We start from the raw sequence: 115343 nt of genomic DNA on the forward strand, positions 1-115343 counted from the left end.
GCCTTGTACTTCTTGAGACGGAACTTCGTCTTGAGTTCGCGGCGTTCCTGACGGTGGATGTACTTGTCGTCCATGAGCACGTTCAAGATGGCGCTTTTGGCCTTGGCGGCTGTCGGGTTATCCTTGAGCGTTTCGACAAAGCGTACAAAGTCCTTTTCACGGGCGTCGTAGGTGGCGTCTTCGGCCGGCACGCCCTTTTCCATGAGGTGGCAGCTGTATTCGTCAATCCATGCCTGGTTCTTGTGGTAGGTCATCTTCTGGATGAGGTCCACCATATCGGCCGGAACACCCATCTTGATCATGTCGTCCGGAGTTTTTTGGGTAGCAGATGTAATGGAATCCTGCAAAATAGCGAGAACTTGGACATCTTCGGATTCGCCTTTGTTTTTAAGATAATCGGCGACGTTCTGGAGAAAATCGATGTATGGACCACCGGCCTTGTCCTGTTGACCTTTGTGGACATCGGTCGCGATTTTGTAGGCGTCTTGATAAGAGAGCATTATTAACCTTTCTTTTAAAAATTCGAGCATCCACGATGCCCATGCCTTGAATATACATAAAGCATAGTTAAAAAAGCGTCTGTTGGTTTCTTTTTTGCTCCAAAAGACCTCATTTTCTTTACAAATCGACTATTTTGGTTGATTTTTCTTTGAAATTGGTCGTTTTGTCTTGATAACTAATCCAAACGGATTATGTGAAGTTCCCTTTGAATTTTTAGTAAAATAAGCTATCTTTGCGCACAAAACAAAAAAAACATAAAAAAATAGGATAATGAGTATGAACTCTCGATATCTTAAATTGGGGTTGGCCGCTTTTGCTGTTTCTCTCTGCATTACAGCTTGCGGTGATGACGTGTTAGTTTCCGAGGACCAGTTTGTTACCGTCAATTCGTTGAATGACGAAAAGTGTAACGAAGAACGCGAAGGCTCCATGGCTTTTGTGAAGTCCAAGGCCACGATGTACCTGTGCTCTGAAGGCGAATGGATTGCCATGAAGGACCAGGATGCCATCAAGTACCGTTGCGAATCCAAGGAACTCAAGGATAAGTCCGGTATTGCGATTGTTTGCGATGGCACTGACACTATCGGTGTGGTCTACAACGGTAAGGATGGTGCCAACGGTAAGGACGGTACCAACGGTAAAGATGGTTCTAATGGTAAGGATGGTACCAACGGTAAAGACGGTACTAACGGAAAGAACGGTACCAACGGTAATGATGGTACGAATGGTACAAATGGTACGAACGGCACCAACGGTACGAACGGTGTAAGTGTCGATACCGCCGCTATCAAGAAGTCTATCAACGATGCCTTGAGCGCTGCATCTGCCAACAACCAGAAGCAGATTGACGAAGCTCTCAAGAACTTGAGCAGCGCCTCTGCCAAGAACCAGAAGGACGTTGACAACGCTATCGGTAACTTGAGCAGCGCTTCTGCCAAGAACCAGAAGGACGTTGACAATGCTCTTGGCAACTTGAGCAGCGCCTCTGCCAAGAACCAGAAGGATGTCGATGACGCCCTTAAGAACTTGAGCTCTGCTACGGACAAGTATGGCAAAGATCTCGATGACAAGTTCAGCGATGCCTACAGCAGCTGGACCGCTGAACTCGAAAACAAAAAGTGCGAAATCGTCAATACGGAACGCAACGACGAAACGGCTATCATCACTGTGACCATCAAGTGCGGTAAAGCTGAAACCAAGATGGAAATCCCGTTCACGGTCCCGAACGAAAATCTCGAAAAGAAGTTCACAAAGCACGTGGTGGTTCGCCTCCCGGTGATGAGTGAAAAGAAGACCGATTCTGACGACATCTACGAAGAACTCTGGTCTCACCTGAAGAGCGGCAAGTATTCCGAACTCTCCATCATCGACCTCGACAAGAAGTACGATGCAACGGGTAAGGTGTTTGTCTCTGACCTCGTGGCTTCTGCCTCCCAGCCGTTCGTGACGGTTGAAGAAGTCAACCAGAGAGAAGTGAAGTACAACGTTGTGCGTCTCGAAGGCGACATCGATGTGACGAACTTGACAAACCCGATTGTGGAACTCCGCGTGAAGATGAACCTCGGCGGTCTCAATTTCTCGACTGTTGATTTTGCCTATAACACGATTGTGGACTTGACCGACAAGGATCCGAATGTTCTCGATGCAACGGATACGGTTGTCATTGACTTCTTGACCGACTACAAGACAGCCCGCATGAAGTACTTGCTGAAGAATGGCAGAGATTTTGAAAATGCTCTCTTGCAGGCTAACGATGAACTTGCTAAGGCCCTTTACTTGAAGAAGGATGGCGAAGACTACCCGCAGTTTGAACATTATCTGCCGAACAAAGTGGACTTGAACGAATACTTCAATAGCGTATTCTGGATTATGGCTTTGGTCGACCAGGCCGATGTCGCTAAGAATGTGAACAAGGCCTACAACGACTTCCGTACGATTTTCGCAGAAGAAGGTAACTTCAAGAAGGGGGCGAAGACGCTGTTCGATGGCCGTGAACAGAGCATGTATTTTGTGGACTACCTCGCCTTGCTCATCAACGCAAACTTTGATAAGTATCATTACTGTGAAGGTATGTGCTTTGACTATATCTATGAAGACTATAATTCCGACAGGGACGATAAGTACTACAAGATTTTGCAGAAGGGCTTTAAAGAGGTTTACAGACTTGATGTAGAGGCTGCAACGGATTTTGAAGATGGTTACAAGATCCAGAAGACTTCTGTTGATGATGGCTATTTTACCTACTTCAAGTACGATACCAAGCAGGAAGTATGGTTCCCGGTTGTAAGTAGTGGTAATTACTTTATAGAAACCGTAGCAGCTACTGCTGAAAATGGTCAATGTACATCTGCAAAAAAAGGTGAGATTATAACCTTGACTTCTGAAAAGCTTGATTTCAGCTTAAAGTGCAATTGCGATGATGGTTATTGCGCATGGAACTTGGTGGATGCTTGCGAAGGTCGTGAAGAAGGATACACAGGCTTTACTAGGGAACATGGGTCTGAACCGTGGGCTACCTATGAATTTGAGTGCGTGCAGAATCCTCGTTGTGAAGGCTCTGACGAAGTCTGTTCTTTGCAAGAAAAGAGACTTCCGTCTTCTGCTTCATCATCTTCTGTCTACAAGAACGATGAAGAAATCCTTGCCGATGCACTTGGTGCTTGCAATGAAGAAATCATGAAGAATGATGAGAAAAACTTCGTGAAGCTCAATTTGAAGGAGCTTATGCTTTCTACGATGACCGGCTATGGTTATTACAAGTGCGATCATGTCTTTAACGGTGACGGAGTAGATTTTTATAAGTGGGTTTCTGCTAGCGATATGGATGTTGAATTCAATCAAGCTTGTGTTGAAGCTCGTAAAAATGAAGTTAAAAAAGTTGGTGACAATCATTATATCTGCCGAGAATACGTACCAGGTAGTTCAACTTCTTCTCATTCCTGGAGTGAAGAATATGATGGTGAATTTCTTGGTGATCAACATTGCTCTTTGGACAATCAGGGTGACATCGCTACGTATGAAAAAGAAGGAAGTGATGGTGTCGGTTATAAAACTTGCAATCATGATCGAAACAATGTTCCCAAATGGATGGATACTCAAGTGGATGAGTATTGCAAGGACAACGTGAAAATCAATGGTACGGTGACGAACAACATCTCTGCGACAAAGAAGATTGTTGCTAACGAAGATCTTAGTGGCAAAACATTTGGAGAAAAGTGCGAATTCGATGGAACGCTCTATGTCCGTAATTCTGAGGGTACTTCCCTGAATTGGATGAACGTAGAAGGGTATATCAGCTGGGTGTACAGCGACCGTTCTGGTATCGTTTCTGGTGATCGCTACTATATATTCATGGATGGCTATACGGATCATAAGATCTATTTCTGCACTTACGAAGGGAACGATTTCACTTGTAAAGAAACTTCTGTTGAAACAATCCGTGGCTTGACTCCTGCTGAACCGGGTTCATGCACTGATGATAATGCAGAAACGTGCATTACCGCGATGGAACAGTTGAACCTCCTCGCCAATATGACTGATTACAAGCAAGAAACTGCAGAACATGTTTCCTTAATCGAATTTGTCACGGAAGTTCTGCTCCCGGGTGCAACCGAGAAAACTAAGGTTGTCGCTTCTGTTGTCAGAGACGATTGGCATGAATTTGGTTTAGATGATTATTGCTCTTACAATGCAAACTTTGATTATTTAGTTTATGATAATGGTTCTTCGTCTTCTACAACAAGGGACAGAATGTGCAATGAAAACGGTGCTCCTAAGTACATTAGAACTGCTGCCGGCAGCACTTATGACAGCTATTATGACGATGTATCTCTTTCTTACAAACCCTATTCTGACAAGTGGTATACCGTTAAGGAATACTGTGCTACGAAGAATAAACATTGCTACATAAAAGGTCAAGAACCTGCAAGTGCATCTTCTAGCTTTGACTGTGCTTTTGGCGAACCTTACGTGAATAATAAACTCTTCTATTGCGACCAGACTGATGGTGAATGGAAAATGGATGCATCCATAACTACGGCTGAACAGTATTGCGACAAGAAGTTGAAATTCAATAGAGGCTGGGATGAATGTAGCTACGAAGCAATTGCTGCTGTAGAACATCCTAATGATTGTGCAGAGGATGATGCCGGCTGTCAGCAATGGGAATATAATGTGTATGATGAAACATGCTTTGCTCCGTCTGGTTTAACATGGCCTGAAGGTGTTGAACCCGATGGACAACCGTTGGTTGGGTACTGTGGCTTGTATACTGGAGGATGGAGTTGGGGTAATGGAGTCTAATCGCTGAGATAATCTAACAGTATGAAAAAACTTGCTTTGATTCTCGCACTTGCGCAGGCGGCGGTCTTTGCTCAGACCGGTCTCTTGGGGGGTAAAACCGGCCTCCACCAGCAAGATGCGAATACGATTGGATTTTTCCACTTCCGTGTGGGTACGGGTGGTACCATAGCAACCGATAACTGGGGCTATACTCGTGGCGCCTTGTTTACGGACCGCTTTGGACGTACCCAGCATCTCGATGTGTGGGATGCCCGCATGGAAAAGGGCCGTATTGACGGTGCTTTGGCCGGTAATTTCAACTTCACGTTCGGTCTGCGTGATGACTTGGACATTTCTGTAAGTCTCCCGATTTACTATGACCACGCGAAGGATTACTCCGGTGAAGCTATCCGCGCTCACATGGGCGAGGGTGGCCTCGGCGACTTGCAGTTCTATGCCAAGTACCGCACACCGCATTTGTTTGGCCCGGATTACATGACGACCGCAGCTGTTGTCGACCTTACGCTCCCGACCGGTTGGAAGGGCGTGGGTATGCGTCCGCGTCACGCCTGGTTCCTCGATAACGAAGGTGGCCCGACGTATGCCTACACGGCAAACAGCGTAATGCTCGGCCTTACGGGTGTTGTCGCCGTAGACTATACCAAGAAGGGAGTTCCGCTGACGTGGAATTCTTCTCTTGGACTCATGATCGGCTTTGGCGATGCCTCGAATACGCTTGTCTATAGCACAGGCGTGAACTGGCTCGTGAATGATTACTTCCAGCCGTTCCTTGAATTCAGTGGCGAAATGCGCTTTGGTAACGATGCGTATCCGTTCAGCCCGATTACCGACCCGATGGTACTCACGCCGGGTATCAATGTGAAGATTCCGTTCTTCAACATTGACTTTGCTGCTGGTATCGATATCGGTATTGGGAACCTTGTTGATGGCTATGAGCGAAAAGATGCCATGGACAACTGCAAGGATTTCCAGATCAAGTACAAGGGTGAAAATGGCTACCGCGCCAGTTATTGCTATGTGTCCCAGCCGCTTATTGCCGGTATCGCAAAGCTTACGTGGACGTTTGGCTTTGACGGTGACGACGACAACGATGGCGTAAAGAACCGCAAGGACAAGTGCCCGGATACGTTCCCGCCGATTGTCGTGGACGAAGACGGCTGCGGTATCGATACGGATGAAGACAAGGTCTTTGACGGTCTTGACAAGTGCCCGGATACGCCGAAGGGCGTGCCTGTGGATAGCGTCGGCTGCCCGTTCGATACGGACGAAGATGGCGTCTATGATTATAAGGATATGTGCCCGGATACGCCGAAGGGTGTGCCTGTGGACAGCGTCGGTTGCCCGTTCGATACGGACGAAGACGGCGTGCTGGATTACAAGGATCAGTGCCCGAATACGCCGAAGGGAGTCAAGGTTGATTCTGTTGGCTGCCCGCTCGACACCGACAAGGATGGAGTCTTTGATGGACCGGATAAGTGCCCGAATACGCCGGAAGGTGTTGCCGTGGATGCTGATGGTTGCCCGCTTGATACCGATAAGGATGGCGTGCCGGATTACCGCGACAAGTGCCCGAATACGCTCCCGGGAATCAAGGTGAATAAGCGTGGTTGCCCGTTGCGTCGTAAGGAAGACTTGGATTACCTCAAGAAGGGTATCCAGTTCGAATTCGACTCGGCAAAGCTCTTGAAGTCCAGTTACCCGACTTTGGATGACATTATCGCTCTCTTGGAAAAGATTCCGGAAGTGAAACTTGAAGTCCAGGGCCATACGGATATCGTGGGTACTGAAGATTACAACCAGAAGCTTTCTGAAGATCGTGCTCACTCTGTGACGGATTACTTCCAGTCGAAGGGTATTCCTGGCGAACGTCTCCGTGCAATCGGCTTTGGTACTCGCGTGCCTATTGCTGATAACGTAACGGACGAAGGCCGTGCCAAGAACCGCCGCGTGGAACTCATCCCGTTCGGTTACTACACCGAAGGCGATAGCACCGTGGCTGCACCGTCTGATTCGCTTTTGAACGACAGCACAGCCGTGCCGCCTCCGACAAAGTCCGAGGTGAAGCCGGAATCTAAGCCCGAAGTGAAGGTGAAACTCAAAGTGGATCCGACAAAGAAGGTGAGGTCGGCATCGAAGGCTGGTTCTAGGCGCAAAAAGGAAATTGAGGCAAAAGCCGCTAAGGCCGTTGAAGAACTGAAAGCCGAAGTGAAAACGAAGGCTGAAGAAATCAAGGCCAAGGCCGCTCCGCCTGCGGAAGCGCCGAAGCCTGCAGCAGAAGCTGCGCCGGCGAAGACAAGTGCGCCGGCCCCGGCAGCACCTGCTGCTAATCCGTAATATTCACAAAAAAGACCTTGCTCGTTTCGAGCAAAGTCTTTTTTTTTATAACTTTACAAAAATACCTTCTTTACAAATAAAAATGAACCAGGAAAACAGTGGTATGAAAAAACAATGCCTTAAGTTAGGTATGGCCGCTTTTGCGGTTTCACTTGGCATTACCGCCTGCGGTGATGACGTGTTAGTTTCCGAAGACCAGTTTGTTACAGTCAATTCGTTGAAAGACGAAAAGTGTAACGAAGAACGTGAAGGCTCCATGGCGTTTGTCAAGTCGACGGCCACGATGTATGCCTGTACGGACGGTGAATGGGTTGCCATGAGCGACAAGGATGCTATCAAGTATCGTTGCGAATCCAAGGAACTTAAGGACAAGTCCGGATATGCCATTATATGCGACGGCGATACAATTGGCGTTGTGAATAATGGTAAGGATGGCGCCAACGGTAAAAATGGTTCTGATGGTAAAAACGGTTCCGATGGTAAAGAAGGTAATAACGGAAAGAATGGAACCGATGGTAAAAATGGTACCAACGGCAATAACGGTACAGATGGTACTAACGGCACCAACGGTCAAAATGGTGTAAGTGCCGACACGGCAGCAATCAACAAGGCTATCAAGGATGCCTTGAGTTCTGCATCTGCCAAGAATCAGAAGGAACTTGATGAGGCTCTCAAGAACTTGAGCTCTGCTTCTGCAAAGAACCAAAAAGACGTTGATGATGCTCTCGGCAACTTGAGTTCTGCATCTGCAAAAAGTCAGAAAGATGCTAACGATGCTATCGGCAGCTTGAGCTCTGCTTCTGCCAAGAACCAGAATGATGTTGATGAAGCTCTCAAGAATTTGAGCAGCGCAACGGACAAGTTTGGCGAAGATGTCAATAAGAGTTTCAATGATGCTTACAGCAGCTGGAACTCTGAAATCGATGGCAAAAAATGCGAAATCACCAAGACGGATCGCGATAATGAAAAGGCTATTATCACCGTGACCATCAAGTGCGGCGAAGCCGAAACCGAAATGGAATTCCCGTTCACGGTCGTGAACGAAAACCTCGCCAAAGTCTATAAGAAGCATGTGGTGGTGCGCTTCCCGGTGCAGGCCACGAAGGAAACGGATTCCGAAGACATCTACGAAGAAATTTGGAAGGACCTCAAGGGTGGCGACCATGCGGAATTGACCGTCACGGACCTCGACGAAAAGTTCGATGCGACTGGAAAGTTGTTTGTTACGGACCTCTTTGCAACGGCAAATCATTCTTTGGTGACTATCGAAGAAGCTAATGAAAGGACTGTGAAATACAAGGTTGCGCGCCTTGAAGGTGACCTTGATGTGAGGAACCTGACGACCCCTGTTGCTCAGTTCCGTATAAAGTTGAACTTGACCAACAACGCGTTCAGTTCTTTTGGCGGATTCGGTTCTAATGCTACGGATGTTATCTACAGTGCCTATGTGGATTTGTCCGAAGATGCTGACACGGTTGTTGTGGACTTCTTGACGGACTACAAGGCTGCTCGTGTAAAGAACTTGGTGGATGCTGGTAACGATTTTGCCGAAGCTAGCAAGTTGGCAAACAAGGAACTTGCTGCCGCACTTTATTTGCAAAATAAGGATAGCGATGAATATCCGTCTTTCGAACACTTTGTACCGGATCAGCTTGGCTTGCTCGAACACTTTAATAGCATCGCTTGGGTGATGGCTCTCATCGACCAGAAGAGCAAGACTCCGGGATTTAACGCTGTCTATAACGCATTCCGCAATGTCTTTGCCGAAAATGGTGACTTCAACAAGGCAATCACGACGACATACGCTGGCGAAGATCGCAGCATGTTCTTTGTAGACTACCTCGCTTTGCTTATCGACGCGAACTTCTTCAAGTGGAACCAAATGCAGCATGGCGACTATACTGCTGAAACGAATGTCTGGAGTGGTACGGATGCCGTCTATTACAAGATTTTGCAGAATGGATTTGTGGAAGCCTATAAGCTTAAAGTCGAAGACGCAAAGGTTTTCAATAATCCGTCTGGCTATAGCAGCAAGGTGTATAAGTCTGATGTCAAAGGGGGATATTTCCATTACTTTGAATATATCGAAAACGATCAAGTTTGGTATCCTGTAACACTTTGGGCTGTAGGTGTTGCAACGGTGGAAAAAGTTTGCGATGCTGACGCTGTTAATTCGACCTTCTTCTATAGCTTTGAAGGTCTTGATGATAATGCCGTTTGTGTATGCGACAATGGAGAATGCTACTGGCAAGATCCTGAAAATATATGCTTGGGCCGTAATAAAGGAGATAAGGGATCGGCGTTCTTTGACGGGGAAATTCAAGAGTATGAGTGCGTAGAAGCTGAATGTGATCTATCAGCTTCTTCTACTTGCGATGATCTTGAACTTGTTCCTGTTTGGGAATCTTCGAGCTCTGTTGCAAATTCTTCTAGCTCTTTTGCGGAACAGAACGGTAAGACTCCGGAAGAACTTGCAAATGATCCGTCTTCTCCGCTTTACCTCGGTGCATGCAATGCTGAAAATGTTGGAAAAGAAAAACCGTTTGACATTAAGAATGCGGAAAACGCTACGACAACCGGCAGCATGACTTATGTATGCGATGGTGTAAAATGGAGAAAATTGAACGGTTGGGATGAAGAATTTGGTATTTGTACTAAATCTGTGATGGAACAGGGGGCTGTCAAGGATGTTCCTGGTTCTCGGTATATGAAGTGCGAATACCTTGATAATGAAAATAAATACGAATGGATTGATGCTGATTCGTATGATTATTATGCAAGGAAAGCTTGCCATTACGGCAATGTTGATAAGAATTTATTCTCTGAAGATAATGATTACATCTGCGTTACTGCAAAAGATGAAAATGGAAAAAATCGTCTTGATAACAAAGGCAATCACGTCCATGAATGGCGTGATGCTACTGCTGACGATTATTGCGTGGGTGACCGCGTCGTTCCTACAACACAGAAAGTTGCTGACGAAAACCTTGGCGAATTAACCTTTAACGAAAAGTGTGAATTCAAAGAATCGGTTTACGTAAGAAAAAATACCGAAGAAGGGACTTCCGAGTGGATTGATAATTGGACGTTTGTTGGAAATAATAGAACCGAAAGTGGTTTCGTTATCTTTATGGAAGGTTATACGGATGATAATGAAGTTTACTATTGTGGTGATTGGTGTGACGGGTCCTCTGTCGATGCAGTAAAGGCAAGGCTTGCTGTAACCAGCTCTTCCAGCCAACAACAGGAGTTGCTCAATATCATATGCAACATGGGCGAATACAATAGGGTTAGTGCGGGTGCCTATGCAGTCGAAACCATCGCCTTTGAAGTCGAAGTGCAACTCTCTGAAGCCGAAATTAAGAAGACTTATGTCGCAAGCGCAAAGAGAAATGATTGGCATGTAGCTACACTTAACGATATCCTTGGCGCATGCACCGAGACTGTGATGGCTGATGATTCGAAGAACAGGCAGAAGTTCGAGGATGTTGAGTACAAGTGCGACTGCGAAAAGGATGGGGATGCTTATAAATCCTGCGCTTGGGTTAGAGGTTCCGCGAAAGAACGACTTTTAGGACAGGCCTGCACTGCGAACATTCTTGGAACCGTCTCTGATCCATATGTTTGCTTGGATGCCGATGATGGTCATGATTGGCAAACTGTAACCGCTGAGGAATGGTGCCCTACACATGGTCAAAATTTAACTGGTGGAACGAGCTGCCACGGCATTTGCGATGACGTTCCGGGGGACAACACGACATACCTCTTGATTGGTTCGGCTTCTTCTTGGGCGCAAGTTCCTAATACATACCGATGGAATGACGATAATATAACTACAGCCGATAAGAAAGCGGTAGAAGCGCAGTTGATTAGTGGCAATAGCTGCACCGATAAGGATATTGTTAGCTTGCTGTATGACTATACCATCAAGGGTACGACAGACCGTGTTCATGATTTTATCTGCAAGAATGGCAAACTGAGAGTTGCCAAGGATGAACAGGAAGCTTGCGGTAAGGCGTATGAAACGACGGAAGTGTGCAAGTACATGAAAAATTGGTATAAGTATGATAACGGAACATGGCGAAAACCGACTTGTGACGATGTCTCGTTTGATGCTACGGACCACTTCTGTGATGGTCGTGAAGATGGTAGCGTGACCGTTTACAGAAAGGTGACTATCGGCGATGGTGAAAATGCACAGACTTGGATGGCTCAAAACCTGAACTACGAAACGGAAAACAGCAAGTGCGGTGGCGGAAGCGAAACGTCAGGTGGCAATTGTGACGTCTACGGTCGCTTGTACACTTGGACAGACTTACAGAATATTTGTCCCTCAGGCTGGCATTTGCCGGATACAACGGAGTGGAGAATCCTTGCTTCCAACGTGGATAATCATTATTTTAAGGGATTTGGTGAACGCTATCCTCAAGACTTGGTGGGCCAGTATCTCAAGGCAGATAAAGGCTGGAATGGCACTGATACTTACTTGTTCTCGGCGTTGCCTGCTGGTTATTACGATGACAGCGATGATAAGTACTACCCTAATGCATACTTCTGGACTTCTACAAAAAATAGTAATGACGATTCATTCCTTATAAGATTGACCAGTGCCAATGATTACGTGAAACTGACCACTGGCTTCAATGTTGACTGGTTTTCCGTCCGTTGCATCAAGGACTAGCAACCTAAAAAACTATCCATCATAAATTTTGAAAGACCTGGCTTACCGCCAGGTCTTTTTGCAATCCAAATCGTATCGACTAATACCATATCACCCGTCGTATAACCCAAATGGGCTATGCCCTAATCTCTTTACTAAATGGCATTAATGAGCTAAATTTCGCCTCGTTTAAAAAAAATACAAAAATTAAAACATTAAATGTAATGGAGTCATAATGAAGTCTAGGTACTTAAAATTTACCCTGATGGCTGCTTCTGTTTCTTTATTCTATGCAGGTTGCGGCGACGATAGTGTTGTTGGTGAAGACCAGAATCTTTCGATGGTTAGTGCTCTCGATCCGGATGATTGTAACGATAAATCCGAAGGCTCGATGGCTTTTGTGAAGTCTACAGCGACGATGTACGTGTGCTCTGATGGCGAATGGATTGCCATGAACGACCAAGAGGCCGTCAATTACCGCTGCGAATCCAAGGCGCTTAAAGATAAGTCCGGCTTCGAAATCTTTTGCGATGGTGAATCTATCGGTATCGTGAAAAATGGCGAAAAAGGTGAAAAGGGGGACCAGGGCGAAAAAGGTGATAAGGGTAAAGACGGCACGAACGGTAAGGATGGCTCCAACGGTAAAGATGGTACCGATGGCAAGAATGGCACAAACGGAACTAATGGTACAAATGGAACCAGCGGAACGAACGGAGCTAGCGGAACGAATGGTAAGTCCGCCTACGAAATCGCGAAGGATAACGGTTTCACGGGTACCGAAAAGGAATGGCTTGAATCCCTGAAGGGAGCTGACGGCAAAAACGGCACTAACGGTACCAATGGTAAGGATGCCGATATGGACGCCATCAATAAGAATATTGATAGCAAGTTCAGCAGTGCCTCCGCCAAGAGCCAGAGCGAAATTGACAACGCCCTCAAGAACCTGAGCAGTGCCTCCGCCAAGAACGAAAAGGATATCGAAGATGCCCTTAAAAACTTGAGCTCTGTCACGGACAAGTATGGCAAAGATATCGATGACAAGTTTAGCGACGCTTACAGCAGCTTGAGCGCTGAACTTGAAAACAAAAAATGCGAAATCGTCGATACGGAACGCAACAATGAAAAGGGTATCATCACCGTGACCATCAAGTGCGGCGAAGCCGAAACAAAGATGGAAATCCCGTTCACTGTCGTGAGTGAAAACCTCACCGAAGTTTACAATGTCTCTATGTTGTTCCGTTATCCGATGAGATCCAGGTCGAGTGGACCGAGTTACGCGAACGCCTTGTCGAAGGCAGCGATTGGTGGCTCGTCCTCCATGCCTTCGATGTCTGTTCCCGTCAACATGGCTCAAGTGACCGTGTTTGAACTGGATAAGGATTTCAAATTGACGGGTAAGAGCTTTGTCTATGACATGGCTTCGGCCAGCAAGAGTTTATTCCAGATTGTAACGGATGATAGAGCTAATTATTTTAGAGGAGGATATAACTTATATAGTAACCAGGCTTTGCTTGAAGGCGATATTTCCATCACGAATCTTGAAAGTCCGTATGTGCAGATTCGAGTCAGTGTGGACTTGGGCTATTATGGTGACTATAGAACGGTTGTATTCAATTCCCTTGCTGATTTGAGTGCTGGCGATACGGTTGTGTTTAACCACCTTTCGGATTACAAGGCGGCCCGTGTCCAAAATTTGCTTACTGAAGGCAAATCGTGGGATGAGGCGCGAAAACTGGCTAACGACGAACTGGCTGATTTCTACGGCCTCGATGAAAATACAAAGTCTTTTGAAAACAATACGATGCGGACTGTTTCGATGAAGGAGCTACTTGCTGAAAATTACTGGTTATCGGCCCTGGATTATCCGTCTTATTACGGCTCCCCTGATTTCTTGTATGAAACAGTTAAGAAGATGTTTGCAAGAACTGGTGGGTTCTATGAACCAATGACAGTGGGTGAATATGATGGTTATAGTATAAAGCGCTTTTTTGTTGACCTTCTTGTTATGTCATTTATGGAATCTCTTGAATCTGGCAATAATCCTTCCGATTATTTTGGACCTTTCGAATATGAATTTATACAGAAAGCGCTGGCTCGGACATATAAGTTGCCTGATGACGCTAGCCAAAGAGGGAATATTCCTTTCATTTCGTCTGTAAGTGATGGATACACTGTATTCTTTGAGTCGGTTAGTGGACTTTGGATTCCTGTGCCGAGTTATAAGTTTTTTTCCAGCATAAATGATTTGAAAGAAAACATTAATAGCATGCTGACGCCTTGCGAGAAAAATATAAAAGGTGAAATTATTCAAATTCCTTTTACAGAAATCCAAGATACCTTGACTTATGTTTGTCAAAAGGGTAAAGATGGCTCGTATGCTTGGGTGGAAAAGATTGCCCAGTGTGAATCTGCTGGCCAGTATCTTAAAAAAGATTACAGTTATTATCGCTGCGATGAAAGTAAAAAAGATCAATTTACAGAGGTTCCTGTAGACATGGTTGAATATGCCGTGCAAGAACAGTGCTCCGAAAACAACACTTTTGAAAAGACTGGCCTTGTAAAGACTGCTAGAATTCAGTATGGTGAAATGATTTATGCCGGTGACGGAAAAGAAGGCTATCGCGCCGCTCCGCAGAAACTTGCCGCTCTCAATCCTGGTTATGGCTATTCGGGTCCGCAATATGTTGTCTGTGAAAAGGCTTCAAATTCTTCTGCTTATGGCTGGAAAGTGATTGATGTGAACGAGGCTCCTAAATACCTTTTGGGCGAATGTGGTGAAAAGAACAATGGAAAAACAGGTGTAGTCAAGTCTCCGAATGGTATGTCTAGTGTAAATTATATATGTGATAACGGTACATGGCGTATGCGTGGAGACTATGAAAATGATCTTGGCATTTGCACCGCCGATAAGATGAAAGAACATAAGGTTTATCAGGCTGATTATGCCAAGGACGAGTACGGTGATGCTTATGCAAGTCAAATGGTAAATGTCAAATGCGATTATGTGTTGTACAATGATAATGGTGAATATCGTTATCACTGGATGCAGGCCGATGACCTTGATTTGAAAATTGGCGTTTGTGATGCTTTACTCGATGGCGTAAAGAAAACCTATCAAAATATTGTCTATGTCTGTAAGGGTAAATACAACCATAGTTGGCAGATTGCTACTAAGGACGAGGCTTTGGGTGCTTGCGATGAATCTGTGATGAAATCTCAAAAAGGTCTTGCCCAGTTTAATATACCTGAACCGGTTGGAACTAACTATTATACAATTTATTACAAGTGCGACTTGGACCTGACGGAAAATCAGTATCGTTGGGTTTATGCTTCTGATAATGAAATTACATTTGAAAAGCCCTGCGTCAATAGTACCCTGGCAGACATGTTGACTGTTGATGGCGAAAATTACATATGCCGTACGGATGTGGAAACGGGTACGGCTCATGATTGGACCCGTGCTCTCGGAAATGAATTCATTGACGGAAAGGAATGCTATGGCTCGCAATATGAAAAGATCATCACGCATGAAGGTGAATATTATATTTGCGGCAAGAAGGATTCTGATGGAAATAGAATTCACAGATGGACTGTAGCTTCATTGGACGATTATTGTGTAGACGATGTTTCGATTGATGGAACTGTTATTAGTAATAAAGTTCAGGCAGTACATAAGGTTGAAAGCGAATATGTTCCTCCCCAGTACCAATTTGATGAAAAATGCACATATAAGAAAACTCTTTATGTGAAAAACAACAATAAGAAAACGGGATGGCTCGATGTTGCTGGGTATATTAAGAATGTTTATGCAGGCGACCAGAATATTGCAGATGGCTATTATGTGTTCATGGCTTGGTATAAGGACAATCAAGTCTATCATTGTGTTAGCGGTGAATGCAAGGGGTCTTCTGTCGAAGAAGTCAGAGGCTTGAGCACAGAAGGGCTAAATCCTGAAATTTCTCTACAAGATCTGCGAAATGTTCTTGGCTACATGTCTGATTATTCTGCAACTACTGTTGCTGACGGATTCTCGGAAAGAGTCGTGTTCAAAACGGTAATTCAGATTAATTCTAGTGAAACTACTTTGGTTCTTGGTAAAGAACAAACTGATTGGCGTCTGGTGACAATATATGATTATCCGTGCGATATATCTGTAATGAAAAAAGCAGAGGTTAAAACCTTTGGCGGTGAACAATACAAGTGTGATGCTCGTCAATTTACGGCGGATGATGGAAAAACGTATTATGTATGGATAAGTGCCGATAAACTTGATTTAAAACTCGGTATTTGCAATGCGCAGCGTGCCGCTGAAAACCTTTTAAAGTATGATGAAGAAAATGAAGAGACGTATACCTATATCTGTAAGTCGAGGACGTCTGAAGGAGGTAGTGTTCACAGTGAATGGAAATTGGCTAGCCTAGAAGAGGCTGGGTATGAGTGTTCTGCGGAAAATCTAGGTGAAACTCAGCGGATAAACGCTTATACTTACAAATGCCAAGATCTGGGGGAAGAAGAAAATCCCGACTACAAATGGGTTAAAGTGGAATAACGAAAAAGACCTAGCGATAAGCTAGGTCTTTTTGCATCTTGTCTTTAAATTACCCCGCGAAGTTCTTGCCGAGGATGGCAGAGACGTTCTTGAGGATGCCTTCGGCGACGTCCGGCTTGTTCATGGAATAAACGTGGACGTTCGTGATGCCGTTGGCATAGAGGTCGATAATCTGGTCGGTGGCGTAGATGATGCCCGCCTGTTTCATGGCGTCCGGATCGCTACCGAACTTGTCCACGAGGGACTTGAAGCGCTGCGGCATGAAGGAGCCCGAAAGCTTGATGGCGCGTTCGACCTGGTTCGCGTTTGTGATGGGCATGATGCCGGGGAGCACCGGGCAGTTCACGCCAGCGTCGCGGAGCTTGTAAAGGAAACTGAAGAAAAGGTTGTTGTCAAAGACCATCTGCGTCGTGAGAAAGTCTGCGCCTGCTTCGACCTTTTCCTTGAGGTGCTTGATATCTTCGGCTTGGTTTGGACTTTCCGGGTGCTTTTCGGGGTAGCATGCGGCGCCAATGCAAAAATCAGCGTCAGCGGCCTTGAGTTCGCGGATGAGTTCCACAGCGTGGTGGTAGTCGCAATCGCTGCGACCGTTTGCAATGAGTTCCGGAGTGAGGTCGCCACGGAGGGCCATCACGTTCTTGATGCCGGCGGCCTTCATGTCTTCGATGCGCTGGTGGATAGTTTCCTTGGTGCTCGAAATGCAGGTGAGGTGGGCGAGCATCGGAATGTTGAAATTGTACTTGAGATTCTTCGCAATTTCGAGCGTGTACTGGCTCACGCCGCCGCCTGCGCCGTATGTGACGCTCATGAATGCGGGGTTAAGTTTAGCAATGGCTTCGGTAGCTGCTTTAACGTTTTCAAAACTCGTTTCTTTCTTCGGCGGGAACACCTCGAAGGAGAGGCTCATCTTGTCTTGCTTCAGGATGTCGATAATCTTCATTGTATCTCCGTGCAACGGTCGGCATTGTGCTGTTGATTTGCGGGGCAATGCCATGCGTTGCGCTACAGGTTTATGCAAATATTTAAATTCATGCATAAATGTAGATAAAACTCCCGATAATGGCAATGGGGATTACGTAATTTTTTAGAGAGATTGTGGGAAGGACTGTGCGAGAATTGACGAAAAATCAAAATATTTGCTATATTATGACCCACCTTGAAAAAAGGTCTCGCCGTCGTAGCTCAGTTGGATAGAGCAGTTGCCTTCTAAGCAACGGGTCGTGGGTTCGACTCCCGCCGACGGTATGAAAAGAGGTCCCCTTGTGGGACCTCTTTTCATACCTACGGGAGGTCGAACCCATTTATGGGTTCGATTATTGCGCGGGGCGAGTGTCGCGGGCAAGCTTGCTTGCCCATGACCGAGCCCCAGCAAGAACTACTCGGGCAAAGGCCGAGTAGCCTCCCGCCGACGCAACAGTGCTTTGTGCCTCCCGCCGACAGCCCATAAAAAAGGCGACCCCGGCACGGTGGCCGGGGTGACTTAAAAAAGTTCGGTTGTTTTTACTGCTTCTTCAAAATGGTATTGAGCGTAGCGCGCAAATGGTTCATGTTCGCTTCGTTCAAAGTTTCGTAGCGGTAGAACGTTCCGTCCTTCTGCACCAGGTAGACGACCGGAATGTAGCCGGTGCCATAAGCTGGTCCGAATTCGCTGTCCGTGTCTTGGAATACAGGAATGACGGCGTGGTACTGGTCAATGAAGAGGCGTATGTCGTTCTTCTTGATGCCGCCGTTCAGACCGATGGCAATACCCGTAAGTCCCTTGGCTTCATATTCCTTGATGAGATTCTGAATTTCGGGGAAGTGCTTTTGGCAGTGCGGGCACTTGGGGCTGAAATAGTAGATGAGCAGCGGGCGGTTTGCAAAATGGCTGAACATGATGCCCGGATCGCTGATGCCCGAAAGGTGCTTGGAAAAGTCCATTTTCATGGGTTGCTCAGTCTTGGAATCCATCATCAATTTAATATCGGCAACTTGCGGTTCCGGTGCAAACTGTGCAAAACTCATTGCTGCAGCAAAAGCGATCAATGTGAAAATACGACTTAACATTCTCATACTCCTAAAGACTTTGGGTTAATCCCTGGGAATCCTATTTAAACAGTTGTAAAATACCAAAAATTAAGGGCCTTAATTGTGATTTTCGTCAAAAAAAGGCAAAAATAATGTAAAAAATAACGTTTCTCGGGCGGTGACGCTATTCTCTCAAGATTCTCTTGAAATTCTCCGGCGAAAATAGCGGATTTTCCATGAATTCTTCCTCTAAAATGCCCATGATTTCTTCGGAGTATTCAGTTTGCTTGCTCAGTAATTTTATGGCATCGATTTTGGTTAAAAAGGAGTCTAATTTTTGCACTATAATCCAGAAGTAAATGGCGAATTCGACTTTGGTAAGGCTATTGCCGTCGAACAGGCTTTTTTCGTAGTAACGGAACAGCAAATAGGCGATGATTTTTTCACCATCGCTATCGGTGAAGAGTCCGACGCTCATACCGGTTGAGCTTTGTAACAACTCTTTGTACGCGCTGTCCCAAGCGGGCCCGTAGCTTTCGCCTTTGCTCAAAACTTCGATCCACGACCCGAGGATGTTGTTCGAAATTTTTGTGTTGCTTGCGCTATCGGTTGACTCTGTTGGATTACTGTTAAAACTTTGTTCAAAATCTTCAAAGCCGCTTGTTTCAACGGCAAAGTCAAGTAGTTCGATTAGCCGATCATTAAGAGGTTTGCCGTGATTCGCGAGAATTTTGAATAAATGATTTCGTTCTTCAAATATGGCATCGCGGGCTTCGAGTGCATCGTCAGGAATGTCGTCTGGCTCGTCATCGATTTCGCGTTCGACAAATGCAATGGGCGAGGTTGTGGTGCTTTTGCTTTCGAGCAGTAGGCGTACGCCTTCTTCGCAACAGAGGCCAATCCCTTTTTCCATGATGTCGCCGTAGACTTCGACAAAGCGGGGGTGCTCTCGGCAAATGTCGCAGAGACTGTCTTCGCCGAGATGACAAATCATGTCGCAAAGTCCGTCTTGCCTTAAAAACGGGCAGCGGTCGCCAGGACTCAATTTGAAGTGTCCGTCCTCGATGTTTTCGCGGAGCTTTTCTCCGAATGGACCTTTGATTTTGGCGTAGCGCTTGGCGCTTTCGTCGTCGATGTCGATTTCCCAGCCTACGCAACAAGTGTCGGTGCATTTGCCTGCGATGCAGTGGAACGAATCGTAAAAATCAGGAACACGAAGAAGCATGGAATAAAATTAGGAATTCGATGACTGCCAACCAATATCCACTTCTAACAAATTTCTTACGTAAATATTATCTTGAATTTTTAAAAATTTGCTCAAATGAGCAAATTTCTGTGTAAAATTTTGCACATCTAGGGCCAAAAGTATGCTTTTTTTAAGCTCGACCCCTGAATCATGTTGCCACCGTGGGTGAAAGTGGGTATATTTACCACGTGTGATAAGTGTTGTGGTAAAATGTGTCAAATATGAATTTCACTTCTTTCATAGGACAAGCCCAAACGGCGATCGATGGAAAGGGAAGGACCTCCTTCCCTAGGGAATTCCGTCGTCAGCTTTCGGCGTCCGAAGGGAATGAGTTCGTGGTCACTCGTGGCCCGGACCGCACCCTCCGGTTGTTCGTCCTATCCGAGTTTGAGAAATTCATGGCGGACTTGGATGCTAGGTCCGACCGCCGTCAAGCCGATTTAGTTCGGAGAGGCCTCAGCCCCACAGTTGTGGAGATGGATGGCCAGAATCGCATTTTACTCCCCAAGATTTTATTGGAGTATGCCGGCCTTAAAGACGAAGTTCTTTATGTCCAGGCCCGCGGTAAGACTCTCGAATTATGGAATCCTGAACGTTACAACGAAAAGTATGGATTGCAGACAAATGAAGCAATCGAAGCTTTCGATGCCGCGTTCTATGGTGAAGGCTTGACGGAGGGGGATAATGGCAGATAACAATCTCCGCAAGTCAGTACATGTAAATGAAATTTCGGAAGCCGCGGTCGCAGGGGTTCAAGGGAGAGAATTCTATCACGATCCGGTAATGCTCAAGGAATGCCTTGAAGGCTTGAACATCAAGCCGAACGGCACCTATTCGGACTGCACGCTTGGCGGTGGCGGCCATTCTTACGCTATTGCCCAAAAGCTTAATTCCGAGGGCACGCTCCATGCGTTTGACCGCGATGATGAAGCGGTCCAGTTTGCAACGAAGCGTCTTGCTAATGTTGCACCGAAGTTTATTGTCCATCCGGTTCCGTTTAGCGAACTCGGAAATGAAATTGCGCCAAATACACTCGATGGCGTCCTTTACGATCTCGGCATCAGCAGCCATCAGGTAGATGACTCTAGCCGTGGTTTTACGTTTGTTGGCGACAATCCGCTTGATTTGCGTATGGATCGTCGTGAAAATGTATCTGCACAGGAATGGCTCCGCACGGTAAGCGAAGATGATTTTGCGGCTGCACTCCGCAAGAATGCCGATATGGATCGTGCATTTAAACTCGCGACCCGCATCAAGGAAAAAGTGGGAGAAATTGCCACCGAAGGCCGCGATGTGCTCCCGAGCGATATCAAGGCCGTTGTTGAAGCCGTATTCCCGGACAAGCGCCGTGACGCGAATAGCCTTTTGGCTCGCGTGTTCCAGGCTATCCGCATGGAAGTGAATGGCGAACTCAAGCAGATTGAAGATAGCATCCGCGCTGCGGTAGACTGCCTCAAGGTGGGCGGTCGTTTGGTCGTCATGAGCTACCATTCCGTGGAAGACCGCTGCGTCAAGGAAACTGCTGCTGAATTTGAAAAAGCATGCATTTGCCCGGAAAATTTGCCGGTGTGCATGTGCGGTGGAAACCACCAACGTTTAAAGAAAGTGAACCGTAAGCCGATTTTGCCCTCGGCCGATGAAATCAACAGGAACAGTCGGGCACGTTCTGCAAAGCTTAGGATTTATGAAAGAGTATGACTAAGGATGAGCAGAATTTGTCAGTAAATTCCGGAAGGGGCGGTGTCATGAGAATTGTGTTCTTGTTCGTTCTCATGATTACGGCAGCGTGCATGTTCCCGGTGTACATGCAGAACCGCATCAACCGTCTTTATGGCACTTTCTATGGATTAAGGGAAAAGGCAAGTTTGCTCAATCGTGAAATTCTTTTGAAGGATTACGAAATCAACAAGCTTACTTCCATGAGCCACTTGGCAAAGTTTGCGGAACAGACGGGCCTCGGTCTTTACGAGGTACCGGTAAAAGTCATGATAACGGGGGAGTCGAATGAATAAATACGGCGCAGATCCCCTGTTCATATTGAAGAGCCTTGTGCTTTGCACGATTGTCGTTTTGGTTTTCCAGACGTTTGATATCCAGGTGATGAACCGCAATCTTTATCAGGTGAATACAAAGTCTATGGTGACGCATACGAAGAACTTGTATGCGGAACGCGGTTCGATTATGGACCGTAATGGCATTGTGTTTGCCGAAAGCATGCGCGATACGAGCGACAATTTGGGTTATAGTCGTTTGTTCTTGCAGGGCTCGCTTGCATCGCAGATTGTAGGCAAGGTGGGCTATAATGGTATCGGCAGCATGGGCATGGAAAAAATTTACGACGATAGCCTCCGTGGTGATGAAGGGCTTCGCGTGAGCGTGCAGGATGTGCATCGCCGTGAAGTTTATTACCGCTCGAAGAACGTGGTCGAAGCAAAGTCTGGCCTGAATCTTGTTTTGACGATTGACCGTAACATGCAGGAAATCGTCGAAAAGGCTTTGAAGGACGGTGTTGCTGAATTTATGGCAACGAGCGCGAGCGCTGTTGTCGTGGATCCGTACACGGGTGAAATCCTTGCGATGGCGAGTTACCCGACATTTGACCCGAACTCCAAGAATCAGGGTGTCGGCCGCATGTCGAAAAATGAAATCATTTCGATGTCGTATGAACCGGGCTCTACGTTCAAGGTGATTACGGCTGCTGCGGCGCTTGAAAATAATGCCGTTAGCCCGAACAAGATTTTTGTGAACGAAGGACGTTGCTGGCAGTGGAACCCGAGATCCGAAAAGATTTGCGATACGCACGTTTATGGCGACATGGACATGAGCGAAGCGATGGTGCAGTCTTCGAACATTGTATTTGCAAAGATTGCCTCTGAAGTGGGTGCTGAACGTTTGTTTAAAATGGCCCGCGCATTTGGTATTGGCACAAGAGCTTTTGATAATTACGAAGGCGAAGAAAACGGCAGACTGTTGACGCCGACGGAACTCACACGTGACGACAGAACGTTAAAGACGATGGGCTTTGGCCACGCTGTTTCTGTAACGCCGATCCAGATGGTGATGGCTTATGCCGCTATTGCCAATGGCGGTAAGCTCATGCGCCCGCAGATTGTAAAGGAATGGCGCAATTCTAACGGTGATGTTGTCGAAAGGAACAAGCCGGTAGAACTCCGCAGAGTTGTTTCTGAAAAGACGGCCGCAACGATTCGCAAGATGCTCAATCGCGTGGTGAACAGTGGTACGGCAAAGCGTGTTGCATCGCAGAAACTTACGGATGTTTTGTTTGGCGGCAAGACGGGTACGGCTGAAAAGTACAATCACTTGACCCGCTCTTATGACCGTAATTCCCAGGTGGCTTCGTTTATTGGTCTTGCTCCATCCGAAGATACGCGCTATGTGTGCTTGGTGCTTGTGGACGACCCGCAAGGAAAACATGTGGGTGGCCTTACTGCAGGCCCGATTTTCCGCCGCATCATGGAAGGGATTTATTACCATCCGGCGCTTTCCCCGCTTGCACATAACTTAAAGCAGGTAAAGCTGGGTTCTCCGTGCGATAAGGATTTTGCGGGAATGACCGTTTCTTCGGCTAAGGAATACGCAAAGAAGCATCGTTGCCCTGTCCGCTTTGAAGGCAAGGGACTCCGCGTGATTTCGGAACGTGTCGATGCGGGCTTGGTCAATGGAAAAACGCTTTTGCTCGGTGACGCGGTGGCAAGCCGTATGCCGAACTTGCAAGGACTTTCTTTAAAGGATGCTCTCGAAGTAATGGGGAACATCCGCATGAATGTTGAATATACAGGAAAGGGACGTGTAGTCGCTCAGGAACCCAAGGCAGAAGAAACTTTGCAGAAGGGGGCGATTTGCAAGTTGACCTTAAAGGAGAAAAGCTGATGATTTCGGAAGGACTTATGGAAAAGTTGTCCGTGACGGGGCTTTGCGATGATTCCCGCCGTGTGAAACCGGGGAATTTGTTCTTCTCCGTTCCGACGGAAGGGTACGAAGCATTTGCCCGTAGTGCAATTGCGGCTGGCGCCGTGGCTGTTGTGGGCGAGACGATTGCTCCGGAAGGGCTTACGTCTAAATGGATTCAGGTACCTGACGTCAAGGCAGCACGTCTTGAAGCCGCAAGGATATTTTACAAGGATCCGTTTAGCAAGTTGACTTGCCATGCGGTTACCGGCACGAACGGCAAGACGACCAGCGCGTTCCTTATGAACGCGATGCTCGAAGCCGCGGGCCACAAGGTGGCCCTCCTTGGCACCATCTTGAACAAGATTGGTGACAAGTCCGTGCCTGCGACGCTTACGACTCCGGGTCTTTTGGACCTTTATGCTTTTGCAGCCCGCGCCGTAGACGCCGGCTGTACTGACCTTGTGATGGAAACTTCTTCACATTCGCTCCACCAGGGACGCGTTGCGGGTATCCATTACAGAAGCGGACTCTTTAGCAACTTGACGCAAGATCATCTTGATTACCACAAGACGATGGACGCTTACTTCGAAGCAAAGAAATTGCTCTTTACGAAGTACCTTGCCGAAAATGGTGTCGCCGTAATCAATATTGATGATGAACATGGCGAAAAACTTTTCAATTCTCTCGATTGCCGCAAGGTGGCTGTTTCGAGACTGGGTAAGGCCAAGGCCGATGTAAAGCCGTTTGGCGAAGTGAAGAGCACGGAAGATGGTCTTGAATTTACGCTTCCGATGCTTGCAACGGAAAAGTTTGAAACTCCGCTTTGTGGCGACTTTAACGTAGATAACGTGTTGCTGGTGCTTTCTTGGGCTCATGCGCTTGCACTCCCTGAAGATGCTATGCGTAAGGCCATTGCAAATGTCCGCGTTCCGGGACGTTTTGAAAAGGTCTGGAGCAAGGATGGCAAGCACGTGATTGTGGATTATGCCCACACGCCGGATGCTCTTGAACGTGTTTTGAATACGGCCCGTAGCCTTTGCCGCGGCAAGCTTTCGACCGTGTTTGGTTGCGGTGGTGACCGCGATAAGACTAAGCGCCCGATTATGGGTGGCATTGCCGAACGCATTGCAGACAAGGCTTGGCTCACGTCGGACAATCCGCGTACGGAAAAGCCTGCCGACATCATCGCTGACGTTCGCGCTGGCATGACGACGGACAAGTTTGAAGTTGTAGAAAACCGCGAAGAAGCGATTAATCGCGCTTGTGCGGAACTCAAGAGTGGCGACTGGCTTGTGATTGCAGGCAAGGGCCATGAAGATTACCAAATCATTGGTAAGACCAAACATCATTTTGACGATCGTGAAATTGCGATGAAGGCTATGGAACAATGCTAAAGCTTGATTTGACAATTGGCGAAATGCTCGAGATTCTGGAAACCGAAGCTGTCGGCGTTCCGGCTCGCACCTTGAAACGCAAGGTGAATCTCTGCATGGATTCTCGTGAAAAAGCCAAGGGCGTTGTCTTTTGGCCGATTAAAGGGGCCCGTTTTGATGCCCACCAGTTTGTATCTCAAATGGAAAAGGATGGAGCTCTGATGAGCGTTGTAAACCAAACTGCTATCGATCCGAATTTCAAGATGTACGCTCCGGTCGATGATACGACAAAGGCTCTCTTGAAGCTTGCTAAGGGCTATCAAAGACTTTTCAAGTTGAAGAAGGTCGCTATTACCGGCAGTAACGGCAAGACGACTACAAAGGAAATGACGAAGGCCGTACTTTCCATGAAGTACAATACCCATGCCACGCAGGGTAACTTCAACAACCATATCGGTGTTCCGATGACTTTGTTCCAGCTGAAGCACAGTCACGAAGCCGCTGTTGTCGAAATGGGTACGAGTGGCCCGGATGAAATCCGTCCGCTTTCTTTGGCTACGGAACCGGATGTTGCCGTGATTACGAACATTGGCGCAAGCCACTTGGAACGCCTTGGCGATTTGGATGGCGTGTTCAATGAAAAGATTAACATTGTGGCTGGCCTCAAGAAGGGCGGCACGCTGATTGTGAACGCCGATGATGAACGTCTTTGCAAGGTGAAGGCTACCAAGAATTACAAGGTCGTGACGTTCGGTGTGCGCCGAGGTGTCATCAAGCCGGAAAAGCTCAAGTGGAACGAAAACCTCTGTGCTGATTTCTATGTCGGCCGTACGCACTTTACGCTGAATGTTCCGGGTGACCACAACCTTTATGACGCTCTTGCTGCTATTGCCGTGGGCGAAGCTTTCCGCATCCCGAAGGGCGATATTGCCAAGGCTCTTGCAGGTTTTACATCCACGAGCATGCGCATGGAAGTGAAGTTGGCAAACGGCTTCAAGATTATTTCGGACTGCTACAATGCAAATCCGTCTTCGACGAAGATGGCTCTCCAGACGCTTGGCAACATGAAAGTTGCAGGCTTGCGTATTGCTGTACTCGGCGACATGCTTGAACTCGGCAAGGAAAGCGGCAATTTGCACAAGCAGATTGGTGCCATGGTTCCCGAAATGAATTTTGACTTGCTCCTTGCTGTCGGAAACGATGCGAAAAAGTATGTCGAAGGCGCAAAGTCTCGCGGCATGAAGAATGTGTTCCATTTTGATACTGTCGATGAAGCTGTGACTCACTTGAGCCAAACGGTTGCCGAAGGTGACGTTGTCTTGGTGAAGGGTAGCCGTGGCATGCACATGGAACGAGTTGTAGATGCTCTGTTGCACATGGTGCCGGTGCTCAGATTTTAAGGTAGGGATTTGTAGTTAAGATGTCTTCAACGGCTCAGACACAAGGAATGAACAAGCTTTTGCTGTTTGTCACATTAATATTAATGTGCTTTGGCATCGCTATTATCTATTCTGCGTCTGCCCCTGTTGCATCTTCTAAGAACTTGTCCCCAGAACACTATCTCATGGCCCATCTTTCGAAGGTTATTGCTTCGGTGATTATTTTGGCGGTGTTCTGCAAGATTGATTATGCGTTGTGGAAGGTCCTTGCTCGCTTTATCTTTGGCGTGGGTGCTGTCCTTACTTTGGCAGCAACCATTTCAGGTGTTGCGACGAAGGGCGCTTCTCGTTGGATTTTTGGTATCCAGCCTTCTGAAATTTTGAAGTTTGCGTTTATCATTTGGATTTGTTCGAAACTTTCGGATGCGGGCGACGAAATCAAGTCGCTCAAGTGTACGATTATCCAACCAGCGGTTCCTCTTGGTATTTCTGCGGTTCTGCTTTTGAGCCAGCCGAACTACTCGATGTTTATCATGTTCTGCACGTTGTTGCTTGTGCTGCTCATGATTGCAGGCGCGAACTATAAGTATGTGGGCTTGGGCGTTTTGGTGAGTGTGCCGATGGGAATTATCGCGATGCTTTGCAAGTCGCATACCCGCCAGCGTATTCTTGCGTTCTTTACTAACGATGGCACTATGAAGAATTCGCAGTACCAGGTGGATCATGCTCTTGAAGCACTTGGAAATGGCGGATTCCTCGGAACTGGCATTGGAATGGGCGAACAGAAGCTGGGTTACTTGCCCGAAGCGCATAAAGACGTTGTGTATGCTGTGATTGGTGAAGAATTTGGATTTGTGGGTACGTTCTTGGTCTTGCTTGCTTTTGCGATTTTGTTCTCGCAGGGCTATAACATTGCAAGGGCATCGACGACTCGATTTGGTAGGTATTTGGCTGTGGCGCTTACGACTTCGGTGTTCATGAATTTCGTGATTCACGTTTGCGTTTGCGTTAGGCTTATTCCGGCCACAGGTCAACCGCTTCCGTTTATTAGCTATGGCGGAACGAACTTGATGGTTACGGCAGCATTTATTGGAATTTTGTTGAATATTTCGCGCCCGACGAGTGGAAAGAGCATTCGTGAACCTTATATAAGCAACAATGTTTCGTTCGACACGGGTTCGTTCATGAATTTTAGGACAAGAAGGAGTTCTATATGAAAAAGTTCCTCTTTGTTTGCGGTGGCACTGGTGGCCACATATTCCCGGCAGTGGCTATTGCCGAGAGTTTAAAGAAGATGGGTGTTACGGATATTACGTTTGCTGGCCGCAAGGATTCTATGGAAGAACGCCTTGTTGCTAAGGATTGGCCGTACGAATATATTTCGGCGGTTCCTCTGCATCGTGGACCGTTCCTTAAAAATTTGGCATTGCCGTTCAAGCTTTCGAAATCGCTCATTCGTGCAAAGAGCGTCGTGAAGAAGGTGAACCCCGATGTTGTTGTGGCAACGGGTGGCTATGTGTCGCTCCCGATTGTACTTGCTGCAGGTTCTATGGGCAAGCCGGTTTATTTGCAGGAACAGAATGCTGTTGCCGGTATTGCAAACAAGGTGGGCGCACGTTATGCAAAGACGGTCTTTGTTACCTCTGAAGAAGCAATGAAGGGATTCCCAATCGAAAAGACTCGTATTCTTGGGAACCCGATTCGTGATTTGCCTGCTGCAGATTCCTTGGCTCGCCCGGTGGAATTCCGTGAAGGTCGTAAGGCCGTGTTCATTGTCGGTGGCTCCCAGGGTGCTGTGGGCATCAACAACAAGATTGAAGAAAGCATTGGCCGCATTGCCGCCCACGAAGATATTAGCGTAGTGTGGCAGGTGGGCGCAAAGAACGTGGACGATATCAACAACCGTCTTGGCATTTTGCCGAACGTTGCAGTCCGCGGATTCTTGGATAACATTTATGCGTACATGAAGCATGCTGATTTGATTATCAGCCGTGCCGGAGCTTCGGGACTTGCTGAAATTCTTGCATTTGGTAAGCCGTCTATTTTGCTCCCGTACCCGCATGCAACTGCAAACCATCAGGAACACAATGCCCGCGTTGTAGAACACGCCGGGGCCGCTCTTGTGGAACTTGATGATGAACCGAACGATCTTTGGAATAAGGTAGAAGCGCTCCTGTACGATACAGAACGTCTGGAGAAAATGAGCGAAGCCGCTAAAACGCTTGGCATGCCCGATGCTGCTGACCAAATTGCGAAAATTATTCTGGATATGGAGAGAACGTAATGCAGATTAATGATTGTAAACGTGTTCGTCGCCTTCATTTTGTGGGCATTGGTGGCGCCGGTATGTCCGGGATTGCCGAAGTGCTCCATGAAAATGGCTTTGTGGTGACGGGTTCCGATATGGGCGAAGGTGCTGTCATTGACTATCTGAAAGGTCTTGGCATTCGCATTGACCCGAAGCACGAAGCGAAAAATGTCGTAGATGCAGACTTGGTCGTTTATTCTTCTGCTATTCCGTTTGACAATCCGGAACTTGTCGAAGCTCGCAACCGCCGTATTCCGGTGATTCGCCGTGCCGAAATGCTCGGTGAACTGATGCGTCTCAAGTACACGCTTTCCATTGCCGGTACGCACGGCAAGACGACAACGACTTCTATCGTTGGCGCTATTTGGGAAGAAGCTGGCCTTGACCCGACAATCATCGTGGGTGGCATTGTGAAGGGGAAGTGCAGTGGTGCCAAGGTGGGCCATGGCGATTACCTCATTGCCGAAAGTGACGAATTTGACCGCAGCTTCCTTTCGATGATGCCGTCTTCGGCTATCATCACGAACATCGATGCCGACCATCTCGATACTTACGAGAATATCGATGCCATCAAGGATGCATTCACTCAGTTTGCAAACAAGATTCCGTTCTACGGTCAGGTGATTGTATGCCTTGACGACCCGAACGTGCAGCAGATTCTGTCGCACCTCAAGAAGCCGGTGATTACTTACGGCTTTACGCGCCAAGCAAAGTACCGCGTTGAAAATCTCACGTTTGTGAAGGGATATCCGCAGTTTGAAATCCTCTGTGATGGCAAGAGCCTCGGTGAATTCAAGCTCCAGATTCCGGGCCGTCATAACGTTTTGAACGCAACGGCTGCTGTGGCACTTGCTGTTGAAGAAGGTATTTCGATTGAAGTTGCACGCAAGGCTGTAGCTGCTTTCGAAGGCGTGAAGCGTCGCTTTGAATTCATCGGTGAAAAGAACGGCGTCATGGTCTTTGATGACTATGCTCACCATCCGACCGAAGCAACGGCAACACTTCTCGGTTTCCGCGAAGCGTTCCCGGACAAGCGAATCATTGTTGCTTTCCAGCCGCACTTGTTTACGCGTACTCGCGACCAGCACGAAGCTTTTGGTAGCGCATTCTCCAACTGCGATGTACTCTTGGTGACCGATATTTATCCGTCTCGTGAAAAGCCGATTGAAGGCGTGACGGGCGCTATGGTGGCAAACAGCGCTGCTGACCGCGGCCATCGCGATGCCCGCTTTATTGGCGATGTGAACAACTTGATTCCGGTTTGCAAGGAATTGCTCAAGCCGAACGATGTGATTGTTCTGATGGGCGCCGGTAACATTTGGAAACTCGGCCAGACGATTTTGGAGAAGAGTATTTGAGTTTAGAAGATACGAACATGTTCGGTCGACGGATCGGCTACAACGAACGTAAGCGCAGACGCAAGCGCTCCCGTATTAGACGGAAGCGTATTGGCAGTGCTGTTCGTTGGTACAAGCGCAAGGGTTGGATTTTGACCCTGCTCTTTGTCATCGCCTGCGTTGCACTGTGGCAGAGTCGTTTCTATTTGAACCAAATTAACCCGCTAGAATTCAGGCATTTGCAGTACATCGAAATTGAAGGCAATCGCATGCTTTCTTGGGAAGATGTGGTGCAGAGCGCCCAGGTGGAAACAGGCATGCTCATGTCGGAACTGGATGCAGACTCTGTCAAGAAATCGCTCTTGCAGATTCCTCTCATCCATTCAGCCGAAGTCGAAAGCAAGTTCCCGTCGTCTTTGTTCATCAAGATTCAGGAAGCGTCCCCGATTTTGTCGGTTCTCGAAAACGGAAAGGGAACAGTCTATTCCGAAAGAGGACTTTCGCTTCCGATGTCCATGATGACGGCTCTCCACATGCCGATTCTTGAAAATGAATCGGTGGGGAAGGTAAAGCAAGTGGCTTTGTTCCTGTCGGCCATGCGCAAGATGGATAAGCAACTTTACGAACGCGTTTCGCAGGTGGGCTGGTCAGAAAAAGACCGTGCATTTGAAGTGTTTTTCAAGGATGTTGGATTCCGCGTGATGTTCCCGGAATCGAACTGGGATAAGGATCTGTTTACTCTGTACGATGCTATCGGAAAGGGCTTTAGGAGAGATCTCCTTTGCGCTAGCGAGGTCGATATGAGATTTCATGGATTTGCGTATATAAAAAACATCGATAAGAGGTGTATCAATGGATGACAATAAGCAAATGGTCAAAAAAGAGGACTATATTTTCGGGCTCGATATCGGTGCCTCGAAAGTAAATTTGTTTGTCGGCATCTCGGAAGGTGAATCCGTCCGAGTCGTGGAATGTGGTGACTTCCCGCTGGAATCGTCCGATGAATACGATTCTGTCGTCGAGACATTGCAGAAGGCCGTCCATATGCTTGAATCATCGGCTGGTGTCGATGTGCGCGATGTCTATGTGGGCATTGCGGGTAAGCATGTGTCGTCATACAGCTATAAGGGTCTGGTGTCGTTACCGACAAACGAAGTCCGCGATGAAGATATCGTGAACGTCCAGAGACTTGCAAGTACGCTTCCCGACAAGGCTGGCGAAATCATCCATGTTTTCCCGGGTGAGTATACGCTGGATGACAGAACGGGTATCCGCAATCCCAAGGGCTATTCTGGCCGTCGCCTCGGTGTTGAAGTTCAGGTGGTTACCTCACGCCCGAACGCTCTCCAGGATATTGCAAAGTGCGTGACTCGTGCAGGGCTTCAGGTAGCAGGCTTTGTGCTTGAACCGCTTGCGGCTGCATCTGCTGTGCTTTCGAATGATGAACGCGAACTTGGTGTAGCATTGATTGACATTGGTGCAGGTTCTGCCGACGTGGCCGTTTTTGTGAAGGATTCCGTGCGTTATACGGCATCGCTTGACATGGCCGGTAACATTATTACAAGTGATATTAGCAAGTGCCTTCAGGTTCCGGTTTCTCTCACTAAGGCCGAAGAACTCAAGAAAAAGTATGGCACATGCTCGCTCAACAATTTGATTGAAGATGAAACCTTCCCGGTCCCAGGTGTGGGTGACCGTGGAGAAGTTCTTTGTTCTCGTAAACTTTTGGCACAAATTATTACTGCGCGTGTTGCAGAAATCTTCAAGCTTTTGGCGAAGGATTTGGAAAAGCATCACCTAGATACCGTTATTGATGGCGGTATTGTACTTACGGGTGGTTGCTGCAACCTTCCTGGGATTGAAGAAATTGCAGCTAAAGTATTCAAAAAGCCTGTCCATATCGGTAAGCCGAGAGGCATGAGCGGCATTCAGGAAGCGTTCCAGAATCCGTCTTATGCAACGGGCATTGGCCTTTTGTACTACGCGAACAAGAAACATCGCGAAAGAAAACAGCGTGACACGGATACCCAATTGCTCGTTTCTGTAAAGAAGGGTATGCAGCGCATTCGCGACATCATCAAGACTTACTTTTAACCGTTAAACCACTCAAATCAGGGAGATAAACTATGAGTGACTATGAAAACATCAACTTCGAGGCAATGTCTCGTATCACGGGTGACGATACTCCATCCAGAAACGCCAAGGTAAAGGTGTTTGGCGTCGGCGGTGCCGGCGGTAACACTGTTAACCGCATGAAGCAGATGAATATTGAAGGTGTAGAATACTACGCTATCAATACCGATGCTATGGCTCTTGACCAGAGTCTCGCTGACCACAAGATCCTTATCGGTGAAAAGAGCACGAGAAATCTCGGTGCTGGCATGGATCCGGAAATGGGTCGCAAGGCTGTCGAAGAAAACATCGATGACTTGAAGAAGGCCATGATGGGTGCTGACCTCGTGTTCGTTACGGCGGGCATGGGCGGTGGTACCGGTACGGGTGCTGCTCCGATCGTTGCAACTGTTGCTCGTGAACTTGGCATCCTTACGGTTGCCGTTGTCACAAAGCCGTTCCGCTTCGAAGGTAATGTACGTAATTCCTTGGCTCAGAATGGCGTTCGCGCTCTCCGCGAAGCTGCTGACACCATCATCGTTATCGAAAACAAGAAGCTCTTGAACCTCATCCAGAACACGAACAAGAACGCTACTGTTGATGAAGCCTTCAAGATGGCTGACGAAATCCTCGGCAATGCAGTGCAGAGCATCTGCAGCATCATGTTCCGTCATGGTCTTGTGCACGTTGACTTTGCTGATATCCGCAAGGTTATGCTCAAGGGCGGTTCCGCTCTCATGGGTACGGGTACGGCTGAAGGCGAAGGCCGCGGTGTTGCCGCTGCCGATGCAGCTCTTTCTTCTCCGCTTCTCGAAGATATCGATATTCAGGGTGCTTCTGGCGTGCTCATCAACGTCTCTCATGGCGAAAACTACTCCTTGCTCGAACACAACGAAGCAATGGAACACATTTACGACGCTGTGGGCGAAGAAGGCAATCCGAACATCATCGTCGGTGATATCACTCTTCCGGAACTTGGCGACAAGGTTTGCATCACCATTATCGCAACGGGTTGCGGTGGCACGAACAATGCTGCTGCTGTAGGCTACGCTGGTATTGGTACTGCTGGTTACCAGCCGGCTTATCAGACCCCGGCTGCTCCGGTGCAGGCTACTCCGCGTCCGACGACTAACTTCGTCGCTCTCGCTGGCCGTGCTACTGCTGCTATGCCGGCATCTGCAATGCCGACCGCTGCAATGCCTGCTGCTGCTCCGACTATCGTTGCTCCGGCTGTTGCTCAGCGCACCGTTTCTGCCGCTCCGTCTTACGCTTCTGCTCCGCAGAACACCTATGCAAGCGCTCGTCCGGCAACTCCGATGAACCAGGCTGCGGCCATGTTCGCTCCGGCATCTTCTTTTGCCTCCCCGAGCTTTGACGCAAAGGCCGGCTATGCAGAAGAAGCTGTTGCAACCGCAACTGCAACGCTCCGCGAAACGGAAGAAATGCCGGGTGCTGCCGATGCAGATCCGCTTTCTAACGGCAACTACGCAAACTCCTTCAAGCAGGAATCTCGTCCGGCTCAGACCGAACAGGTGAGCGCTGTGGACTATGGTACTCCGGCTTTCATGCGTAACCAGAAAGGTTCCGAAGACGCACTCAAGGAAAGCAATGTCGATTACGACTTGCCGGCCTTCATGCGTATGAATGACTTGTTCTAATCGTGTATAACGATTAGCCTACATTGTAATACCCAAAAATTCGACCTGGTGCGTTCGAATGTTTTCGAGTGCGCCTCCGAGAAAGAACACACACACACACGGGTGCGTGAGTGCGCACCTACCACAACACAAGGGATCACCCGGGTCTCCCTGCCTGGGTGGTCCTTATCGTGTCCGCTCCGCTTTGATTTAATAGAAAAGCTCCGTCGGCGCTCCGCTCTCGCCAACACGGCACGCTTACGCCGTGCCGCTTATGGCTCACAGGTGTCCGCTCCGCTTTGATTTAATAGAAAAGCTCCGTCTTCGCCTCACTACCACCTAAAGGTGGCCATGCCCACATAAGTGCTAAAGCACTAAGTGGTCAAAGGTCGCCTTCATGACCAACTTGCGCTTGGTCATTCCGGCTCACGGATGTTCGCTACGCTTTAAATCAATAGAAAAGCTCCGTCTTCGCCTCACTACCACCTAAAGGTGGCCATGCCCACATAAGTGCTAAAGCACTAAGTGGTCAAAGGTCGCCTTCATGACCAACTTGCGCTTGGTCATTCCGGCTCACGGATGTCCGCTACGCTTTGAATCAATAGAAAAACTCCGTCGGCGCTCCGCTCTCGCCAACACGGCACGCTTACGCCGTGCCGCTTATGGCTCACGGTGTACCCGCTTCATACCTGATTTGTCATGCCCGCCTTGAGCGGGCATCTCCTTTTAAAAAACTTTTTAATACATTTATATTATGCTATCTCGTACATTATTATTTGCTTGCTTGGCGGCTGTGGCGGTGTTTGCTTCGGCTGAAAATGTCTCGGAGAAGTCCGAACCGAAATCCGGTTATTTCCAGTTGGGGACTGATTTCAATATCGGTTTTAACGGTGGCCCGACTGACCCGATGTTTGCCGTAGATACTGTCGATAAGTATGGCAAAAATTGGCGTGGTCTCCGCATTCCGCTCGAAACGGCCCGCAGTTACGAGGAACGCGTTGAGCCGTTCTTTATGCTGAGCTTCCGCGCAGGCTACAAGAATTTCCATTTCTTGCTCGAAGCTCCTTTGCGCAAGGATTTGGAGGCTTGGTATAATAGCGAACTTAAGACGAATTTCACCTACAAGCCTAGTGAACTTGATATCAATGTCCCGATTAACGCTTATGCCAAGTGGGATAACTCTGTGGGTTTCGTTCAGTTCGGTCGTTTTGATCCTGAAGACTTGAAAATTTCCAAGAATGATGTATTCCTTGGTGGCTTGCCATACCATGATGGTATTCACTGGAATTTGAAAATTGGAATTTTCCGTTATGACTTTTTATTGAGTTCGTTGAATGCTTGGCTTTTTTATGATGTGATAAATCACGAGACGGGTTGCCCGCCGGAAGGTAGCGAAGCGTATGCCCAAAAATGTACGCAGCCAGGTCATCAGGTGAGCAATCAGCGCAATCGCACTTATACGGAAAATGTGAAGAACTTGGTTTTCCATAGACTCGGTGTAGATACGCGCAAGTTCTGGCTTTACCTTGTGGAACAAAGTATGATTGGTGGCAAATCCTTGGAATTCCGCTCGTTCAACCCGTTCATGTATTGGCATGATAATTATGCGACGGGATATACTTCTGCAGCGACTTCCGTTGAATTAGGGTACAAGACTTCGAATGGTGCAAAATTCTATACGCAAATTAATATGGAAGATATTGCAAGCCCGGTTGGCGAAGACAAAAAGATGGGAACAAACCGCTCCATTATTAATTACATGGTGGGCTACTATCACGAACTTGAAACCCGCAACTACGGCAAATTCTCGTGGCGCTTGGATGTTGTGAAAACAGATCCAGCGGCGGGCAATAGCAGACTCCCGCTTTTGAAGTATACGGGACGTCGCAATTACCGCAGTAACTACCGCGAACAGGGCGACAGCGATTACGCCGACGCTTATTTTGTCGATTATCCTGTTGGGTATCGCCGCGGTGGTGATGCACTAGATTTGTGGTTTGATATGAACTGGAAATGGAGCGTTCATTCGGCATCGCTTACTCTTGCTTGGCTCCGCCAAGGCGATAAGGAAATTTATACGGATTATGACAAAGCGCTGAAATCAGAAAATTCGCTTTCAGGCATTGTCGAAAAACAGTTCCTCGTTGATGTTTTGTATGAAAGAAAAGTGTCGGATTGGTTCAAATTCTATGCAGGAGGTGGATTCCGTGTGTTCCGCAATCTTGCACACGACAAAAATGAAGATGGTTCCGATGCTTGGATTCGCTCTGGCGTGAAATTCAACTTCAATCCTGTGGATATGAAGTTCTAATAAGTTCTTTTTTCCAAAATTTAGTTGGAAATTCGTTTACTAAATTTGTATTTATATCCTTAATAAAGGATGAGGATCATGAGTAAACGATGTGCTTTTCTGTCTGTTGCAAGTATGTTTATACTTGTAGTTTTGGCTGCGTGTGGCTCTACACGAAATTCGTCTAGCGATGCAGAAAATCCTTTGCGTGATGGTGTTGAATACGGAACCATGACAGATAACCGTGACGGCCAAATTTATAAGACCGTGAAAATCGGCGAACAGACTTGGATGGCCGAAAACCTGAATTATAAATTCGAAAAATATTACAAGTTTATTGTATATGGAAATGGCTTTGAGGCAATGGGTGAGGAAGGATACGAAGAGGAGCGAATTTCTAGTTTTTGTTATGAAGGCTTCGTTAGCAACTGTGTCAAATTCGGATATCTTTATCCACAAAAACAGGCGGTAAATGCATGTCCTGTAGGTTGGCATCTTCCCGATACAACCGAATGGAATGCGTTGTTTTCTTTTGTCGGTGGAAAAAGTTTTGCAGGAAAAAAACTTAAATCTTCATTTGGCTGGCTGAATGGGGGTAATGGCGTAGATGATTATGGATTTTCGGTGCTTCCGGCTGGTGCAAAGGGCGGACCGAATTCTTTCGGGGATTTTTTCTCCAAAAAGGATGATGTCTATTATATTGCAGAAGAAAAGAATGCTGTATTCTGGAGCTCGGTAGATTCGAATAGTGTGTCTTTCTACTACTATAAGGATTCTATTAGTATTAATAAAAATCTTCCAGAATCTGCTTTTTCAGTTCGATGCGTGCAAAACGATAGCCTTGAATTGTCGAATTACTCAAGTTCAGAATCGGCGACAAGCTCATCGTCATCTCAAAAGGTTGAATTAGATTCTTTGGTTGATACCCGTGATGGTCAAATTTACAAGACTGTAAAATTCCGTGGTCAAGTTTGGATGGCTCAAAATCTCAATTACAAAAAAGATGAGAGTTATTGTCGGGCGAATGACGATTCGAATTGCGATAAATACGGAAGACTTTATACATGGTCGGCCGCTCAGAATGCTTGCCCTGTAGGCTGGCATTTGCCAACAAAAAGTGAATTGCAAAATTTACTGGGTAAGTGGAGACAACGTATAAGGGATGGTTGGGCTTATGTGATAAAATTGAATTTGGCAGGCAATGCGCTCAAGTCTTCTGATGGCTGGTTTAATGGACAAAATGGCTTTGATGAAATTGGCTTTGCCGCTTTGCCGGGCGGTATTCGATTTAGTGATGGCTCGTATAGCGCCGATGGTGAAAGTGCTTTCTTTTGGAGTTCCTCAGAAGAGAATGACGGTGCGTATGGATTGTCCCTGTATTATTACGATAAAGTTGATTTGGATGTTGATGACAAAAAAATTGGCATGTCTGTCCGCTGTTTAAAAGGAGAACCGGCTGTTGATTTATCCTCTAGTTCTATGGCTAAATCAAGTTCTTCTTTGAAAGTTGAGAAAGGATCTGTAACTGATTCCCGCGATGGCAGGCTGTACAAGACTGTAACTATTGGAAAGCAAACTTGGATGGCGGAAAACTTGAACTACGCAACGGTGGGTAGTTTCTGTTACCAGAATGAATATCGTAATTGCGCTAAGTATGGTCGTCTTTATACGTGGGCTTCTGCGGTAGATAGCGTAAACATTCTCCGTGCAACAGGCAAAGAATGTGGTTACGATAGACGTTGTTCGCTAACAAAACTAGTACAAGGCGCTTGCCCTGCTGGGTGGCATTTGCCGACGAAGGCTGAATGGGATACGTTGAAGAGAGTTGTTGCCCCCAATAGAGTGTATTTGTTGAAGTCTAGGGAAGGCTGGATAAATGGTAATGGTAGGGATGTTTATGGATTTTCGGCGCTTCCGGCTGGGGATAAGGATATTGACGGTACTTATCTTATGGGGTATATCGCTGCTTTTTGGAGTTCTTCAGAAGAAGATGTGACTAGAGCTTGGTATGAGAGAATGCAAAACGATTTTTCTTCGCCGTATGAGTTTGAAGAAAAAAATCGTGGATTTTCAGTGCGTTGCGTCAAGGATGAAATTACATCGGAAAGTGAAAGAAAAACGGATACTGAAATTTTGTCATCATCTTCGGTGCATGTTGAATATGGTTCTATGACGGATGAGCGTGACGGTCAGACCTATAAGACTGTGAGAATTGGTTCGCAGACGTGGATGGCGGAAAACTTGAATTACGAGATGGAAAATAGCAGTTGCGAAAGGGATACTCTTCCTTCTTGTGCTGAGTATGGACGCTATTACAAATGGGCTGCGGCAAAGAATGCTTGCCCTGCGGGCTGGCATTTACCTGATTCTGTAGAATGGAATACTTTATTTGCAACTGTGGGTGGTGATTCCGTGGCGGGCCGAACGCTTCATGCCGTGCCTAGCAATAAATGTGGTCGGATTGTAGGTTGGTCAAAATGTTCATCGGGCTTGGAATGGAATTTTGGCATTTCCCATCGGTTTGAAGAAAAAACACCGCGCATTAAGCTTGCGGATCGTTTTGGGTTCACGGTGCTTCAATCAGGTCTCAAGGAGTACGAAACTCCACAAAAATCCAAAGAAAAATCAATGCCTCGTCGCCATAGCAAAAGAAAATATGGAGATTTCGGTTATGCGAATTTCTGGAGTTCTACGGATCACTCGTTTGTAATTCTTGATAGTGAAAATCCTGTAAAATGGGGGGAAGACAAGGATTCTTATGAAATCCCGATTCGATGTGTTTTAGATAGTGAACCGCCTGTGGCAAAATCAAAAAAGGCGAAACCAGTTCGTAAAAAGAAGGCGACGATACTCGGCTCTGCAACGGTATCTCCATTGAATGTTGTTAAAGATTCTTTGGTGGATGGTCGTGATGGCAAAATCTACAAGACTGTGAAAATAGGTAAACAGACCTGGATGGCTGAAAATCTGAATTACAAAACAACGGATAGCTATTGCCTTGGAGATAGTCTGGAAAATTGTGCTAAGTATGGTCGCCTTTATAAAGGGAATGCCGCAAATGAAGCATGTCCAGGCGGGTGGCATTTGTCCACTCGTGCGGAATGGGAAAATCTGTTCAAATCAGTGGGTGGACCACTTATAGCCGGATATAAGCTTAAAGATGCCCAAAGCTGGTATAACGACCGTAAAAGTAAAGATGAATATGGATTTTCGGTACTTCCTGGGGCAAAAAGAAATGAAATGGGAGAATATTTCAAGGGTGGACTTGATGCATATTTCTGGACTCCAGAAAAACACTTGTATTGGTCTGATCGCTACCCGAAATATGATGTTGTGCATTTTGATTATGTGACTTCTGTAGCTTCTGTTATTGGAGCGTCCGTTATAGAATTTTCTTTTTCTTTGTCTAGTGATGAACGCGAAGCGCACTCCGTTCGCTGTGTCATGAATGATGTGGATGCTGTAGAGTCTTCTTCCTCGAAAATGTCTTCTAGTTCGTTTGCGAAATCAAGTAGCTCTTCTTCATCTTTTTCTGTTGTTTCTCCTTCAAGTGTAATCAAGGGGACTATGATCGATTCTCGCGACAATCAAGTTTATCAAACGGTGACTGTAGGCACGCAGACTTGGATGGCTCAAAACTTGAACTATCAAACTGCCAATAGCTATTGCTATAAGGGTGAACTAGATAAATGTGCTGAATACGGTCGCTTTTATACTTGGGCAGTTGCTATGGATAGCGTAGGTGAATTTAGCCCCAATGGTAAAGGTTGTGGCTACATGGTGGATGATGAAAAATGTAAACCGAAGGGTCATGTACGAGGAATTTGTCCTGAAGGTTGGCATTTGCCGTCTTTTGGAGAATGTAATGATTTTATAGGTGGTGTCGGTGGTAAGTTTGTGGCTGGTAAAATGCTTCGTTCAACGGTTGGTTGGAAAGACAATGGAAATGGCTCGGATGATTATTCGTTCTCAGCACTCCCTACTGGGCTTAGGGATGGCAAAGGTAACTTTAAATACACCGGCGAAACGGCTGGCTTTTGGACTTCTACGGAATCGCGTGAACGTAAATCCTATCTTCTGCTTATGTATAGCGGTATCGAAAGTGTCGAACTTGATGGTTACAGGGACAGTTTTGAAAAAAATTATGGAGCAAATATTCGTTGCATCAAGGATTAAGTTATGAGTAAACGTGTTGCGTTAATTGCTTTTGTTTTTTGCTCTGTTTTTGCAACGCTTGTCGCCTGCAGTTCTTCTAAAAATGCAACGGTGGTTTCTGATGATGCTGCTGCAAAATCAGAAACGTCATCTCGCGAGATTCTTGTGGACTCTCGCGATGGTCAAGTCTATAGGACCATGAAAATAGGTGAGCAAACATGGATGGCCGAAAATTTGAACTATAAAACGGATGGCAGTGAATGCCTAAATAATCTCGACGTTAATTGCGCTCGATTTGGACGTTTATACGAATGGGGCAATGCTATGGATAGTTCTGCGGTATTTGCAAAAAATGGTGAAGGCTGTGGACTATGGGTATCGTGTTCTCCGACTTATCCGGTGCGTGGAATTTGCCCTGCGGGCTGGCATCTACCTTCTCACGATGAATGGAAAAAGTTGATTTCTTTATTAGATAAAAAAGATACGGTGGGGTTTGTGCCCAGGTTGATGAATGAGCGTAGAATATATAAAGATGTTGGCTTTTGGAGTTCTACCATATATGATGAAGATCGGGCGTATAGGTTGTTTTCCTATAATAACGATATGTCTTTAGACAAACATTCTAAGTATATGGATAATTACATTCGTTGCATAATGGATGAAGATGGACAAGGAATTCCGACGTCGTCATTATTGCGCACAGAACATTCTATGGTTGATTCCCGCGATGGTCATGTGTATAGAACAGTAAATATAGGCGACCAAACATGGATGGCCGAAAATTTAAGCTATGACATGGCGGGCTCTGAATGTTGGGCTGATGATAGTACGTGCGATGTACGAGGTCGTTATTACGGATGGGATAATGCGAAAAATGCATGTCCTGTAGGTTGGCATTTGCCGTCAATTGCGGAATGGTATACCTTGTTCTCTGCTGTTGGGGGGCAACGTGTAGCGGGTAAGACGCTCAAGGCTAAAACAGGTTGGGATCGTTGCGACGATTGTGAAGATGAATATGGATTTTCTGCAATGTCTACAGGTATTGCTTATTCAACGGTTCAAGTCTCTGATGGAAATGCAGATTTTTGGAGCTTTGCAGAAAGTGATTCAAACCATGCATATTTCATGTCCTTGGCTTTCTATACGGATATGGCGAATATTATCGACCAGGATTATTCGGCGCGGTCTTCGATTCGTTGCGTTAAGGATGGTGCTAGAGAAAAGGTTAATCCCGCAAGCTTACCGGTGAAAGTCGAAAAAGGTGTTGAGTCCTTTATGACGGACAAACGTGACGGACAAACTTATAAAACCATAAAAATTGGTGAACAGACGTGGATGGCGGAGAATTTGAATTATGATGTTCCCGGTAAAAGTTATTGCTATGGCAAAATTCCGAGTAACTGTGCCAAGTACGGTCGTCTTTACGAGGAACGCGTGGCTATGGAAGTTTGCCCTGCAGGTTTTCATTTGCCGTCTCCATCGGAATGGGAAACGTTATTCAATGCGGTCGGTGGACAATTTATGGCGGGAAGTGTACTAAAGTCTAAAACCGGCTGGATAAATGATGGAAATGGAATGGATCCGTTTGGATTTTCGGCAATTCCCGCTGGCTATGGCTCTAGTGTTGATAGGGAAGAAGGCAAGTCTGCCAATTTTTGGTGCTCTCAGGAGCCTGATGATGAAAATTTCTATTACGTGAAATTGAAACACGATGCCTTTAATGTTGATATGAATCATTCCAACAACAAGGCTTATTCCGTTCGCTGCGTGATGGATTAGAGGAATAGACTATGAGGTCACTTTGTTCTCTTTTATCTGTTGTTTTCTTGCTCTTGCCTGCTGTTCTTGCATACGGCTCCATGAAAGACCCGCGTGATGGTCAAATATATAAGACAACCCAAATTGGCAATCAAATCTGGATGGCTGAAAATCTGAATTTTGGCGGAACATGTTATGATAATCATGTTTACAATTGCATAAAATATGGCAGCCTTTATACTTGGAACGAGGCGAGGAGCGTTTGCCCGGCTGGATGGCATTTGCCGTCGCGAATGGAATGGGATTTCTTGATGGATCAAGTGGGGGGAACATCGTTAGCCGCAAAAATGCTCAAGTCTGCAAAGGGCTGGATCCATGAAGGCGATGGTCTTGATAATTTCGGTTTTCAAGCGATTCCTGCGGGTTATGATTTTGTTGTTAAAACAAAAGCTAGCCGTATTTTCGATGCTAAGGAACGCAATGCGCTTTTTTGGAGTTCTACAGATAGTAATAAAGACGATGCGTATGCCGTTTTTCTGTCTTATTCCAGCGACAGTGTAGAATTTATTGCCGATTATAAAAAACTTGGTCTATCGGTTCGCTGTGTTATGAACAATGCGGAGAACCATTTTGTTGAAGCCGATAGCTTGCCGCAACAAGTTCCTCTCGCTTCATCGAGTTCTGCGATTTCTGTAGTCAATCCGAACTTTATTCCAAAAGATTCGTCTAAGGTTCAAGAAGTTTTCGTCGATTCTCGCGATGGTCATGTTTACAAGACGGTCACGATGGGTTTACGGACTTGGATGGCTGAAAACTTGAATTACAAGACTGCCAATAGTTCGTGTGCTGATGAAAGCGATAGCGCCTGTTCTCTAGGCCGCCTTTACACATGGGCCGATGTGATGAATGTGTGTCCTGATGGCTGGCATTTGCCGATGCAAGAAGATTTGAATATCCTGTTTTATGCCGTAATTGATTCTGCTTATGCAGGCAATGCTTTCAAGTCGACAGTAGGTTGGTTTAATCGTGGGAATGGCTGGGATGCTTATGGGTTCAATGCGATTCCTATTCATGGCAATGGACGTTATGCATTTTTTTGGAGTTCTCAAGAACATTCGGCTGATGATGCGTATAGTTTATTCTTGATTTATTATGACAAGGGCGCTCGTCGTGTAATTGATTACAAGGGGAGGGCTTTGTCTGTCCGTTGTGTGAAAGATGTTTTCAAAGGAACTTTAACGGATTCACGGGATGGCCGAAGCTATAGGACAGTGACGATTGGCTCCCAAACTTGGATGGCTGAGAACTTAAATTACGATACCTGTTTTACTTTTTGTTATGACAAAAATTTTGACGGTTGTTCGAAATATGGCCGCCTTTATTTAGAAAGTACCGCAAAAAACGTATGCCCGACGGGTTGGCATTTACCGACTGATTCGGAATGGAAAACTTTATTTAAGGCGGTAGGGGGACTGTCTTTGGGAAAAGACTCTTTCTCGGTTGTTGGCCGAGCGCTCAAGTCTAAGACGGGTTGGGAAAAGTACGAAAAGAAATTCGGAGAGAAGATTGTTATAAATTGTGAATATTGTACGGATGATTATGGATTTTCGGCGTTTCCTGCGGGTAAGGCTTTTTTCATAGGGACTCCAGATATTTGGAAAGTGAAAATAGAGGACTATGAGGCTGAAACTAAGAATACTCGGTTCTGGAGTGTAGGGAATGGAGATATGCGCTCGTCTGATTCCAAGTCTTTTGTAGAACTGATTCACGATAGCGAAAATGCGTATTTGCGTCACGATGGTGATAGTACTTTTATGAATTCGGTTCGTTGCATAAAGGATTAATAAAATGATTATGGATAAACGAATCGTTAAGTTCTTTTTTATTTGCGCTCTTGCTTTTGTGATGCTTGATGCCTGCAGTGCTACAAAAAATTTGTCTAGTGATGAAATTGCTGAATCGCCTTCCTATGTTATGAATAACGCTGGTGAATTTTTTACGGATTCCCGCGATGGACAGGTGTACCGAATGGTGAACATTGGCGGGCAAACTTGGATGGCGGAAAATTTGAATTACAAGATGGAAAAAAGCTATTGCTACGATGACCATCCGAGTAATTGCATTAAGTATGGGCGTCTTTACACGTGGGGCGCTGCGATGAATCTTACTGATTCGCTTTGTGTAAGAAGCAAGCGTTGTAGAGACTCTGTCTCGGCTTTTGCTGTACAAGGTGCATGCCCCATAGGTTGGCATTTGCCAACGGAAACAGAATGGGATACTCTATTGACCTATGTGCGAGGCAGGGGTGATCTGTTGTCATCGGGACCGGAAGCGGGCTGGACTAAATGCAAACAAAATTACCGTTTCTGTTTTGATATTTTGGGTGAAGATAAATATGGCTTTGCGGCGTTACCTGCAGGTGGCTTGAACTTTTTTGGTTATGAAAATGAAGGTAAAATAGCTGTTTTTTGGGGACCGCGTGGTGCGATACGCTTGGTAAAACAGTGCAAATTGCAAACGAAATGCCGTTGTTGTCCAGAATATGTTTTTTGTAGCTACGAAGTGAGCCCCGTTTGGGGAGGAACTAGCGATGCGTTTTCGGTTCGTTGCCTTAGGGATGAACCTTTACAAAAAACTGAAGTGATGGTTGATGAATCTATCTCCGATAAAGAGATGATTCCAGATTCTATCGCAAAGGAATTGTCTGTATGCCCTAAAAACGATGATGATGGTTCTTCTGATTATGAATTGGATGATTTATAGGGGGTGATTCCTCGGTCGTGCCAACTATATTTATATTTGTAGTCACAACAAGGAGTTTTTATGGCTGAAATCGGTACACCTCTTAGTTCTACCGCAACAAAGGTTCTCTTTTGCGGTTCTGGCGAATTGGGCAAGGAAGTCATCATCGAGATGATGCGTCTTGGCGTTGAAGTGATTGCTGTAGACCGTTACGCCAACGCTCCGGGCATGCAGGTGGCTCATCGCAGCTACGTGATCAACATGCTTGATGGCAAGGAACTCCGCGCCGTCATTGAAAAGGAAAAACCGGATTACATCGTGCCGGAAGTCGAAGCGATTGCAACGGACACGCTCGTGGAACTTGAAAAGGAAGGCTACAACGTCATTCCGACAGCAAAGGCCACCAAGCTTACGATGAACCGTGAAGGCATCCGCCGCTTGGCTGCCGAAGAGCTCGGACTCAAGACGAGCCCGTACCGCTTTGCCGATAACTACGAAGATTTCAAGGCTGCGGTCAAAGAAATCGGTATCCCGTGCGTTGTAAAGCCGGTGATGAGTTCTTCCGGTCATGGTCAGAGTGTCATCAAGACCGAAGCCGACGTTGAAAATTCCTGGAACATTTCCCAGACGGGTGGTCGCACTGGTGCTGCTAGCCGCGTGATTGTCGAAGGCTTTGTGCCGTTCGATTACGAAATTACTTTGCTCACGGTTCGCCATGTGGGCGGCACCAGCTTCTTGGAACCGATTGGTCACCACCAGGTGGGTGGCGACTATCAGGAATCTTGGCAGCCGCAGCCGATGAAGCCGGAACTCTTGGAACAGGCAAAGGTCATTGCGAAGAAAGTCACGGACGCTCTTGGCGGTCGCGGCATCTTTGGTGTGGAATTGTTTGTCTGCAAGGACGAAGTCTTGTTCAGCGAAGTTTCTCCGCGTCCGCACGATACGGGCATGGTGACGCTCATTTCTCAGGACCTTTCTGAATTTGCATTGCACGCCCGCGCTATTCTCGGTCTCCCGATTCCGAACATCGCTTTCCACGGCCCGAGCGCATCAAAGGCAATCGTCGTCGATGGCAATTCTGACCATGTGAAGTTCAGCGGTCTCGAAGAAGTTCTTGCAGAACCGGATACGGGCCTTCGCTTGTTCGGAAAGCCGGAACTCAAGGGTCACCGCCGTATGGGCGTTCTCCTTGCTCGTCGCGACACAGTCGAAGAAGCCAAGGCAACTGTCATGGCTATGCGCGAAAAAGTGAAAGTTAGTTTGTAGGTTTTAGGTGGTAGGTTGTAGGTTCTAGGAAAAAACACGGGCTTAAGCCCGTTTGTAATGGGGCGGCGGAGCCGCGATAATTTACCTAAAACCTAATCCCTAATACCTGCTGCCTAATAAATCACTTTCCCTAGTGCGATAACTGCGGCTGTTCTTGCTCGCAAGCGAGTGTTGCCGAGATTCAGTAAATGGACCTTCCCGTTCTGGAAGGTCTTTATTGCTTCTATTTCGCGTGGAGAAAATCCGCCTTCGGGGCCTACAAGTAAAGTAACCGGCTTGGCGGGCACATTGTTTGCTGTGTTCTCGGAACTGTTCGCGTTTTCCCCTAAACCCAAATCCAATTTGCGTTCCCCGTCGATGTCGCAGAGAATCAAGTCGCCTTGATAATCCTTGAGCCACTTGCTGAATTCAATTGGGCCCTCGATGCGTGTCATCCAGGCTTTCTTGGATTGCTTTAAACTCACGAGACTCTTGAGTTCTGAACGGCGCACGAGCTTGTGCAAGTCGGAATTCTTGGGTTCCTGCGAATAGTCTGTACGTAAAAAGACGATGCTGTCCGTTTCTGTTTGCGCTACATGAAAAACGACTTCTTCGAGCGCATCGTCCTTGAGGCAAGCGATGCCGAGATTCAAGCGCGGACGTTTGAACGGCGCGTCTTCGACTTTGTCGACTTGCACTTCGCAGGCCTTGGAGTCTGCCTTGGTGATTGTTGCATCGGCATAATGCCCGAGTCCGTCGCAGAGCTGTAGAATGTCGCCATTTGCGGCACGGCATACGCGCACGGCATGGCTACTTTCGTTTTCATCCAGGACAATGGTGCCCTCAGTAATTAACGGGCAATAGAAACGGCTATCGGGAGTTTTCATGGCTGTAAAAATAGCAAACCAAACTACAAATCACTATAGACCAATGACTAGCGACTCGAGACTAAAGACTAAATTTCTATATTACATCCCGTGAAAAGTCCTGTAAAAGCTGTTGTTTTTGATTTAGACGGAACTCTTTATTTGAGCGGTCGCCCGTATCCGGGTGCGGTTGAAACTGTCAATCGCGTGGCAAAGCGCGTGCCGGTCTATTACTTGAGCAACAACACGAGTAAATCTCCGGTCTTTTACGAGAATCGCCTCAAGGTTATGGGGCTTCCGCTTGCAAAGGACTCCATCATTTCGGCGCTGTACCTCTCGCTCGATGCGATTCACGAACGCAAAATCAAGAACGTCTTTTTCTTTGCGAATCCGGAAGTGTACGAATGGTTCGCGGCGCAGGACCCGAGCCTCAATTTACGCCCGTCGGTCGAAGAAACTGAACTGGTGCTTGTCGCTTATCACAACAGCTTTGATTATCGCGAACTTTGCGAACTCTCCTTTAGAGTGCAGCGTGGGATCCCGTTCTGGGTGACGCATACGGATTTTGTCTGCCCTGATGAACGCGGCCCCGTGCCCGATATCGGTAGCTTCATGGCTCTCCTCAAGACGGCTTACGGTGTCGAACCCGAGATGAGTTTTGGCAAGCCGAATCCGGCGATGCTTTCGGGACTTTTGAAACTTTACCGCCCCGAAGAAATCTTGTTCGTGGGGGACCGTCTTTATACGGACTTTGAACTTGCCAAGCGCTCCGGTTGCCGTTTTGTGCTGCCGTTGTGCGGAGAATCGAAAATGGCGGATGTCGAACGCCTCGACGTGAAACCTGAGTTTGTTGTCAACAACGTTAGTGAAATTGATTTTAACGCCTTTTTAGAAGGGAAAAAATAATGCGCTTTACCCGTCTTTTGTTTTTGGTCGTTGCTATTTCTGCTGCAATTGTTTTTGCTGATGATGGAAAAATTACCGTTGCTGTTTCTTTGCAACCGTATGCGACACTCGTTAAGATGGTGGGCGGTGATCGCGTGAATGTGGTGACTCTTTTGCCACCGGGTGCCGATCCGCATAACTTTGAACCGAAGCCGGCTGTAATCAAGGCGTTTTCTCTTGCCCAGGTTTATTTTTCTGATGGCTCGGGATTAGATAAAGTTTGGATGCCTCGCTTTTTGGGTGCAAATAAAAAAGTCGAAGTCGTTGATATTTCCAAGAATATCGAATGGATGAAGTCGGAACATGAAGAACATCATGGAAAGGCTCACCACCATGACGAAGAATTTGACCCGCATATTTGGACCTCTCCGCTCCGTGTGAAGTTCCTTGCCCAGAATATTTTCCATGCACTCAAGAAACTTGATCCAGGACATGATATTTATTATATCAATCAAATCCAGGCTGTTCAGAACCAGTTAACGTCTATTGCTCGTACCTTGAAAGAAACCGTTATCGATATGCCGTTGAATCGCCGGTCTTTTATTGTGTTCCATCCGTCGTATGGATATTTGGCCAAGGATTTCGGGCTTAAGCAATATGCAATCGAAGTGAATGGCAAGGAACCTAAACCGAGAGATTTGGCAAACCTTATCATGATGGGCCGCAAAAATGGCGTAAAGGCCGTGTTTGTGCAACCGGAATTCAGCAAGCGTGCTGCAGAAACGATTGCAAAGGATTTGGGCGCTGTCGTTGTTGAAACGGATCCGCTCGCCGCTGACTTTATTGGCAATACGCAAAAGTTTATTGACGCACTCAAACAGGCTGGCAAAAAGTAATGTCTGCTATCGACATCAAAGATCTTTCTTTTGGCTATGGAAAGTCGCCCGTACTGACGGACGTGAATCTTTCTATTGACGAAAATGACTTTGTTGCAATTATCGGGCCGAATGGCGGTGGCAAATCCACGTTGATGAGGCTGATGGTCGGGCTCTTGAAGCCGACTTCTGGAAGTGTGCGCTTGTTTGGCGAAAAGGTTCCGACGAAAAAGGTTGCTGTCGGTTACGTTCCGCAGAATACGAACAAGAATATTGATTTCCCGATTACGGTGGGCGAGTGCGTTGCTACAGGCAAACTGAGACTTTCCCCGAAATCGGACGAAGTGAAGGCTGCGCTTGACCGCGTGCATATTGGCGGCTATCTGGACCGTCGCTTGGGTGAACTGAGTGGCGGTGAACGTCAGCGAGTCTTGATTGCTCGTTCTCTTGTCTGTAATCCGAAGATTCTCTTTTTGGATGAACCTTCCAATAACATTGACGTCGCTGGAATCGAAGCGCTTTATAACATGCTTGCCGAATTCAGTGAAACGATGACAATTGTGATAGTGACACACGACCTGATGGCGCTCTCGCACAAGGTAAAGAGTGTCGTTTGCGTGAACCATTCTGTTCACTATCACGAGGGTGGTAACCTGACCGAAGAAATGCTCCACCGCACGTATGGCTGCGAAGTGGATTTGATTGCCCACGGGGTGCCGCATCGCGTTCTCGGGAGCCATGACCATACCCATGGCGGTTGCTGCGAACATCATCATACTGGTCATTAGTCATTGGTCTTTAGTCATTGGTTTTTGGCATTGGATCTGTTTATGACTGTAACGATGGGGAATGGGCTCGGCGCTTTGCGTCTTTGGGGTCGTTTCTCGTTCTGGATGACGGGGGCGTTTCTAATAACTATTGACTAGTGACTAATAACCTTAAAATCCTAACTCTTGCCCCTAACACCTTAAAGAATAATGTTATAATTGTATAGTACTTGTGTTTCATTGGAGGTAAAAATGAGTGCAGAAGTCGAAGATTTGACCGTCGAATACACCGACGAAGAAACCGGCGAAGTCGTCATCAAGGAATTGAGCAAGGAAGTCCTGTCGAAGGGCGCCTGGCCGACCGTGATGTTCTTCTATCAGGACCGCGATCCGAAAACGGGTGAATTCAGCGAACCGAAAGTTTCTCTGCGCCGTTACCGAAAAATGCAAGGCATGTTCAAGCCCCAAGGCAAGTTCAAGATTACAGGCAAGGCGCAAGCCGAAGCCATTATCAACGTATTAAAAAAGTGGTATAACATTTAATGCCAGACCCTGCTAGTAAAAAGAAGAATTACAATATCGAATTCCTGTGCGAGGGGAATATCGAATCCTTCCCGTGGAAGGATAAGTTCGAAGCTATGGCCCGCAAGCTCCTTGCCGAAGAAGGCACGGAAAATAACGTCAATATCGTGCTCTGCACGGACGAGTTCGTTCGCGAGATGAACAAGAACTATCGCGGGCTCGACAAGGTGACGGACGTGCTTTCGTTCGAATGGCACGAAGAAATCCCGGGTGAGGAAGAAATGCTCGGCGAAATCTACATCGCGAGGGACCAGGTCAAGCGCCAGGCCCCGCAGTACGGCAACAGTTTTTTTGCCGAGATGAAGCGCGTGATTGTTCACGGACTGCTCCACCTGTCGGGGTACGACCACATCAAGGCTGCCGACCGCAAGGTGATGCGTGCCCGCGAATGTGAGTTCTTGGGACTGGATCCATACAAGGACAAGGAGAGCATGGAAAATGGGTGATACGAACACCATTGCTATTGTTCTTCTCGTTTTCTTTCTTTTTATTTCGGCGTCTTTTACTTTGGTCAAGGCTGTCTTTGCAGCCATTTATGCCAAGCGTGAAGACCATGACCGTACGGATCGCGAAGCAAAGATTGCAAAGATCGTTGAAAACCGCGGTTACAACGAAACCGTCTCCATTGGCCGAATTTTTTCGGACGTGGGAATCGGCGTGTTCGGATTTTATCTGTTCTCGAATGCCCCGTGGCAGTGGACTCACGATTTTTGGTTGCTCGGAATCATGGCGTACATGCTTTGCGCTTGTGCCGTGATTTATGTGGTGACTATTTTCTGCCCGAACTTGATTGGTAACTTGAAACCGGATACTTTGTCCGTTGTTCTTGTGCCGTTGTACAGGCTTATCCGCATGCCGTTCGTACCGGTGGGTCGCGTTTGCCATACTATTTACCTCAAGTTGTTGAACGCTCTGGGTTACGATGCAAAGCTCAGCTTCTTGCCCGAAGAACGCCGTGATGCTGTACAGGCAGACCTTTCGGATTCTTCGCTCAGTGAAGAAGGGCTTGAAAAAGAAGAACGCCAGATGATCCTCAATATCTTCGACTTCGTGGAAACTCCGGTGCGCGAAATCATGACGCCGCGTGTGGACATGTGTGCCATCGATGTGGACACGTCGCTTGAGGATTTGGTGAAGGTCTTGAACAACGAACGCCATTCTCGCTTGCCGGTTTACAAGGAAACGGTCGACAACATTGTCGGTATCCTTTCGAACCGTGACTTCTTGGAATGGTACACGGAACATCGCGACGAACCGTTTGACTTGATGAAGCTCGTGATGCCGCCGGTCTACGTGCCGTACCACAAGAAGATTGATGACCTGTTGACGGAACTCCGCAAGACGGGTAACCAGCTCGCGATTGTCGTGGACGAATACGGTGGCACGGCTGGTCTTGTGACGCTCGAAGACATTCTCGAAGAAATCGTCGGTGAAATCCGCGATGAAGACGACATGGACGAAGACGAGGACGTGCAGAAGTTGAAGGACGGGCGCTACATTCTCGATCCGCTGATGACGCTCTCGGATTTGGAATACGAACTCGATGTGGAACTCAAGCCGCCTGAGAATTCCCACGTGGAAACGCTTTCCGGCCTCATCCAGGCAACGCTTGGAATCATCCCGTCGCCGGGCGCCGAAGTCAAGATTCAGGGTTACACGTTCCGCGTTTTGCGCATGGACGGCACCCGCATGGAAAAGGTCATGATGATTCTCCCTGCCGGCGTGAAAGGCCCCAAGACGCAAAGTCTCCATAAAGTGTAAGTCATATGTCATGCCCGCCTTGAGCGGGCATCTCCATTAAAAAATAAAAAGCTCGCGACCTTTGGAATCGCGAGCTTTTTCTGTAGATATTTAAGGTTTAGTCAATAGCTTTTAGTCAATGGTCATTAGTTTTTTAATCGCGACGAAGTCGCCAAACTATAAACTAAAAACTAATGACTAACGGCCGATGACCGCTACAGTTCTTCTACGGCGTCGGCTCTCAGGTTCAGCACGATGTGTTCCTGGCGCATAGGCGTGTTGTTGCCCATGTAGTATTCCAGCATCTTGCCGAGCGAGGCGTCGGGCGGGATGCTCACCGTTTCAAGGCGCATGTCCTCGTTGATGAACTGTCCGAATTCTTCCGGGCTGATTTCGCCAAGACCTTTGAATCGAGTGATTTCGAGACCGGTCTTGCCGATTTCCTTTGCGGCCTTGTCGCGTTCGACTTCGTCGTAGCAGTACTTGGTCACCTGCTTGTTACGCACGCGGAAAAGCGGTGTCTGCAAGATGTACAGGTGCTTCTGTTCCACAAGTTCCGGGAAGAACTGCAAGAAGAATGTCATGAGCAAAAGACGAATATGCATACCGTCCACATCAGCATCGGTCGCGATAATCACTTTGTCGTAACGCAAGTTCTCGAGACCGTTTTCGATGTCGAGTGCATGTTGCAACAAGTTAAATTCTTCGTTCTCGTACACGACCTTCTTCGTCATGCCAAAGCTGTTGAGCGGCTTACCGCGGAGGCTAAACACAGCTTGCGTCTGCACGTTGCGGGCCTTGGTGATAGAGCCGGATGCGGAGTCACCTTCTGTAATGAATATCATCGATTCGCGGTTGAGCGCGTTTTTGACGTCGGTGAGGTGAATCTTGCAGTCGCGCAGCTTGCGGTTGTGCAAGTTCGCCTTTTTCGCACGTTCGTTGGCGAGCTTCTTGATGCCTGCGATTTCCTTGCGTTCGCGTTCGTTCTGCGTGATGCGGTTGAGCAAAGCCTTTTCAGTTTCCGGATTCTTGTGCAAGTAGTTGTCGAACTGGCTTGCGACGTAATCTACGACCCAGGAGCGCAGCTGGGCACCACCCGGAGCGACCGTTGTAGAACCGAGCTTTGTCTTTGTCTGGGATTCGAACACCGGTTCCTGGATGCGTACGGAAATGGCTCCGATGATGCAGTTACGTACGTCAGACGGATCGAGGTCCTTCTTGAAGTGGTCGCGGGCGCCCTTGACGATGCCTTCGCGGAATGCCTGCTGGTGTGTACCGCCCTGCGTGGTGTGCTGGCCGTTCACAAAGCTGTAGTAATGTTCACCGTACTGGTTGCCGTGCGTGAAGGCACATTCGATATCCTTGTCCTTGAAATGAATCACCGGATAGCGGATGGTGTCGTCCACATGCTTGTTCAAAAGGTCCAAAAGGCCGTTCGGGCTTGTGTAGACCTTGTCGTTCATCACGAGCTGGAGGCCGTTGTTCAAGTACGCGTAGTTCCAGACCTTCTCTTCCATGTAGGCCGGAAGGAAGCGGTAGTTCTTGAAAATATCGGCATCCGGTTCAAAGTAAATCTCGGTACCGTTCTTTTCGGTTGTTGCACATTCCTTGTAGTCCTGCACAAGCACACCGCGGCAGAATTCAGCCTGCTTCATGCGGCCGTCGCGGAAACTCTTGACGATGAACTTTGTGGAAAGGGCGTTCACGGCCTTTGTACCCACACCGTTCAAACCAACCGACTTCTGGAACGCTTCGGAATCGTACTTACCACCCGTGTTAATCTTCGATACGCAGTCGATGACCTTGCCGAGAGGAATACCACGACCGTAGTCGCGCACGCGTGCTGCGTGGTCGTCGATATCAATTTCAATTTTTTTGCCCGCACCCATCACGAATTCGTCGATGGAGTTGTCGATAATTTCCTTGACGAGCACGTAAATGCCGTCGTCCGGGCTCTGTCCGTCGCCAAGCTTACCGATGTACATGCCGGGACGCAGACGTATATGTTCATGCCACTCTAGGGATTTGATGCTGTCTTCTGTATATTTCGTAGCTGCCATTAATCAATCTCTTTAAAATTCAATTCCATATATAGCAAACGATTTTCTCAGCAACCTCAATGGGGCTTTTTCGCGTTAGCTATGATCGTCATGCAAATATATAAAAATTTTGAATACTGCACATTAGAGCATTTTAGAAAGTCAAAAAAACACTCTAGATGTTTTATCTAGAGTGCAAAGTCTAAGCGGGATTTTTTTAGAAGTTGATGCCCGCTTTGATTCCTAGCATCATACGCGTGTACTTGCCGTAGTATTCTTCGCCAATGCCGAATCTGAGTTCTGCGCCTGCATAGAATTGCGGAGTGAAGTTTGCAGTAAAGCCGAAGTACGGATCAAAGCCCGTTTTGCCAGTGAAGTCGTTGCTAATGCCTTCACCCTTGTAGGTGAACTTGCCGAGCAAAATGTGAGTTTGAATACCGATGTACGGAACGAATACCGGGTTGATTTCGAAATCCGCTTCTGCACCGATGTTCAATTCCCAAGGAGGATTTATTTCGTCATCGCCGGAAGTGTGGAGCTGGAGGCCTAGTTCAGAACCGAAGTTTACGATGTTTGATTTTAGGGAGAACTGGGCACCGAAGTGGAAACCGAATGCACCATCGTCGTCACATGTTTCTTTGCTGCAAGAGGGGAGAATGAAGTCCACAAATGCGTTTACGTTGGGTGTGAACTGGTAGCGGGTCATAAGCTGAATTTGGGCAAGACCTGCAACGTCATCATAGGATTCTCCATCGTATGCGGCGTAGGCGAGGAACGGAATGCCGATTGCTACTTCAAAGCTCGGTGTGATAGAATAACGGGCGCCTGCTGCAATCTGTACTTCGGAAAGTTTTTCGACATTAAAGTAAAAGAAGGCTAATTCGGCCTGGCCTCTGCCTCCTTCCAAAACCGGGAAGAAATCCCAGGTAGCAAAAGATGCGGTAGCCGTAAGTGCTGCTGCAAGTGCGATTCTTTTTAACATTATTTTCCTTCTTGTGTTTCTGGAAAGCTAATATAGTAAACAAATTCATTTTTTTTGAGCAGAAGCTAAATTAGGTGTGCTGTATTTTGTACATTATACGCATCGATGATGAAATTCAAGAAATTTATTTCGACAAGTAAAAAAAATTTGACGACAAGCATAAGTAATTTGAAGAGAAAAGATCGGCTGGTGAAATTATTCGTCACCACGACGTTTCTTTTGTATATGGTATTTTGCTATTCATGTTATAATCCCATTGAAGGCGATATCTACTCTATATACCAACATACCAAAGGGGATATAGTAGCTGGTTATGGCAAAAATGCGAAAACTTGTTACTTAGAGGGCAAGAAACTTTTTTTGGAAAGAGAAAGTCAAGACGATTCTTTTTTACATGAATTTTTTATAGGCAAAAACAGATTGTACGTATGGCATCTTCAATATCTGGATGATGATGGCGTCCGAAAGAATATTTTGACTTATAGATTTCATTTTCATGGTGGCATTGGAGCCGTTGTTCAAGGAACAAGTTTAGGGGTTGATGTAAAAGGGGATTCCGTTGAAGTCGTTTACGATGTTGAACCTTATGATGGAATCACGATTGAGCCTGGCCCTTATTCTGATAAAATCGTTGTCTTGAAGGGTAACCCTGATAGATGGGCTAGTGCTTCTCTTTGCTATATAAGGTGGTCAAATTGATAGATAAGATTATTGATAAATTTTTGACATTGATTGCCTTTATCTCTACGGCGTGTCTTGCGGTGCATGCAACTCCCTTATATCTGTTCAGAAAGGGAGCTCCTGGAGTATCATCGGAAGAGGTTGTTCCATTAGCGGAAGTTGTTGAACAGATTTTAATTAGCTCTGTTTTTGTTCTTGTGACAACTACAATGTTCCTTGCTCTATCGGTAGCATCTGTTTTATTGCTGCTTGAACTTTTTTCGGTGAAAATCAAGCCGGTGCAGAATAAGGATTGGACTGTTTTTGCGGCAGTTGGTTATGCCCCGATTTTACCCTTTGCTGTGTTGACTGCTTGGTATATTATTATGTGTTACGTGGTGATAATGCCATTGAAATATATCATTGAAAGGTTTTTCTTTTAAATAATCCAAAGTAGATTGCATTTCTCGTTAGAAAAAATGCGGTAACGCAAAAAAAGACTATATTGAAAAAGACGAAGGGGAAGTATGAAAGATATACGTAAATATTTTCTTATTGCGTTTCTCTGTGGGCTTGTGTTCTTTGTTTTCGGAGTTCCGTGCAGAGAGTTGTTTAGAATTTCCGAAACGACTGAGGTTCGAATTGTTGCGGCACTTCCGTTGCTGTTTGGCATCTCGTTTGGCTTTTGGGGTGTCTTTGGTTGCGCGGTCGCGAATCTCATTGCCGATATCATGTCGGGGTATGAGCCCGTTATCTTTATTCCAGGATTCTTTATCCAGATTATTTATGGGTATGTCCCTGCCGTAATTTGGAATAAACTCCGTAAAAATGACGAAAATAAGTTTAAGCTCGACAGGGTGCACAAGAATGTCCAGTACATGCTTATTGTGCTCCTGGATTCTGTCGCCGCGGCGTTCATGGTCGTGAGCGTCATAAAGCTCAAGTATGATGAATCTTATTTCTCGATGCTTTCTGCCAATATATTCTTTAACCAGTTTATCACCATGGTGGTAATCGGTTTCCCGTACCTTATTTTGGCGTCGTTGCATTATCAGCGCAAAATGCGCAAAGAAGCGGGCTCTTCCGAAAATTTCATTTTTTCATTTTCGTTAAACGAAAAATTTATTTTGTTCTTTCTGGCGTCGAGTATCATTATTTCGATAGCGATTGGAATTGCCTGTTACCCAACTATTGCGCTTAGATATGGGGAGAGTAACCTTTATCTTTGGAGCTACGTGTATTTCTTGATTGGCGGGCTTCTCAATATCGGAATTTGGGTGTCGCTAGGATTTTTGTATTACATGGAACGGACCGTGACAAAGCCTATCGAACGCATGAGCGAAATCGCAAAGACGATCGGTCAGCAAACTGATATTGATTTGAAAATCCAGAACATTTTGCACAAGTGCCAAAAGTACGTCTATTATACTTCCGAAGTCGGAAAGCTCGCTCGTTCGTATAAAGAAATGGCTGTCGAGTTGGAAGATTATGTGAAAAATTTGACAGAGGTGACAGCTAAGGAACAAAAGGTCCACACGGAGCTTTCCATTGCGACGGCTATACAGCGGGCGAGCCTTTCTAGGCCCGTTGTTGTCGATGGCTTTGACTTTTACGCGGTGATGCGCCCTGCTTTGGAAGTCGGTGGAGACTTTTACGACAATTTTTTTATTGACGACGATCATCTCGCGTTGTTGATTGCGGATGTTTCCGGGAAGGGTGTTCCTGCGGCGCTTTTCATGATGGTTTCAAAAATTGTCCTCAAGCATAATTTGCAACAGGGACTCTCGCCTGCCGAGGCTCTGAATCGGGCCAATGACGAACTTGCTGAACACAATGTCCATGATATGTTTGTGACGTGCCTTTGCGGTATATTGAATATCAGGACTGGACAGCTTGTTTATGCGAATGCCGGGCACGAAAAACCGATTATCAAGCATAAAGATGGGGACTTCAAAATAGCGGATCTCAAGAGCGGATTTGTTCTTGCGGGGATGGATGGCTACAGGTATAGGGATTTCGAAGTCCAGTTGCAACCGGGCGATTCCATATTTACGTATACCGATGGCATTCCCGAAGCGATTAACGAGAATAATGAAGAATTTGGAATGGAACGCTTGCTAAAGGTCTTGAATGAATCGAAGGATGATTCTGTGCGCCTGAGATGTAGAAAAGTGCGTATGGCGGTGAAGGCGCATGCCGGAAACGCTCCCCAGTTCGACGATATTACGATGGTCTCGTTCGAGATGAAGTAGTATATGCTACAGGGTGTTGCATAACGAACTTTTTGATAATGAATTTTTGTGAAATTGCTTAAATTTTAATAATTTTCTGCATTTTTGTAGCATAAAACTATTGACGTAGCATGAAAAACCATGTATATTTTGGAGTATGAGACCGATTGTCGAATATTCTGATTTCCGCATGTACATGCGAGACTTTTATGAAGAGCGCAAGCGCTGTTCCGCTTTTTCGTGGCGTGAGTTCTCGAAAATTACGGGATTTAGCTCACCCTCATATATGAAGGTCGTGTGTGACGGAAAAAGCAAGCTCAGCCGTATAGGTGTTGAACGCACTGGCTTTGCAATGGGGCTTGTCGGATTTGAAATGGATTATTTCCGTGCGATGGTCGAATTCGGTCAGGCAGAAACCGAAGAAAAAAAGAAAGCCGCTTACGAGAGCATGCTTGCAATTGCGAAGGTCCACAAGGTTCGTGTTCTCGAAGGTGATTTGTTCAAGTATTACGATTCCTGGTGCAATCCTGTGCTCAGGGAACTTGCTCCGATTATGCCGGGCGCCACTCCTGGTGAAATGGCTAAGATGTGCTATCCCGAGATTTCGGCGCTCGAAGTGAAGGAGTCGCTTGACTTCTTGGGTAAGGCGGGGCTTTTAAAGAAAGAATCTGGAAATTTTGTACAGTCCGAAGTGTCCGTGAAAGGGACGCCCGATGCGACTCGCCTTGCCTTGCGCGGTATGCACCGCCAAATGTCCAAGCTTGCGACTCCGGCGTTGGATCTCCCTAAAGAAGAACGCAATTTTAGTGGCGTTACAATGGGCATTTCACGACAAACGTACGAACAGATTGTGAAAGAACTCGATGATTTCCGCCATAAGATTATTTCCATTGCTGCTGAAGATAAGAATATTGAACAAGTTTATAGATTGAATTTGCAGTTATTCCCGTTGACCAAGAATGTTAAGGAGAATGGCAATGAACAAGTTTAAAGTTTACACGATCAAGTTGTCGGGTTTTGTTTCTTTTGCCATTGTTCTCCTTTGTGCAAGTTTGTTCTGCGTTGGGTGTGGCGATGGAAATTTTGCAGGCACTTCCGAAGAACCGAATGAGATTATTGCTGAACGTCTTTCGAGTTCGGAACCGTCTAGTTCGAACCAAAACTCTGTGCAGATCTCTAGTTCTTCAAATGTTGAAAATTCAGTTTCGTCTTCTAGCGAACAGAATACTTATTCAAGAAAATCTTCTAGCTCTAGAGACCGTCAAGAAGGCAAAATGTCAAGCAGTTCGCAAAGGCTTGATGTAGATCCGATGCCTGGAAGTTCTGCAAGCCAAGACGGTGAAAGCCGGACCCCAATTATGAATTCTGACGGCAATTCCTTGGGCGATTACTTGCACTTGTTTAATTTGGATAAAGAAAACTTCGATAACAATGTTTTGGCGGCTACGTTTGTAGATGCAAACAAGGGCAATACTGACACGCAACCGCCTAATACGCAAAACCCGATACCTGCGGAAGCTACGGAATTCGATGTTCTTGAAAAAGTGATTCGCTTTGTTAAACAGAATGTTGGCGTATTGCCTAGCTTGTTCCCGAATGCTTCTTTGAAATATTCTGAACTGGCTACGTCAATTGCAAAGGGCGAGGCTGATGAAAACTGTGGCCTTTACATGCTGAATATTAATGGAGGCGAATATGCGGGCCATATCCTTGCCCAGATTTCAAGTCATAAGATTACAGTGCTGGATATCGCTGCTGATGCTTGTGCCCAAAAGAAGAATCAGCAGATGGTGCGTTTCCTTTTCGAGTTCTGTGGCGAAATCGATAAAAGTCCTGAAATCGAAAGAATTGCTGTGAACGGTGATATGTCTGAAGGAACCTGCTCGGAATTGAGTCAAAAAGACGAGTGGGTGAAAAATTAAAGTTAAAGACTAAACGCTAAAAATTAAATGTGAAAAGCAAATGCATAACTCCTTGCGGGTGCAAGGGGCTTAGGGAAAGTTTATATAAAAAAGGAGAAATACCATGAAACGTAAAATATCTCGATGGTCATGCGGCATAGCCGTAGCATCGCTGGCGGCGCTTTCGCTAGTTGCTTGCGATAACGAAACTCTAGCCGGCCCGAGCTTCAACAGCACAAATTCTTCGCTAGCTGAAAGTTCTTCGTCCGAGATTGTTGCTCACCCGACGTGTGATGCGTTGTCCCCGGAGTGCGGCTATACAGTTGAAGAACTTTGCCGAATGGGCGAAACCCGTTATTGTAAGACCAGTTCATCATCGTCGGCTCAGAGTTCTTCGTCTGAGTTGCGTCTTAGCTCGATGTGCAATGCTTTCTTGCCGGAGTGTGGTTATTCGGTTGAAGAACTTTGCCGAATGGGCAGAACCTATTATTGCCAAAACAGTTCGTCTTCTGTGGCTCGGTCGAGCTCTAGCAATGAATTGTGTAAACATGTGACGGATGTGGTATGCGAAGCTTGCCCTCCTGGCGAAAAATGCATCTGTCACCCTTGCGATCCGAATAAAGATAGAGAAAGTTATGATTGCGCCACGTATACGGATTTAAAGTGTATCGATGGCGAGTGGCAAACTCCGGACGAATTTTGCCCGAATGGTCGCTGGACAACTGTCTGTGGCGACAAATGGTTGCAAAAACCGGTTTGCTGCGAAGAAGAACCCGTGGAAAAATGCCGTCACATCTCGGATTACGATGGCATGACCGCTCAAGGCAATTGCGTGAATCAGAACGGAAGTTCTGCCGTGGACTGCGTGACCGGCGACAACTATCAATGCAGAAACAACAATTGGGAAAAAGTTGCTTGCTTGAACATCAAGCCGGACGAATGTAAGCCGGGAATGGGCGGATGCGGTTACCGCCTTTGCGAACCGAATGGCATCAAGGAAATCGTCGATTGCGAAAATAGCGTGATATACGTTTGCTACGGCGAATCTTGGGAAGTCAAGAAAACGGAAGAAAATCAGCGCTGTGCTCGCGGTGAATTGGAATATTGCGAAGCCTGCTACCGGGAAGGTGAATTCGAAGGCCATTACAAGTGCGAAAATGGCAAATGGAAAGAGTACGGCTTGGGTGATGAAATTTGCGTACATGTCAGCAAGCTCAAATGCAAACTGGGAATGGTCGGCTGTGGCTCCTGCGATCCTATTTATGAAGGCACTATTGCCGAAGACTGCGAGACGGGATATCCGTATCAATGCCATAACGGATTCTGGTCTGAAATTTCCGTACTTCCCAGATGTGACGCCTTGTCTCCGGAATGTGGCTACAGCGAATACGAACTTTGCAGCAAGTACGGCCTTAAGGAATATTGCAACGACAAATGGCTGAGCGAACCTTGCGATGGTTCGGAATCTAGCCGCGACCTCCGCATTTACGCAAATGATAATCTCTATAGAAGCGAAAACTACATCTGCGTCAATGGCAAGTGGGTGGAACGCTACAGGTTTTACGAATGTGCCGAAGAATTAGAGTGCGATAACCCTTCTATCCGTTGCCAGTCCAGCCCGCATATCGGAACGGCTTGCGATGGTGATGGAACGACCAAAGAGATCGATGGTTGCGTTTTGTACTGTAGCAACGGGGCATATCTCTACGCTCCGCCTCCGATGTAATTGATTTCTGATGAATTGATTCCTGCAACGAGCTAAAAAAAGCGGTGTCCTAGGACACCGCTTTGTGTTGGGGTTGGAGTAGCTAAATCTTTGGACCTTTGGGGAATAATGGCCCGTGTTCGCCTGGACGCGGAACATCAAATGGAGGGTTTCCCGGCTTGATTTTATCTTGATTCTCAAACGGCCCTTTGCGGATAACATTTTCCTTGACGTTTCCTCGATTTTCGTTCTCGATGTTGTTCTTTGCTTTTTGCTGGAGCAATTCTTCTTGAACGTCCTTGACTTCATCTTTGGCGTTTGCCTTGATGTCCGATAAAATTTGTTGTCTAGCTAGTTTGCGTTCTTCGCGTAAACGTTGCCAGTCTTCTTTTTGCTTTTGCCCGAGGTCGGGTACGCCTTGTGTAATTTCGGTCTTTTCGATAGGAGTTGCAATATCGGATTCCGGCTGTGCAAGCGGAACCGACACGAGCGCCGATCCGGTCAAAAGTGCGATGATTTTACTTGTGTTTTTCATAGCGTTAACCTTGAAAAGACTCGAAAAGAGGGCGACGGTATTTCTCCGCCGCCCAATTCTAAGGAATTAAAATTCCTTATTCAATCGTAGCAACGGTCTTTTCTTCTTTTGCAGATTCTTTTTCAGCTTTCTGGGCTTCACGTTCAGCCTTCTTGGCTTCCAATTCAGCCTTGCGTGCTTCGCGTTCGGCCTTCAAAGCTTCTTCGCGTTCTGCGCGCTTTGCATCAAGTTCGGCCTTCTTGGCTTCCATTTCGGCCTTGCGTGCTTCGCGTTCAGCCTTCAAAGCTTCTTCGCGTTCTGCGCGCTTTGCATCAAGTTCGGCCTTCTTGGCTTCCATTTCGGCCTTGCGTGCTTCGCGTTCGGCCTTCAAAGCTTCTTCGCGTTCTGCGCGTTTTGCCTCGAGTTCAGCCTTCTTAGCTTCCATTTCAGCCTTGCGTGCTTCGCGTTCAGCCTTCAAAGCTTCTTCACGTTCTGCGCGCTTAGCTTCTTCTTCGGCACGCTTGGCTTCCATTTCAGCCTTGTGGGCTTCGCGTTCGGCCTTCATAGCTTCTTCGCGTTCTGCGCGCTTTGCTTCTTCTTCAGCACGCTTTGCTTCCATTTCAGCCTTGCGAGCTTCGTGTTCAGCCTTCATAGCTTCTTCACGTTCGGCACGCTTTGCTTCTTCTTCAGCCTTCTTAGCTTCATGTTCGGCCTTCTTGGCTGCCATTTCTGCTTCGTGGGCTTCGCGTTCGGCCTGGAGTTCTTCTTCCGTCTTCGGGGTCGGCGGAACGATATCAGCCTTCGGCGGTGTCGGCGGGACTACTGCAAGTTCATCCTTGTCGAGCTTGATTTTGTCCAAGAGTTCCTTGCGTGCTTCCTTACTTTCGTCACGTAATTTTTCGAAATCGCTCTTGTCGGTGATTTCGGTTTTGACTTCAGTCGAAATTTCGGAGGAAATGTCGGCCTTGTTGACTCTTCTCATATCCGAGAAGTTGCTCTTTGCAGATGCGGTTGCAAAAAAAGCAAGTGTCGAAAGTGTGAGAACTGCGATGAATTTTGATTTCATAATTAATCCTTCCTTGATTAAGGGTGTTTTTCACTCCTTTGCCCTAAAAAGAGCAATAATCGTGCCAATTTTATGAAAAGTGCCGTTTTTGCTTAAAAATCGCATGTTTTGTTCTAAAATTCTAAATTGAGGCTTTGAAATTTCGCGAAAAAACGAGGTGATTCGCCTCACTGGGGACTAAAGTTCCGAAAATTTCAAATCACCTTGCAATAGTCTATAAAGTAAGAAGCGTTGGCGCTTGGGCCCCGCCCGCATGTATTTTATTTTGCTTTATAAAAGCACTTTTTTTGATTTGTCGCATACTTTTCTTGAAAAGTTTTTCTATTTTGAAAACCGCTTATTATATCGTTCCTTTGATCCTTTAATTTTATCCCGGGCAGGGGCCGCAATTATTCACTTGTTGGTGAAACGCGGGCATGCGCATTTAGGAGAAGCGTATGCTTCTGAGGATCTTGGGAATATCCCTCTTGACATTGTTTTTGTGTGTCGGTGCTGCGCCTAGTCGCTTTTCGGAAAAGTCTCCGCCGAGTTCGGTGATGCTTGATTTTGCCGGAGTCCCTATGGCAGAGGTGGCGCGGACTCTTTCGCGTGCTTATGGAACATCGATTTTGACGGATGATGCGGACGATGTGCGCGTGACGTTTCATCTAGAAGGGCTGAGCCTTTTTGAAGGGCTTACGGCGTTGTGTGCAGCAAATGGCCTAGAGTTGGTGCAGGAGGGGAGTGTTTATCATATTCGCCGAGCGCGAACTTTGGACGGTCGAATTGCTCTTACGGATTCCGGGGCGGTGATTGATGTCAAGAACATGAATGTTCGTGAGTTTATTCATGAATTCAGCCTGAATATGGGTGTGAATGTACTTGCGGATTACGATGTAGATGGTGTGGTGACTGGAAACTTGAGGGGAATGGTTCCGGAAAAGGCGATTCGAGTGTTGATGGAATCGAACGGGTTCAAAGTGCGCGGGGAGCGTGGTTGCTTGCGTGTTTCTCGGGCGAGAACAGGGAATGACGGGAACGTTTTGAATAGCTCACCGGATGGCGCGGAAATTTCAGTAGAACGTGTGGGTGATTTGTATTCGGTGAATTTGCAGTCGGTTCCGTTAAAGTCTGCGCTCCAGGTGATTGCGGACGAGGCTGAACTTAATTTGGCGATTTATGGAAACTTGAATGAAACGGTACAAATGTCATTTAAGAATGTTCCTTTGCCGGAACTTTTAACATCACTTTTTCGCGGAAGCGCATTTACGTTCCGCTTGGATTCGGCATCCCTTTTGGTTTCTGAAGAAGGGGTTTTTAAGGCGCTTGCCGATATGCGAGTTTACTCGTTAAAGCATGTTGCGCCAGAAAAAGCTATGGCGCAGCTTTCAAAATTTATGAAAGGTATGGAAATCAGTGTTTCGGAGTACCGGGAACAGAATGCGCTTGTACTTGGAGGTTCGCCGCGGGCAATGGAACGTGCTGCGGAGTTTCTGGAAATGATTGATGTGCCGCAAATGCAGGTGACGCTAGCTTGTGTGATTGTCGAATTTCGCAAGGGGCGGGGCTTTGCAATTGGCGTGCGGAGCGGGGCTACGCGGAATGTAGGGGAGCGCGATATCCAAGCTCGTGGATTCTTTGATTTCTTGGGAAAGGATATTTCGAAGTCGGGCGCGTTCGGCAAAATTGGAATTTTGCCGGATCGGTTCGAACTAGAACTTTCGTCGATGGAAGAAAATAACGAGGCGAAAGTTCTTGCGCGCCCGCGCATAACAACGCTCAACGGCAATAAAGCGGAACTGAATGTTACGAATACGGTCTATTACCTTGTCAGTCAAGTTTCTGCGGATGGGTATCCGATTACAGATTACCGCTCGTTTAACGATGGCATTTCGCTGGAGCTTACGCCGACGATGACGCAGGATGGGCTGATAACGCTTTCCGTTTCTCCGGAGATAAAGACGGCGGGCAGGAGCAGCGGCGATGGCCCGCGTGATATCAGTTCGCGCAACATGAAGACGACGGTCGTGTTGCGCGATGGTGAAACACTTTGTTTGGGTGGTTTAATTCGCAAGAACAAAACGGAAGTGCGCTCGGCGGTACCGTTCTTGGGGAGTATTCCTTTGTTGGGGCGGTTGTTCAGCTATACATCCGAAGAAGAGGATGAAATTGAACTTGCAATTTTCATCACGCCAAGTGTGGAGAAAACGAAATGATGGGGTGGACGAGGCGAATCGCGCCTGTTGCAGCGCGGATGATGACGTGGGAGGTGACTACCGCATTTGATGGAACTCTCACGGAAACGGAATTGCAAAAACGATTTGATGAGGATTGTAGAAATGCGTTTGGTGCGAATCCTGTCGATGGAAAATGTGCGAAAAATCGTGTGTTCTTTTGGCCGCTTGTTTCTTTCAACGCATCAGATGGCCGCAAACATCGTTACCTCGTGTCGATTGCAAATGAACCGCTTGAATGTTACCGAAAAAAGATTGATTGCTGCCTGCCGCGACAAATTGCGCTTTATGCTATTGCGGATAAAATATTGCGAGGTGGATGGAATGGTGTGGAGTGTTCGAAGTGTGATGATATGTGCGCGGGACATGCTGAAGACTGCGCGGAAAATGGAAATTTGATGTTGGTTGCGCTTTGGAAAAGTGTCTTGTATATTCTCGTTTTTGCGAAAGGTCGGTTATGCCATTGGTCCGAAGAATTTGGATATGGCGATTGCATTGATGAACGTTGCCGTAATCGTGTGAAACGCTTTAAATCGTTCTTGAAAACGGATGAATTATTTGCTAGTTCAGGCTTATTTGGCGAAATTTGTATCTGCTGCGATGAAACTTGGAATATGAAAACTTTGTTCCAATTGGGGGCAAAAGATCCTTTTTGGAATGGCCTAGATTTAGATGAATGTCAGTCGATGAAACCTTGTGAGAAACGGAGGTGGTCGATGTGTGCATTGATGCTATTGTCTTTGGGATTGTTACTTGCGATGTTCTTTGGTCGTTCGGTAGTTATGCATCCCAACAAGGATATTCCTGCTGTTGAATTGTCGTCGCCTGCGGCGCGTGATTTGGAATTGTTGGCGTGGGCTGAAGGTCATCGCGATTTGCTCCCTGCAAAATGGAACCTTGGACGCGCGAGTGTTGCGTATGATGAAATGTCTGGAAGTCGGCGAACATCGCGGAGTGCTTGCGATTCGTTGGAATGCAAGTTGCTTGGAATTGTAGGTGGACGTGTTGCGCTTATGAAAACGGCGATGGGTGAAACGAAAACACTTTCGGTCGGAGATTCGCTTTTGAGTTATCGCGTAAAAGAAATAGGCGGGAATGAAGTTGTGTTGCGTTGTGGCCGTAAGGAGGTGCGTTATGAGATCGAGTCGCCAAAGGTCTCATCGATTGTCACGGTGGGGGCGCGGTAGTGTTTTGCCGCTAGTGCTAGGCGTGTTGCTTGTTCTTTCGATTTTGATGACTGCGCTGCTTCGTTTGCCAGGACCGCTTCGCCGATCGGTAGCGCATGTTGCTTACGAAACGCAAGAGATGTATTTGGCGGAATCGGCTGTGATAGCGAAGATTGAAGGTTTCTCGGACGGCTATTTTGCAGAACTTCCGGTGGTTGAATCTCGCGTGCTTGGACCATGGACTTTATGGCAGGCTGGAAAGTTCCAATTCCTTTTAGGCCATGCTTACGGGCGCTATTCTGCGTCGGAATGGGCTCATTGTGCCGTCTCTTTGGAGCAAAATTTGCGGGAGCGCATTTTGCAGTCGGATGGTCTCAGGTCACTTTCGGGGAATCGTCGTTTTTTCAATCTAGATTCAACTTTTATGGGGCGTGCTTCTTCGGTGGCGTTGAATGTGAGCGATGGCGATTTGACGCTAGACCTTGGCCGTTCGGGGGCCTTTGCCGAAAACAGCGGGCGTGTTTCGGTACGTTCGTTTATGGCGAAAGTCGAGGGCGATGTCAAGATTCGTGGAAACGTTCATTTTGATACGCTTAGAATTTATGCCGCTGGAAATGTGGCTCTGCAAGGTGCGGTGAGTGCGGACTTTATAGAAATATTCGGGCTTGCAGGCGTGACTGTTTCGGGAAATGTTTCGCTTGGAGGAATTCTACTTTCAAAGCGGAATGTGGAAATCTCAGGGCATGCTAAAATGGGCTTCCCGAGTATTGCTGTTGCTGTGGGGTATCGCGGGAATCGTTTGGCGCTTCTTGAAAAGGCTGTTTTTGAAGGCGTTGCGCTTGCTCCTTCGGGCGTTCTGGACCGCGATTCTTCTGCAGTGTTGCTCGATTCATCAAGAGCGCTTTTGCCGTTTTGTATGGATTCTCGGCCTGTTGTGTTTGCCCGGAGGCGCTTATGACATGCTCTCGTCATACTGAACGAAGTGAAGTATCCAGGGTATCTTGTGTTGCCCATGCTATAAACTCTAGACTTGGATTTACGTTGCCTGAAGTTTGTGTGGCATTGGCGGTTTTGCTTATCGGAACGACCGCGATGCTTGGCGCATGGAACTTTTTCAATCGCGAAATTTCAGATGAACGTTACCGCGTGGAACGGTTCGAAAACGTCCTTTCGACAATGGAATCTTTGATAGCGAATAATTCGAATTGCGCGGATTCTCTGACTGACGCATTCTCGCAAAATGTCTCGAGTTCCCTTGGATCGTCGGCGATTTCGGTTCGCTTCACCCGTGTTCCGGGCAATTCGCATTTAGCGTGGGCTGTCGTAGAGCATGGAGGATGTTCGCTCAAGCGCTTGGTGCGGTGTAGGTGAGGTGCGTATGAATTCACGGCAATTTCGCGGTTTTACGCTTTTGGAAATGCTCGTTGCGCTTGCCATAGCGTCGATTCTTGGAGCCGTTTCTCTTAACGTTTACGCGATGTTTCTCCACGGAACAACTGCTGCTTCGGACAACTACGTTCGTTTTGCGACAGAGCGCGCCGAGGACTTGCGCTGCCGCACCCGCTTTGTCCGTGGTCTCTCGCCTTGCGATACTGCCTCGCGCGAATCTCGTACATATCAAGAATCTCGCGGCGTTCAAACTGTCCGCGATTCCCGCGAATTTCGAACATCTAGTGCATCCCGCGACTGTCAAACGATTCGCGAATTTCGCGATGAAATCCGCTCGCGTTTCTAGAAATAACTGGATGTCTCGTTCTACGAACTCGACATGACGATGGACGGCACGGCTTCTTGTTTTGCGTGTTCTGCATGACGGCGAGTGGCGCGACATCTAGCCTTGCGTCCGCGGCATTCTCGGACAACAAAAAAGCCCCGCTTTTGCGGGGCCTCTTGAATAGCGTTTGCGCATTCTCGCCGCATCTAGCAATAAACTCTTAGTTCGTTGCTTGTTCTTCGACGCATTCAGAGCGTTTGATGGCTCTGCGAACTTCGAAAATGTTGCTGATGTAATGCATAAAGCTAAGCACGCTCACCGAGAGGAATCCGATTGCATAAAGGGCAAGGAACGGTCCGATGATGTACTTGCTGGCGTTGATGTATTCGAGCAAACCGAAGATGCAGTAGATGCCAACGACAAGTTCGAGAAGTGCCATCCACGGGAATTTCTGTGCGTAATGGCTCTTGGCCTTCTTCTTTGATCCACCGCTCTTCGGGGTGCGGACAAAGCTACCCTTGGTGCCAAGAACAGCGGCGAACACAGCGCGGGAGTTGCTAACGGCAATGCCTACGCCAAGTGCCATCAAGATGGGGAGCGAAAGCAAGCGGATTTTCCAACCTGTATAGCCGGAGCAACGCTGGGCGACAAAGTAAAGAACAGAAGGAGCAATGGCTGCTGCAAAGATAAAGGCAAAACCGATAGTGTAAGCCCATGTGGGGAGATGGCCGACCGGTTCAAAGAAGGCTAGCAGCGGCCAAGCGCAAAGGGCAGTGAACAACATGCAGGGGTGAATCGAGTAGTGCGTCGTGTGGAGAATGGCGGCCAGCTTTACGCGGAACGGAACCTTGGAACGGAGCACCTTCGGCAAAATCTTGATGGCCGTCTGAATGGAGCCTTTTGCCCAACGGAACTGCTGTGCCTTGAACGCGTTGATGTCGTTCGGGATTTCTGCCGGAACAATCACGTCGAACACGAACTTCATCTTCCAACCAGCAAGCTGGGAACGGTAAGAAAGGTCCATGTCTTCGGTGAGCGTATCGCCTTCCCAACCGCCACCACCGTAAATTGCTTCCTTGCGCCATACGCCAGCGGTACCGTTGAAGTTCATAAAGAGCTTGCCCCAGCTACGTGCGGACTGTTCAATCACAAAGTGACCGTCAATACCGATAGACTGGGCGAGCGTAAGACCGGATTCGGTGCGGTTCAAGTGGCCCCAGCGACCCTGGACGAGACCAATTTCCTTGTCCATGACGAGGTAGGGAACCGTCTTCAGGAGGAAGTCTTTTTCAGGAACGAAGTCGGCATCGAAGATGGCGAGGAATTCACCCTTTGCAACGGCCATGCCTTCCTTGAGGGCGCCAGCCTTGAAATCCTGACGGTTCGTGCGGTGGATGAGCTTGATGTCGTAACCACGTGCGGCAAGTTCAGCAACTTTCTTCTTGGTGACTTCGTAACATTCGTCCGTAGAGTCGTCCAAGACCTGGATTTCGTGCTTGTCCTTGGGGTAGTCGATGGCGCAGACCGCCTCGAGAAGTCGTTCAACGCAGTTGGCTTCGTTAAAAACCGGGAGCTGTGTCGTAACCTGCGGCAGGTCGGCCATGGAATGTTCTCGGTAGAACTTCAAGATGGCCTTGCGGTCCGAGAGACGCGTCTTGCGGCTATTCTTGAGGAACAGATAGATGCTGTAGTAGCAGCTAAATCCGTAAATCACCAATCCCACGCCTGCGATAACGTAGACGACGAACATTGCGTAAAGGAGAATTGTACTCATTCTACTGTAACCTTTGCATTTATTGAATGCTTGGGGCCAAATATAGAAACGCAATGTGAACTTTGCTACATTTTTGAGGAAATTTGGGCCAATTTTTGCCTTGGAAAGTGTATTTTTACATAGCTATGATTAGACTTTTTTACAATGGCGAATTATGCTAAAAAACGCAGAAGAACGCAACAAAAATTTAACATCGCCGGTCGTTCGCTGGATGGAAGCGAATCGTGGAACCGAAGGTTTTACAGAATCTTTACGTAAATTATTAATGTATGCGTGCGTGGAATGGATCCGTCGCGGGACTTCTGCACTTTTGACTCCCGAAGAGGCTATATCAAAGATTGTTTGCTGTACGCTTCCCGAATTTCCGGTGGGGGAATGGTCCGAAAATCCCGAAAATTACATGGATGAAATCGCCGATTTCTGCGAAAAGGTGAAAATTTTGCCTTTGCCGCAGGCTCTCCAGGGCGAAATTCCGTCTGTTTTGGACCTTCGAGGGGTAAAATGCCCCCTCAATGCCGCCCGCTCGAGAATCGTCATGTCGGGTTATCCGGTCGGTAGAACGCTGAAAATCCTGCTCGATGAAGGCTCTCCTATCGAAAATGTGCCCGGATCGCTCATTGCCGATGGCCATAAAGTGCTTTTTCGCGAAAAAAAAGACAATTATTGGGAAATCTCAGTGGTCAAATCGGATTCTAAAGTATAGATTGTTTATGTGGAAAACAGAGTATTAGTTATAGGTGATGAAATGTTCGGCCCCAAGGGCGAAGCGGCGAACCGTTTTGTGGAAGCTGTGCTTTGCCGGGAACCCAGCCGCCCTATACAGTTTTCCTTGAATGTGCCCGTTGCAGTATCGTTATCGCAAATCAAGGCGCGCCTTTCATCGGATGTTATCGGAAAAAATGCAGGCCGTATTATTGTAGGGCTTGGCCTTCGCGAATTGAATCAAGGCGGTGCCGACGGGGCTTCTGTCGCCAATCTTTTGTTGCTTTTGGTGAATGAACTCGTAAATAAGACGCAATCGCGCCTGTTTTTGCTCACCATTCCGAGCGAAATGTTCCCGATTGCGGTCAATGAGGTCGAATTTCTAAACACGTCTATCCGCGAAATCATTAAAATGAACGAAAATCGCATAGCTTTGCTCGATTTTGCAAAATATGCCGAGGAGTTCAAGGAAAAACAGATGGCTCGCGGCAAGTTCGGGCGTAGCCTCTTTAAGGAAGATGGTGAACCGACATCGCTTTGTTGCATGCTTTTGGCTCTGTATTTGCAGGATAGACTTGTAGAAGATTTAAAGGAGATGTAATTATGGGTCTTTTTGACAATCGTTTTGCTAGTAAAAATGCGGCTATGAGCCGTGCGTTCTCCATCGATTCCGAAAAGGACAAGCAGAAGCGCAATTCTCCCCGCGAACCTGCCGCCCCCAAGATGGGAATTTGCGACAAGTGCCACAAGGAAGCCTTGCTGCGCTCTTACCGCTCCCGTGAAATGTCCATGTCCGACGGTGCCGCAAGTTTTGGAACGGTGGTCAAGCATCTCTGCGAAGATTGCGCTCCGCGCTCCAAGCGTTTTGAAGATACGAACATTCCGGCAATGGACAAGAAGCAAGTCAAGAACCTGATGCGCTCGGCCAAGAAGGGTCTGCTGTAAAATATATTTTATAAAAAAAACTTACCCCCCTTAACGAAATTGGGCTAAATTCTTAAATTTGGGTCTCGAATTTAATATGGAGACCTGAAATGTCTGATATTCGCGCCAAGGAATCCGTCAAACAGTATTTGGCTGGTATCGTCTCGACAATCACCCCGGAAATCGTCCGCTCCTTGAAGCGCGGCTATACCCGCAAGGATTTCACAAGCGACTTGATGTCGGGCTTGATTGTCGGCATTTTGGCTCTCCCGTTGGCGATTGCGTTCGCTATCGCTTCTGGCGTGGGTCCGGAACAGGGCCTTTACACCGCCATTATCGCGGGCTTCATCATTTCGCTTTTGGGCGGTTCCCGCTTCCAGATTGGCGGCCCGACGGGCGCATTCATCGTGATTGTCTACGGCATTGTGAGCCAGTACGGTTACGATGGCCTTGCTTCGGCAACGCTTTTGGCCGGTATTTTCCTCGTCATTTTCGGTCTTGCTAAGTTCGGTGCGATTATCAAGTTCATCCCGTATCCGGTGACGGTCGGCTTTACGGCGGGTATCGCTATTATTATTGCACTTGGCCAGGTGCCGAACTTCTTCGGCCTTACATTTGCTGGCGCTGACCCGGCTGACGCCGTGGGCAAAATCAAGCTTTACGTTTCTTCTTTCGGTTCCATGAACGTCTATTCCGTAATCGTGGGTGCTATCGCTCTTGCGGTTTGCATTCTTTGGCCGAAGATTACCACTAAGGTTCCGGGGTCCCTTATTGCGATTATCGTAGCAACGGTGATGGTGAAGGTCCTTGGCTGGGATGATCCGGTGAACGGTCACGGCGTGGTGACAATTGGCATGAAGAACCACATTCCGAGCGGATTCCCGGTGCCGCACCTCCCGAACATCAGCCTCGAAATGATGCAGAAGGTGTTCCAACCGGCACTTACGATTGCAATGCTTGGTGCTATCGAATCGCTCCTTTCTGCAGTGGTGGCTGACGGTATGACCTCTACAAAGCACCGCTCCAACACGGAACTTTTCGGTCAGGGTGTCGCTAACATCTTGAGCCCGATTTTTGGCGGTATTCCGGCTACGGGTGCTATTGCCCGTACCGCAACGAACATCCGTAACGGTGCCGTGAGCCCGATTTCTGGCCTTGTTCACGCAGTTGTTCTTTTGCTCATTATGCTCGTGCTTGGCAAGTATGCCGAAATGATTCCGATGGCCGCCCTTGCTGCGGTGCTTTTCCAGGTCGCTTTTAACATGTGTGGTTACCGTAGCGTCATCAAGATGTTCAAGGCTCCGAAGAGCGATGTGACTGTGATGCTCGTGGCATTCTTCCTCACGGTGATTATTGACCTTACGGTCGCTATCGAAGTGGGCGTGCTCCTTGCTGCAGTTCTCTTCATCAAGCGTATGTCTGATGTGGCCGAAGTGGAATCGGTAACCTCTGCTTTGAAGGAAGACGACGAAGAAGCGGCTCACAACGAACTTTCTCGCCAGGTGCCGAAGGGTGTTGTTGTTTACGAACTTGCTGGTTCGCTCTTCTTTGGTGCTGTGGACAAGTTCAAGGAAACGATGAACCGCATCTCGGAAAAGCCGAAGATTTTGATTTTGCGCATGCGTAGTGTTTCGAGCATTGATGCTGCCGGTATTCAGATGATTGAAGACTTGCTCAACCGTTGCAACCGCGAAGGTACTCAGCTTTTGTTGAGCGGTGTGCATGCCCAGCCGGTGGTGGCTTTGACTCGTGCCGGTGTGCTCAAGCAGCTTGGTGAAGAAAATGCTCTCGGTAACATCGATGCCGCGTTGAACCGCGCCCGTGAGCTTTTGGGCCTCCCGATTGTGGATACATCGCACGAAGATGTGCAAGCTCCGACGGTGTCTTGGGAAAAGAACCTCGACAAGCCTTGGATGCCGGAAGAATCGAATGCTGCAATTGCTGAAGAAACGCCGGAAGTTATCGCAGAACGCATGATGGATGAACCCATCAAGAAGATTGAAGAAAACCAAAAGTAATTAACGATTTGTCCCACAAAAAAAGTGGGACAAATTCTCTCGCCCCTTTTGATCCCGTGTGATCTTTAACTGTAATGTGAGGGTTATTACAGTTAAAGAATGTAATGTAAATAAAATTTTAAAAAACCTTTGAATGGTTGCTGAATTATATTAATATTTACAATGTAGAGCTAATCTACAAGTGTTACGAGACGAGAATGGGAATGGTGAAGGAATACTTTGTTCCGGAAGAAAAAGCGGAACGTACTGCTTTCGATGATTTCGTGGTGAAGTTCATCGTTGCGTTTAGCGGTTCAACACTGCTAATTCTTTGTGGTCTATTCTAATTTTTAAGATTTTAAGAGTATGAAAAATTCCGTCGGTTTGCCGACGGATTTTTTGTTATAACGAACTTTGCTTGCGAACGCTACTAAAAAGGACCATAATGTTTTCCGGCATTCTTGCAAGATTCCATATGACTGTCGAACAATTGCTTGCGGGACTTGTATTTGCTGTCTTCGGCATTGAAATTGTAGTAATAATCGGATACTGTATGGTGTTCTCTATTTTTGCAGTAAGATGTACTTGTGAACTTATCGTTAGTTGTAGTTCTGGGATTTTCTTCAGTACCCATTACAACTAGCGTGAGGTCATCGCACCCTGTATAGGCTGACATGCCTCGTTTAATTGAAATGTAATGTTCTACGGCTCCGGTATCCGTTACCGTGACTTTGACATCGGCTTCGTAGGATCCGTCGTCGTAATTACTAGACGTGTGATAAACCCATTCGTTGTCTGATTCTGTAAAATTGCATTTGTTAGAATTAGAAAGGCCTTGGGTAAGCCAACAAGATGTAAGGCTGAAGCTTAAAAAAATGGTAAGAACTATACCTATTTTATTAGAACGCATAAGGGCTCCTGTTTTAAAGTTGTGCGTAAATATACATTATTTTTATTCGTGCGTAATAATTTTATCACAAGATTTTATACTTCTTTGTGCGAAAATGTTTATACAAAAAAGGCGACCGAAGTCGCCTTTTTTGAGTGATTTTACTGTCATTTCGAGCGATTTACACTCGTCATCCCGAGCTGCGCGAAGACAACCTCAAAAGGCGAGAGTCGCAGCCATACTCGTATGGATATGACCGAGCCGAAGAGGTTGGGGCTTGCCCCCATCCAGTGATATCTTGAATAGCGTTCTTAGAGCGAACTCATCAGTCGCTTTTTCGCGGGGCTGTCCGGGAGCTGCAGGAATGTTTCTTGTGCGAACGAGCGCATAAGCATTTCTTGGGCGGCCTTTTTCGGGATGCCGCGGCTCACGAGGTAGAACATCTGTTCCGCATCGAGTTCACCGACAGTGTTGCCGTGCGTACATTCCACATCATCGTGATAAATCTTGAGGACGGGCTTCACGGAAACGCTTGCATCTTCGCTCATGAGGATGGTGTTTACGAGCTGGCTGGAGTTCACTCCTGTGCAGTCGTAACCGACGATGACGCTTCCGTCGTAGCTCACGCGTGCAGAACCAGAAAGCAGATTGCGGGCAAGTTGTGTGCTCGTGGTGCGCGGGGCTTCGTGGTAAATCGTGAGGCGGCTGTGCTGCGAGGCTTCACCATCGAGAACGTGGAGGCTGCGGTAATCGAAGTTCGCGCCTTCGCCTTTGAGGTGGCATTCGACGCTCACGCGGCCAATCGCAGTATCCTTGCAGATGCTGGAAAAGCGGACGTTGGCGCCTGCGGCCTGGTTGATGTTGAAATGCCTAAAGCGGAGCGGTAAATCGCAAGCTGGGTTGGCAAAGAAGATTTCGACGTCTGCATTTTCGCCGACGTTGATGTCAAAACGCTCGGCGGCAATGTCGTGCGTGACCTTGTTGTCGAGAATTTCGAGGCTCACCTTGGCGCCTTTGCCGATGTCAAGGACGGTGTGACCAAAGTCGTTGTTGCACTTGAGCATTGCCATTTCGGCGGCGCCGTTCACGATTTCGCGAATCATGGGGCGGGCCTGGTTTGCAATCGGGAGAAGGGCTGCAAAGTCGGTTTCTTGGTTGGCCGGGGCTGCTGCGGGAGATGCCGTGGGGAATGCGTTTTCGACCGAGGTTGCCGCAAAATCCGTACCCATAAATTCCGGAGTCGGGATTTTGGCAACCGGGAAGAACGACCAAAGTTCGTTATTGCGACGGGGCATGCCGAGTACGCGGAGGCGTGCTATCGCCTGTTCCGCGGTGGGCAAGTTCTGTATAAATTCAGCGTTCATTATGCGTCCTCGCAGTTACTTGGCTTCTTCGATCCAGTCGTAGCCTTGATCTTCGAGCTTGAGGGCGAGTTCCGGGCCACCGCTCAAGATGATTTTGCCGTGACGGAGCACGTGGACGTAAGTCGGTTTGATGTAGTCGAGCAAGCGCTGGTAATGCGTCACGAGAATCACAGCCTTTTCGGGCGACATAATGTGATTGATGCCGTTTGCCACGATGCGGAGAGCGTCAATGTCGAGGCCGGAGTCCGTTTCGTCGAGGAAGCTCACCTTCGGATCGAGAATCGCCATCTGGAGGATTTCGTTACGCTTCTTTTCGCCACCGCTCATGCCGTCGTTTACGCCGCGTTCACGATAGCGTTCGTCCATTTCGAGCAAGTTCATCTTTTCTTCGCAGAGTTTCTTGAAGTCTTCATCGCTCATTTCGGGCTGGCCGAGGAACGCACGCTTGCTGTTGAGCGCCATCTTCAAGAATTCCACGTTGTTCACGCCCGGAATTTCGGTCGGGTACTGCGTGCTGATAAAAAGGCCGGAATTAGCACGTTCGTTGATTTCCATCTCGAGCAAGTTCTTGCCGTCGAGTTCTACGGAGCCACCATCGACATGGTAAGCGGGGTGACCTGCAATCACTTTGGAGAGCGTGCTTTTGCCGGAACCGTTCGGGCCCATGATGGCGTGGACTTCTCCCGGCTTGACCTCGAGATTGATCCCTTTCAGGATTTGGGTGCCGTCTTCGATACTTGCTTTAAGGTTCTTGATGGATAACATATTTCCTCTTTAATTTTAAAATCTTGTGGGCCTAGCCGAAATCGTCCATAGCCCCGAAATCATCGTCCGGAACGTAGGGCTCGTCTTCGTTCGGGTCGTATGGTACATCTTCGGGAGGTTCGCTCGATGCGTATGGCTCGTCACCATCGAATGGAGGTGGGGCTTCCATCTCTGGGGGCATTTCGGGTTGCTGGAATACGGACTGCACGGCGGGCGCATCATTAAATTGTGCGCCGGGTGCTGCGTACTGCGGTGAACTTGGTTGTACAGCGGGTTGTGCGAATGTTGGCGCGGTATTAAACTGCGCTTCGTTAAACTGCTCGACGTTCCCTCCGTTCATTGCTAGCTCGTTAATTTCTGTGTAAAGTTCGATGAGCGGTGTTTTGCTCTGGATAATCTGCTCGGCGAAAACATCCGGCGTAATGGCCGAAATCTTGCGCTTCTTGGAAATCGTCTGGATGCCCTGCGTGAATTTGTTCAATTGCATACGGAGGCGCATACCCGCTTCGGAATCAAGCGGAATGAGTTTTTTATAGCGGTCGCACAGATTAAGGGTGAGCACGGCAAGCGTGTCGTAAAATTCCAAAATCTCGTTCGGCGTTTTCCATGTTTCGTCGGGGAGCTGTTCCAAGAAAAGCTGCAACTGCGGCGAAAGCGATTCGTACAAGGTTCTCGGCGAGAATGTGCCCGTTTCTGCATATTGCGCGAGAATGGACTGGATAAATTCATCGATGAGCGGAGAATCGAAAATCTGGATTCCGCTTGCGGCAAAGTCCATGTCAAAATATTCTGCGGCGCGGTCGAGAAGCGTGGGGTTGCGGAATAACAAGTTTGCAAAACGCACTTCAATCGGCGAAAGCAGTTCCCACGGGACGCTCACTTGCGGCGCTGCGGTCTGTTCGGCTGCTGCTGGCGCCTTTTCGCGTTTTGGGTGTGCAACTTTGATGCCTGCGAGCGAACGCGTGGTGCTGTAACGCTCGGAAACAAGCTTCAAATATTGGTTGCGAAGTTCCGGATTTTCGATGCTCTTGATGAGCGTCTTTGCTTGCGTGATGAATGCGGCTCGGTCTTCGGGACTGTTATTCGGCATTGTGCGTCCGAGATAGCTGAGCCAGTCTTCGGCGGTGCGGAGCGCTCTTCTGAAGGCGTCCGGACCTTGTTCGTTCACAAAGTTGTCCGGATCAATCTTGGTGCCGTCCGGGCGTGAAAGCGCAAAGACTTTTGGCGAAAGACCCTTAGGTAGCACGATTTCGAGACTGCGGCGCGTGGCGTTTTGCCCAGCGGCGTCTCCGTCAAATACAAGATAAGCGGTCTTTGCGTAGCGGGCGAGAATGCTTGCGTGATTCTCGGTCAGCGCCGTACCTGAGGCGGCTACGACATTCTGCACGCCGCTTTGGTAAAGGCTGATGAGGTCAAAATATCCTTCGACGATAATGACCGCATTCTCCTTCATGATGGCGTTTCGGCTGTGGTTCAGACCGAAGAGAATATCGCGCTTGCTGTAAAGTGCAGTCTCCGGACTGTTCATGTATTTGGCAAGCTTTATTCCGTTGTGCGATGCGGGGTCGCTTAAGTCTCGACCGCCAAACGCGACGACGACTCCCGAGAGGTTCTGGATGGCAATCATTAAGCGGTCTCGGAACTTGTCTGCGATACCGCCGTTTTCTTTTTCAACGGCTAGCCCTGCCTTGACGCAATCACGCGGCGAAAAACCGTTGCGGGCGGCGTAGCCGATTAAGCCTTCTCGCCCTGTCGGGGCGTAGCCGATGTGGAATTGCTTGCGCGTCTCAGGCGAGACATGACGCTTGTTCAAATACTCCAACGCTTTGGGGCTTAACGTGAGTTGTTGCTCGAACCATTCGCAGGCAAGCTCGTTCAGCTTGCGGACCATCGTGCGTTCTTCGAGAACTTCGGTATTGACGTTGTTGCCGATGTTCGGAAGTGCAAAACCCACAAAGTTGGCGACCCATTCTACAGCGCCCTTGAAGTCCAATTTTTCATGATTCTGGATGAACTTGAAAACATCGCCACCGGCACCGCACGCGAAGCACTTGTAAATGCCCAGCGTGGAATTCACCGTCATGGACGGGGAATGGTCATCGTGGAATGGGCATACACCGACGTATCGATTGTTCCCGCTTTTTTTGAGCGGCAAGAACTGCTGAATAACCAGCGCGATATCCGCTTGGTTCTTGAGTTCTTGGATGATTTCGTCGGAGTAGAACGGCATGCGCCAAATGTAGAAATTTTTGGGGAGCGGGAATGTCGTAATACGCCTTTGGTGCGCTTTGCTTTGGGTTTAGAAGTCGCTTGCTGATTTGGAATTTTTCTTATTATATTGCCATTTATAGTTTTTGTCTATTAAGTTCTTGTTTAAACTAATTTAATTTATACTTAAAGAATGGTTTTTAGCTATTGTTCAATAGTCAATAGAAAAATTGTCCAGCTTTCATGCCGGATATTTTGCATATAGTATAGTCAATTGTAAAATTTCATTCTTATTGAAAAAATATTGGACCAAATCGCTCAAAAAAGCGTGTTAATATAAAGGACGGGGAGCCGTTTTCTGTCTATGAACCCGACATTATCGGGTGTTTTAACACCGGAAAAATATGGAAAATAATATTGTGGCCGAAACGAAAAATAGCCATGGTGAAATGATTGGCGAAGCAAAGACTTTCGAAGAATACAAAGGGGCAGGCGTTTTCGCGGATCTACTTCTTGACAGAACGTTCAAGAAGGCTTTCAATCCCGACACGCAGAACAAAGTATGTTTGATTGCGCTTTTGAACGCCGTACTTGAAGGCGAAATAGCGTCACCGATTGTCGATGTGCAGTCCCGTAACAAAGAATACAGCGATGGTTCGAACGAGAATCGGACTTCCATCTTCGACTTGCACTGCATTGATTCTGCTCAGCGGAGGTTCATCATTGAAGTGCAGATTCTTTTTCAGAAAAACATTGTCAATCGTTCGATTTATTACGCTTCGCAGACGATCATTGCTCAGGGACAACGCGGCAAAAAGTACAATTACGAATTGAATCCTGTTGTTACAGTTGTGATCATGGAATTTAATGTGTTTGCCGATGACCGCTACATCCGTCGGGCAAAACTTCGCGAAATCAACGGGTCTTGCATCAGTGATACGCTCAATTTTGCGTTTGTGGAACTTCCGAAGTTCAATAAGCCGCTGGACGAGCTCGAAACGACGCTCGACAAGGCACTTTACGCTCTCAAGAACATGAAAAACATGACTCAGATGCCCAAGCAGTATGCAAACACGGTGTTCGAGCTCTTGTTTTCAACAGCGAAATTGGCTAAATTATCGAAAGAGGAACAGAAGATGATTGACGAAGCTCAGAAAGCCAAGTGGGACGAATACGCAATCCATAAAGCGGCTATTGATAGCGGCTTGCAGCAAGGTCTCGAACAAGGTCTCGAACAAGGTCTCGCACAGGGTCTCGCACAGGGTCTTGAAAAAGGTGCCAATCAAAAAGCTAGCGAAATTGCAAAGAAAATGCTGTTGAAAAACAAGCCCATCGAAGAAATTACGGAATTCACTGAACTTTCTGAAGCTGATATCCTCGCTATCAAGGCTTCTCTCGGCCAATCGTAAATTGACGAAGTGCTTTGAATAATAGATGTCCGGCTTTCCCGCCGGACTTTTTGCTTTCTAAACAACCGCTTTGCTTTTCCAGCGGCCGCTCTTCCAGCGCCAAATGTTCGCGAACGAACGGTAAAATTCGTCGGCGGCCATGCCAAGCCAAAGGCCGGGGAGCCCGAGTCCAACGACAAATGCGAGGATAAGCGATGTTGCAAGGCCGAGTGTCCACATCATGCCGCTACCCACGAGTGCCGGGAATTTGGAATCGCCTGCGGCGCGGAGTGATGTGGTGACGATGAAGTTTACGGCTTTGAAGGGTTGCACGGCGACGTCGCACCAAAGGCAGATTTTGCCGAGGCGGAGAACTTCGGGGTTGTCGGTGTAGAGCCTGAGCAGGTGTTCGCCGAGGAGTGCTACTGCGACGGATAGCAAGAAACCGCTGGTGATGCCCACGGCGAGGGTTTGGTGCACGCGGCGGTTTGCTTTTACGTAGTCATGTGCACCGACGAGGTGCGCCACGAGAATTTGGTTGCCGCTGCCGAGGCCGACTCCGAGAATGACGGACAATGCGGCGAAGTTCCCTGCGAAGACGCGGGCGGTCATTGCGGTTGTGCCGATATAGACGACCATCGCGGTGATGAACACCTGGAAAAGCTGGAAACTGATGGGTTCTGCGGCGGCGGGGAGGCCGATGCGGATCCAGTCGGGCAAAAGAACGCGGGTGCGTTTCCAATCGCGAATTTTGCTGTGGTGGTGCACTTTGAATTTGAGCACAAGCCAAAGGATGCCCGAAGAAATGAGCCAGGAAAGTGCGGTCGCGAGTGCCACACCGTGAACGCCCATTTTCGGGAGTCCAAAAAGTCCTTCGAGGAATACGACGTTCAAGGCTGCGTTTGTGGCGATTGTGAGCGTGTTACCGACAAAGTTCCAAATGGTAAGGCCATGGGTTGCGATGAGGGCGGTGAGGATGGTTTGCAAGGCACGGAAGGCGAAACCGAATGAAACAACGCTTAAAAATTGCGTGGCATATTTGGCGGGCTCATCGGTGAGTCCCATCCATTGCGGAATGTTCCCGGAAAGCGGATAAATGACGAGCGTGAGCGCGATGCCGAGAAGGATGCTCCCGAAAAGGACCATCGTTTGTGTGCTGCTTGCGTGGCTGTTCTGCTTTGCGCCAATGTACTGCGAAACAATGCTAGCACCGGACTGAGCGAATGCGTGGAGCGCGGTAAAAAGAGCCCCGAGAATGGGGAGCATGGCTCCGACGCCCGCGGCTGCAGTTTCGGAAGTGCGCGACAAGAACCAGCTGTCCATCATGGGCTGGATCATGCTCACGGCGAACGTGAGAATTAGCGGCCACGAAAGGCTGATGAGCGAACGGTCCTTGACATCGATCTGTTTCATGTGTAAAAATCTAGAAACGATAAAGGCCCCGTCAAAGGGCCTTTTCGATGAAAATGTTTTCAAGTGTATCCAGTGTTTTCGCTAGACGTAGAATTTATTTGTTTTCTAGAGTCGCCAACAGTTTTTTCTTGGCATCGCGGCGGATGCCGGCTTCTTCGTAGCGGCGGATTTCGTCCTCTGTTTCGGGGATGACGGAAGGAATCGGGGTTGGCTTTCCGTTGTCGTCAATGGCGACAAATGTCATATAGGCATGGCAGATGACTTCGGGTTTCCACGATACTTGCGGGTGAACTCCCATGACTTTGACGCCGACTTCCATGGATGTGTTGAAGGCTCGGTTTACGGAAGCCTTTATGGTGAGGATGGTGCCGACTGTAGCCGGCTTGAAAAAACGCACGTTGTCAATCGAAACTGTTGTCACTCTGCATCTAGCGTGTGTGTAGGCTGCTATGCAGGCGGCCTTGTCGAGAAGCGACGTCAGGTGTCCGCCGAATACGTAATTGTAGGCGTTTACGTCGGAGGGGTGGACGATGTCGCGGGTTTCGACTTGCGATTGTTTGACTGTCTTTGCGTTTTCCATGTTCGAAAAATAAATATTGTTGTGGGCGAGCAGGGCCTTGAATTTCTATATTCGGGGCATTATGGAAGAAAAAAAGACTTATAGAGAAGTGATGCCGGGCGAACTCCCGTGCGAAGTGCCGGAATGTGACGGCGTGATGGTCGTAGACCCCGATAACAGCTACAAACTCACCTGCGATAAGTGCGGGCATATTAAAGAGTAATTGTTATCTCGTAATGCAATTAACCGACTTGAAAATTGAGTACCCGGAACTTCCCGTTGTTGAACATCGGGAGGAGTTTTTTGAGCTTTTAGAAAAACATCAAGTTATCATCGTCAAGGCGGATACCGGTTCCGGCAAATCCACGCAATTACCGAAGTTTTTGTTAGAATGGTTTATTGCGAAGACGAGAGACGATTCTGGTGTCATCCTGAGCGAAGAACCGTCAGGTTCGAAGTCGAAGGATCCAGTAAAATTTAAAATTGGCGTGACGGAACCTCGGCGTTTGGCGGCGATTTCCATTGCCGACCGCTTGCGCGAAGAACTCAAAGACGAAGAATTTGTCTCGACGAAAATTCGTTTCTGGGAACAAGGTACAAATGAAGCCCCCATCAAGGTGATGACGGACGGTATCTTGTTGCAGGAGTTCCGCAAGGACCGCTTGTTCCGACAGTACAACGCCATCATGATTGACGAAGCGCATGAACGCTCGTTGAACATTGATATTTTGCTTGGCATTTTCAAGACGGTACTTTCTCGTCGTCCGGACTTCAAGTTGATTGTTGCATCGGCAACGCTTGACGCAAAACTTTTTGAAGAATTTTACGACAACAGCTGCGTGATGGAGGCCGAAGGCCGCACGTATCCTGTGGATGTCGAGTATTATTTTGGGCAAAATAATGGATTGCTTCGCTTTGCTCGCAATGACGAACGTGACATCTCGGGCAAGGGCGATTCGGGATTGATTGAAGAAGCGCGTGATGCAATTCTCGATTTGGAAACGCGCCATCGTGACCATTTGCTTTGCTTTTTGCCGACGGAACGCGATATTCAGGATTTGGCGGGCGAACTTGCGCACGAGCTGGATGCAGCGACTTTTGACGTGCTCCCGCTTTACGGGCGCATGAGCCCTGACGAGCAGCGCCGCATTTTCAAGCATACGGGCAAGACTCGCGTGGTCTTGGCGACGAACATTGCTGAAACGTCTCTTACGATTCCGGGAATTGCTTACGTTGTCGATACGGGTATGGCCCGAATCTCTCGCTACAATGCGCAGGCGAGAATCCAGGGGCTTCCCGTCGAAGAAATTTCGAAGGCCAGCGCGCGGCAGCGCACTGGACGCGCGGGGCGCGTGAAGCCCGGTGTGTGCATTCGCCTTTACTCTCCCGAGAATTTTGAAAAGCGCGATGAATTCACGGAGCCGGAAATTCGCCGTAGTAATCTCGCGAACGTCGTTTTGCAGTTGCGCAGTTTGGGACTTGAGCTCGAAAACTTCCCGTTCTTGCAGTCGCCTCCGCATTCTGCATTCCGTGGCGCTTACAAGACGTTGTTTGAACTTGGTGCCCTCACGGCTGACAATTCTAGCGGTCATGTGACCAAGCTTGGTCGCGATATGACGCGCCTCCCGATGGACGTGTCGCTTTCAGCGGTGCTTTTGCGTGCTCGTGATTTGGGCGTTTTGCAGCCGGCGCTTATCGTTTGTTCGGCGCTTAGCATCCAGGATCCGCGTGTGGTGCCGAACGATGAACCGGAACGCACTCGCATCCGTCAGCTGCACCGCAAATTCTGCGGTCACAAGAGCGATTTCCTTGTTTACGTTTCTATGTGGAATGCGTTTTGCACGGACTGGGACGGCAAAACTTGGAATAAACTCCGCAAGTTCTGCGACAAGAACAGTATGCACTTTTTGCGCTTGCGTGAATGGGTGGATTTGTACGAACAGTTCAGCCGCATTCTCGAAGTGAAGTTTGAAAATAAAGTTTGTCCGTTCGATTCATTCCATCGCGACAATTTGCACATTGCGCTCCTCTCCGGATTCTTGGGCGGGATTGCGCACCGCGATATTGAAAACGGCTGTTACCGCTTGGTGAGCGGTCGTGAAACGCACGTGTTCCCGGGTAGCGATTTGTACGCCAAGAGCGTGGAATGGCTTTTCAGTGCCGAAGTCCGCGAAACGAGCCGAACCTTCCTCACGAAAGCTGCCGAAATCAAGCCAGAATGGATTTTGCAAGTGGCAGAACCGTTCTGCACGCGTCGCTGGTTTGAGCCGACATGGAATAAGGAACGCGGCTTTGTCGAAGCTGTCGAAGAAGTAAGCTTTAGAGGGCTTGTGATTAGCCGTGGTCATCGTGTGGATTACGCTCGCGTGAATCCCGAAGACTGCGCCCAGATTTTCTGGCGCGAAGCGGTTGTGATGGGCGAGGTGGCAAGACCTTTCGATTTCATGACGCACAACGACCGTGTCGTTGAAAATCTGCATGCTCTTGAAGCGCGTAAACGCCAGTTCGGGCTTGCTCCGAGCGAAGATGCGCTTGTGGAATATTACACGCGAATTGCGGACAACGTCAATTCCATCAAGACGCTCAAAAGCTACATCTACGAGCACACCGACCAATTCTTGAAATTCGATGAAAAGTATTGGTTGGACCAGTTGGATGGCGGTACGACCGGAACAACTTGGACAAGTGATGCTGACGGGTTCCGCACTGGATCCTTCGCTGCGCTCAGGATGACGAATATAGCGCTTGGGAAGATGAATGCAGGCAACGTCATTCCGGGCTCCGTCCCGGAATCGCCTTCTCGGCAAAGAAAGGGGAATCCCGATCAAGTCGGGATTGACAAGCGCGGAAATGCCCCAGCCCCAACTCTTGGCGGATCCATCGAACATTTCCGTATTGGCGAACGCGTTGTCACAGGCGAAATGGTCTTTGATGCCACTCGCGATTGCGACGGCATTACGCTTTCGTTGCCTTATGACTTGCTGACTGAAATTTCTCCGGCAAAATTTGCAATGAGCATCCAGCAATGGCGCGAATGGATGATTGAATCCGTGATTCGCGAAATGCCCAAGAGCGTCAAAAAATTGCTCGAAGCCAAACGCACGGCGATTGACGATGAATTCTATGCGGCTCTCGACAACTTCCCGCATAAAGCTCCGCTCTTGTTGCTTTACGAAGTGCTTTCGAATACAAAGGAAATTCGCTCGGGTGCAAACGGCGCTAGCATCGACGTTCCGACGGTGAATCCCGACAAGGAAAATCATTTGCGCTTGCATTTGGTCGTTTCAAAGCCTGGTTTCCCGGAACCTTATAAACTCGAAATTTCTCCGGAATGGGGCTCTTACCGCATGTTCTTGGCGGTTCGCCCGGCGTTAGTGACGTTTGGCATTGACTTCCCGCTCGAAGGAATGCGCTTTGGCTGGCGTCTTGGGCAATCGGCGTTGATGGTGTCGGATGAATCTCGTTTTTGGCAATCTTTCCGCAAGCGTGTGGAGGGTGCGTATCCCGCATCGCAAAAGACTTCACTCTCCGAAGAGAAAAAACAGCTCATTGCTGACCGCTTGAATTTGCTCGAAATGGGCGGAGTCTTTGCGGATAACTTTGAAACAGCCCTCAAGATTTGGGTAGCAAAATCGCTTGCTGCAGATGGCCTTGATGCGACTCGCTGTGTACGTTTTACGGGGCTTGAATTCTCGCGCGGCAAAAAAATTCGCGACTTCAAGAGTCTTGCTGCAAACACCCGCAGCGAAGATGAAGAAATCCGCCTTTCGCTTGTACGTGCCACGTACGAATCAGGCCTTATCAGTGCTGATGCGTTTATAAAGAGCTGGAATTTGCTTAAAGATTTCAGCGTGGATATGCGCAATGGGTGCGGCAAGTCGACCGTAAAAAATAAAACCATAATTGCGATTCATTCTGCGTACCAAAAAGAACTTTCTTTGTTTGAACGTTTGTGCGCTGTTGCTGAAATTTTGAATGTCGTTCTCCCCATGGGTGAAACCGGCGCATCTCGTAATAGTAGCGCATCTCGTAACCACAGCGTGTCTTGTGATTCCGCATCTCGCGAAAACACGGAGCTTTCCGCTAATACCCTCCGCGAATATTTCCGCCCGTATTTAAAGGCTCGTTATCTCAAGGATCACGAACTGAAAAATGCACGCGAACTTCTCGGAAAAATCGACCGAACACCGATAGATAACGAGGATTATGCCGATCTTTATCTACAGGCAAAGGCTTTGTTGGAAGATTTTGAAATCCTCAAGTACAAGCGCAAAGGTAACGATGCCGAAGATATTGTGGAAGAAGACGCTTTGGCGAGGTTGAAAGGACGTTTTGGTAGATTGTAACTACTTTTACAGCCTGTATTTTTCTAAATTTGTCGCAATGAGATCTCTTATCCGTATATTGCTAGCCTTCGGTTTAGTGCTTTTGGCTGCCTGCAAGCCCCATGATCCGGTCATTGTTACTGTGGGGGATTCCAAGTTGCACCAGTCGGAGATTTACACGTACGCTCCTGATTGGGATTCTTGGGGCGACAATGAACGCATTCTCTTTTTGCGGCACTGGATTGACGAAGAACTTGTTTACCAGCAGGCCGTGAAAAATGGAGCCCTGAAAGATTCTGCTCTAATTCGCATGCTCGAGCGGACGAAACGCAAAATTGTGGCCGATTACTACATGCAGACGTTCCTCGATACAATGATGGTGAGCGATGGCGAAAAAATTGACTTTTATCATAAGAACCAGAACCTGTATTTGAACGGAAAAACAACCGTGTCGGGGGCTATTCTTTCGTTTGGCGACTGGAAGTCCGCAGTTCTGTATTACAAGGAATTCAAGAATACCAAGTTTGAATCTATTCCGCCAAACCATCGCCTGGTGAAGCGAATGAGGGAATTTGATGGTGTCGATAAAACGCCGGATCCATGCATGATTCCGTCTATTCACAGGGCTGTTGTGGGGCGTATTACGCCGATGAAGGTTTGTGATGGTGCAGCAAAGATTGCTGTGATAACCAACCGTCTTGATTCTGCCGATGCGCGTCCGCTTGACGAAGTGATCGAAGATGTATCCATGCAGGCTTGGATGGAACACCAGAATGTTGTCTTGAAACGCCTCAAGGATGAATGGAAAACGGGTATTCCCATAATTACGAAGATGAATGTACTTAGTGAAAAGGAAAAATAATGATCAGTAATCGAATTGCCTCTTTAGTTTTTGCTCTTTGTACCGTAAGCTTTGCCGCTCCTGTGTTGATGGAAGGTATTGCTGCTGTTGTCGATGGCAAGCCGATTATGCGTTCGGAGTTCATGAACGACCTTTACAGGTTCCAGGATACTCCTGAGGCTTCAAATATGACGGAACAGCAACAGAAAGATGCTGTGCTGAATCGCCTGATAGAAGAAAAAGTTTTGCTCAGCCGTATTGACCGCGACTCTATCGTGATTACGGAATCCGAAGTGGACCAGCGCGTGACTGCTCATCTTCAATCCATTGCTGCAAGCCAGAAGATAGATATGGCTACGCTTGAAAAAGCTGTACGTGCCCAGCTTGGCCTTTCGATGATCCAGTATCGTGAACAGCTCGGCAAGCAGATTCGCAATCACATGGAAATTTCCCGTGTGCGTCAACTCCATGTGGGAACCATCCACCCGACCAAGAAAGAAGTAGACCAGTTCTACAAGGTTTACAAGGATTCTCTTCCGCGTCAGTTCAACTGCGTGCTGTTGAGCCATATTCAGCTTCCGATTAAGCCGGATTCCATGGTTGTGGACTCCGTGAAGCGCGTGGCCGAAACGTTGATCGATAGCTTGAACCTCGGTATCAAATTTGAACTTTTGGCTCAACGCCATTCGCAGGATAGCTCTGCCGCAAAGGGTGGCGACCTCGGTTACTTTAAGCGTGGTCTTTTGGACCCTGCTTTTGAACAGGCGATTGCTCGTTTGAAGAATGGTCATTATGCATCGACTCCGGTCAAGACGGACTTGGGTTGGCACATTGCTCGCGTGATTGGCCGTAAAGAAGATGGTGTTCGTTCTGCACAAATTCTCTTGCGTACAATTCCGACCGCTAAAGATTCCGCAGCTGTGGTGGCTCTTGCCGATTCTCTTCGCAAGAATCTTACGACCAAAGAACAGTTTGCCAATGCCGCCAAGAAGTTCAGTGAAGACAAGTCCAGCAATTTCCAGGGTGGCTTGCTCGGCTGGTTCCAGCGTAACGAAATGGAACCTGCTTATGTGGATCCGGTTGCGAACTTGAACGTTGGTGAAATTTCTGAACCGGTCATGATCGATGGCGCTTACCACTTGTTCCGTCTCGATGATTCTCGCCAGGTGCGCGAACTCACGCTCGAAGAAGATTACGGCAAAATCGAACTTATGGCTGCAACGCATTTGGAAAACGAAAAGCTCCAGAAGCTCATCCAGAAGTGGCGCAAGGAAGTTCTCGTCGAAATCAGAATGACTGAATAATATGATTCATTTTACCCACGTCACTAAATCTTACGAAGCCAACTGGAAGGCGTTGAACAACGTCACCTTCCGTATAAACAAGGGCGAGTTTGTATTTTTGACGGGGCATTCTGGCGCTGGAAAATCGACTCTTTTGCGCTTAATTTATATGGACGAACGTCCGGATGAACAGCGCGGTGGCCAGGTCATGGTCAAGTTCTCGGACAACGTCTTGTACGATAGCAAAAACACTCCGGACGATAGAATCCAGGCGCTCCGCCGCAAGATGGGGATTATTTTCCAGGACTTTAAACTTTTGCCGGACCGCAATGTTTTTGAAAATGTGGCGCTTGCGCTCCGCATTGTGGGGACTCCGAGCAACAAAATTAACGCGGCTGTTTTTGACGCGCTTGCACTCGTGGGCATTAGCCAAAAGCGCTTTGCGATGCCATACACGCTCTCGGGCGGTGAACAGCAGCGTGTGGCGATTGCCCGTGCGATGGTGCATAATCCGTACTTGCTCTTGGCGGACGAACCGACTGGTAACTTGGACCCGAAAAACGCTGAAGAAGTGTTCTGCATTTTCAAGGAAATCAACGCCCGCGGAACGACCATCCTCATGGCAACGCATAACCCGGACTTTTATCTGAACAGCCCGTTCCGCCGCCTCGAACTCAGCCACGGCGAATTACTTAACAGAGATATACTGTAAAAAAGAGATGCCCGCTTACTTCGACTGCGCTCAGCACAGGCTCCGGCGGGCATGACATTCAACAAAAGACTGTTTTATAGTGCTGTCACCCCGGATTTATTCCGGGGTCACCATCATGTTTTAAGAAAAGAAATGCCCCGCTTCTGCGGGGCATAACTTATTAATTTCGTCATTGCGAGCCCCGTAGGGGCGTGGCAATCCATCAAGCTTAGAACAAGCTCGGATCTTCGCTAGAACCTTCGCTTTCACCGCTGCCGTCGCTAAACGGGTCTGCCGGCGAAATGCGGCTCACGCGCTTGATCTTCTTGGCGGTGAACTTGCTTCCGAGAGCCTTGTAGCCCTTGACTTCCGCAATTTCCGTCAAGTCGAGTTCTTCCTTCTGGACTTCGCGACCGACCTGGTATTCCATCAGTTCGCGTGCGTCTTCTGTTGCAAAGAACTCGATGAGCTTCGTGTCCTTGTGGTCGGAAACAACGCTGAATTCCGTCGTCATGGGGCAGCCTTCGAGGTTGAAACGCTTGACCATGTAGTTGAAATTCGAGCCTTCGAAGTAGAGCACCGTAAAGACCTGTGCGGGGTCGTACTTGTGCAGGTACTTGATGTTCGAACCGACGAGAATCGGGTCTGCCATGTTGTGGACGCGGGCGCTACCGTCTTGCTTGATAATCAAGAGCTTGTCGTTTTCGCCGAATTCACCGAGGCAATCGCCCTTCTTCTGCGTCGAGACGATACCGCTCGGAGCATCGAAGTAAAGCACTCTTGCACCAAGTGTCGAAACGCCCTTGCGGAGTCTCTTGACCGTCTTGACTGGATACTTCGAAACGATATTGCCAATGGCGCCACGGCCCTTGACTTCGACTTCGCTGAAGTCCACTTCAAAGTTCAGCTTGATGCGCGGACGCGGCTTCAAGATAACTTCGACCACTTCGGCTTCGCCGTTCATGTTGCTCGACATGTAAAGAATCTTGCTACCGGGCTTGTTCTTGCCCATGTAGTAATCCTTGTCGCGAGTCACGCCGCCGACGTTGAAGCGCTTGATGTAAGCGTAGCCGTCCTTGCCATCCTGGTGGATAACGTTATAGATATGGCGCTCGTCGTCCTTGTTGAACTTTTCGACGAGAATGATGTCCTTACCGACAAAGTCCTTGTCGCTGACCTTCACGACCTTGAAGCTGCCGTCAGCCTTGAACACGATCAAGTCATCGTATTCCGACACGTCGAAGAGGTATTCTTCCTTCTTCATGCCCGTGCCCACGAAACCTTCCTTGCGGTTCACGTAAAGCTTCTGGTTTGCAAGAGCCACGTGTACGGCGTTCACCTTACCGAATTCGGCAATCTGCGTACGGCGTTCCTTGCCTTCGCCGTACTTCTTCAAGATGTTCTTGAAGTGGTTCACGGCGTAATCGATAATGTGTTCCTGGTTGTACTTGCAAGTTGCAATGCTCTCTTCCAGTTCCTTCAAAAGCTGGTCGGCCTTTTCGCGATCGTAATGGCTTATACGGCGGATCGGAATTTCAATGAGCTTGCCGATTTCTTCGTCTGTAACCTCTTTGCGGTGCAGACGCTTGAGGTAAGGCGTGAGCCCTTCACGGACGAGATTGATAATTTGTTCACGGTCCTTGGCCTTCTTGATGACCTCGTAGACTTCCTTCTCGATAAAGATTTTTTCGAGCGTGGTCATGTGCCACTTGTCTTCGAGGTGCTTGAGCTCGTTGGCGAGTTCCCATTCCAAAAGCTTCACGGTGTGTTCCGTGTTGAGCTTCAAGATGTCAGAAACACCGACAAATTTCGGGTGCTTGTCGATAATGACGCAAGTGCACGGAGAGAGCGACTTTTCGCAGTCCGTAAAGGCGTAGAGCGCATCGATGGCCACCTGCGGGTCTGTCCCCGGCTGCAAGTGCACGAGAATTTCGACGCCCTGGCTCGTGTTGTCGTCCACGTGCTTGATCTTGATTTTGCCCTTGTCGTTAGCCTTGACAATGCTTTCAATCAAGCTCACGGTCGTGGTGCCGTACGGGATTTCGCGAATCGCGAGCGTCTTGTTGTCGACCTTCTCGATCTTCGCGCGGACCTTGACCTTGCCCCCGCGTTGACCGTCGTTGTAGTCCGTGACGTCGATGATGCCACCCGTGAAAAAGTCCGGGTAAAGCGTAAACTTCTTGCCGCGCAGGCAGGCGATGCTAGCCTCGCAGAGTTCGCGGAAGTTGTGGGGGAGGATGGAAGTCGAGAGACCGACGGCGATACCATCGACTCCCTGAGCCAAAAGCAGCGGGAACTTGACCGGGAGCGTGACCGGTTCTTCGCTACGGCCATCGTAACTCGGGATCCATTCCGTCGTTTCGGGGTTGAACACGACATCGACAGCGAACGGCGTGAGGCGGCCTTCGATATAACGGGGAGCTGCAGCGCGGTCGCCCGTGTAGGGGTTGCCCCAGTTACCCTGGGTGTCGATGAGCAAATTCTTCTGACCGAGGCCCACAAGAGCATCGCCGATGGAGGCGTCACCATGTGGGTGGTAAGCCATTGTTCGACCGACAATCGTCGCTACCTTCTGGTAGCGTCCGTCGTGGTTTTCGAACATGGAATGCAAAATACGGCGCTGGACAGGCTTCAGCCCATCTTCAAAATACGGGACCGCACGGTCCAAAATCACATAGCTGGCGTAATCGAGGAACCAGCCGTCATAAAGTCGTTCTAGGTGGTTGACGTTAGATAAACCTAGAGTAGTATCGGGTGTTTCTTGATTCATGGCTCGAAATGTAGTAAAATTTTTCCGCGAAGAAAAATTCTAGTGCTCATTAGTGCAAAAATAGGGCGTTCCCCGGCTTACGCCGGGTCGGGCTGTCGCGCTATCAGCTCGCTTGCTCGCTGTTCGTTAAGCCTCGCTACGCGAGTCCTAACCCTTGCGGGCTTCCATCCCTAACGCAAATTCTCTTAAACTTTCATTAAATTAGCGAGAATCAAGCCATTTTTGCGTGCGTAAGAGATAAAATCTTTTTCTTCTTTCGTGACCCGCATCTGGATTTTTAAGGGCTGGGAATATTTTGGCTTTCGTCCGGCATTTTCCCTTGCTCCACCATGGCCAAATTCTTTTTCGTAATAGGCGAGTCCCGATGCTTTTAGGTAAGCCTTTTCCGAGATGATTTTTTCGCCCATGCAAACTTCAGACTTCAGCTTCTTGAAAACATAACCTTCGGCATCTTTGACATATACATACTGCATTGTTATTCCTCTTTCAACCTTTGTTTTGCAAGTTTTGTCCATAATATAATTTTTCATCTTGAAAATGTAAACATATTCAAGATTTTCGGGAACGCCCCCCGTATAGCGATAGAGAAATTTTGCAACCAACTGACTGCACGCTAGAGCCCATTCTTGTTTTATATTTGATAAAATTCGAGGAATTGGAAAAATGACTAAATCGATGGATTTGAAACATAAATACTACAACCACTTTACAAACGCAACTTTTTGTGGTATATTTAGGAGTATGAGCACCGTGGTAACAAATATTCGAATTGACAAAGAGCTTAAGGCTCAGGCAACAGAACTCTTCAATGACTTGGGACTGACTCTTTCCCAGGCGTTTACCGTTTTTCTGAAACAGGCCATTTTGCACCACGGCTTGCCGTTTGCTGTTACTAGACCTCCGTCCAAAGAACTCCTCGAAGCAATAAAGGAAGGCGAAGAACTCGCTCACGATCCTAACGCCAAGACGTATGCGTCGTTTGATGAATTGCTTGATGAGTTGGATATAAAGGTATGAGTACTAAAGACGGGTTCAAGTATAATTTACGGATTACAAACCGCTTCAAGAAACATCTTAAACTAATTGCCAAAAGAAACTTGGACAACGTTAGAAAAATCAGAGATGTTGTGAATTTGTTGCAAAAAGGTGAATCTCTTGACGCACGATTTAAGGATCATGCATTAGTAGGGAATTGGATTGGCCACAGAGAATGCCATGTTCTACCGGATCTTTTGCTCATCTACAAAATCGAAGAAAACATTTTGATTCTTGAGTTGGTAGATACCGGGACGCATTCTGACCTCTACAAGAAATAGATTTCAGGCGCTTCTCCTGAAATTTCATTATACTTTATTTGGAGGTTTTTATGACTGCGATAATCGGTGCCGTTTGGGTACGCAAAACTGCAGAAAGCATTTCCATACTTCGCTTGACGGCCTGATTTACCCCATAAAGCACCGCCAAATCGCGGTCTAGCAACTCATGCTTGTAGCGAATGATCAGAATCATCTTTTCGACGCCCGATTCTTCCAACAGGTTCGGGACGGTAACCTCTTTTTCATTCATCTTCTACTCCAATCCGCCTACAAGCAAAAAAGGCGGGGTAAAGTGTTCTTAATGCAAAGATACATTTCATGATTGTCATAATATGACGATTTTTGGGAAATAGCGTTTTTTTTTGCATTTTACGGTTTTTTGAATAAAATCGACCCCCGCAGACGGTTGAAATCTACGTTTTTACGCTTTTTTCATGCCTTTCGGGTTTGGCGTCTCCTTTTGACAGCGGAATAATCTATATTTCAAGGCAAATAGAGTTTTGCTCTTGTTCCTCACTGAAACTTCGACAATTTCAAGGACTGGGAATAAGGCAACGCTCACGCTAGCTACTAGGCAATGTCTAGTCGCTTCGTTTTGCTACATAGATTTTTTAGTAAATCTGCCTGTGCGCAATGCGACCTTACGGGGCGTGGGTTGTTTGCGTTTATTTGTCCAGGCAGTCGAAGGCCTCAGTGGGTAAGCGCATCAACTTCACGCCCTTTTATTTATAATGTGCGGAAGTTTCGCAACAAGAACGGCTCTTGTTTGAGTTTGCTCTTGTTCGCTGCTGAAACTTCGACAATTTCTGGACATAGAATAAGACAAACGTTCGTTGACCTATGGTCGCATAGGTAATGTTGTACCTTGGGCGTGCTGTATCCACTTGATGCCCGGGAAATTCGTGCGTGTATCTACACGTACGTTTGCGGGCGTTTTCTTTGATTGTCTTGACATCTAGGTTTCTTGCTCCCGACTGAGGGTGAACTCGTTCACCTTCAACACGAGGTACGAGAGACATGGCTGGCAAGAAAGTTTTTACCGCAGCAAGTCTATTTTGTGGAGCAGGCGGATTGGACATTGGCTTTGAAGAGGCCGGTTTCAAAATTATTTGGGCGAACGATTTCGAACCAAACGCATGTGAAACATACAAAAAATGGAATAGTGAAGCGGAAGTTGTTTGTGGAGACATTTCAAAAGTTGATATGTCAAAAATTCCTTTGACAGATATTATTCTGGGTGGATTCCCTTGCCAGGGATTTAGTCTTAGTGGTCCACGAAAAATCGATGACTCTAGAAATGTTCTTTATAAACATTATGTGAAGCTGGTGAAGCAAAACCAACCGTTGGCTTTCGTTGGGGAGAATGTAAAAGGTCTTCTAACGATGGGGAATGGTGAAATCATAAAAGCAATTGTTGCTGATTTCGGAAAATGTGGGTATGACGTTTTTTACAAATTGGTGAATGCAAAAAATTTTGGAGTTCCGCAAGATCGTGAAAGGGTAATTATAACTGGATTTAGGAAGGATTTGAAAATAAAAAATTTTTCTTTACCAGAAACCAATGGAGAATCGCAAACATTAAGGGAAGCGATAGGTGATTTTCCTATGGCAAAGAAGGAAGAGATTTGCGATGCTCCATATTCATCTCGTTTCATGTCGAGAAATAGAAAACGAGGTTGGGATGAAGTTTCTTTTACGATTCCTGCTATGGCGAAGCAAGTTGCACTTCATCCGAGTTCTCCAAATATGGAAAAGCAGGACAAAGATTTGTGGAAATTTGGCAACGAAAAGAAAACTCGTCGACTGAGTTACAAAGAAGCCGCCGCCATTCAAACGTTTCCGAGGGAAATGGATTTTTGCGGAGATCTTACTGCAAAATATAAACAAATTGGAAATGCGGTTCCTGTGAAATTGGCAAAATTCGTTGCATCGTTTATTCGTCCGTACCTTGAAAAAAAGGGAATGAAATGAGCGGAATTCAAACGAAAAACGGCAAAGCGTTTGAATACGCATGTTTGAAAGCTTTACAAGATGTCTTGTCTTCCGGTCAACTTGTTGAAGTTGATGAAGATGCTGCTTACCGTACTGCAAAATCTTCTTATGATGTTTTACCTCAAGAAACAAGAGATAAAATGTATATAGGAGCCTTTTCTGCCGTTTACAAATTGCGTGCCATGGAACCAATGCTTGAAAATTCTGGAAATTTTGGAGCTCTTCTTTTGAAAATTCAAACGGATGATAATGGAAAACGTGGTGATGTCAGAGACGTTTTGTGCGTTAGGAATATGGTTGATCATTGGGAAATGGGCATTTCGTGTAAGCATAATCATCATGCCGTAAAACATTCTAGGCTCTCGTCGACAATAGACTTTGGATATGAGTGGATGGGAGTTCATTGTTCTGAAAATTATTTTTCAAAAGTTCGACCGATTTTTGAAGAATTGGAAAGTAAACGACTTGAAGCACGAGCAAATGGAAAGATTGCCACATGGAATGATTTACCGAATAAGGCAGAATCCGTTTATGTCCCTATTCTTGAGGCTTTTATGTCCGAATTAAGGACTATTGCGGCCGTTAATGAAAATGCCCCTGAAAATTTTGCATCTTATCTTATAGGAACCAAAGATTTTTATAAAGTAATAATGGATGAAAAAAATGAGTCAACAAGAATAGAAGCTATCAACATAAATGGGTCACTTAATAGAAAAGCTAAAAATATGAAAGCAAGAATTTCTATTCCAAGAACAAAAATGCCAACAAAATTTTTGGAAATAGGGTTTAAACAAGGTTCTAAAACTACTATAGAAGTTTTGTTGGATGAAGGTTGGGCTTTTTCAATGAGAATCCATAGTGCAAAAGATGAATTGGAACCGTCGTTGAAATTTGATGTAAATCTTATCGCTTGTCCTAGCAACAATTATGCTCAGGTCGAACTTTGGTATACCGATAAAGCGACCAAGACGAGAACTTAAAATATCTCTCATTCTTTCTCGTGTTGATGAAGAAGAACTTTGTGCAAATTTAAACGAAAATGAACTTAAAAAATTGACGTTATGCAAACAATTCCGTCGTGCAAAGTGAACTTGCGAGGTCAATCAGATAAAAGAATGGTCTAAAGTGTGTAGAAAATTTTTTCCGTGCACTGCGTAAAACAATCAAAGATCCGCCTTTCTATCTCGCAACCCTAACGCTCTTCATCTTGCCTGTGGTGCGGTTCCGCAAGAAGTAGATGCCCGAGGTTTTTACGGTGCCGGCAGACTTGAGCATTACAGCGGCATCGCTAAAGCCGTATGCCGAAAGCCTTCCCAAGCGTACGCCTTGCACGTCAAACACATCGTAATTCTGGAGCGTGTTCTGCTCTAGGCGAAGCTTGCTGCCGAAATTTCTGCCATTATCGCCAATGCCTTCCGGTTTTTCCAAAGCGATTGAATCCAACGAATCCAGCGGGTGTGTCGGAATGCCCAGGGGCCACATGTTCTTGCTGTCTGCCCAGTGCTTAATGAAATATTGTTCAAGCCAGTCCATAGCGGGGCGATTATTTCCATTTTTGATGAGGCCTGTATTTGTGGGGCTCATTCGCGGCGTTTCCCCGTAAATGTAGCCCCAGAGAGTGACTCCCGCAACATATTCCGATTCCATGAAAACGGGAATATGTTCTGCAAAGCAAGCTTTCTGAAGGTTGTCATCATCCGTACCGATGCTGTATTCTGTAATGAACAAGGGAATCTTTATCTTGTCGTAAATTTTTTGAATGCCGTCCCGTATTGTACTCCCGGCAATGCACTTTATCTCAGGGCCTGAACCTTGGATCATCCAGTTTGCTGCCTGCAATCCAAATGCATCGATAGCCGCATTTTGTTCTTGAAGTTTCAGAATGAGATTAACCGTCGGATCGTTTTCCCAACGCATTTCGTCATAATCGTTGTAAATCAATTTAGCGTAAGGCCAGCGTTTACGAGCCATATTGAAGGCCGTGGCCACAAACTTGTAGTCGCCATCATCGCCGCCGAGAGCCTCGATTACGTTGTTGTAGGCATCAAATCCGGAATGATAGTGACCTGTGCTATTACGGACGGCTCCATCGACAACTTCAATCTGGTAAATTTCGGGATAATGCTTGGCAACGGCGTCAAACCAAGCCGTAATGGCTTCCTTGGTTTCGTTCACGTCGAGCCCATTCAGCCAATGTGGCAAATGCGTCCCTTTCAGCAGATTGCGAAACTTGAAGGGCATGCGAGTATCCCATCGATTTAAAACAGTCCACTGATGAACGGCGTCGCATTTAGAAAAATCGTAATTGCCGCGTTCCTTTTCGACGGCAATCCATGTGCACGCGTTATCCGTTGTAATTTCATTCCAGTAGTCCTCATAATCTTCGGGAATGGATTGACCATCGACAATGACATTACCTAGACGTTTTTCTGCACCGTTGGCAAGGCCTAGCATATAGCGACGAACTCTCGAATCCTTGAAATATTCCTTGAGCCAAGTCATTGCCGGGCGGTCAACGCCGTTTTTAATAAGGCCGGAATTACCCTCCTCCAACCAAGTTTTGCCGTAAATGTAGCCCCAAAGGGTAATGCCCTTCACGTATTCTGTTTCCATCAAGAGCGGAATATGCTCTATGTAGCACTTTTTCTGAAGATTATCGTCCTTGTCTCCGACATCGTATTGTGTAATGTATATGGGAAGGCCTGTTTGTTCGTGTGCATCGTTAAGTGCGCGTTTGAGGACGGAGAAATGCAAGCACTTGCGTTTGCCGCTCCCTTGTGTGGTTGTTTCGTGAAACTGCATTCCAAAGGCATCAATCGGCGCACCCTGGGCCTTGATTTTCTTAACAAGGTCTATGGCTAGCTCCTTATTCCATTGGATTGTATTGTAGTCATTGTAAATTAGGATGGCTTTGGGCCAGCGTTCACGTGCCATTTTAAAAGCCGTGACCACGAATTCGTAGTTTCCGCTATCGCCGCCAAGGGCTTCAACCAGATTGCTGTTGGTATATCCAGAGTGATAGTTGTTGTTGTTGATTTTGACGGCTTCGTTTACCACTTCAATCATTTCGAGGTCGGGATAACGTTCTTTAACCGCATCAATCCAATCAGTCCAAGCCTTTTTTGTTTCGCTAGCGTCGAGAGTCTTTCCCAACCACTGCGGCTTTTGCGAACCCCACAACAGGGTGTGAAACGAGAAAATAGCCTTGTTCTTTCTTGCCCAATTATAGGCGAGGTCGCAACCGGTCCAATCGTATTCACCACGTGTTTTTTCGACATAGCCCCAAACGCACCCGTTCTCGGCAGTAATCTGGTTCCAGTAGGTGCCAAAATCTTCGGGGATTTCGCCAAAAACGGGAATGTTGCCCAAAAACTTGGACGCGCTGTCGGCCAAGGCCGCAAACGAAAAAGTTGATGACGCAAGGACAAATGTCAAGGCCTTAAATATTTTTGAAAACATACTCATTGCGACCCCAGTTTTTTTTAGGTTATAGCACGTAATAATAAAATACCTCGAAAAAGTAGGAATGTCCTTCTTGGACTAAAAACATCCATTGACAAAACATCTATGGCCCTAATAAGTTATGTGTTCTAGCGAACTTTTGTATATTTCGTTTTGGTTTAATTTTTGCTAGGTACTATTATCAAACAGCTCTTTAAAAATCCGTTTATCTTGATTACGTCTGTGGCGTTCTTGCTGCAAACGTTGATGCTCGTTCTTTTCTACGCCTTGCCAGATCCGCTAGGCCTTTCGATGTCCGAAATGTTTGCGGGTAAAACGATTTGGCAAGTTTTTATGGCGTATGGCGCTATCCTTGTGATGTCCTCCATCTTCGCGTTTTTGAAGAGTCCGCGGGCGCTTGCTGTTTTTTACATTCTCTATTTTTTCTTTGCAATTGCAGATTACGAGATTTTCCGCTTTAATCACCAGCGCCTTTCGTATTCTTTTATTCGCACCTATTTCCATTTTTCGAATATTACGGATGCAACGACGGTTTCGACGCTTGGGGGCGATGGTGTAGGAACGTTCCTTTGGGTTGGTCTTGTGTTCTTGATTTTGGCAGGTGGCATCGCGTTTTGCGTGACGTATTCGATTCGTCAAAGACGCATGACCATGATGGAAAAGCGTATCGCAAAGCTCTCAGATAAGAAAGTCCCTGTGACCATGCTTGCTTCGGGAATTGTTCTTTCTGTGATTCCTTTGATCTTGTTTATTGTCGGTGCTCGTGGCATTACGAATTTCCCATTTCAAATCGATTGGCGCTTTACGCTTGGGAAATACACGCTGACTGCCCCGGTTCTGCATATTGCAGGGCTTGAAACGTTTGAATTCATGCGCGATGGCTATTCTATTACGGATGAACTCGTCCATGACCTCGATGCCTTTTTGCCTGCTGATTTTGCAGGGGCTCGTTCAAATGCGGAATTTCCTGGATACCGCAATGCTCCGACGCATGAATACAAGGCTACAAAATCGTACAACATTGTTTTCATTTTCGGAGAATCTTACAAGGGCCGAGTGCTGAACCAGATGCTCGAAGGCGATACCTCGATTGCTCCGAACTTGTGGAAAATGGCATCTTCTGTAGGCGGGCTTTGGTTCAAGAATGCATATAGCGGTAGCTATCCGACCGTGCGCGGGACAACTTCGACCTATCTCGGGTTCCCTTCGCACCCGAATCGCGACGTGCCGGCGTTCTATGCATCGAACCATTTTAAAGGCTTCCAGGAATATCTGACAAATTACCATCGTGCATACATGACGGTTTCGAACCCTGTTTTTGACCATACATTGCCTTTTGTGGAACGTTTTTATGGCGACAATTGGCGCGTTATTGAAGATCCGAAAATTCCGGGAACGTCAGACAGTCTCGGGATGGACCTTGCAATAGAATTGCTTAAGACGATGCCTGCCGATAGCGCTTGGTTCCTGGCCGCAAATACAATTGCAACGCATATTCCGTTCTACGGTTACCCGGACAGTTACGCTGCAAAACCCGAAGATGCTATGGTGCGTTTCAAGAATGCATTACGTTATACGGATGAACAAATGGGCCGATTCTTTGAAGCGCTGTATGCAAGGCCTGATTTCGAACGTACGGTTGTCGTGATTCTCGGTGACCATGATACACCTGTAGATTCCATTGATTACAAAGTGCCGCAACCGCTTGGAGTTTCTGCTGCACAGATTTTCATGGGAATTTTCTCGCCGGATACCACGCTCTTTAAGGGACTTGAAATTCGCGAAGATGTGGCTTCGCAGCTCGATATTGGCCCCACGATTTTGGATTTGGCACAAGTCCGCGCTCCGAACCATTTCTGGGGTTATGACTTGCTTACCGAAAAACGACCGGCAGAGCAGCCCGCGCTATTCTATACCCAAAATGCTTACTATCTCGGTTTCCGCGATTCCGTGCTGACGGGAGGCCTGGAATCCGATGAAGTGTACAAGGGAAAAAATGGCTCGTTTGAGCATGTTTCGGATTCCTTGTCGCTTTCGTGGAAGTCGCATGCCGTCGGGGCAAGCAAAGTCTTGCGTTCCCTTTTGCGCAACGACAATATGTTGCCCCATTAATCTCTCTTTTTCGCTGTTCATCGGAAATTGGGAACGGCCTAGTTTAAGTGGCGTGGGAATATTAATATATTTTCACGCATGAATACGAAAAAATCATTTGCTGAAAAATTTTCCAAGTGGTATATCCCTCTCATTTGCCGTCATAAGTATGCGGCCTTAGCTTTTTATATTCTCCTTGCGCTCCTCCTCGCGTTCCCGATTCTCGTGAAGCCGGGGCTCAAACTGGATGCGGATCTTTCGCACCTATTGCCCGAAGATACCCCGAGCGTGAAGGCTCTTGAAGAATCTTACGAGCGTTTCGGCAGTACCGACCGCTTCATGATTGCCATCCAGAGCGAAAGTGTTGAACTTGCCGCCGCTTTGCAGGACTCGATTCAAAATTACATCCACAAAAATTGGCAGGGCGATTTTGTTTCCACGCAGGTGGATAACGATAACCAGTTCTTCAAGGACAACGCGCTTTTGTACCTCCCGGTCAAGCACCTTGAAAACATCCGCGATAACCTCGAAGATTTGCAGCTCGAAATTGGCCGCAAGAATGGCCCGCTCGTAGTCGATTTGCTCGGCGATGGTCCGGCGGATTCTGCGTCATCGGGCGATGCCTCTGCAAAAAAAGAACGTGTCTGGTTTGATGCGAATTTGCCGATGGAACTAGGTCTTCCCGAAGAAGCGGTGAGTGCATTCGATGCATTCTTTAAAAAGAAGGAACCTGTAGAATCTGAAACGGGTAAAAAAGAATGGAACCCGAAGGCGTATTTGCCGGATAGCTTGAAAAATCGCTTGATTGGTACTCCGGAGCCGGATAGCACGGGCAAGATTCTCTTTAACGCCGTGGTGAATGCAAAGCTTATCAAGCCGTCGACCGATTATGAATTTGTGACGAAAATTTTGGCAAAGACCGATGAACTTTTGGCTTACTTCCGCGGCAAGCAATACCCGGTGCCTACGCGATTTACGGTTGAAGGTACTTACGAAGGCTTGAAGGAAGTCGATGAAGTCGCAAACGACAGTATTTTCTCGTTTGGCATAAGCCTTGTCTTGATTTTCCTCTTGACCGCGTTCTTCTTCAGGAGTGTGAAGGGCCCGATTCTCGTGACCGGCTCCGTGCTTTACGCTTGCCTCCCGACGCTTGCTTTTACCGCTCTTTTCTATGGCAAGTTGAATCCGTTTACGGTGTTCGTGGCTTCTATTATTCTAGGTATCGGCATTGACTATTCCATCCACATTTTGGGTAACGCGCAAAAACTTTTGAACAAGTACAGTTCTTTGGAAGAAGTTCTCGAAGAAACTCAGCGCAAGATGCTCAAGCCGTTCATCTTGGCAAGTTTCACGACGATTGCCGCGTTCCTTACGCTCTTGGTCGCGCATTTCCGTGGATTCTATGAATTCGGCATTGTAGCTTCGATGGGTGTCCTTTTCAGTATGATGACGTCTGTCCTTGTTTTGCCGGTATTTGTGGCATGCATGGGCGGAATCCCTGCTGCTCCGAACAATTCGCTGTTGCCCAAATCTTGGAGCGAAAAGCAAATTTATGGTTTTTTCAAGCGTTTGGCATTGATTGGCTTTGTGCTTGGCGCCGTGTCATTGTATTTTGCTCCGCATGTGGACTTTGAACACAACTTGAAGAACTTGCGCCGTGTTCATACGGATAAGGTAATCCCAGCTGCCGAAAAGAAAATTTCGACCAAGGTGACTCGCGCCACGAATCGCGCTGTGACCTCTACGCCTGCGGCGGTGATGGGTTCTAAGCCAGAACAGCTTGACAAACTTTATGACACGTTGATGATTCGACTCCATGACGAAAAGGATCCTCTGCTTGGTAGCTTCCTCACGCTCAAGAGCTTTGTGCCACCAGCCGATTCACAGGAAAAGCGCCTTGAAGTCATCGAAGAAATTCGCGACCTAGTCGAAGCGCGTGTCTTTGACAAGGCCGAAGGCGAAGATTCAACGAACGTGCAAACGCTTCGCAAGTTGGCTCAAGTGGAAAAGCCGTTCTCGGCCGAAGATGTCCCGTCTTGGACACTCGACTTGCTCCGCGAAAAGGATGGCTCATACGGCAAGATTGGCTTTATTTACGGCGACTTCCCGAGCTGGGATGCCCATGCGTTGCACCGCTTCCAGGAACGCTATGGCAACTGGAATTTTGATGGCGAACGCTTGCGCACTTTCTCGTCGCAGTTCATCCTCTCGGATGTGATCGAGTCGGTCAAGGCGGATAGCTTTAATTTGGCTTCGGTCATTGTGCTTGTCATTTTCCTTACGCTAATTGTCTCGTTCCGCAAACCGTCGATGTTCTTGGCGGGTGGCATCTCGTTTGGCATGGGCGCGCTCCTTACGCTTGGCCTGTTGGGCGCGTTGACGTACTTCTTTGAATTTGGAAAAATCAGCATCTATAACGTGATTGTGATTCCGATGACACTCGGTATTGGCATCGATGCGACTATTCACTTTATCACTTCTTGGTGCTCGAAGTCCAATGAAGGTATGAATCTTCGTCAGCTTTTTGATACGACGGGCCGTAACGTCATGGCAAGTTCCATGACGACGATTGCAGGCTTTGTCGGGTTCCTCTTTACGACTCACCGCGGTTTGCAGGGCATTGGCCATCTCGCTTGCATGGGCATCTTTATGTTCCTTGTGACAAGCGTTGTGTTCTCGATGTTCCTTTGCGGTTCTTGGTTAAAAAAGAAAGACGAAAAGAAAAAATAATGGCTGAGTTATGAGTAAGATAAATACGATTGTAGTTGCTGGCGGAACGCATGGCAACGAACGTACGGGTGTGAGTTTGGTCGAAAAGTGGCTCGCTCATCCTGAATGTTACAATACGATTTGTAAATCGGCGAAGGTAGATGTTGTACTTGCGAATCCGGAAGCGGTTCGTCTCAATCGCCGTTACCGCGACCATGATTTGAATCGCGCATTTTCGCAGACTTGTTTGGATATGTCTGTGGAACCTTCTCAGTACGAATTTCGCAGAGCACGTGAACTCAATCGACTTTACGGCCCCAAGGGTGCGGACACGCGCACGGACTTGATTTTGGACGTGCACAATACGGGCGCGAACATGGGCTATTGCTTGATTCTTTCGACCCGCGATCCGTTTACGATGAAGGCTTCGGCAGTGCTTACGCAGGAATTTGAGGATGCCTGGATTTATTACCAGCCCGAAGAACGTAGCGCTTCGCCGTATTTTGGAACAGTCGCGAAAGCGGATGTTTGCATTGAAATTGGTCCGCAACAGCATGGAACGTTGAATGCCGAAATTTTTGAACGCTCTGAAAAGCTCGTAAAACGTTATTTGGAACTTGCCGAAGAATGGAATCGCGGTGAATTGCAAAAGCGCGAACAGATTGAGGTCGAAGTTTATACGCAGTTACGCGATTTGGGTTATCCGAAGCCGCAAGGCGGTGGCGCAATTCAAGCGATGATCCACCCGGAATTGGACGGTCACGATTATCGCGAACTCAGACAAGGCGACAAGCTTTTCCGCACGTTCGATGGCAAGGATATTTTGTTCGAAGGTGAACCGGACGGACGTAGCGTCTACCCGATTTTCATCAACGAACCCGCGTACTACGAGAAAGACATCGCCATGAGCCTCACCGTGAAAACCGTTGAGAAATGGTAAGTTCGCTTTGTCACCCCGGCCTCTGTGCTCTTTGACCACTTAGAACTTTAGTTCTTATGTGGTCATGATCCGCGTATGGGGACGGGGTCGCCACATTTCCACTGCACATTCCCTTCATGCGGAAAATATTATCTTTGATGTTCAAAGGAATGACATTATGATAGACTTCGATGAATCTAGCGTGCCGAGTGCTGATTTGACTCAAGTGACGGGTGAAGAAAGCCTCAAGAACTTTATGGACATTGTTCAAGAACTCAAGGAAAAACCTTGGGATTCCCGCTTGAACGACATTCTCGATGCGTTCGAAGACTTCTTGACGATGCGTCCGGAACCGCCGCAGTCTTGGCAAGACAATTATGCTGCTAGCGGAAAGCAATTTGATTATTATCAGATTGTTTTGCCCGAAGATTTCCAGGATCCATACGAAGACGATCTCGGAAACATCAATCGCTTGCGTGGCGAATTTGCGCGCGTGCCGAGCACAATGGCTTTGGAACACGAACTCATTAGCCGCAATTATTTTATCTTTGAAAACGGCCATGCTGAACCGATTCCTGCTCCGCGCCCGATTCTGATGCTCGAAAGCAAGGATCGCGAAGATGACGAAGAACCGCAGGAAGGCGATATCACGTGGGATTGCTGCATCTCGATTTTCGCAGATGGTAGCTATGTTGCATACAACCTTGACCATGACGATGACGAAGAACTCGGCGAAGATTTCAAGGTCGTTTTTGAAAAGCACATCAAGACACTTTCGAAGTTGCAACTCGTGATTCCCGTGGAAGGCCGCGACTACGGCATTCTCCGCAGCGACGCATAATCGCTTATTGCGTTTGTCATCCTGAGCTTCGCGAAGGATCCTGTCAAATCTAGAGTTTAAGACTCGTCATTCTCACGAAGTTGATTGTCAAAAGCGAATTTAAATGGAACTGTTAGAAACAGAAATCTACCTGCGTTACAAGCAAATTATTGAATCGCAAACGGCATATTCCCTTACATGTCATCCCGGACTTGTTCCGGGATCGCCTTTTCATCGCGAAAAAGAAAGTGTTCAACCACGTCATGTTCACATGGCGGATTTGCTAGACCATTACGACGTTTTTTGCTTTGATGGCTATGGCACTCTCTACAATCGCGATAGATTTGTTTATCCCGGTGCAATGGAATGGTTTCTGTCGCTCCGCCGTGCAGGTAAAACTCTCCGCTTAGTGACAAATGCTGCTTCCGATGTTGATGGTGTTTTGGCTCGTGCTGCAGAAAAGCGAGGCTTTGACTTTTCGACGGAGGAAACGATTTCGTCGGGAAGTTTGTTGCAGAATCTTGTGGAACAATTGCGTTCGGGAATCGTGAAAAATGCGGCTGGAACTGTGGACAGAATCGTAAGTGGTACTGCCGCGCTATATAGGTCTGCGAAACAGCTTGAATTGCGTGAAGTCTATTACATTGGCCGCGAAACGGGCAAAAATGTTTTGGCTGCTTGTGGTATTACTGCGGTCGCGATGGATGCTGAACCTGCCGAGCCGATTGTGGCAATCTCGTCTGCGAAGGATACGCCTGAGACGTACGCGCGTGCGGTCAAGATTTTGCAGAAACCGGGTGCTGTTTTGCTAGTGCTCAATTCGGATGCTTGGGCTCCGAAAGTTCCTGATGAAAATGGTGTGACTGTTCGCGAGCCTGTTTCGGGTGCGCTCTCAGAACGCTTGCGTCGTGATTCTATGTGCGAGGCTAATGGGGGAGAAGGTTGTGCAACTTATTATTTGGGCAAGCCATTCCCGCAGATTTGGGAGTGTGTCAAAGCTTCGTTTCCGGTGGGTTCTCGCGTGCTGATGATTGGCGATACGCTTGGAACAGATGTGTATGGTGCAAAAATTGCGGGCTTTGATAGTGCTCTTGTTGTGGGGCGAAATGTGCCTGCAACAGAATTAGATGCTGACGAAGCTGCGCTTGGAATCAGGCCTGATTATTATTTGGAACCGTAAAATAAAAGAACCAAGCTTGCGCATTTATTTTATCACAAAAAATTCGCCCATCGTTTCTTTATAGATGTTTCCGTAATTTTTTACGTTATACAGTTGTACGTGAGAACCTGAAATCTTACTTGCAATCTCGATATACATATCTCTTAAGGAGGCGTCGGGCGCTTCATTCAATAGCTCCGTAAAGCCACGAGTAAAACTGTTAGTCAAGTAGACTCCCATTTCTTCGTTTCGTTCATCGGCCTTGCTTGTTTCATAAGGTGATGCCGCAGTCAAAAAAATGATACCAGGGAGCTTTGCTTGTTCCGCTGTTTCTCCGAGACCTCCACTATAGCAGGCTTCTACGGCAACTAGTACCTTGCGGTGCGGAATCTGTTTTATCAGAGAAATAATCTGTTCGTAACTGATTTTATTTTTGCCATATTCCAAATAACCAGGAATTCCGTGTCCACTCCAGAATACAAAAACATTGTCAGTTGATTTGGCCTGAATCACCTTGGGTAAACTTTTGCTTGATTTCCCTGTTAGAACATCCTTCATTTTTTGTGGATCAAGTGAACTTAATTTGTAATCAATCACGTTGGGCTCATACACGTTGCCGCCATCTAAGCGGACAAATAATTCTCCGGGGTAGGGGTTCTGTTCATGATTCACAAGATCGTCTTCGGCAATCACGATAATGTGATCGTCATCGTAACCCATTTTTTTGAGTTTTTGGTAAAAGGCAAAGATGTCTGCTTGAAAACGGTAATTTGCCCAGCCAGAAGATGCCGCCACCAAAAGCGCCCAGTGTTTTGAAACATCTGCATAAGAAATATTCGTATCCGCATTATTGAAAAAACTCGTATCCACATTGGCTTTAAAAATTTCCAGCCAATTGTCCTGCGGATTCACCGAATGCTTTGAATTATCGTTGCTGGTAAAATCATTTGTCACATATTTATGATTAGCAATATTCCACCCACGATATACGGAACCGCTTACGCTGTTGTCCCTATTTTGGAAAGTCCATGAACTTGACACACCCGCTAAATCAGGCAAGTGGCCGTTTTGCAGCGCCAAGAAGTTTTCCTGCATTCCTGCAACCATCCAATCGCCACCGACACCATCTCTTCCTTCTAGCACCGCTCTAATGGATTCGTTCAACTCTAGACCCGACGAAATGGAATAAGAAGCTGCATATGCTAAGATATACAGGGCGTCAAAGAAATGAGCCTCGCCATTGAGGATTCCTTCGTTGAAGTGTTCATGATAAGCTTGAGCAAAACCCGATTCGGGCCTTGCATATAAATCAAAGCCACGGTAAAAATCATAGTGAAGTTTATTCACGATAGAATCTGAGACGAAGTTGCTGGAACATATCACGCGAATTCCTCCGCGTGAAACCACATCTTGTCGATATAGCTCATCATCAAAGGCAAGTGCCATTTTGTCATTGTAAGGCTCAAACAGCAGAACGCTGTACTGGTTTTTACGGTCCAGATAATTTTGCACAAGCGTTCTCAATTCAGTCTCGTCATTATAAAGGAAAATCCTATCAATTTTCAAGTCAAATTCTTCGGCCATAAAGCCAAGCCAGTCCACATAAGAACTGACAAGGTTCCCGTTCAATTCGCTAGAAGGCGCCAAAAGTGTAAGCTCTAATTTTTCTGCAAACGCTCCTATTGAAAAGCTCGCCAAATGCGAGAATGCCGATTCTATCAGCATAAAATCATTTTCGACTAAGTTCCACAGGTTCGGCATATTGGCAAAGGTTCGCTGGTATTCCACATTCGAGGACTTCGGTGATAGAATCGGTTTTGTGCTTTGTTTCAAAAGTTCCGCCATGCGGTACGCCTTGTCTGATTGCGTAGGGCCAACAATGGCCACATAGTCTGTGTCGTGCGCAATCTTTTCCATGTAGGAGTCGATATCGGCATCATCCTGGTTTTTAAATTCCAGCTGTAGTTTTACTTTTTGGTCAAGTCCAGCCTGAGCTTTTTCAATATTTTCCAAAGCCCACTCGGCACTGCGTTTCCAGCGGGGCATTTCAGAAGTCGTAGCCATGACGGCGACTTTAAAATTTTGCGTATTGACATCGGACTTGGCCGAGAAAGAATTGTCGGAGCACGCACAAAGACAAAGCAATGTAACAAACAATAACGAAAGAAGACTATTTCTTGGCATGGCGAGCCTCCTCGCTAACAGCTTCATCATAATATTTGTCATGGCGGGCTTCAAAGTTTTTCGTATCGCCAAAATTTTTGTTGAATACAATCGCCGTGGCGCCATCCCCCAGGCCCAAAGAACGGAAACGTGGCCATTCCTTACCCGAAAGCCATTCTTCCAGATAGCGCACCACGATTTCCTTGATGGAAATCGTCAGCGTAAAAGGCACCTTGGGCAAAACCCCGCTCTGGTCAACATCCATTCCAATCATGAAATGACCCGTATTCGGTAAATCAATCATTGCACGGCGCGCCCCCTTGATGGCTCCCCCTAGCAGCGGAAATATGGCTGAAGGTCTATCAGCGTCTAGAAAAAAATTCAGGACCGAGTACGTCGCCATGTAGGCAAATTCGATGTTGTTAAAAGCCGCTTCGTCATTTTCAGTTTCAGACACATAAATCAGCTGTAGCGAATCTTTCACCGTCTTATGTGCTTCATAACCTTTCTTAAAGCCGTTTATGGATGTTTCGAGGGTCGCAAATCCAGGAGCCGCCGCCAAAATGAGACATGGGTTTATGCCTAAAATCGCACCGGACAAGTAACTAGCCCCGTAGCGGTCGATAGAAAAGGAATAGACGTTTTGCGGGAGTTTCGCAGAATCGGCTTCAAATAGTAAGATTTTGTTTCCATCCCCCGTAAAGTGGGCGTCGAGCTTTTGCGCTAACCCCATGTATTCCGAAGAAGCTAATATGAGCAGCGAGGAATCTGTATCGGCATTTTTTTTGAGCCACGATTTTACAAGAGAGTCTGCTTCGTCTATGGATTCTGGCTGTATCAAGCGAAATGGAACCCCATGATTTTCGGAGAGCCTAAAAAGTCCAGCCAATATCTGGTCATTGTAACTGTTATCGCCGATACCGTTGATGCTTGCAATCAACGTGATTTTTGCAATTCCCGAATTTTTTTCGGAAACACCAACAGATTCGCTATCGGAACAAGCGAATAGAAAAAGCAAAAATAATCCAAAAATAAATCTAACCATCATTGTCTTAAAATGAGAAATATTCCCCCTTGCGGGGGAACTTTCTAGTTTGTTAATTCTCTAGTAAATCACATTAGCTGTCTTTTTTTTCTGTCTTAGTGGGGGCTACGACACCGAAGTCAGACAAGATGCTGGAGCCATCCATATAGTCTTTGAGTTTTTTCTTGCGGTCCACAGCTTCTTTACCGAGACTTTCGTCGATCAGCTCGTAGAGCGGTAGCAGACGTTTGCCAGAGAAATCGATAAGCGTTGCGTTTTCGGCGAGTGACGATTTCCAAGCATTCACATCATCCTTCTTCAAGATTTTGGAATCCGTAATCTTCAACGCCTTATCGGCATCGCCACCGGACACCGTCACCTTGATGTTCAGTTCGTCATATTCTTCTTCGTAGCTTTCATATACATCTTCGTCTACGAAAGCTTCTGCGTTAAATGCATTACCGTATTCTGCCTCTACATAATCAATAAGTTCAAATTTGTAGGCATGTTCGGATGCCATAGCTTGACGGATACGGCCTCCTAGCGTAGCGCCCAACACAACGTGAGTTCCGTAACGCTGAATCAATTTCTTGAAACCGGCATTATCGCTCGGGAATTTCTTGTCGATGCCGTTAATGGCATTATAGGCAGATTTTTTCATATTGGTGGTTATGGCGTCATCCAAATCGCTTTCTTCAAAGTCGACCGATGTTACGGCAACATTGACATAGGCTACTGCAAGTTCAATGAATTCATTTTCATACGTCCAATCAGTAAACGCTGTTTCGTATTCGCCAGAGAACCAGCCTGCATCAAAACTGATACCGCCCCATTCATCTAACCACTCTTCATATTCGTAAAAGCCCGAACCATACCATCTAAGGAAATCAACCTTAACATTGGTGGGGCTTTGCGAAATTACTTCATCTTCGATCAAGGTCTTGGTGTCAAAGATTTCGGCCTTGAGTGATCCGTAATCGGCATAAGCACCGGTAAGGGCGTCGTAGCCATAGCCAACGGCATAGATCTTGTTCGATTTCGACAACACGCTTGCATTATCATCATAGTCGCCACTATACTTCTGTACTATGGTAATGGTCTTGTTTAGTGATGTGTCTTCAGGGTACACAAAGCGCAGGTTTCCTGAAAAACGATCATCCATATCGTTCAAGCCCAAGCGAATTTTGACGGTTGCGTCGCCTTCGCCCGAAATCTGGCTAATGGACTGGATGAACTTCGTTTCGTCTTCGATTTTCCATTTGCCGTCGGCCACGATCTTAAAATCGTAGGTGCTGTCCTTCATGTCGAACACCAATGTGTCGCCGGCAGTCTTGCCTGTCACTTCGACTGCAATGGAGTTCACGTTCCCCCCGCTAGGAGAGCTTGAGTCGGAACATGCGACAAGACCTGCGGTCATTGCGCATATGAGAGAAAATTCTACAGAGAATTTCTGAGTTTTTGAGTAATTCATGATTTCCCTCCTTCTTAAGAAAGGTTTTTTGGCGCTTGTGCGCTTTCTGATTGTAAAATATTTTTTTTGATAAGAAAGTCAATAATAATTGTAATAAAATTGTATCAAAATTTGAATATTCCAAGTTGGAGCATTTTGGAAAAAAAGAGGTTGCGCCTTGTTTCTCTTATTTCGAGCGTCAACAGGGTTTGATTCGTCGCCAGTCACCGCTTCGCGGCTGGCTCCTCACCCTAACGGGCTTATCGCTTGCGCGATAATTCCAAAATTCGCTCTTCGGACTTCGTCCATGGTCGAATTTTGTGTTTGCCCGCAATATTCCTTGCTGGCGCAAGGTTGCGGTCAAACCCTTCGGGCTTGCACTCGCTTCACTCGTGTCAAGCGCAAAATTTGTCTCTTCGCACTTCGTGCATGAGTCAAATTATGCGACCCCTCTTCTCGGGTTCTCGACCCACTTATATCACTAGTAAAATAAAAGACCAGGCCTTCGACCTGATCTTTTATTTTAGAGCGGGAAAAGGGTCTCGAACCCTCGACATCGACCTTGGGAAGGTCGCGCTCTACCAACTGAGCTACTCCCGCGTGGGTAGCCTTAATTTAGTAAAATTGGGGGGCTTGTAAAGGGATGCCTTCTTTTTTTCTATTATTAGAATATGCAAAATCTTAAGTTTAAATCTGTTTGTGGCGTAGTGGCGCTCGTTTGTCTTGTATCGACGAATATTGCATGGAGCGAGGGGGAAAAGCGTGGCTTTTTTGATAGCTTCACAAATTTCTTTACGCCGACGGGTTCAATCAAAGGTGAAGGCCCGGTTTATGATGAACTTAAGGGTGTCGAATCTCAAATCGATAAGATTGAAGTCCAGTATTCTAGAGAACGCCGTCCGGGCAACAAGACTCGTTATCGCAAACAGCTGGATAGCCTCCGCAATGTCCGTGATTCTTTGATTACGGTGATTGAGAAAAAACCTACATCATCAGCTGCGATTGCAACTTCTTCGAGTGCTAATGTTGCGCAATCAAGTGCAGCCCTTTCAAGTGCGGCGCAGTCTAGTTCTTCTGTGGCTGCTCCTGCGCCGGCCGCGAATTCCTCATCTGCGGCGGTTCCCGCTAGCTGTGCTGCAAATGTTGTTTGCTCTCGCGATACAGTCTTTGTTCACGATACACTTGTCGTGCGCGATACCGTCGTGATTCACGATACTTTATACGTTGTTCTTGCGAACAAGCCCGAAGCTTCGCCAAAAGCGGCTCAGAAAGGCAATAAAAAAGCGAAGACTGCTCCTGCGAAAGAATAGTGCTTAGATCCTATCGCCTTTGGCTCCAGGATGACTGTGGAGACGTTTAGTCAATTGCTTTTGTCACTTTGGAACCGTTAGGTGATAGAGTCCATAATGTTTTTTAATGAAAATGCGCGGCTTTTCAGTCTGTCACCCCGCACTTGTTGCGGGGTCGCCTTTTTAGAAAAATGCGCGGCTTCTCGGCCGCGCTTCTCTGTACTCGTCATCCTGAACCCTGTAAGGGTGAAGGATCCAGTGATTTCTTGCTGTTGTATTATTCCTTAATCGTATATCCCGAGCGGAAATTCTCGATCAAGCAACTGCTGATGCTCACGCTCGTATCGTATTCGGGAATGTCCTCGCGTTTGACCCATGTGGCGCAAGCGAGTTCCGCCTCTTGCATGTGAATGGTTGAATCGCCATCAAGTTCGGCTGTGTAGCCCGAGATGAGCGATTCCGAGAACGGCCACGGTTGGCTGCCAAAGTACTTGATATTCTTCACGCGAACGCCTGCTTCTTCAAGAACTTCGCGCTTGACTGCCTGTTCGAGCGATTCGCCAATTTCCACAAATCCCGAAATGAGGAACATGCGCGTCTTGTCCGGATTGTCCAAATTGCGAGCCATTAAAAGCTCGTTGCCATTGTGAACAGCGACAATCACGACCGGCGAAATCTTGGGATAGACGGTGTTCTTGCAGCTGGGGCAAATCATGGAACGTTCTTTGGTTCCACGCTTCATGAGACATCCGCATTTACCGCAGAACTTGTTCAAACTTTCCCATTTGGCAATGTGTGCCGACGTGGCGCCACCGAGGCGTTCCAAATGGCTTTCAAGCGTGCGGAACGTGCGATTGCCACGGAATTCGTAACCTTCTGGAATTTCAGGCAAGTTCGAATTACACAAGAAATAAGCATCACCATCGATGCTAATCAAGTAATGACATTCACATTGCGGAAACTCGCTCACACGCGGAATGTCGAAGTTGTCGCCTGCCTTCTTGAAAAGCGTTTGTTCGCCATTGAAAATAATCAAGTAATCAGTGGGCTTCGGTGCAATGTCTTTAAATTCGTTATCTAACTTGTGCGGTGCAATTTCGTGAATCATAGGATATTTTATTTCTTATTGAAAAATTTTTTGGCGGTCGAGACGCCTACGAATGAAAATAGAATTCGTGCAATCATTTTGGGGGCGCTATGAACCTGCGGGTAGATGTTGCGCGCGTTACGGACAATCCACACAAACCATAGCGGTGATAAAAACGCATGGCTAAAGCGTAATTCCAGGAACTGAATGAACTTGACCAAAAATTGGCGGCTCTCGTTTGGCAGTTTTTCGAAAACGCTTGAACCTCTTACAGCCTTTGCCCATTGCAAGTTCGTCTGGAGCTTTTCACTCCAAGTCTTGTTGCCTTCGCCGATGGCGTTGCTCTCATGAATGCGGTATTGGATGACTTTATCTGCGATGGCGCGGTAACCGTTTTCTGCGGTTGCGCAAAGCGTAATCCACTGGTCGTGAACGGGAACGTCTTGCGGAATCGGTAGCGCAGTTTTCAATAGCCCCGCCTTGAAAGCAACCATGCAACCGGTCACGTTCGTGTATCCGGTGAGGAGCGCCTGCTGGCTTAGTTGCTCGACCGTTTCAGCTTTCTTTCGCCAAGACGAATCCGTGACTTTGCCTTCTCCATTGATGATTTCGGCATCGCCAAAAATCATGGAGTTCTCGCCAATCTTTTGACTCATCACTTCTAATTTATTCGGAAGCCAATGGTCATCCTGGTCGGCAAGGAAAATTAAATCGTCATCTTCGAGTAGGGCAGTGGCTTTCTCTAACGCCGTCGAGAATGCGGCACGATGCCCTCTGTTCTTTTCGAACTTTGTAATTTCAAGGGGGAGCTTATCCTTGTAACGTTCCAAAATTTCGCATGTAGAATCTTTGGAACCATCATCCACTGCAATGATAACGTCGGCAGGTTTCGTCTGCGCGACCAAAGAATCTAGCATTTCGCCAAGATACTTTTCGCCGTTATATGTTGCGAGTGTGATGCAAATTTTCATGCTTTACGCCTAACGCCAAAGGATATGCCACGCAAGGTAGGCACGGTATGCAATTCTAAAGTAAAGGCTGTTCGTGCTCTTGCCACCCGTGAACGAAACTGTGTTTTCGTGACGGCGGTAAAGCTGCAAAACTTCGTCTTGGTAGCCGCACTTGAAATGCTTTTGGGCATAGTACGAGACCCACAAATCATGCGCGACAACTTTCGGCGGGAACGGCATGCAAGCGTCTTTCACCTGCTTGGTAAAGCACATGCAAGCGCCGAGCCAGCAATTGTTGATGATGTTTCGCAAGAGCGATTTTTTCATCGGCCATTTTTCGTCGTAATGGCGTTCCTTGATCACGTTCAAGTTGGCATCGACGAGCGAGCAGTTGCAAAGAATCGTGTCGTAGCCGCCTTCCGTGAGGAACTTTTCCATCTTGTCGAGCTTGCCCGGCAACCAGACGTCGTCTTGGTCGGCAAAGTAAATCAAGTCGCCCGTGGCCTCTCGCATGGCGTTTTCAAAGTTGTGCGCTACGCCGTGATTTTCGTTGTGGAAAATTTTGATGCGTGGATCGTTGTAGCTTTCAACGATTTTCAGAGTGTCGTCTTTTGAGGCGTCGTCAGAAACGATGAGCTCGTCATCTTCTCTAAGTTGCGGAACAATGCTGTCCAGCTGTTCCTTGATGTATTTGGCGCCATTGTAGGTCGCCATGCAAATGCTTCTTCTCATACCTAGAACCAACTATACAAAATTTTGTACATCAAGAACTTTAAGTACGATAATCCGAAATCCTTGTGGAGCAATTTTGCGACTTGGAAGAACTGTTTTTGCCCTGCACGTGCGATGGCTCGTGCGAAAAAGCCTTTGCGGGCCTGTTCTGCGCCAAGCGTATTGCTGGTGTGCTGACGGTAAAGAATCGTCGAGTCGTCGAGAATCGAAATGACTCCGCCTTTGAAGTGGACGCAAAGGGCGACCCATTCGTCGTGCATGGTAGCGCGAGGAGACATCGGGAGTGCTGCCAATTTTGCGGCGCGGTTGAACATCATCGTGCAACCGGTGACCACGTGGCGCACACAAATTAATTCTGGGTGCTTGCGGAAAACGTCAATTTTCAAATCTTTGTTGAACGATTCCGAAAGTAAATTAAGTTGTTCGTCGACAATGCCCAAATCAGTCGCCACGAGAATCGGCACGTTTTTCGCGGCAGTTCCATCCATGACAACTTTCGGGGCATCGGCAACAGCCTTCTCGATTTCCTTCATC

At 47.3% G+C, this 115343-nt stretch carries 87 protein-coding genes and 2 tRNA genes (1 of these 89 running past the window's edge); 61 read left to right on the top strand and 28 right to left on the bottom strand.

All coding sequences use genetic code 11. The features are described 5' to 3' along the window. Positions 1 to 530 (bottom strand): hypothetical protein (locus tag BUA34_RS00005; RefSeq protein WP_072827158.1); only part of this gene is annotated, 530 nt, incomplete at its 3' end. 247 nt (positions 531 to 777) lie between these two features. Between BUA34_RS00005 and BUA34_RS15800 the strand changes: the two genes are divergently transcribed. From BUA34_RS15800 to BUA34_RS00025, 4 genes are all read left to right on the top strand, one after another. Continuing rightward, on the top strand, positions 778 to 4803 hold the full coding sequence (locus BUA34_RS15800) for a hypothetical protein (protein WP_175545395.1): 4026 nt from the start codon (positions 778 to 780) through the stop codon (positions 4801 to 4803). Positions 4804 to 4824: 21 nt separating this feature from the next. Next, complete coding sequence (locus BUA34_RS00015; protein ID WP_072826686.1) at positions 4825 to 7137, top strand: OmpA family protein; 2313 nt, start codon at positions 4825 to 4827, stop codon at positions 7135 to 7137. A gap of 103 nt (positions 7138 to 7240) precedes the next feature. Continuing rightward, complete coding sequence (locus BUA34_RS00020; protein ID WP_139255838.1) at positions 7241 to 11818, top strand: FISUMP domain-containing protein; 4578 nt, start codon at positions 7241 to 7243, stop codon at positions 11816 to 11818. A 214-nt stretch (positions 11819 to 12032) separates the two neighbouring features. Then, positions 12033 to 16346 carry a collagen-like domain-containing protein gene (locus BUA34_RS00025; protein ID WP_083579687.1) on the top strand — a complete coding sequence of 1438 codons (4314 nt, stop codon included), beginning with the start codon at positions 12033 to 12035 and terminating at the stop codon, positions 16344 to 16346. Positions 16347 to 16395: 49 nt separating this feature from the next. Here BUA34_RS00025 and metF read toward each other — a convergent pair whose 3' ends face one another. Next, positions 16396 to 17286 carry a methylenetetrahydrofolate reductase [NAD(P)H] gene (metF, locus tag BUA34_RS00030; RefSeq protein ID WP_072826692.1) on the bottom strand — a complete coding sequence of 297 codons (891 nt, stop codon included), beginning with the start codon at positions 17284 to 17286 and terminating at the stop codon, positions 16396 to 16398. 231 nt (positions 17287 to 17517) lie between these two features. Between metF and BUA34_RS00035 the strand changes: the two genes are divergently transcribed. Further along, a tRNA-Arg gene (locus BUA34_RS00035) sits at positions 17518 to 17591 on the top strand. Positions 17592 to 17846: 255 nt separating this feature from the next. Here the strand turns inward: BUA34_RS00035 and BUA34_RS00040 are convergent. After that, positions 17847 to 18398, bottom strand: a complete 552-nt coding sequence (locus BUA34_RS00040; protein WP_254794246.1) for a TlpA disulfide reductase family protein — start codon at positions 18396 to 18398, stop codon at positions 17847 to 17849. Positions 18399 to 18537: 139 nt separating this feature from the next. Next, complete coding sequence (fliB, locus tag BUA34_RS00045) at positions 18538 to 19578, bottom strand: flagellin lysine-N-methylase (RefSeq protein WP_072826696.1); 1041 nt, start codon at positions 19576 to 19578, stop codon at positions 18538 to 18540. Positions 19579 to 19820: 242 nt separating this feature from the next. On the opposite strand from fliB, the gene BUA34_RS00050 reads away from it, so the two are divergent. The 18 genes from BUA34_RS00050 (at position 19821) to purT (ending at position 45868) form a co-directional block, all read left to right on the top strand. Next, positions 19821 to 20294: a division/cell wall cluster transcriptional repressor MraZ gene (locus BUA34_RS00050; protein WP_072826709.1), complete on the top strand. Its 474-nt coding sequence runs from the start codon at positions 19821 to 19823 to the stop codon at positions 20292 to 20294. Beyond that, complete coding sequence (gene rsmH, locus BUA34_RS00055; protein WP_072826711.1) at positions 20284 to 21297, top strand: 16S rRNA (cytosine(1402)-N(4))-methyltransferase RsmH; 1014 nt, start codon at positions 20284 to 20286, stop codon at positions 21295 to 21297. Before BUA34_RS00050 ends, rsmH begins: the two co-directional genes overlap by 11 nt. A 47-nt stretch (positions 21298 to 21344) precedes the next feature. Then, a complete protein-coding gene (locus tag BUA34_RS00060; protein ID WP_254794247.1) occupies positions 21345 to 21611 on the top strand; it encodes a hypothetical protein in 267 nt (88 codons plus the stop codon). Next, the gene (locus BUA34_RS00065) at positions 21604 to 23490 is read left to right on the top strand and encodes a penicillin-binding protein (protein ID WP_072826715.1); all 1887 of its coding nucleotides are present in this window, start codon (positions 21604 to 21606) and stop codon (positions 23488 to 23490) included. The genes BUA34_RS00060 and BUA34_RS00065 overlap by 8 nt, the downstream gene beginning before the upstream one ends. Next, a complete protein-coding gene (locus tag BUA34_RS00070; RefSeq protein WP_072826718.1) occupies positions 23490 to 24905 on the top strand; it encodes a UDP-N-acetylmuramoyl-L-alanyl-D-glutamate--2,6-diaminopimelate ligase in 1416 nt (471 codons plus the stop codon). Before BUA34_RS00065 ends, BUA34_RS00070 begins: the two co-directional genes overlap by 1 nt. After that, on the top strand, positions 24899 to 26284 hold the full coding sequence (gene murF, locus BUA34_RS00075) for a UDP-N-acetylmuramoyl-tripeptide--D-alanyl-D-alanine ligase (protein ID WP_072826720.1): 1386 nt from the start codon (positions 24899 to 24901) through the stop codon (positions 26282 to 26284). Before BUA34_RS00070 ends, murF begins: the two co-directional genes overlap by 7 nt. Positions 26285 to 26304: 20 nt before the next feature. Continuing rightward, positions 26305 to 27480 (top strand): putative lipid II flippase FtsW, encoded by a 1176-nt coding sequence (ftsW, locus tag BUA34_RS00080; RefSeq protein ID WP_072826721.1) that lies wholly within the window; start codon positions 26305 to 26307, stop codon positions 27478 to 27480. After that, a complete protein-coding gene (gene murG, locus BUA34_RS00085; protein WP_072826722.1) occupies positions 27477 to 28547 on the top strand; it encodes an undecaprenyldiphospho-muramoylpentapeptide beta-N-acetylglucosaminyltransferase in 1071 nt (356 codons plus the stop codon). Before ftsW ends, murG begins: the two co-directional genes overlap by 4 nt. Further along, entirely contained in the window at positions 28547 to 29929 is a 1383-nt protein-coding gene (gene murC, locus BUA34_RS00090; protein WP_072826723.1) for a UDP-N-acetylmuramate--L-alanine ligase, read from the top strand. Before murG ends, murC begins: the two co-directional genes overlap by 1 nt. After that, complete coding sequence (locus BUA34_RS00095) at positions 29926 to 30768, top strand: cell division protein FtsQ/DivIB (protein WP_254794248.1); 843 nt, start codon at positions 29926 to 29928, stop codon at positions 30766 to 30768. The genes murC and BUA34_RS00095 overlap by 4 nt, the downstream gene beginning before the upstream one ends. After that, positions 30761 to 32002 (top strand): cell division protein FtsA, encoded by a 1242-nt coding sequence (gene ftsA / locus BUA34_RS00100; protein WP_072826724.1) that lies wholly within the window; start codon positions 30761 to 30763, stop codon positions 32000 to 32002. The genes BUA34_RS00095 and ftsA overlap by 8 nt, the downstream gene beginning before the upstream one ends. A gap of 32 nt (positions 32003 to 32034) precedes the next feature. Further along, positions 32035 to 33678: a cell division protein FtsZ gene (gene ftsZ / locus BUA34_RS00105; protein WP_072826725.1), complete on the top strand. Its 1644-nt coding sequence runs from the start codon at positions 32035 to 32037 to the stop codon at positions 33676 to 33678. Between the two features lie 733 nt (positions 33679 to 34411). Continuing rightward, positions 34412 to 35968: a hypothetical protein gene (locus tag BUA34_RS00110; RefSeq protein WP_254794249.1), complete on the top strand. Its 1557-nt coding sequence runs from the start codon at positions 34412 to 34414 to the stop codon at positions 35966 to 35968. A 78-nt stretch (positions 35969 to 36046) separates the two neighbouring features. Continuing rightward, a complete protein-coding gene (locus tag BUA34_RS00115; RefSeq protein WP_175545396.1) occupies positions 36047 to 40123 on the top strand; it encodes an FISUMP domain-containing protein in 4077 nt (1358 codons plus the stop codon). Positions 40124 to 40126: 3 nt separating this feature from the next. Next, on the top strand, positions 40127 to 41881 hold the full coding sequence (locus tag BUA34_RS00120; protein ID WP_072826727.1) for an FISUMP domain-containing protein: 1755 nt from the start codon (positions 40127 to 40129) through the stop codon (positions 41879 to 41881). A gap of 11 nt (positions 41882 to 41892) precedes the next feature. Continuing rightward, positions 41893 to 43704 (top strand): FISUMP domain-containing protein, encoded by a 1812-nt coding sequence (locus tag BUA34_RS00125; protein WP_072826728.1) that lies wholly within the window; start codon positions 41893 to 41895, stop codon positions 43702 to 43704. Positions 43705 to 43714: 10 nt separating this feature from the next. Further along, the gene (locus tag BUA34_RS00130; RefSeq protein ID WP_175545397.1) at positions 43715 to 44623 is read left to right on the top strand and encodes an FISUMP domain-containing protein; all 909 of its coding nucleotides are present in this window, start codon (positions 43715 to 43717) and stop codon (positions 44621 to 44623) included. Between the two features lie 60 nt (positions 44624 to 44683). Continuing rightward, positions 44684 to 45868 (top strand): formate-dependent phosphoribosylglycinamide formyltransferase, encoded by a 1185-nt coding sequence (purT, locus tag BUA34_RS00135; RefSeq protein ID WP_072826730.1) that lies wholly within the window; start codon positions 44684 to 44686, stop codon positions 45866 to 45868. A 113-nt stretch (positions 45869 to 45981) separates the two neighbouring features. Here the strand turns inward: purT and BUA34_RS00140 are convergent, their stop codons facing one another. Beyond that, the gene (locus BUA34_RS00140) at positions 45982 to 46734 is read right to left on the bottom strand and encodes an RsmE family RNA methyltransferase (protein WP_072826731.1); all 753 of its coding nucleotides are present in this window, start codon (positions 46732 to 46734) and stop codon (positions 45982 to 45984) included. 90 nt (positions 46735 to 46824) lie between these two features. Between BUA34_RS00140 and BUA34_RS00145 the strand changes: the two genes are divergently transcribed. The 6 genes from BUA34_RS00145 (at position 46825) to BUA34_RS00170 (ending at position 51583) form a co-directional block, all read left to right on the top strand. Beyond that, positions 46825 to 47619: an HAD-IIA family hydrolase gene (locus BUA34_RS00145; protein WP_072826732.1), complete on the top strand. Its 795-nt coding sequence runs from the start codon at positions 46825 to 46827 to the stop codon at positions 47617 to 47619. Beyond that, complete coding sequence (locus BUA34_RS00150) at positions 47619 to 48494, top strand: metal ABC transporter solute-binding protein, Zn/Mn family (RefSeq protein WP_254794250.1); 876 nt, start codon at positions 47619 to 47621, stop codon at positions 48492 to 48494. Before BUA34_RS00145 ends, BUA34_RS00150 begins: the two co-directional genes overlap by 1 nt. Continuing rightward, on the top strand, positions 48494 to 49261 hold the full coding sequence (locus tag BUA34_RS00155; protein WP_072826734.1) for a metal ABC transporter ATP-binding protein: 768 nt from the start codon (positions 48494 to 48496) through the stop codon (positions 49259 to 49261). The genes BUA34_RS00150 and BUA34_RS00155 overlap by 1 nt, the downstream gene beginning before the upstream one ends. Positions 49262 to 49492: 231 nt before the next feature. After that, positions 49493 to 49783: a hypothetical protein gene (locus tag BUA34_RS00160; RefSeq protein WP_072826735.1), complete on the top strand. Its 291-nt coding sequence runs from the start codon at positions 49493 to 49495 to the stop codon at positions 49781 to 49783. Beyond that, positions 49783 to 50268, top strand: coding sequence for an rRNA maturation RNase YbeY (gene ybeY / locus BUA34_RS00165; RefSeq protein ID WP_072826736.1), 486 nt, complete (start codon positions 49783 to 49785; stop codon positions 50266 to 50268). Before BUA34_RS00160 ends, ybeY begins: the two co-directional genes overlap by 1 nt. Further along, positions 50261 to 51583, top strand: coding sequence for a hemolysin family protein (locus tag BUA34_RS00170; RefSeq protein WP_072826737.1), 1323 nt, complete (start codon positions 50261 to 50263; stop codon positions 51581 to 51583). The genes ybeY and BUA34_RS00170 overlap by 8 nt, the downstream gene beginning before the upstream one ends. A 194-nt stretch (positions 51584 to 51777) precedes the next feature. Here BUA34_RS00170 and BUA34_RS00175 read toward each other — a convergent pair whose 3' ends face one another. Then, positions 51778 to 53622 (bottom strand): DNA topoisomerase IV subunit B, encoded by a 1845-nt coding sequence (locus BUA34_RS00175; protein ID WP_072826738.1) that lies wholly within the window; start codon positions 53620 to 53622, stop codon positions 51778 to 51780. A 196-nt stretch (positions 53623 to 53818) separates the two neighbouring features. Continuing rightward, positions 53819 to 54583: a hypothetical protein gene (locus tag BUA34_RS00180; protein ID WP_072826739.1), complete on the bottom strand. Its 765-nt coding sequence runs from the start codon at positions 54581 to 54583 to the stop codon at positions 53819 to 53821. A gap of 105 nt (positions 54584 to 54688) precedes the next feature. On the opposite strand from BUA34_RS00180, the gene BUA34_RS00185 reads away from it, so the two are divergent. From BUA34_RS00185 to BUA34_RS00210, 6 genes are all read left to right on the top strand, one after another. Continuing rightward, a complete protein-coding gene (locus BUA34_RS00185) occupies positions 54689 to 55282 on the top strand; it encodes a hypothetical protein (RefSeq protein WP_072826740.1) in 594 nt (197 codons plus the stop codon). Then, positions 55279 to 55686 (top strand): hypothetical protein, encoded by a 408-nt coding sequence (locus BUA34_RS00190; protein WP_139255839.1) that lies wholly within the window; start codon positions 55279 to 55281, stop codon positions 55684 to 55686. The genes BUA34_RS00185 and BUA34_RS00190 overlap by 4 nt, the downstream gene beginning before the upstream one ends. An 84-nt stretch (positions 55687 to 55770) precedes the next feature. Beyond that, positions 55771 to 57495, top strand: a complete 1725-nt coding sequence (locus BUA34_RS00195) for a SpoIIE family protein phosphatase (protein WP_072826742.1) — start codon at positions 55771 to 55773, stop codon at positions 57493 to 57495. A gap of 136 nt (positions 57496 to 57631) precedes the next feature. Further along, positions 57632 to 58465: a TIGR02147 family protein gene (locus tag BUA34_RS00200; protein WP_072826743.1), complete on the top strand. Its 834-nt coding sequence runs from the start codon at positions 57632 to 57634 to the stop codon at positions 58463 to 58465. Continuing rightward, positions 58452 to 59396, top strand: coding sequence for a hypothetical protein (locus BUA34_RS00205; protein ID WP_072826744.1), 945 nt, complete (start codon positions 58452 to 58454; stop codon positions 59394 to 59396). Before BUA34_RS00200 ends, BUA34_RS00205 begins: the two co-directional genes overlap by 14 nt. Before the next feature lie 103 nt (positions 59397 to 59499). Next, the gene (locus BUA34_RS00210) at positions 59500 to 61101 is read left to right on the top strand and encodes a hypothetical protein (RefSeq protein WP_072826745.1); all 1602 of its coding nucleotides are present in this window, start codon (positions 59500 to 59502) and stop codon (positions 61099 to 61101) included. A gap of 82 nt (positions 61102 to 61183) precedes the next feature. Here the strand turns inward: BUA34_RS00210 and BUA34_RS00215 are convergent, their stop codons facing one another. Then, complete coding sequence (locus BUA34_RS00215) at positions 61184 to 61615, bottom strand: hypothetical protein (RefSeq protein WP_072826746.1); 432 nt, start codon at positions 61613 to 61615, stop codon at positions 61184 to 61186. Between the two features lie 76 nt (positions 61616 to 61691). Next, on the bottom strand, positions 61692 to 62660 hold the full coding sequence (locus BUA34_RS00220; protein ID WP_072826747.1) for a coiled-coil domain-containing protein: 969 nt from the start codon (positions 62658 to 62660) through the stop codon (positions 61692 to 61694). 437 nt (positions 62661 to 63097) lie between these two features. On the opposite strand from BUA34_RS00220, the gene BUA34_RS00225 reads away from it, so the two are divergent. Genes BUA34_RS00225 through BUA34_RS00245 form a run of 5 tightly spaced genes read left to right on the top strand, consistent with a single transcriptional unit; the run spans position 63098 to position 67774 of the window. Further along, the gene (locus BUA34_RS00225) at positions 63098 to 64855 is read left to right on the top strand and encodes a type II secretion system protein GspD (protein WP_072826748.1); all 1758 of its coding nucleotides are present in this window, start codon (positions 63098 to 63100) and stop codon (positions 64853 to 64855) included. Beyond that, the gene (locus BUA34_RS00230) at positions 64852 to 66060 is read left to right on the top strand and encodes a hypothetical protein (RefSeq protein WP_072826749.1); all 1209 of its coding nucleotides are present in this window, start codon (positions 64852 to 64854) and stop codon (positions 66058 to 66060) included. The genes BUA34_RS00225 and BUA34_RS00230 overlap by 4 nt, the downstream gene beginning before the upstream one ends. Further along, on the top strand, positions 66008 to 66997 hold the full coding sequence (locus BUA34_RS00235) for a bactofilin family protein (RefSeq protein ID WP_139255840.1): 990 nt from the start codon (positions 66008 to 66010) through the stop codon (positions 66995 to 66997). The genes BUA34_RS00230 and BUA34_RS00235 overlap by 53 nt, the downstream gene beginning before the upstream one ends. Beyond that, on the top strand, positions 66994 to 67410 hold the full coding sequence (locus BUA34_RS00240) for a type IV pilus modification PilV family protein (RefSeq protein ID WP_139255841.1): 417 nt from the start codon (positions 66994 to 66996) through the stop codon (positions 67408 to 67410). The genes BUA34_RS00235 and BUA34_RS00240 overlap by 4 nt, the downstream gene beginning before the upstream one ends. A 7-nt stretch (positions 67411 to 67417) precedes the next feature. Further along, positions 67418 to 67774: a prepilin-type N-terminal cleavage/methylation domain-containing protein gene (locus BUA34_RS00245; protein WP_083579689.1), complete on the top strand. Its 357-nt coding sequence runs from the start codon at positions 67418 to 67420 to the stop codon at positions 67772 to 67774. A gap of 199 nt (positions 67775 to 67973) precedes the next feature. Here the strand turns inward: BUA34_RS00245 and BUA34_RS00250 are convergent, their stop codons facing one another. Then, on the bottom strand, positions 67974 to 69527 hold the full coding sequence (locus BUA34_RS00250; RefSeq protein ID WP_072826752.1) for a glycosyltransferase: 1554 nt from the start codon (positions 69525 to 69527) through the stop codon (positions 67974 to 67976). 154 nt (positions 69528 to 69681) lie between these two features. On the opposite strand from BUA34_RS00250, the gene BUA34_RS00255 reads away from it, so the two are divergent. From BUA34_RS00255 to BUA34_RS16150, 5 genes are all read left to right on the top strand, one after another. Then, a complete protein-coding gene (locus tag BUA34_RS00255) occupies positions 69682 to 70230 on the top strand; it encodes a sulfurtransferase TusA family protein (RefSeq protein WP_072826753.1) in 549 nt (182 codons plus the stop codon). A 42-nt stretch (positions 70231 to 70272) separates the two neighbouring features. Further along, entirely contained in the window at positions 70273 to 70830 is a 558-nt protein-coding gene (locus BUA34_RS00260) for a hypothetical protein (protein ID WP_254794251.1), read from the top strand. A gap of 2 nt (positions 70831 to 70832) precedes the next feature. Next, the gene (locus BUA34_RS00265) at positions 70833 to 71174 is read left to right on the top strand and encodes a hypothetical protein (RefSeq protein WP_072826755.1); all 342 of its coding nucleotides are present in this window, start codon (positions 70833 to 70835) and stop codon (positions 71172 to 71174) included. Between the two features lie 89 nt (positions 71175 to 71263). After that, positions 71264 to 73171: a SulP family inorganic anion transporter gene (locus tag BUA34_RS00270; protein ID WP_072826756.1), complete on the top strand. Its 1908-nt coding sequence runs from the start codon at positions 71264 to 71266 to the stop codon at positions 73169 to 73171. A 197-nt stretch (positions 73172 to 73368) separates the two neighbouring features. Next, positions 73369 to 73497 (top strand): hypothetical protein, encoded by a 129-nt coding sequence (locus BUA34_RS16150; RefSeq protein WP_256375011.1) that lies wholly within the window; start codon positions 73369 to 73371, stop codon positions 73495 to 73497. An 83-nt stretch (positions 73498 to 73580) separates the two neighbouring features. Here the strand turns inward: BUA34_RS16150 and BUA34_RS00275 are convergent, their stop codons facing one another. The 4 genes from BUA34_RS00275 to dnaG form a co-directional block, all read right to left on the bottom strand. After that, entirely contained in the window at positions 73581 to 74060 is a 480-nt protein-coding gene (locus BUA34_RS00275) for a hypothetical protein (RefSeq protein WP_072826757.1), read from the bottom strand. 290 nt (positions 74061 to 74350) lie between these two features. Further along, on the bottom strand, positions 74351 to 75403 hold the full coding sequence (locus tag BUA34_RS00280) for a SufB/SufD family protein (RefSeq protein WP_072826758.1): 1053 nt from the start codon (positions 75401 to 75403) through the stop codon (positions 74351 to 74353). 15 nt (positions 75404 to 75418) lie between these two features. Beyond that, a complete protein-coding gene (gene sufC, locus BUA34_RS00285; protein WP_072826759.1) occupies positions 75419 to 76168 on the bottom strand; it encodes a Fe-S cluster assembly ATPase SufC in 750 nt (249 codons plus the stop codon). A gap of 31 nt (positions 76169 to 76199) precedes the next feature. Beyond that, entirely contained in the window at positions 76200 to 78398 is a 2199-nt protein-coding gene (dnaG, locus tag BUA34_RS00290) for a DNA primase (protein ID WP_072826760.1), read from the bottom strand. Positions 78399 to 78780: 382 nt separating this feature from the next. On the opposite strand from dnaG, the gene BUA34_RS00295 reads away from it, so the two are divergent. Continuing rightward, entirely contained in the window at positions 78781 to 79785 is a 1005-nt protein-coding gene (locus tag BUA34_RS00295; protein ID WP_072826761.1) for an Rpn family recombination-promoting nuclease/putative transposase, read from the top strand. A gap of 57 nt (positions 79786 to 79842) precedes the next feature. Here the strand turns inward: BUA34_RS00295 and BUA34_RS00300 are convergent, their stop codons facing one another. After that, complete coding sequence (locus BUA34_RS00300; RefSeq protein WP_072826762.1) at positions 79843 to 81177, bottom strand: MATE family efflux transporter; 1335 nt, start codon at positions 81175 to 81177, stop codon at positions 79843 to 79845. A gap of 94 nt (positions 81178 to 81271) precedes the next feature. Beyond that, positions 81272 to 81757 carry an acyl-CoA thioesterase gene (locus BUA34_RS00305; protein WP_072826763.1) on the bottom strand — a complete coding sequence of 162 codons (486 nt, stop codon included), beginning with the start codon at positions 81755 to 81757 and terminating at the stop codon, positions 81272 to 81274. Positions 81758 to 81818: 61 nt separating this feature from the next. Here BUA34_RS00305 and BUA34_RS15805 point away from each other — a divergent pair, with 61 nt between their 5' ends. Genes BUA34_RS15805 through ftsE form a run of 5 tightly spaced genes read left to right on the top strand, consistent with a single transcriptional unit; the run spans position 81819 to position 88897 of the window. Further along, on the top strand, positions 81819 to 81959 hold the full coding sequence (locus BUA34_RS15805) for a hypothetical protein (RefSeq protein WP_012820363.1): 141 nt from the start codon (positions 81819 to 81821) through the stop codon (positions 81957 to 81959). A gap of 13 nt (positions 81960 to 81972) precedes the next feature. After that, on the top strand, positions 81973 to 86082 hold the full coding sequence (gene hrpA / locus BUA34_RS00310) for an ATP-dependent RNA helicase HrpA (protein ID WP_072826764.1): 4110 nt from the start codon (positions 81973 to 81975) through the stop codon (positions 86080 to 86082). Positions 86083 to 86119: 37 nt separating this feature from the next. Then, a complete protein-coding gene (locus tag BUA34_RS00315; RefSeq protein ID WP_072827161.1) occupies positions 86120 to 86923 on the top strand; it encodes a hypothetical protein in 804 nt (267 codons plus the stop codon). Next, positions 86923 to 88206 (top strand): peptidylprolyl isomerase, encoded by a 1284-nt coding sequence (locus BUA34_RS00320; RefSeq protein ID WP_072826765.1) that lies wholly within the window; start codon positions 86923 to 86925, stop codon positions 88204 to 88206. Before BUA34_RS00315 ends, BUA34_RS00320 begins: the two co-directional genes overlap by 1 nt. Position 88207: 1 nt before the next feature. Continuing rightward, complete coding sequence (gene ftsE, locus BUA34_RS00325; RefSeq protein ID WP_072826766.1) at positions 88208 to 88897, top strand: cell division ATP-binding protein FtsE; 690 nt, start codon at positions 88208 to 88210, stop codon at positions 88895 to 88897. Positions 88898 to 89105: 208 nt separating this feature from the next. Here the strand turns inward: ftsE and BUA34_RS00330 are convergent, their stop codons facing one another. Both BUA34_RS00330 and BUA34_RS00335 read right to left on the bottom strand, forming a co-directional pair. Then, complete coding sequence (locus BUA34_RS00330; protein ID WP_072826767.1) at positions 89106 to 91646, bottom strand: DNA gyrase/topoisomerase IV subunit A; 2541 nt, start codon at positions 91644 to 91646, stop codon at positions 89106 to 89108. Between the two features lie 185 nt (positions 91647 to 91831). After that, positions 91832 to 92119, bottom strand: coding sequence for a hypothetical protein (locus BUA34_RS00335; protein WP_072827162.1), 288 nt, complete (start codon positions 92117 to 92119; stop codon positions 91832 to 91834). Between the two features lie 268 nt (positions 92120 to 92387). Between BUA34_RS00335 and BUA34_RS00340 the strand changes: the two genes are divergently transcribed. Both BUA34_RS00340 and BUA34_RS00345 read left to right on the top strand, forming a co-directional pair. Beyond that, entirely contained in the window at positions 92388 to 92663 is a 276-nt protein-coding gene (locus BUA34_RS00340; RefSeq protein WP_072826768.1) for a type II toxin-antitoxin system RelB/DinJ family antitoxin, read from the top strand. Next, positions 92660 to 92962 (top strand): type II toxin-antitoxin system YafQ family toxin, encoded by a 303-nt coding sequence (locus BUA34_RS00345; RefSeq protein ID WP_072826769.1) that lies wholly within the window; start codon positions 92660 to 92662, stop codon positions 92960 to 92962. Before BUA34_RS00340 ends, BUA34_RS00345 begins: the two co-directional genes overlap by 4 nt. A 34-nt stretch (positions 92963 to 92996) precedes the next feature. Here the strand turns inward: BUA34_RS00345 and BUA34_RS00350 are convergent, their stop codons facing one another. Next, positions 92997 to 93212, bottom strand: coding sequence for an ORF6N domain-containing protein (locus tag BUA34_RS00350; protein ID WP_072826770.1), 216 nt, complete (start codon positions 93210 to 93212; stop codon positions 92997 to 92999). Between the two features lie 767 nt (positions 93213 to 93979). Here BUA34_RS00350 and BUA34_RS00355 point away from each other — a divergent pair. Both BUA34_RS00355 and BUA34_RS00360 read left to right on the top strand, forming a co-directional pair. Then, positions 93980 to 94933 carry a DNA cytosine methyltransferase gene (locus tag BUA34_RS00355; protein WP_072826771.1) on the top strand — a complete coding sequence of 318 codons (954 nt, stop codon included), beginning with the start codon at positions 93980 to 93982 and terminating at the stop codon, positions 94931 to 94933. Next, on the top strand, positions 94930 to 95934 hold the full coding sequence (locus tag BUA34_RS00360) for a HaeIII family restriction endonuclease (protein ID WP_072826772.1): 1005 nt from the start codon (positions 94930 to 94932) through the stop codon (positions 95932 to 95934). The genes BUA34_RS00355 and BUA34_RS00360 overlap by 4 nt, the downstream gene beginning before the upstream one ends. Before the next feature lie 199 nt (positions 95935 to 96133). Here the strand turns inward: BUA34_RS00360 and BUA34_RS00365 are convergent, their stop codons facing one another. Then, positions 96134 to 98413 carry an endo-1,4-beta-xylanase gene (locus BUA34_RS00365; RefSeq protein WP_254794252.1) on the bottom strand — a complete coding sequence of 760 codons (2280 nt, stop codon included), beginning with the start codon at positions 98411 to 98413 and terminating at the stop codon, positions 96134 to 96136. A gap of 168 nt (positions 98414 to 98581) precedes the next feature. On the opposite strand from BUA34_RS00365, the gene BUA34_RS00370 reads away from it, so the two are divergent. The 5 genes from BUA34_RS00370 (at position 98582) to BUA34_RS00390 (ending at position 106135) form a co-directional block, all read left to right on the top strand. Beyond that, positions 98582 to 100528, top strand: coding sequence for an LTA synthase family protein (locus tag BUA34_RS00370; RefSeq protein ID WP_254794253.1), 1947 nt, complete (start codon positions 98582 to 98584; stop codon positions 100526 to 100528). 78 nt (positions 100529 to 100606) lie between these two features. Further along, positions 100607 to 103237: an efflux RND transporter permease subunit gene (locus BUA34_RS00375; RefSeq protein ID WP_072826774.1), complete on the top strand. Its 2631-nt coding sequence runs from the start codon at positions 100607 to 100609 to the stop codon at positions 103235 to 103237. 10 nt (positions 103238 to 103247) lie between these two features. Beyond that, positions 103248 to 104156 carry an aspartoacylase gene (locus BUA34_RS00380; RefSeq protein ID WP_072826775.1) on the top strand — a complete coding sequence of 303 codons (909 nt, stop codon included), beginning with the start codon at positions 103248 to 103250 and terminating at the stop codon, positions 104154 to 104156. A gap of 157 nt (positions 104157 to 104313) precedes the next feature. Beyond that, on the top strand, positions 104314 to 104976 hold the full coding sequence (locus BUA34_RS00385) for a hypothetical protein (protein WP_072826776.1): 663 nt from the start codon (positions 104314 to 104316) through the stop codon (positions 104974 to 104976). A 103-nt stretch (positions 104977 to 105079) separates the two neighbouring features. After that, a complete protein-coding gene (locus tag BUA34_RS00390; RefSeq protein WP_072826777.1) occupies positions 105080 to 106135 on the top strand; it encodes an HAD-IIA family hydrolase in 1056 nt (351 codons plus the stop codon). 24 nt (positions 106136 to 106159) lie between these two features. On the opposite strand, the gene BUA34_RS00395 is transcribed toward BUA34_RS00390, so the two are convergent. The 4 genes from BUA34_RS00395 to BUA34_RS00410 all read right to left on the bottom strand — a co-directional run bounded on the left by BUA34_RS00395 (position 106160) and on the right by BUA34_RS00410 (position 111351). Further along, positions 106160 to 108298 (bottom strand): C13 family peptidase, encoded by a 2139-nt coding sequence (locus tag BUA34_RS00395; protein WP_072826778.1) that lies wholly within the window; start codon positions 108296 to 108298, stop codon positions 106160 to 106162. After that, the gene (locus tag BUA34_RS15665) at positions 108285 to 109295 is read right to left on the bottom strand and encodes a type 1 periplasmic-binding domain-containing protein (RefSeq protein WP_139255842.1); all 1011 of its coding nucleotides are present in this window, start codon (positions 109293 to 109295) and stop codon (positions 108285 to 108287) included. The genes BUA34_RS00395 and BUA34_RS15665 overlap by 14 nt, the downstream gene beginning before the upstream one ends. A 100-nt stretch (positions 109296 to 109395) precedes the next feature. Continuing rightward, positions 109396 to 110772 (bottom strand): MAC/perforin domain-containing protein, encoded by a 1377-nt coding sequence (locus BUA34_RS00405; protein WP_072826780.1) that lies wholly within the window; start codon positions 110770 to 110772, stop codon positions 109396 to 109398. A gap of 506 nt (positions 110773 to 111278) precedes the next feature. Continuing rightward, positions 111279 to 111351 (bottom strand) — tRNA-Gly (locus tag BUA34_RS00410). Positions 111352 to 111422: 71 nt separating this feature from the next. Here BUA34_RS00410 and BUA34_RS00415 point away from each other — a divergent pair. Continuing rightward, positions 111423 to 112061, top strand: coding sequence for a hypothetical protein (locus BUA34_RS00415; RefSeq protein WP_072826781.1), 639 nt, complete (start codon positions 111423 to 111425; stop codon positions 112059 to 112061). Between the two features lie 256 nt (positions 112062 to 112317). Here BUA34_RS00415 and nudC read toward each other — a convergent pair whose 3' ends face one another. The 4 genes in view from nudC to BUA34_RS00435 are tightly spaced (at most 9 nt apart) and all read right to left on the bottom strand, a layout consistent with a single transcriptional unit that may run on beyond the window. Then, positions 112318 to 113148 carry an NAD(+) diphosphatase gene (nudC, locus tag BUA34_RS00420; RefSeq protein WP_072826782.1) on the bottom strand — a complete coding sequence of 277 codons (831 nt, stop codon included), beginning with the start codon at positions 113146 to 113148 and terminating at the stop codon, positions 112318 to 112320. Between the two features lie 8 nt (positions 113149 to 113156). After that, positions 113157 to 114098, bottom strand: a complete 942-nt coding sequence (locus BUA34_RS00425; protein WP_072826783.1) for a glycosyltransferase — start codon at positions 114096 to 114098, stop codon at positions 113157 to 113159. A gap of 9 nt (positions 114099 to 114107) precedes the next feature. Further along, positions 114108 to 114809 carry a glycosyltransferase family 2 protein gene (locus tag BUA34_RS00430; RefSeq protein ID WP_072826784.1) on the bottom strand — a complete coding sequence of 234 codons (702 nt, stop codon included), beginning with the start codon at positions 114807 to 114809 and terminating at the stop codon, positions 114108 to 114110. A gap of 2 nt (positions 114810 to 114811) precedes the next feature. Beyond that, positions 114812 to 115343 carry the 3' portion of a glycosyltransferase family 2 protein gene (locus tag BUA34_RS00435; RefSeq protein ID WP_254794254.1) on the bottom strand. It continues 452 nt past the right edge of the window, so 532 of the gene's 984 nt are visible here — the last part of the coding sequence; the start codon falls outside the window, past its right edge — the gene reads right to left on this strand; it ends in the stop codon at positions 114812 to 114814.

This window comes from Fibrobacter sp. UWB12, assembly GCF_900142485.1.
Classification (GTDB): Bacteria; Fibrobacterota; Fibrobacteria; order Fibrobacterales; family Fibrobacteraceae; genus Fibrobacter.

What these genes read in the sequence shown, in the direction of transcription:
- BUA34_RS00300 (WP_072826762.1), bottom strand. Translation starts at nt 81,177, where the DNA reads ATGAAACAGATCGATGTCAAGGACCGTTCGCTCATCAGCCTTTCGTGG.
- BUA34_RS00365 (WP_254794252.1), bottom strand. Translation starts at nt 98,413, where the DNA reads ATGTTTTCAAAAATATTTAAGGCCTTGACATTTGTCCTTGCGTCATCA.
- BUA34_RS00280 (WP_072826758.1), bottom strand. Translation starts at nt 75,403, where the DNA reads ATGAACGCTGAATTTATACAGAACTTGCCCACCGCGGAACAGGCGATA.
- BUA34_RS00130 (WP_175545397.1), top strand. Translation starts at nt 43,715, where the DNA reads ATGGATAAACGAATCGTTAAGTTCTTTTTTATTTGCGCTCTTGCTTTT.
- BUA34_RS00070 (WP_072826718.1), top strand. Translation starts at nt 23,490, where the DNA reads ATGATTTCGGAAGGACTTATGGAAAAGTTGTCCGTGACGGGGCTTTGC.
- BUA34_RS00060 (WP_254794247.1), top strand. Translation starts at nt 21,345, where the DNA reads ATGAGAATTGTGTTCTTGTTCGTTCTCATGATTACGGCAGCGTGCATG.
- BUA34_RS00245 (WP_083579689.1), top strand. Translation starts at nt 67,418, where the DNA reads ATGAATTCACGGCAATTTCGCGGTTTTACGCTTTTGGAAATGCTCGTT.
- BUA34_RS00150 (WP_254794250.1), top strand. Translation starts at nt 47,619, where the DNA reads ATGCGCTTTACCCGTCTTTTGTTTTTGGTCGTTGCTATTTCTGCTGCA.
- nudC (WP_072826782.1), bottom strand. Translation starts at nt 113,148, where the DNA reads ATGATTCACGAAATTGCACCGCACAAGTTAGATAACGAATTTAAAGAC.
- murF (WP_072826720.1), top strand. Translation starts at nt 24,899, where the DNA reads ATGCTAAAGCTTGATTTGACAATTGGCGAAATGCTCGAGATTCTGGAA.
- BUA34_RS00340 (WP_072826768.1), top strand. Translation starts at nt 92,388, where the DNA reads ATGAGCACCGTGGTAACAAATATTCGAATTGACAAAGAGCTTAAGGCT.
- BUA34_RS00255 (WP_072826753.1), top strand. Translation starts at nt 69,682, where the DNA reads ATGCTAAAAAACGCAGAAGAACGCAACAAAAATTTAACATCGCCGGTC.
- BUA34_RS15800 (WP_175545395.1), top strand. Translation starts at nt 778, where the DNA reads ATGAACTCTCGATATCTTAAATTGGGGTTGGCCGCTTTTGCTGTTTCT.
- BUA34_RS00205 (WP_072826744.1), top strand. Translation starts at nt 58,452, where the DNA reads ATGAACAAGTTTAAAGTTTACACGATCAAGTTGTCGGGTTTTGTTTCT.
- BUA34_RS00250 (WP_072826752.1), bottom strand. Translation starts at nt 69,527, where the DNA reads ATGAGTACAATTCTCCTTTACGCAATGTTCGTCGTCTACGTTATCGCA.
- BUA34_RS00040 (WP_254794246.1), bottom strand. Translation starts at nt 18,398, where the DNA reads ATGAGAATGTTAAGTCGTATTTTCACATTGATCGCTTTTGCTGCAGCA.
- BUA34_RS00025 (WP_083579687.1), top strand. Translation starts at nt 12,033, where the DNA reads ATGAAGTCTAGGTACTTAAAATTTACCCTGATGGCTGCTTCTGTTTCT.
- murG (WP_072826722.1), top strand. Translation starts at nt 27,477, where the DNA reads ATGAAAAAGTTCCTCTTTGTTTGCGGTGGCACTGGTGGCCACATATTC.
- BUA34_RS00385 (WP_072826776.1), top strand. Translation starts at nt 104,314, where the DNA reads ATGATAGACTTCGATGAATCTAGCGTGCCGAGTGCTGATTTGACTCAA.
- BUA34_RS00315 (WP_072827161.1), top strand. Translation starts at nt 86,120, where the DNA reads ATGAGATCTCTTATCCGTATATTGCTAGCCTTCGGTTTAGTGCTTTTG.
- BUA34_RS00160 (WP_072826735.1), top strand. Translation starts at nt 49,493, where the DNA reads ATGAGTGCAGAAGTCGAAGATTTGACCGTCGAATACACCGACGAAGAA.
- BUA34_RS00185 (WP_072826740.1), top strand. Translation starts at nt 54,689, where the DNA reads ATGATGAAATTCAAGAAATTTATTTCGACAAGTAAAAAAAATTTGACG.
- BUA34_RS00265 (WP_072826755.1), top strand. Translation starts at nt 70,833, where the DNA reads ATGGGTCTTTTTGACAATCGTTTTGCTAGTAAAAATGCGGCTATGAGC.
- BUA34_RS00125 (WP_072826728.1), top strand. Translation starts at nt 41,893, where the DNA reads ATGAGGTCACTTTGTTCTCTTTTATCTGTTGTTTTCTTGCTCTTGCCT.
- BUA34_RS00425 (WP_072826783.1), bottom strand. Translation starts at nt 114,098, where the DNA reads ATGAAAATTTGCATCACACTCGCAACATATAACGGCGAAAAGTATCTT.
- BUA34_RS00335 (WP_072827162.1), bottom strand. Translation starts at nt 92,119, where the DNA reads ATGCAGTATGTATATGTCAAAGATGCCGAAGGTTATGTTTTCAAGAAG.
- BUA34_RS00235 (WP_139255840.1), top strand. Translation starts at nt 66,008, where the DNA reads ATGAGATCGAGTCGCCAAAGGTCTCATCGATTGTCACGGTGGGGGCGC.
- BUA34_RS00020 (WP_139255838.1), top strand. Translation starts at nt 7,241, where the DNA reads ATGAAAAAACAATGCCTTAAGTTAGGTATGGCCGCTTTTGCGGTTTCA.
- BUA34_RS00050 (WP_072826709.1), top strand. Translation starts at nt 19,821, where the DNA reads ATGAATTTCACTTCTTTCATAGGACAAGCCCAAACGGCGATCGATGGA.
- BUA34_RS00305 (WP_072826763.1), bottom strand. Translation starts at nt 81,757, where the DNA reads ATGGAAAACGCAAAGACAGTCAAACAATCGCAAGTCGAAACCCGCGAC.
- BUA34_RS00180 (WP_072826739.1), bottom strand. Translation starts at nt 54,583, where the DNA reads ATGTTAAAAAGAATCGCACTTGCAGCAGCACTTACGGCTACCGCATCT.
- ftsE (WP_072826766.1), top strand. Translation starts at nt 88,208, where the DNA reads ATGATTCATTTTACCCACGTCACTAAATCTTACGAAGCCAACTGGAAG.
- fliB (WP_072826696.1), bottom strand. Translation starts at nt 19,578, where the DNA reads ATGCTTCTTCGTGTTCCTGATTTTTACGATTCGTTCCACTGCATCGCA.
- ftsW (WP_072826721.1), top strand. Translation starts at nt 26,305, where the DNA reads ATGTCTTCAACGGCTCAGACACAAGGAATGAACAAGCTTTTGCTGTTT.
- BUA34_RS00375 (WP_072826774.1), top strand. Translation starts at nt 100,607, where the DNA reads ATGAATACGAAAAAATCATTTGCTGAAAAATTTTCCAAGTGGTATATC.
- BUA34_RS00320 (WP_072826765.1), top strand. Translation starts at nt 86,923, where the DNA reads ATGATCAGTAATCGAATTGCCTCTTTAGTTTTTGCTCTTTGTACCGTA.
- BUA34_RS00230 (WP_072826749.1), top strand. Translation starts at nt 64,852, where the DNA reads ATGATGGGGTGGACGAGGCGAATCGCGCCTGTTGCAGCGCGGATGATG.
- purT (WP_072826730.1), top strand. Translation starts at nt 44,684, where the DNA reads ATGGCTGAAATCGGTACACCTCTTAGTTCTACCGCAACAAAGGTTCTC.
- rsmH (WP_072826711.1), top strand. Translation starts at nt 20,284, where the DNA reads ATGGCAGATAACAATCTCCGCAAGTCAGTACATGTAAATGAAATTTCG.
- BUA34_RS00330 (WP_072826767.1), bottom strand. Translation starts at nt 91,646, where the DNA reads ATGAATCAAGAAACACCCGATACTACTCTAGGTTTATCTAACGTCAAC.
- BUA34_RS00175 (WP_072826738.1), bottom strand. Translation starts at nt 53,622, where the DNA reads ATGGCAGCTACGAAATATACAGAAGACAGCATCAAATCCCTAGAGTGG.
- BUA34_RS00395 (WP_072826778.1), bottom strand. Translation starts at nt 108,298, where the DNA reads ATGCCAAGAAATAGTCTTCTTTCGTTATTGTTTGTTACATTGCTTTGT.
- BUA34_RS00170 (WP_072826737.1), top strand. Translation starts at nt 50,261, where the DNA reads ATGGGTGATACGAACACCATTGCTATTGTTCTTCTCGTTTTCTTTCTT.
- ftsA (WP_072826724.1), top strand. Translation starts at nt 30,761, where the DNA reads ATGGATGACAATAAGCAAATGGTCAAAAAAGAGGACTATATTTTCGGG.
- BUA34_RS00220 (WP_072826747.1), bottom strand. Translation starts at nt 62,660, where the DNA reads ATGAAATCAAAATTCATCGCAGTTCTCACACTTTCGACACTTGCTTTT.
- BUA34_RS00120 (WP_072826727.1), top strand. Translation starts at nt 40,127, where the DNA reads ATGAGTAAACGTGTTGCGTTAATTGCTTTTGTTTTTTGCTCTGTTTTT.
- BUA34_RS00155 (WP_072826734.1), top strand. Translation starts at nt 48,494, where the DNA reads ATGTCTGCTATCGACATCAAAGATCTTTCTTTTGGCTATGGAAAGTCG.
- BUA34_RS00415 (WP_072826781.1), top strand. Translation starts at nt 111,423, where the DNA reads ATGCAAAATCTTAAGTTTAAATCTGTTTGTGGCGTAGTGGCGCTCGTT.
- BUA34_RS00015 (WP_072826686.1), top strand. Translation starts at nt 4,825, where the DNA reads ATGAAAAAACTTGCTTTGATTCTCGCACTTGCGCAGGCGGCGGTCTTT.
- BUA34_RS00345 (WP_072826769.1), top strand. Translation starts at nt 92,660, where the DNA reads ATGAGTACTAAAGACGGGTTCAAGTATAATTTACGGATTACAAACCGC.
- BUA34_RS00275 (WP_072826757.1), bottom strand. Translation starts at nt 74,060, where the DNA reads ATGCGTTCTAATAAAATAGGTATAGTTCTTACCATTTTTTTAAGCTTC.
- ftsZ (WP_072826725.1), top strand. Translation starts at nt 32,035, where the DNA reads ATGAGTGACTATGAAAACATCAACTTCGAGGCAATGTCTCGTATCACG.
- sufC (WP_072826759.1), bottom strand. Translation starts at nt 76,168, where the DNA reads ATGTTATCCATCAAGAACCTTAAAGCAAGTATCGAAGACGGCACCCAA.
- ybeY (WP_072826736.1), top strand. Translation starts at nt 49,783, where the DNA reads ATGCCAGACCCTGCTAGTAAAAAGAAGAATTACAATATCGAATTCCTG.
- BUA34_RS00390 (WP_072826777.1), top strand. Translation starts at nt 105,080, where the DNA reads ATGGAACTGTTAGAAACAGAAATCTACCTGCGTTACAAGCAAATTATT.
- BUA34_RS00115 (WP_175545396.1), top strand. Translation starts at nt 36,047, where the DNA reads ATGAGTAAACGATGTGCTTTTCTGTCTGTTGCAAGTATGTTTATACTT.
- BUA34_RS15805 (WP_012820363.1), top strand. Translation starts at nt 81,819, where the DNA reads ATGGAAGAAAAAAAGACTTATAGAGAAGTGATGCCGGGCGAACTCCCG.
- BUA34_RS00140 (WP_072826731.1), bottom strand. Translation starts at nt 46,734, where the DNA reads ATGAAAACTCCCGATAGCCGTTTCTATTGCCCGTTAATTACTGAGGGC.
- BUA34_RS00215 (WP_072826746.1), bottom strand. Translation starts at nt 61,615, where the DNA reads ATGAAAAACACAAGTAAAATCATCGCACTTTTGACCGGATCGGCGCTC.
- BUA34_RS00200 (WP_072826743.1), top strand. Translation starts at nt 57,632, where the DNA reads ATGAGACCGATTGTCGAATATTCTGATTTCCGCATGTACATGCGAGAC.
- BUA34_RS00355 (WP_072826771.1), top strand. Translation starts at nt 93,980, where the DNA reads ATGGCTGGCAAGAAAGTTTTTACCGCAGCAAGTCTATTTTGTGGAGCA.
- BUA34_RS00210 (WP_072826745.1), top strand. Translation starts at nt 59,500, where the DNA reads ATGAAACGTAAAATATCTCGATGGTCATGCGGCATAGCCGTAGCATCG.
- BUA34_RS00270 (WP_072826756.1), top strand. Translation starts at nt 71,264, where the DNA reads ATGTCTGATATTCGCGCCAAGGAATCCGTCAAACAGTATTTGGCTGGT.
- BUA34_RS00430 (WP_072826784.1), bottom strand. Translation starts at nt 114,809, where the DNA reads ATGAGAAGAAGCATTTGCATGGCGACCTACAATGGCGCCAAATACATC.
- BUA34_RS00110 (WP_254794249.1), top strand. Translation starts at nt 34,412, where the DNA reads ATGCTATCTCGTACATTATTATTTGCTTGCTTGGCGGCTGTGGCGGTG.
- metF (WP_072826692.1), bottom strand. Translation starts at nt 17,286, where the DNA reads ATGAAGATTATCGACATCCTGAAGCAAGACAAGATGAGCCTCTCCTTC.
- hrpA (WP_072826764.1), top strand. Translation starts at nt 81,973, where the DNA reads ATGCAATTAACCGACTTGAAAATTGAGTACCCGGAACTTCCCGTTGTT.
- BUA34_RS00380 (WP_072826775.1), top strand. Translation starts at nt 103,248, where the DNA reads ATGAGTAAGATAAATACGATTGTAGTTGCTGGCGGAACGCATGGCAAC.
- dnaG (WP_072826760.1), bottom strand. Translation starts at nt 78,398, where the DNA reads ATGCCGTTCTACTCCGACGAAATCATCCAAGAACTCAAGAACCAAGCG.
- BUA34_RS16150 (WP_256375011.1), top strand. Translation starts at nt 73,369, where the DNA reads ATGGGAATGGTGAAGGAATACTTTGTTCCGGAAGAAAAAGCGGAACGT.
- BUA34_RS00240 (WP_139255841.1), top strand. Translation starts at nt 66,994, where the DNA reads ATGACATGCTCTCGTCATACTGAACGAAGTGAAGTATCCAGGGTATCT.
- BUA34_RS00065 (WP_072826715.1), top strand. Translation starts at nt 21,604, where the DNA reads ATGAATAAATACGGCGCAGATCCCCTGTTCATATTGAAGAGCCTTGTG.
- BUA34_RS00225 (WP_072826748.1), top strand. Translation starts at nt 63,098, where the DNA reads ATGCTTCTGAGGATCTTGGGAATATCCCTCTTGACATTGTTTTTGTGT.
- BUA34_RS00295 (WP_072826761.1), top strand. Translation starts at nt 78,781, where the DNA reads ATGGAAAATAATATTGTGGCCGAAACGAAAAATAGCCATGGTGAAATG.
- BUA34_RS00350 (WP_072826770.1), bottom strand. Translation starts at nt 93,212, where the DNA reads ATGAATGAAAAAGAGGTTACCGTCCCGAACCTGTTGGAAGAATCGGGC.
- BUA34_RS00405 (WP_072826780.1), bottom strand. Translation starts at nt 110,772, where the DNA reads ATGAATTACTCAAAAACTCAGAAATTCTCTGTAGAATTTTCTCTCATA.
- BUA34_RS00360 (WP_072826772.1), top strand. Translation starts at nt 94,930, where the DNA reads ATGAGCGGAATTCAAACGAAAAACGGCAAAGCGTTTGAATACGCATGT.
- BUA34_RS00195 (WP_072826742.1), top strand. Translation starts at nt 55,771, where the DNA reads ATGAAAGATATACGTAAATATTTTCTTATTGCGTTTCTCTGTGGGCTT.
- murC (WP_072826723.1), top strand. Translation starts at nt 28,547, where the DNA reads ATGCAGATTAATGATTGTAAACGTGTTCGTCGCCTTCATTTTGTGGGC.
- BUA34_RS00260 (WP_254794251.1), top strand. Translation starts at nt 70,273, where the DNA reads ATGTTCGGCCCCAAGGGCGAAGCGGCGAACCGTTTTGTGGAAGCTGTG.